The 112364-nt window shown below is 69.1% G+C and carries 87 protein-coding genes (1 of these 87 running past the window's edge); 34 read left to right on the forward strand and 53 right to left on the reverse strand.

The window, feature by feature from the left end:
- The 14 genes from FZ029_RS11855 to FZ029_RS11920 form a co-directional block, all read left to right on the forward strand.
- A protein-coding gene (locus tag FZ029_RS11855) for a thiamine pyrophosphate-binding protein (protein ID WP_149269416.1) crosses the window boundary here: on the forward strand, nt 1-1041 show its 3' portion. Its footprint begins 642 nt before the window's first position; 1041 of the gene's 1683 nt are visible here — the last part of the coding sequence; the start codon falls outside the window, past its left edge; the stop codon is at nt 1039-1041.
- A gap of 169 nt (nt 1042-1210) precedes the next feature.
- Nucleotides 1211-2707 (forward strand): aldehyde dehydrogenase family protein, encoded by a 1497-nt coding sequence (locus FZ029_RS11860; RefSeq protein ID WP_149199273.1) that lies wholly within the window; start codon nt 1211-1213, stop codon nt 2705-2707.
- 98 nt (nt 2708-2805) lie between these two features.
- Nucleotides 2806-4053, forward strand: a complete 1248-nt coding sequence (locus FZ029_RS11865; protein ID WP_149269417.1) for an EAL domain-containing protein — start codon at nt 2806-2808, stop codon at nt 4051-4053.
- A 95-nt stretch (nt 4054-4148) separates the two neighbouring features.
- Nucleotides 4149-5000 (forward strand): MotA/TolQ/ExbB proton channel family protein, encoded by an 852-nt coding sequence (locus tag FZ029_RS11870; protein ID WP_149269418.1) that lies wholly within the window; start codon nt 4149-4151, stop codon nt 4998-5000.
- Nucleotides 4987-5868 carry a flagellar motor protein MotB gene (locus tag FZ029_RS11875; RefSeq protein ID WP_149269419.1) on the forward strand — a complete coding sequence of 294 codons (882 nt, stop codon included), beginning with the start codon at nt 4987-4989 and terminating at the stop codon, nt 5866-5868. Before FZ029_RS11870 ends, FZ029_RS11875 begins: the two co-directional genes overlap by 14 nt.
- A 313-nt stretch (nt 5869-6181) precedes the next feature.
- Nucleotides 6182-7588: a F0F1 ATP synthase subunit beta gene (gene atpD / locus FZ029_RS11880; RefSeq protein ID WP_149269494.1), complete on the forward strand. Its 1407-nt coding sequence runs from the start codon at nt 6182-6184 to the stop codon at nt 7586-7588.
- Complete coding sequence (locus FZ029_RS11885) at nt 7585-8055, forward strand: F0F1 ATP synthase subunit epsilon (RefSeq protein ID WP_149269420.1); 471 nt, start codon at nt 7585-7587, stop codon at nt 8053-8055. The genes atpD and FZ029_RS11885 overlap by 4 nt, the downstream gene beginning before the upstream one ends.
- The gene (locus FZ029_RS11890; RefSeq protein ID WP_149269421.1) at nt 8052-8330 is read left to right on the forward strand and encodes an AtpZ/AtpI family protein; all 279 of its coding nucleotides are present in this window, start codon (nt 8052-8054) and stop codon (nt 8328-8330) included. Before FZ029_RS11885 ends, FZ029_RS11890 begins: the two co-directional genes overlap by 4 nt.
- 1 nt (nt 8331) lies before the next feature.
- Nucleotides 8332-8622: an ATP synthase subunit I gene (locus tag FZ029_RS11895; protein WP_149269422.1), complete on the forward strand. Its 291-nt coding sequence runs from the start codon at nt 8332-8334 to the stop codon at nt 8620-8622.
- Nucleotides 8619-9293, forward strand: coding sequence for a F0F1 ATP synthase subunit A (locus FZ029_RS11900; protein WP_149269423.1), 675 nt, complete (start codon nt 8619-8621; stop codon nt 9291-9293). Before FZ029_RS11895 ends, FZ029_RS11900 begins: the two co-directional genes overlap by 4 nt.
- A 5-nt stretch (nt 9294-9298) precedes the next feature.
- Nucleotides 9299-9538: a F0F1 ATP synthase subunit C gene (locus FZ029_RS11905; protein ID WP_012977203.1), complete on the forward strand. Its 240-nt coding sequence runs from the start codon at nt 9299-9301 to the stop codon at nt 9536-9538.
- Nucleotides 9539-9561: 23 nt separating this feature from the next.
- On the forward strand, nt 9562-10335 hold the full coding sequence (locus tag FZ029_RS11910; protein WP_149269424.1) for a F0F1 ATP synthase subunit delta: 774 nt from the start codon (nt 9562-9564) through the stop codon (nt 10333-10335).
- Entirely contained in the window at nt 10298-11839 is a 1542-nt protein-coding gene (locus tag FZ029_RS11915; protein ID WP_149269425.1) for a F0F1 ATP synthase subunit alpha, read from the forward strand. Before FZ029_RS11910 ends, FZ029_RS11915 begins: the two co-directional genes overlap by 38 nt.
- Nucleotides 11836-12675 carry a FoF1 ATP synthase subunit gamma gene (locus tag FZ029_RS11920; RefSeq protein WP_149269426.1) on the forward strand — a complete coding sequence of 280 codons (840 nt, stop codon included), beginning with the start codon at nt 11836-11838 and terminating at the stop codon, nt 12673-12675. Before FZ029_RS11915 ends, FZ029_RS11920 begins: the two co-directional genes overlap by 4 nt.
- On the opposite strand, the gene xdhC is transcribed toward FZ029_RS11920, so the two are convergent.
- The 10 genes from xdhC to FZ029_RS11970 form a co-directional block, all read right to left on the reverse strand.
- Nucleotides 12626-13483, reverse strand: coding sequence for a xanthine dehydrogenase accessory protein XdhC (xdhC, locus tag FZ029_RS11925; RefSeq protein WP_149269427.1), 858 nt, complete (start codon nt 13481-13483; stop codon nt 12626-12628). The two genes, FZ029_RS11920 and xdhC, sit on opposite strands and share 50 nt — an antisense overlap.
- The gene (xdhB, locus tag FZ029_RS11930) at nt 13480-16008 is read right to left on the reverse strand and encodes a xanthine dehydrogenase molybdopterin binding subunit (protein ID WP_247892272.1); all 2529 of its coding nucleotides are present in this window, start codon (nt 16006-16008) and stop codon (nt 13480-13482) included. Before xdhB ends, xdhC begins: the two co-directional genes overlap by 4 nt.
- On the reverse strand, nt 16001-17473 hold the full coding sequence (gene xdhA, locus FZ029_RS11935) for a xanthine dehydrogenase small subunit (RefSeq protein WP_149269428.1): 1473 nt from the start codon (nt 17471-17473) through the stop codon (nt 16001-16003). Before xdhA ends, xdhB begins: the two co-directional genes overlap by 8 nt.
- 274 nt (nt 17474-17747) lie before the next feature.
- A complete protein-coding gene (locus FZ029_RS11940; RefSeq protein WP_149269429.1) occupies nt 17748-18407 on the reverse strand; it encodes a hypothetical protein in 660 nt (219 codons plus the stop codon).
- A gap of 57 nt (nt 18408-18464) precedes the next feature.
- Complete coding sequence (cydB, locus tag FZ029_RS11945) at nt 18465-19484, reverse strand: cytochrome d ubiquinol oxidase subunit II (protein WP_149269430.1); 1020 nt, start codon at nt 19482-19484, stop codon at nt 18465-18467.
- 5 nt (nt 19485-19489) lie between these two features.
- Nucleotides 19490-20887 carry a cytochrome ubiquinol oxidase subunit I gene (locus FZ029_RS11950; protein ID WP_149269431.1) on the reverse strand — a complete coding sequence of 466 codons (1398 nt, stop codon included), beginning with the start codon at nt 20885-20887 and terminating at the stop codon, nt 19490-19492.
- A 211-nt stretch (nt 20888-21098) separates the two neighbouring features.
- Entirely contained in the window at nt 21099-21725 is a 627-nt protein-coding gene (locus tag FZ029_RS11955) for a MarC family protein (protein WP_149269432.1), read from the reverse strand.
- Between the two features lie 67 nt (nt 21726-21792).
- On the reverse strand, nt 21793-22485 hold the full coding sequence (locus tag FZ029_RS11960; RefSeq protein WP_149269433.1) for a DUF2161 family putative PD-(D/E)XK-type phosphodiesterase: 693 nt from the start codon (nt 22483-22485) through the stop codon (nt 21793-21795).
- The gene (locus FZ029_RS11965; protein WP_149269434.1) at nt 22482-22802 is read right to left on the reverse strand and encodes a CcdB family protein; all 321 of its coding nucleotides are present in this window, start codon (nt 22800-22802) and stop codon (nt 22482-22484) included. Before FZ029_RS11965 ends, FZ029_RS11960 begins: the two co-directional genes overlap by 4 nt.
- Complete coding sequence (locus FZ029_RS11970) at nt 22799-22990, reverse strand: type II toxin-antitoxin system CcdA family antitoxin (RefSeq protein WP_188051906.1); 192 nt, start codon at nt 22988-22990, stop codon at nt 22799-22801. Before FZ029_RS11970 ends, FZ029_RS11965 begins: the two co-directional genes overlap by 4 nt.
- Before the next feature lie 276 nt (nt 22991-23266).
- Between FZ029_RS11970 and FZ029_RS11975 the strand changes: the two genes are divergently transcribed.
- Nucleotides 23267-23485, forward strand: a complete 219-nt coding sequence (locus FZ029_RS11975) for a hypothetical protein (protein WP_149269436.1) — start codon at nt 23267-23269, stop codon at nt 23483-23485.
- A 113-nt stretch (nt 23486-23598) separates the two neighbouring features.
- Here FZ029_RS11975 and scpA read toward each other — a convergent pair whose 3' ends face one another.
- The 3 genes from scpA to FZ029_RS11990 form a co-directional block, all read right to left on the reverse strand.
- Nucleotides 23599-25752 (reverse strand): methylmalonyl-CoA mutase, encoded by a 2154-nt coding sequence (gene scpA / locus FZ029_RS11980; protein WP_149269437.1) that lies wholly within the window; start codon nt 25750-25752, stop codon nt 23599-23601.
- A 146-nt stretch (nt 25753-25898) separates the two neighbouring features.
- Nucleotides 25899-27899 (reverse strand): acetyl/propionyl/methylcrotonyl-CoA carboxylase subunit alpha, encoded by a 2001-nt coding sequence (locus FZ029_RS11985; RefSeq protein ID WP_149269438.1) that lies wholly within the window; start codon nt 27897-27899, stop codon nt 25899-25901.
- Nucleotides 27900-27910: 11 nt separating this feature from the next.
- Complete coding sequence (locus FZ029_RS11990) at nt 27911-29443, reverse strand: acyl-CoA carboxylase subunit beta (protein ID WP_149269439.1); 1533 nt, start codon at nt 29441-29443, stop codon at nt 27911-27913.
- A 231-nt stretch (nt 29444-29674) separates the two neighbouring features.
- On the opposite strand from FZ029_RS11990, the gene FZ029_RS11995 reads away from it, so the two are divergent.
- Nucleotides 29675-31123: a short-chain fatty acyl-CoA regulator family protein gene (locus tag FZ029_RS11995; RefSeq protein WP_149269440.1), complete on the forward strand. Its 1449-nt coding sequence runs from the start codon at nt 29675-29677 to the stop codon at nt 31121-31123.
- On the opposite strand, the gene FZ029_RS12000 is transcribed toward FZ029_RS11995, so the two are convergent.
- Nucleotides 31095-32525 carry a diguanylate cyclase gene (locus FZ029_RS12000; protein WP_149269441.1) on the reverse strand — a complete coding sequence of 477 codons (1431 nt, stop codon included), beginning with the start codon at nt 32523-32525 and terminating at the stop codon, nt 31095-31097. The two genes, FZ029_RS11995 and FZ029_RS12000, sit on opposite strands and share 29 nt — an antisense overlap.
- Before the next feature lie 202 nt (nt 32526-32727).
- Between FZ029_RS12000 and FZ029_RS12005 the strand changes: the two genes are divergently transcribed.
- Complete coding sequence (locus tag FZ029_RS12005; RefSeq protein WP_149269442.1) at nt 32728-33606, forward strand: response regulator; 879 nt, start codon at nt 32728-32730, stop codon at nt 33604-33606.
- 4 nt (nt 33607-33610) lie between these two features.
- Here the strand turns inward: FZ029_RS12005 and FZ029_RS12010 are convergent, their stop codons facing one another.
- The 4 genes from FZ029_RS12010 to petA all read right to left on the reverse strand — a co-directional run bounded on the left by FZ029_RS12010 (nt 33611) and on the right by petA (nt 36902).
- A complete protein-coding gene (locus tag FZ029_RS12010; protein ID WP_149269443.1) occupies nt 33611-34162 on the reverse strand; it encodes a DUF924 family protein in 552 nt (183 codons plus the stop codon).
- A 112-nt stretch (nt 34163-34274) separates the two neighbouring features.
- The gene (locus FZ029_RS12015; protein WP_149199246.1) at nt 34275-35036 is read right to left on the reverse strand and encodes a cytochrome c1; all 762 of its coding nucleotides are present in this window, start codon (nt 35034-35036) and stop codon (nt 34275-34277) included.
- Nucleotides 35036-36304 carry a cytochrome b/b6 gene (locus FZ029_RS12020; RefSeq protein ID WP_149199245.1) on the reverse strand — a complete coding sequence of 423 codons (1269 nt, stop codon included), beginning with the start codon at nt 36302-36304 and terminating at the stop codon, nt 35036-35038. The genes FZ029_RS12015 and FZ029_RS12020 overlap by 1 nt, the downstream gene beginning before the upstream one ends.
- Before the next feature lie 28 nt (nt 36305-36332).
- Complete coding sequence (gene petA, locus FZ029_RS12025) at nt 36333-36902, reverse strand: ubiquinol-cytochrome c reductase iron-sulfur subunit (RefSeq protein WP_109075514.1); 570 nt, start codon at nt 36900-36902, stop codon at nt 36333-36335.
- 272 nt (nt 36903-37174) lie between these two features.
- Here petA and FZ029_RS12030 point away from each other — a divergent pair, with 272 nt between their 5' ends.
- Both FZ029_RS12030 and hemF read left to right on the forward strand, forming a co-directional pair.
- On the forward strand, nt 37175-37654 hold the full coding sequence (locus tag FZ029_RS12030) for a tRNA (cytidine(34)-2'-O)-methyltransferase (protein WP_149269495.1): 480 nt from the start codon (nt 37175-37177) through the stop codon (nt 37652-37654).
- Nucleotides 37651-38526, forward strand: a complete 876-nt coding sequence (hemF, locus tag FZ029_RS12035) for an oxygen-dependent coproporphyrinogen oxidase (protein ID WP_149269444.1) — start codon at nt 37651-37653, stop codon at nt 38524-38526. Before FZ029_RS12030 ends, hemF begins: the two co-directional genes overlap by 4 nt.
- A 15-nt stretch (nt 38527-38541) precedes the next feature.
- Here the strand turns inward: hemF and FZ029_RS12040 are convergent, their stop codons facing one another.
- Nucleotides 38542-38883 carry a hypothetical protein gene (locus FZ029_RS12040; RefSeq protein WP_149269445.1) on the reverse strand — a complete coding sequence of 114 codons (342 nt, stop codon included), beginning with the start codon at nt 38881-38883 and terminating at the stop codon, nt 38542-38544.
- Between the two features lie 130 nt (nt 38884-39013).
- Between FZ029_RS12040 and FZ029_RS12045 the strand changes: the two genes are divergently transcribed.
- Nucleotides 39014-40153, forward strand: a complete 1140-nt coding sequence (locus tag FZ029_RS12045) for a DNA topoisomerase IB (protein ID WP_149269446.1) — start codon at nt 39014-39016, stop codon at nt 40151-40153.
- A 175-nt stretch (nt 40154-40328) separates the two neighbouring features.
- Here the strand turns inward: FZ029_RS12045 and FZ029_RS12050 are convergent, their stop codons facing one another.
- Entirely contained in the window at nt 40329-42323 is a 1995-nt protein-coding gene (locus tag FZ029_RS12050; protein WP_149269447.1) for a SpoIIE family protein phosphatase, read from the reverse strand.
- A gap of 236 nt (nt 42324-42559) precedes the next feature.
- Here FZ029_RS12050 and FZ029_RS12055 point away from each other — a divergent pair, with 236 nt between their 5' ends.
- A complete protein-coding gene (locus FZ029_RS12055) occupies nt 42560-42934 on the forward strand; it encodes a hypothetical protein (protein ID WP_149269448.1) in 375 nt (124 codons plus the stop codon).
- A gap of 13 nt (nt 42935-42947) precedes the next feature.
- On the opposite strand, the gene FZ029_RS12060 is transcribed toward FZ029_RS12055, so the two are convergent.
- From FZ029_RS12060 to wrbA, 3 genes are all read right to left on the reverse strand, one after another.
- Nucleotides 42948-43319, reverse strand: coding sequence for a hypothetical protein (locus tag FZ029_RS12060; RefSeq protein ID WP_149269449.1), 372 nt, complete (start codon nt 43317-43319; stop codon nt 42948-42950).
- A gap of 62 nt (nt 43320-43381) precedes the next feature.
- A complete protein-coding gene (locus tag FZ029_RS12065) occupies nt 43382-44347 on the reverse strand; it encodes a glutathione S-transferase family protein (RefSeq protein WP_149269450.1) in 966 nt (321 codons plus the stop codon).
- A 36-nt stretch (nt 44348-44383) separates the two neighbouring features.
- The gene (gene wrbA / locus FZ029_RS12070; protein WP_109151748.1) at nt 44384-44986 is read right to left on the reverse strand and encodes an NAD(P)H:quinone oxidoreductase; all 603 of its coding nucleotides are present in this window, start codon (nt 44984-44986) and stop codon (nt 44384-44386) included.
- A gap of 142 nt (nt 44987-45128) precedes the next feature.
- Between wrbA and FZ029_RS12075 the strand changes: the two genes are divergently transcribed.
- Nucleotides 45129-46064, forward strand: coding sequence for a LysR family transcriptional regulator (locus FZ029_RS12075; RefSeq protein ID WP_149269451.1), 936 nt, complete (start codon nt 45129-45131; stop codon nt 46062-46064).
- A 6-nt stretch (nt 46065-46070) separates the two neighbouring features.
- On the opposite strand, the gene FZ029_RS12080 is transcribed toward FZ029_RS12075, so the two are convergent.
- The 11 genes from FZ029_RS12080 to FZ029_RS12130 all read right to left on the reverse strand — a co-directional run bounded on the left by FZ029_RS12080 (nt 46071) and on the right by FZ029_RS12130 (nt 65215).
- Nucleotides 46071-46463 (reverse strand): hypothetical protein, encoded by a 393-nt coding sequence (locus FZ029_RS12080; RefSeq protein ID WP_149269452.1) that lies wholly within the window; start codon nt 46461-46463, stop codon nt 46071-46073.
- 161 nt (nt 46464-46624) lie between these two features.
- Nucleotides 46625-48301 carry an alpha/beta fold hydrolase gene (locus tag FZ029_RS12085; protein ID WP_149269453.1) on the reverse strand — a complete coding sequence of 559 codons (1677 nt, stop codon included), beginning with the start codon at nt 48299-48301 and terminating at the stop codon, nt 46625-46627.
- An 8-nt stretch (nt 48302-48309) separates the two neighbouring features.
- A complete protein-coding gene (locus tag FZ029_RS12090; RefSeq protein WP_149269454.1) occupies nt 48310-50622 on the reverse strand; it encodes a protein kinase in 2313 nt (770 codons plus the stop codon).
- Nucleotides 50623-50675: 53 nt separating this feature from the next.
- Nucleotides 50676-52364 (reverse strand): type VI secretion system-associated FHA domain protein TagH, encoded by a 1689-nt coding sequence (gene tagH, locus FZ029_RS12095; RefSeq protein ID WP_149269455.1) that lies wholly within the window; start codon nt 52362-52364, stop codon nt 50676-50678.
- Nucleotides 52365-52419: 55 nt separating this feature from the next.
- The gene (locus FZ029_RS12100; protein WP_247892273.1) at nt 52420-52926 is read right to left on the reverse strand and encodes a DUF4123 domain-containing protein; all 507 of its coding nucleotides are present in this window, start codon (nt 52924-52926) and stop codon (nt 52420-52422) included.
- 139 nt (nt 52927-53065) lie between these two features.
- A complete protein-coding gene (tssI, locus tag FZ029_RS12105; protein WP_149269457.1) occupies nt 53066-55129 on the reverse strand; it encodes a type VI secretion system tip protein TssI/VgrG in 2064 nt (687 codons plus the stop codon).
- Complete coding sequence (gene tagF, locus FZ029_RS12110) at nt 55129-55716, reverse strand: type VI secretion system-associated protein TagF (RefSeq protein WP_247892274.1); 588 nt, start codon at nt 55714-55716, stop codon at nt 55129-55131. The genes tssI and tagF overlap by 1 nt, the downstream gene beginning before the upstream one ends.
- On the reverse strand, nt 55716-59252 hold the full coding sequence (tssM, locus tag FZ029_RS12115) for a type VI secretion system membrane subunit TssM (protein WP_149269459.1): 3537 nt from the start codon (nt 59250-59252) through the stop codon (nt 55716-55718). Before tssM ends, tagF begins: the two co-directional genes overlap by 1 nt.
- Nucleotides 59253-59344: 92 nt before the next feature.
- On the reverse strand, nt 59345-60748 hold the full coding sequence (gene tssL / locus FZ029_RS12120) for a type VI secretion system protein TssL, long form (RefSeq protein WP_149269496.1): 1404 nt from the start codon (nt 60746-60748) through the stop codon (nt 59345-59347).
- A gap of 144 nt (nt 60749-60892) precedes the next feature.
- Nucleotides 60893-64237: a caspase family protein gene (locus FZ029_RS12125; protein ID WP_247892275.1), complete on the reverse strand. Its 3345-nt coding sequence runs from the start codon at nt 64235-64237 to the stop codon at nt 60893-60895.
- 162 nt (nt 64238-64399) lie between these two features.
- The gene (locus FZ029_RS12130; RefSeq protein ID WP_149269460.1) at nt 64400-65215 is read right to left on the reverse strand and encodes a YMGG-like glycine zipper-containing protein; all 816 of its coding nucleotides are present in this window, start codon (nt 65213-65215) and stop codon (nt 64400-64402) included.
- Nucleotides 65216-65508: 293 nt separating this feature from the next.
- Between FZ029_RS12130 and FZ029_RS12135 the strand changes: the two genes are divergently transcribed.
- Nucleotides 65509-67080, forward strand: coding sequence for a caspase family protein (locus FZ029_RS12135; RefSeq protein ID WP_247892276.1), 1572 nt, complete (start codon nt 65509-65511; stop codon nt 67078-67080).
- Nucleotides 67081-67098: 18 nt separating this feature from the next.
- Here the strand turns inward: FZ029_RS12135 and FZ029_RS12140 are convergent, their stop codons facing one another.
- The 4 genes from FZ029_RS12140 to FZ029_RS12155 are packed head-to-tail and all read right to left on the reverse strand — an operon-like array spanning nt 67099 to nt 70555.
- Nucleotides 67099-67542, reverse strand: a complete 444-nt coding sequence (locus tag FZ029_RS12140; RefSeq protein ID WP_149269461.1) for a GyrI-like domain-containing protein — start codon at nt 67540-67542, stop codon at nt 67099-67101.
- A gap of 21 nt (nt 67543-67563) precedes the next feature.
- Nucleotides 67564-68370, reverse strand: coding sequence for an aminotransferase class IV (locus tag FZ029_RS12145; protein ID WP_149269462.1), 807 nt, complete (start codon nt 68368-68370; stop codon nt 67564-67566).
- Nucleotides 68367-69746 carry an aminodeoxychorismate synthase component I gene (gene pabB / locus FZ029_RS12150; RefSeq protein WP_149269463.1) on the reverse strand — a complete coding sequence of 460 codons (1380 nt, stop codon included), beginning with the start codon at nt 69744-69746 and terminating at the stop codon, nt 68367-68369. The genes FZ029_RS12145 and pabB overlap by 4 nt, the downstream gene beginning before the upstream one ends.
- A gap of 23 nt (nt 69747-69769) precedes the next feature.
- Nucleotides 69770-70555 (reverse strand): SDR family oxidoreductase, encoded by a 786-nt coding sequence (locus FZ029_RS12155; protein WP_149269464.1) that lies wholly within the window; start codon nt 70553-70555, stop codon nt 69770-69772.
- 248 nt (nt 70556-70803) lie between these two features.
- On the opposite strand from FZ029_RS12155, the gene FZ029_RS12160 reads away from it, so the two are divergent.
- Nucleotides 70804-71493, forward strand: a complete 690-nt coding sequence (locus FZ029_RS12160) for a hypothetical protein (protein ID WP_247892277.1) — start codon at nt 70804-70806, stop codon at nt 71491-71493.
- Nucleotides 71494-71581: 88 nt separating this feature from the next.
- Here FZ029_RS12160 and clpB read toward each other — a convergent pair whose 3' ends face one another.
- Together clpB and FZ029_RS12170 are read right to left on the reverse strand one after the other, a co-directional pair.
- Nucleotides 71582-74266: an ATP-dependent chaperone ClpB gene (clpB, locus tag FZ029_RS12165; RefSeq protein ID WP_149269465.1), complete on the reverse strand. Its 2685-nt coding sequence runs from the start codon at nt 74264-74266 to the stop codon at nt 71582-71584.
- Nucleotides 74267-74711: 445 nt separating this feature from the next.
- Nucleotides 74712-75926 (reverse strand): hypothetical protein, encoded by a 1215-nt coding sequence (locus FZ029_RS12170; RefSeq protein WP_149269466.1) that lies wholly within the window; start codon nt 75924-75926, stop codon nt 74712-74714.
- Nucleotides 75927-76317: 391 nt separating this feature from the next.
- Here FZ029_RS12170 and FZ029_RS12175 point away from each other — a divergent pair, with 391 nt between their 5' ends.
- The gene (locus FZ029_RS12175) at nt 76318-77232 is read left to right on the forward strand and encodes a LysR substrate-binding domain-containing protein (protein ID WP_149269467.1); all 915 of its coding nucleotides are present in this window, start codon (nt 76318-76320) and stop codon (nt 77230-77232) included.
- Between the two features lie 30 nt (nt 77233-77262).
- Here FZ029_RS12175 and FZ029_RS12180 read toward each other — a convergent pair whose 3' ends face one another.
- A complete protein-coding gene (locus FZ029_RS12180) occupies nt 77263-77913 on the reverse strand; it encodes an OmpA family protein (RefSeq protein ID WP_247892278.1) in 651 nt (216 codons plus the stop codon).
- Nucleotides 77914-78169: 256 nt separating this feature from the next.
- On the opposite strand from FZ029_RS12180, the gene FZ029_RS12185 reads away from it, so the two are divergent.
- Both FZ029_RS12185 and FZ029_RS12190 read left to right on the forward strand, forming a co-directional pair.
- A complete protein-coding gene (locus FZ029_RS12185) occupies nt 78170-80686 on the forward strand; it encodes a cation:proton antiporter (RefSeq protein ID WP_149269499.1) in 2517 nt (838 codons plus the stop codon).
- 24 nt (nt 80687-80710) lie between these two features.
- Complete coding sequence (locus FZ029_RS12190; RefSeq protein WP_149269469.1) at nt 80711-81592, forward strand: DMT family transporter; 882 nt, start codon at nt 80711-80713, stop codon at nt 81590-81592.
- A 27-nt stretch (nt 81593-81619) separates the two neighbouring features.
- Here the strand turns inward: FZ029_RS12190 and FZ029_RS12195 are convergent, their stop codons facing one another.
- Nucleotides 81620-82534 carry an MBL fold metallo-hydrolase gene (locus FZ029_RS12195; protein WP_247892279.1) on the reverse strand — a complete coding sequence of 305 codons (915 nt, stop codon included), beginning with the start codon at nt 82532-82534 and terminating at the stop codon, nt 81620-81622.
- Nucleotides 82535-82556: 22 nt separating this feature from the next.
- Nucleotides 82557-83201 carry a DsbA family protein gene (locus FZ029_RS12200; protein WP_149269471.1) on the reverse strand — a complete coding sequence of 215 codons (645 nt, stop codon included), beginning with the start codon at nt 83199-83201 and terminating at the stop codon, nt 82557-82559.
- Between the two features lie 125 nt (nt 83202-83326).
- Between FZ029_RS12200 and FZ029_RS12205 the strand changes: the two genes are divergently transcribed.
- The 3 genes from FZ029_RS12205 (at nt 83327) to FZ029_RS12215 (ending at nt 89674) form a co-directional block, all read left to right on the forward strand.
- The gene (locus FZ029_RS12205) at nt 83327-84259 is read left to right on the forward strand and encodes a LysR family transcriptional regulator (protein ID WP_149269472.1); all 933 of its coding nucleotides are present in this window, start codon (nt 83327-83329) and stop codon (nt 84257-84259) included.
- 112 nt (nt 84260-84371) lie between these two features.
- The gene (locus tag FZ029_RS12210; RefSeq protein ID WP_149269473.1) at nt 84372-86009 is read left to right on the forward strand and encodes a GMC family oxidoreductase N-terminal domain-containing protein; all 1638 of its coding nucleotides are present in this window, start codon (nt 84372-84374) and stop codon (nt 86007-86009) included.
- A gap of 173 nt (nt 86010-86182) precedes the next feature.
- The gene (locus FZ029_RS12215) at nt 86183-89674 is read left to right on the forward strand and encodes an indolepyruvate ferredoxin oxidoreductase family protein (protein WP_247892280.1); all 3492 of its coding nucleotides are present in this window, start codon (nt 86183-86185) and stop codon (nt 89672-89674) included.
- 21 nt (nt 89675-89695) lie between these two features.
- Here FZ029_RS12215 and FZ029_RS33925 read toward each other — a convergent pair whose 3' ends face one another.
- The 6 genes from FZ029_RS33925 to bcsA are packed head-to-tail and all read right to left on the reverse strand — an operon-like array spanning nt 89696 to nt 99761.
- Complete coding sequence (locus FZ029_RS33925; protein ID WP_149269475.1) at nt 89696-91372, reverse strand: tetratricopeptide repeat protein; 1677 nt, start codon at nt 91370-91372, stop codon at nt 89696-89698.
- Between the two features lie 51 nt (nt 91373-91423).
- Entirely contained in the window at nt 91424-92134 is a 711-nt protein-coding gene (gene bcsN / locus FZ029_RS12225; protein ID WP_247892281.1) for a cellulose biosynthesis protein BcsN, read from the reverse strand.
- Nucleotides 92135-92159: 25 nt separating this feature from the next.
- Nucleotides 92160-93977 (reverse strand): hypothetical protein, encoded by a 1818-nt coding sequence (locus tag FZ029_RS12230; protein ID WP_149269477.1) that lies wholly within the window; start codon nt 93975-93977, stop codon nt 92160-92162.
- Complete coding sequence (locus FZ029_RS12235) at nt 93974-95020, reverse strand: glycosyl hydrolase family 8 (protein ID WP_149269478.1); 1047 nt, start codon at nt 95018-95020, stop codon at nt 93974-93976. The genes FZ029_RS12230 and FZ029_RS12235 overlap by 4 nt, the downstream gene beginning before the upstream one ends.
- Nucleotides 95017-97539 (reverse strand): cellulose biosynthesis cyclic di-GMP-binding regulatory protein BcsB, encoded by a 2523-nt coding sequence (locus FZ029_RS12240; protein ID WP_247892282.1) that lies wholly within the window; start codon nt 97537-97539, stop codon nt 95017-95019. Before FZ029_RS12240 ends, FZ029_RS12235 begins: the two co-directional genes overlap by 4 nt.
- Nucleotides 97540-97553: 14 nt before the next feature.
- The gene (gene bcsA / locus FZ029_RS12245) at nt 97554-99761 is read right to left on the reverse strand and encodes a UDP-forming cellulose synthase catalytic subunit (protein ID WP_246457229.1); all 2208 of its coding nucleotides are present in this window, start codon (nt 99759-99761) and stop codon (nt 97554-97556) included.
- Between the two features lie 360 nt (nt 99762-100121).
- Here bcsA and FZ029_RS12250 point away from each other — a divergent pair, with 360 nt between their 5' ends.
- Genes FZ029_RS12250 through FZ029_RS12260 form a run of 3 tightly spaced genes read left to right on the forward strand, consistent with a single transcriptional unit; the run spans nt 100122 to nt 102258 of the window.
- The gene (locus FZ029_RS12250) at nt 100122-101072 is read left to right on the forward strand and encodes an AEC family transporter (protein WP_247892283.1); all 951 of its coding nucleotides are present in this window, start codon (nt 100122-100124) and stop codon (nt 101070-101072) included.
- A gap of 14 nt (nt 101073-101086) precedes the next feature.
- The gene (locus tag FZ029_RS12255; RefSeq protein ID WP_149269480.1) at nt 101087-101563 is read left to right on the forward strand and encodes an OsmC family protein; all 477 of its coding nucleotides are present in this window, start codon (nt 101087-101089) and stop codon (nt 101561-101563) included.
- Nucleotides 101560-102258 (forward strand): nitroreductase, encoded by a 699-nt coding sequence (locus tag FZ029_RS12260; RefSeq protein WP_149269481.1) that lies wholly within the window; start codon nt 101560-101562, stop codon nt 102256-102258. The genes FZ029_RS12255 and FZ029_RS12260 overlap by 4 nt, the downstream gene beginning before the upstream one ends.
- Before the next feature lie 12 nt (nt 102259-102270).
- On the opposite strand, the gene FZ029_RS12265 is transcribed toward FZ029_RS12260, so the two are convergent.
- The 4 genes from FZ029_RS12265 to FZ029_RS12280 form a co-directional block, all read right to left on the reverse strand.
- Complete coding sequence (locus FZ029_RS12265; RefSeq protein ID WP_149269482.1) at nt 102271-102669, reverse strand: response regulator; 399 nt, start codon at nt 102667-102669, stop codon at nt 102271-102273.
- Between the two features lie 37 nt (nt 102670-102706).
- Nucleotides 102707-104044 carry a CHASE3 domain-containing protein gene (locus tag FZ029_RS12270; protein WP_149269483.1) on the reverse strand — a complete coding sequence of 446 codons (1338 nt, stop codon included), beginning with the start codon at nt 104042-104044 and terminating at the stop codon, nt 102707-102709.
- Nucleotides 104045-104178: 134 nt separating this feature from the next.
- A complete protein-coding gene (locus FZ029_RS12275) occupies nt 104179-106824 on the reverse strand; it encodes a PAS domain S-box protein (protein ID WP_149269484.1) in 2646 nt (881 codons plus the stop codon).
- Nucleotides 106821-109802, reverse strand: a complete 2982-nt coding sequence (locus FZ029_RS12280; protein ID WP_247892284.1) for a chemotaxis protein CheB — start codon at nt 109800-109802, stop codon at nt 106821-106823. The genes FZ029_RS12275 and FZ029_RS12280 overlap by 4 nt, the downstream gene beginning before the upstream one ends.
- Before the next feature lie 402 nt (nt 109803-110204).
- Between FZ029_RS12280 and FZ029_RS12285 the strand changes: the two genes are divergently transcribed.
- Nucleotides 110205-112250, forward strand: a complete 2046-nt coding sequence (locus FZ029_RS12285) for an NAD(+) synthase (protein ID WP_149269485.1) — start codon at nt 110205-110207, stop codon at nt 112248-112250.
- The last annotated feature ends 114 nt before the right edge of the window (nt 112251-112364 follow it).

A 112364-nucleotide genomic window follows, 5' to 3' on the forward strand; every position in this document is an offset into this window, starting at 1 on the left:
GCGGAGTCGGTCGCGGCGCTGCAAGGCTTTGCCGAAAAGCTGTCGCTGCCGGTGGCGGTCACCTTCCGCCGCCAGATGCTGTTCGACCACTGCCACCCGCTCTATGCCGGCGACATCGGGCTGGGCATCAACCCGAAGCTGACGGCGCTGGTCAGGGACAGCGACCTGCTGATCCTGCTGGGCGACCGCTTCTCCGAAGTGCCGTCGCAGAGCTACGACCTGCTGGGCATCCCCGATCCCCAAAAAACCGGGGGCAAGTCGGTGGTGCACATCCACCCCGGCGCCGAAGAGATCGGCCGCGTCTATCGCCCGACGCTGGGCATGGTCGCCACCCCGGCCGGCTTCCTCGACGCGGTGGCGGAACTGAGCCTGACCGCGAAGCCTGAATGGAAGGCCCGCGCCGAGGCCGCGCACGCCGCCTATGAAGCCTGGAGCACCCCGCCCGACGCCATTCCCGGCGACGTGCAGATGGGCCGCATCATGGCTTGGCTGGACGAACGGCTGGAACATGACGCGATCTTCACCAACGGCGCCGGCAACTACGCCACCTGGATTCACCGTTTCCACCGCTTCCGCCGCTTCGGCACCCAGGCGGCGCCGGTCTGCGGCTCCATGGGCTACGGCTTGCCCGCCGCCATCGCCGCCAAGTTGCAGCACCGCACCCGCGACGTGCTGTGCTTCGCCGGCGACGGCTGCTTCCAGATGACGGGGCTGGAGTTCGGAACCGCCGTTCAGGAAGGGGCCGCCGTGATCGTGCTGGTCGTCGACAACGGCATGTACGGCACCATCCGCATGCATCAGGAGCGCGAATATCCCGGCCGCGTGTCCGGCACCCGGCTGCAGAATCCCGACTTCGCCGCCTTCGCCCGCGCATATGGCGGCCATGGCGAGACGGTGGAGACCACCGACCAGTTCGCCCCGGCCTTCGAACGCGCCCGCGCGTCGGGCCTGCCGGCGATCATCCACATCAAGCTCGACCCCGAAGCCCTGACCCCGTCCCGGACGCTGTCCGAGATCCGCGCGGCGGCGATGGGAAAGTGATTTAACACTCTCCACCACCTAAGTCCCCTCTCCCCCCCGGGGAGAGGGTTAGGGGGGGGGGGAAGCACCGCAGGATTTTCGCAAAAGTCCCGCCACGCATCCCCCTCACCCCGTCCCTCTCCCCGGGGGGGAGAGGGGGAGTTCTTTACAGACCCAAGGAGCCACCCCGGTGCAGCACAGCGACATCCTCTCCCGTTTCGGCCTGACCTCCAGCGAAGCCGGTCTCACCGCCCGGTCGCCGGTGGACGGCGCCACGCTCGCCACGGTGGCGGAGACCGCGCCGTCGCAGGTGTCGGACATCGTCGCCAACGCCGCCCGCGCCTTCGAGGCATGGCGCTCGGTGCCGGCCCCGCGCCGCGGCGAGCTGGTCCGCCTGCTGGGCGAGGAGCTGCGCGCCGCCAAGGAGGATCTCGGCCGTCTGGTTTCGCTCGAAGCCGGCAAGATCTTCCAGGAAGGCCTGGGCGAAGTGCAGGAGATGATCGACATCTGCGACTTCGCCGTCGGCCTGTCGCGCCAGCTCTACGGCCTGACCATCGCGTCGGAGCGTCCGGGCCATTCCATGCGCGAGACCTGGCACCCGGCCGGCCCCTGCCTTGTCATCTCCGCCTTCAACTTCCCGGTGGCGGTGTGGTCGTGGAACGCGGCGCTGGCGCTGGTCTGCGGCGACCCGGTCGTCTGGAAGCCGTCGGAAAAGACCCCGCTGACCGCCGCCGCCTGTCAGGTCATCTTCGACCGCGCCGTCGCCCGCTTCGGCGACGCGCCGGCCAACCTGTCCCAGGTCGTCCAGGGCGGCCGTGAGATCGGCGAGGCGCTGGTCGCCCACCCCGGCTTCCCCATCGTTTCGGCCACCGGCTCCACCCGCATGGGCCGCGAGGTTTCCAAGGTGGTGGCGGAGCGGTTCGGCCGCTCCATCCTGGAGCTGGGCGGCAACAACGCCATGATCGTCGCCCCGTCGGCCGACCTCGACATGGCATTGCGCGCCATCCTGTTCTCCGCCGTCGGCACCTGCGGCCAGCGCTGCACCACGCTGCGCCGGCTGATCGTCCACCGCTCGGTCAAGGACCAGCTGCTGCCGCGCCTGAAGGCGGCCTATGCCTCGGTTTCGATCGGCAGCCCGCTGGAAACCGGCGTTCTGATGGGTCCGCTGGTCGACGCCGACGCCTTCAAGGCGATGCAGCGCGCGCTGGACTCCGCGAAGGCCGAGGGCGGCACGGTGACCGGCGGCGAGCGCACGCTGACCGACCGCTTCCCCAACGCCTATTACGTCACCCCCGCCATCGTCGAGATGCCGGCCCAGACCGAGGTGGTTCGGCACGAGACCTTCGCGCCGATCCTCTATGTCCTGACCTACGACACGCTGGACGAGGCCATCGCGCTGCAGAACGCGGTGCCGCAGGGCCTGTCCTCCTGCATCTTCTCCACCGACATCCGTGAGACGGAGCGCTTCCTGTCGGCCGCCGGGTCCGACTGCGGCATCGCCAACGTCAACATCGGCCCCAGCGGTGCGGAAATCGGCGGCGCCTTCGGCGGCGAGAAGGAGACCGGCGGTGGCCGCGAGTCCGGGTCGGATTCGTGGAAGGCCTACATGCGCCGCCAGACCGCGACGGTGAACTACTCCTCCGCGCTGCCGCTGGCCCAGGGCATCAAGTTCGAGATCATGGGCTGATCGACGACTGAGTCCCGACCTCCGCGGCGTCATCGCCCCTTGCGAGCAGCATTTCGCGGCGCGACACTCCGGTAGCGACGACGAAATCGAGGGGAGCGATGGCGGACGCGGCAGGTCATACGGTTCTGGCACGCCTGCAAGCCCTGCGGGCGGCGCCGGAACCGCTGGCGGCCCTGCTGGCCGACCTGCGTGGGATCGAACATGGCGGCGATCCCCGCTTCGCCATGACGCTCGACCATTATCTGCAAAGCTGGTTGGGCAGCCAGCCGCGCGAGGTGTTCCGGCTGGCCGGCCCCCGCCTGCTGATCCTGGCGCCGGCCGATGCCGGCCCGTTGCTCGACGCCGGGGCGAAGGCTTTGGGCCACATGCTGCTGTCCCACGGCTTCGGCACGCTCCACGCCACCCGCTACGACGTGGCGACGGAGGCGGAGCGGCTGTTCGCCGACCTGTTCCCCAACGACGCCACCGCCGCCCTGCGCGAGGCGGCGGAACGCGCGCCCACCGCGGCGCTCGCCCATCTGCTGGAGGTGGAGCGGGTGCTGCACGGCGCCGATGTCGACAGCATCGTTCGCGAACAGCCGGTGTGGTCCTTCGCCGGCGACCGTGCCGCAGTGGTCGCCACCGAACTGGCGGTGTCGCTGGAGGAGCTGGAATCCCGCCTCTCCCTGTCCCTTCGCCGCGATTCCTGGCTGCGGCACGAGGTGGCGGTGCGGCTCGACCGCGGGTTGTTGCGCCATATCGCCCGCGACCGCGCCCACGATCCCCGCCCCTTCACCGTCGATCTGCACACCGCGACGGCGCTGGACGACGACTTCGAGGAGCTGGCCCGCGCCATTCCGACGGAGATGCGCGGACGGATCACCGCCGAGCTTCCCTGCTGGGAACTCACCCTTGCCCCATCCCAGGTGGTTGCGGCGGCGGGTCGCCTCAGCGATGCCGGATTCGCGGTGGCGCTGGACCATGTGCCGCTGGCGGCGCTCGACAGTCTCGATTTGGCCGGGCTGGAACCCGCCTTCATCAAGACGCAGTGGATCCACGGAGCCGCCGGCGCCGGCGACAAGCTCTCCGCCGCGGTCGCCCGCTTCGGTGCCGGGCGGCTGGTGCTGTGGCGCTGCGAAGGGCCTGCTGCGCTCGATACCGGACGCGCCGCCGGAGTCACCCTGTTCCAGGGCCGCGCCGCCGATGCCGCAGCCGCCGCCCCCCGCCGCCTGTCCGAGAACCAGCCCCGCCCCGTCGCGGACGAAGCGGAGGAACCGGAAGAAGCCGCCCCGGCCCTGGTGGAAATGGCGGAGCCCCCCCCGTCGTCCCGCCCCGGCCTGCTCGGCCGGCTGTTGGGCCGCGGCTGACAGCCGCACGGCCCAGGCATCCGCGCCCCGCAATTGACAGCCGGTCATTACGGGTTCCTAATAGTTAAAATGCTAACGAACAACGAAGGCGTCGGATGTCCGTCCAAACGCCAACTCAAGCGCCGCCCCAATCGCCCGCCAGACCGTCTCCCGCCCCGGCGGCCTCCCGCTCTCCACGCCTGCTGAACGCCACCGTTTTCGGACTTTTCGGGGCCTTCGGGCTGCTGTCCTACATCGGCATCGGCCATGGGATGGAGGCGCTGTGGAACCCGACCGGCGCCGTCATCATCGCCGGCGGTATCGCCGTCGCCGCCTTGATGGCCTTCCGGGCCAGCGAACTGCGCACCGCCCTGGCCTCGCTCCGCGCGATCTTCCGTGACGACGAGTCCATCGCCCCCGACATCGCGGAGCTGGTGGCCTTCGCCCGCCTGTATCAGCGCGGCCAGATCCAGCGGGCGGAGGAACAGGGAACCAGGGCCGGCAGCCCCTTCCTGCGGCTGGGGTTGCAGCTGATCGCCGACGGCACGCCGGTCAACGACATCCTCCATGTGATGAACTGGCGCATCCAGAAGCTGATCGAGCGGGAATCGGTGCAGTCGCGCCTGTATCGCACCCTGGCCGGACTAGCGCCCGCCTTCGGGCTGCTGGCGACGCTGGTCGGGCTAATCGGCATGATGGCGCAGCTCGGCACCGCGACGATCTCGCAGGTGGGCGAGCACATGTCGGTGGCGCTGGTGGCGACGCTGTACGGCGTGGTTCTGGCCAACCTCGTCTTCAAGCCGATCGCCATCAAGCTGGAACAGCGCACGGCACGGCGTGTGGCGATGCTGAACGTGCTGCTGGAAGGCATCATCCTGGTACGGCTCGGCCGCTCGCCGACGGTCATCGCCGAAGCGCTTGCCGAGTTCGTGCGCGAGCGCGGGGACGAACTCCATGGCACCTCCTGACGACGGGGTGCGGGACCGGGATCTGGCGCCGGACGACGCGCAGGACCTCGCCACCCCCACCTGGGCGACCAATTTCGGAACGACCGGCGGCCTGCTGCCCGCGGCGGCGGACGACGACCAGGAGATCTGGCTGCTCAGCTACTCCGACCTCGTCACGCTCCTGCTGTCGGTGTTCGTCATGCTGCTGGCGATCACGACGCTGAAGGACCAGCTGCCGACCACGCCACAGCCGGAAACGCCCGCCGTCGCGCTCCAGACGACCGCAACGCTCCCGCCCCTGTTCGACGAAGCGGAACCGGCAATGGTTCCCCAGCCCGCTCCGCCAGAGCCGACCCGACCGCCCGACCCGCGCCCGCGCCTGGACGACGACGAAGTGGCGGTGACCGCCCCCGATCTGGTCGCGGCACGGTGGCGCGAAGCCCTGGCGAAGCTGGGCGTGCCGCCCAGCGTGGCGGTCGATGTGCGGCAGAACCGGGTCGGCATCGTCATCGGCGACGGCATCCTTTTCGCCCCCGGACAGGCCGACCTGACGCCGGGCGGCGACGGGCTGCTGCGCCGGCTGGCCCCGACGCTGGCGGCGACCCGTGGCGAGGTGGTGGTGGAGGGACACAGCGACTCCACGCCGATCGGCAACCGCCGCTTCCCCTCCAACTGGGAGCTGTCCGGCGGCCGGGCGGCCAGCGTGGTCCGCCGGCTGATCGAGCTGGGGCTGCCGCCGGACCGTTTGTCGGCGGTGGGCTTCGCCGACACCCGGCCGCTGTCCGCCGGCGGCGATCCGGCATCGCTGGCCCGCAACCGCCGCGTCGCCATCACCATCCGGGCCGACGGCCTTCCCGCCGGCCAAGCCCCCGTCAGAGCGATTCCATAGGGGCAGGGTTTGATTTGACGCAATGCAGCGACACGGCGAAGGGGGCTATGCTGAGGTCTGGTGGTCGATCTGGTTGACGTATTGTCCTCCACCCCGATGGCGCCGCCCCCGGCGGAGGTTTCCCGGCGGAAACCTTCAACAGGGGCATCCCGGCGCCCCTTCCCCCGCCCGCCGGGGGAAGGTCGGGGAGGCCTCTTCCCGCGGCACCGCCCTGGCCGCCACCATTCCGCACGGTTCCCGTCCCGCCCGACCGGCTGGAGTGACCATGTCCGCACTGCCTTCCGCGACCCAGTTCTCCGACCAACCTGCCACCATGATTCCGGCCACCGGACAGGTGGTCGCCGTCCGTGGCTCGGTCATCGACCTCCGCTTTCCCGAAGCGGCGATGCCGCCGCTGTTCGAGGCGGTGGAGATCCTGTGGGACGGCCCCGAACGGCTGGTGGCGGAGGTGCAGAGCCACCTCGACGCCCAGACCGCGCGCGCCATCGCGCTCCAAGGCACCTCCGGTCTGCAGCGCGGCACACCGGCCCGCTCCACCGGCAGTCCGCTGACCGCCCCGGTGGGCGACGCGGTGCTGGGCCGGCTGATCGACGTCATGGGGCTGGCGCGCGACGACGGGCCGGAGCTGCCGCCCGACACCCCGCGCGCCCCGATCCACCGCGCCCCGCCGCCGCTCGCCCGCCGCAGTCCGCGCCGCGATCTGTTGGAAACCGGCATCAAGGTGATCGACCTGCTGGCCCCGATGGCCCGCGGCGGCAAGGCGGCGATGTTCGGCGGCGCCGGGGTCGGCAAGACCGTGCTGGTGATGGAGCTGATCCGCAAGATGGTGGAGCGCCACACCGGCATCTCCGTCTTCGCCGGCATCGGCGAACGCTCCCGCGAGGGGCAGGAGTTGTGGGAGGAGATGAAGCGCTCCGGCGTGCTCGACCGCACCGCGCTCGTCTTCGGCCAGATGAACGAGCCGCCGGGCGCGCGCTGGCGCGTCGGGCTGACCGCGCTGACCATCGCCGAGCATTTCCGTGACGAGGAACGGCGCGACGTGCTTCTGCTGATGGACAACGTCTTCCGATTCGTCCAGGCCGGTGCCGAGGTGTCGGGTCTGCTGGGCCGCCTGCCGTCGCGCGTCGGCTATCAGCCCACGCTCGCCAGCGAGATCGCCGAGCTTGAGGAGCGGGTGGCCTCCACCCCCGGTGCGGTGGTGACGGCGATCCAGGCGGTCTATGTCCCGGCCGACGACTTCACCGATCCGGCGGTGGCGGAGCTGTTCAGCCATCTCGACAGCTCCATCGTGCTGTCGCGCGCCATGGCGGCGGAGGGGCTGTACCCGGCGGTCGACCCGCTGACCTCCACCTCCAGCCTGCTCGACCCGCTGGTGGTGGGGGAGGCGCACTACCGGCTGGCGGAGGAGGTGCGCAAGACCATCGCCCATTACCGCGAATTGCAGGACGTCATCGCGCTGCTGGGCATGGAGGAGCTGAGCGCCGCCGACCGTCTGGCCGTGCGCCGCGCCCGCCACCTGCAGCGATTCCTGACCCAGCCTTTCATGGTGACGGAGGCCTTCACCGGCCATGCCGGCGTCAGCGTGCCGCTGGAAGAGACGCTGAAGGGCTGCCGCGCCATCCTGGACGGCGACTGCGACGACTGGGCCGAAAGCGCCTTCTTCATGACCGGAACCCTGGATCAGGTCCGCGAGCGCGACAGCGCCGGGAGGGGCACATGAGCGACCTTTCCCTCATCATCACCACACCCACCTCCGTCGCCGCCCGGCTCACCGGTCTCCGCCATCTGCGGGCGGAGGATGCCAGCGGCGCCTTCGGCATCTGGCCCGGCCATGCCGACCTGCTGACCGCCCTGGCGATCTCCGTCATCAGCTGGCGCGGTGCCGACGGGCGGGAGGGCCATTGCGCCGTGCGCGGCGGGGTGCTGACCATCCACGACGGTGCGCGGATCGCGGTGGCGACGCGCGAAGCGGTACCCGGCGATGACCTGCACGCGCTGGAACGCGACGTGCTGGCCCGCTTCCGCCGCAACGTGGAGGAGGAGGGGGAGGCGCGGTCCGGTGCCCGCCGCATGCATCTGGCCGCGATCCGCCACATCCTGGCCTATCTGCGCCCGGACCGCCGCCGTTCGGAGAATCCTGGCGGGCCCTTCGCACCCACCCCCGACGGCGGGGAGGACGCGCCATGACCGACGAGCAGGATCCGCTTCCCGACAGCGTCCGCCGCCGCCGCGAACGGCGGGAGCACTGGCTGCGCGAGGGCGAACGGCCGATGGGCCGCAACCTCGCCCTGATCGGGGCACTGGGCTGGCTGGTGATCGTACCGACGCTGGCCGGCCTGTTCGCCGGGCGCTGGCTCGACGCGCGGGCCGGCGGCGGCATTTTCTGGACGGCGGCGCTGCTGTTCGCGGGCGTGGTGCTCGGCGGATGGCTCGCCTGGAACCGCATCGAGCAGGAACGCTGACATGACGACCGCGCCTTACCTCCTTCCCATCGTCGCCGGGGCTCTGGCCGGTCTGGTACTCGGCGTCCTGTTCTTCCGCGGGCTGGCGGCGACGGCACGGCTCTATGCGCTGGGCGGGGTCCGCCGGGCGGTGCCGCTCTATCTGCTGCGGCTGGCCGGCGCCACCGCCGGATTCACCATCGCCGCCATCTGGGGCGGAGCAGAGGCGCTGCTGGCGATGCTCGTCGGCTTCCAACTGGCCCGCACCGTCGTGGTCCGCCGGGAAAGGCGGGCGCAGGAGGGGACGCCATGACCGAATCCCCGCTGACCACGCCGGTTGTCTTCCTGCTGGGTCCGGTTCCGGTCACGCTGCCGGTCGTCGTCACCTGGGGGCTGATGGCGGTCATGGCGCTCGGTTCCGCGCTGGCGACCCGGCGGCTGCGGGTGGAGCGGCCCGGCCCAGCCCAGACCGTATTGGAGCTGGTGGTGGAAAGCCTGCGCCGGCAGATCGCTGAGACGATGCAGACCGACGCCACCCCCTTCCTGCCGCTGTTGGGCACGTTGTTCCTTTATCTGGCGGTCGCCAACCTGTCGGGGCTGGTGCCGGGGTTGAAGGCGCCGACCGCCTTCCTGGAGACGGCGATGGCGCTGGCGCTGGTCGTGCTGCTGGCCTCCCAGGCGCTGGGCATCCGCCGGCGCGGCCTGTGGGCCTATCTGAAGGGCTTCGCCCACCCCACCCCGCTGCTGCTGCCGCTGAACCTGCTGTCGGAGCTGACGCGCGCCTTCTCGCTGTCGATCCGCCTGTTCGGCAATGTGATGAGCGGGGAGTTCGTGATCGCCATCGTGCTGTCGCTGGCCGGCCTGTTCGTGCCGGTGCCGCTGATGGCGCTGGAACTGCTGCTGGGCCTCGTCCAGGCGTACATCTTCACCATTCTCGCCGCGGTCTTCATCGGCGGCGCCGTCGGAACAATCGAGAAAGGCTAAGAACCATGGACGTCCATGCCATCAGCATCCTCGGCGCCGCACTGGCGGTGTCGGTCGGCGCCATCGGCCCGGCATTGGCCGAGGGCCGTGCCGTCGCCGCCGCGATGGAGGCCATCGCCCGCCAGCCAGAAGCCGCCAACACCCTGTCGCGCACCCTGTTCGTCGGTCTGGCGATGATCGAGACCATGGCGATCTACTGCCTTGTCGTGGCGCTGCTTCTGCTGTTCGCCAACCCGTTCGCCTGAGCGCCGCAACCCCGAGGTCCGTCATGCATATCGACGGTTGGACGCTTCTGCTCCAGGCGGTCAATTTCCTGATCCTGGTCTGGCTGCTGCGCCGCTTCCTCTACCGCCCGATCCTGGCGGTGATCGCCGAGCGGCAGGCCGCCACCGAGCGCGTCCGCACCGAGGCCGAGGCCGCGCGGCAGGCCGCCGAAGCGGCACGCCAGACCCTGGAGGCGCAGCGCACCGCCCTGCCCGCCGAACGCGACCGCCTGATCGCCGCCGCCCGCGCCGAAGCCGAGGCCGAACGCGCCGCCCTGCTGGAGAAGGCGAGGCAGGAGGCCGACCACGCGCTGGAGGAGGCCCGCAACCGGTTGGCCGACGAGCGGGCGCAGGCTTTGGACGCGCTGCGCCGCCATGCCGCCGATCTCGGCACCCAACTGGCGACCCGGCTTCTGCGCGACGCCCCGGCGAATGCCCTGACCCGTCCCCTGCTGGACGAGGCCTGCGCCGCGGTGGAGTCCTTGAGTGATCCCCAGCGCCATGCACTCGCCGACGGCATCGACCCGGTGCCGGTGCACCTTTCCACAGCATCCCTGCTGTCGGCGGAGGACGCCGCCCTGGCGCGTGACCGGCTGGCGGCGGCACTCGGCCGGCCGGTGGCGCTGGAGTTGGTCGAGGACCCGTCGCTGATCGCCGGGGTGGAACTGCATTTTGCCCACAGCGTCGTCCGCCGCAGCTGGAAGCAGACGCTGGCCGAGGCGAAGGAGGAGATAACCCGTCATGACTCCACGAGAAGCGCTGCCGACGCCCTCGCTTGAGGACGCGCTCGACGCCTGGATGCCGGGCGCGCTGCGCCGGCTGGACGGGTTGGAAACGGCTGCGCGGCTGGAATCGGTCGGACGGGTGGAGTCGGTCGGCGACGGCATCGCCCATGTCTCCGGCCTGCCCGATGTCCGGGTGGACGAGCTTCTGCTGTTCCCCGGCGGCGTCGCCGGGCTGGCCATGGATCTGGACGAGCAGATCGGCTGCGTCCTGCTCGGCGATGCCACGAAGGTTTCGGCCGGCGGCACCGTCCACGGCACCGGAACGGTGCTGCGCGTGCCGGTCGGCGACAAGCTGATGGGGCGGGTGGTCGACCCGCTGGGCAACCCGCTGGATGACGGCCCGCCGGTGGAGGCCGAAGGGTGGGAGCCGGTGGAGCGTCCCGCCCCGACCATCGCGGAACGCGCGGCGGTGTCCGAACCGCTGCTGACCGGGACCGTGGTCATCGACGCCATGTTCCCGCTCGGCCGTGGCCAGCGCGAGTTGCTGATCGGCGACCGCGCCACCGGCAAGACGGCCATCGCGGTGGACGCCATCCTCAACCAGACGGACGGCGACGTGTTCTGCGTCTATGTCGCCGTCGGGCAGAAGGCGTCCGGCGTGCGCGCGGCGATCGAGGCGGTGCGCCAGGGCGGTGCGGCGGCGCGCACCCTGTTCGTCATCGCCGCCGCCGATTCCGCCCCCGGCCTGCAATGGCTGGCCCCCTATGCCGGCTTCACCATGGCCGAATATTTCCGCGACAGCGGCCGTCACGCCTTGGTCATCGTCGACGATCTGACCAAGCATGCGGCGGTCCACCGCCAGATCTCCCTCCTGCTGCGCCGCCCGCCGGGGCGCGAGGCCTATCCCGGCGATGTCTTCTACCTGCACAGCCGCCTGCTGGAACGTGCGGCCAAGCTGACGGCCGCCAAGGGCGGCGGCTCGCTGACCGCCTTGCCCATCGCCGAAACCCAGAGCGGCAATCTGTCGGCCTACATCCCGACCAACCTGATCTCCATCACCGATGGGCAGGTCTGCCTCGACGCCAAGCTGTTCTACGAGGGGCAGAAGCCGGCGGTGGACATCGGCCGCAGCGTATCCCGCGTCGGCGGCAAGGCGCAGCCGCCGGTGCTGCGCAGTCTCGCCGAACCGCTGCGGCTCGACTATGCCCAGTTCCTGGAACTGGAGGTCTTCACCCGCTTCGGCGGGTTGGTGGACGAGCGGACGCGCAAGGCGGTGGCGCACGGCCAGCGCATGCGGGCCCTGCTGGCTCAGCGCCACCTGTCGCCCCGCCCGCTGGCGGTCCAGACGGCGCAGTTGCTGGCGCTGGCCGACGGCACGCTGGACGGTTTGCCGCTGGAGGCGATCCCGCGCTTCCAGGCGGCACTCGCCGCCCTGGTCGATGCCCGCCCGCCGCAGATCGGCGAGACGCTTGACGACCCCACCAAGACGGCATTGCGCGACCTGATCGCCCAGGCGGCCGCGGGCCTTGGCGGGAAAACGCCTGGAGAGACGTCATGACCGAGCGGTTGACGGAGGTCGAGGCGCGTAAGGCCAGCGTGCAGGATTTGGGGGCGGTGACCGACGTCATGCGCTCGCTGGCCGCGATGCGGCTGCAGCAGGCGCTCGGCACGCTGGCCGGCACCCGCGCCTATGCCGAGGTGATCGCCGGGGCGCTGGCTCAGGCGGCCATGCTGCTGGAAGACGCCCCGACGCAGTGGCCGGTGAATGGGCACGGCCATTCCGCTCTTGTGCTGTTCGCGCCGGAACATGGCTTCGTCGGCGCCTTCGCCGAACGGCTGGTCGAGATGGCGCTGACCGCCCCGCCCGGCTGTGCGTTGTGGGTCGTCGGCCAGCGCGGCGCCGCCCTGCTGGAGGAACGCGGCCGTTCGCCCGCCTGGTGCACGGCGATGGCGACCAACACCGACGCCGTAACCGCCACCGCCCGGCGCATCGCCGATGCCCTCTATCGCGCCGCGGCGGACGGGCGGCTGGGCCGGGTGGAACTGCTCTATGGCCGCACCAACGCTGGTGCGCCGCCGGAACTGGTGCGCCGGCCGCTGCTGCCGCTCGGCCTGCCGCGGGACGGTGCCCGGACGGTGCCGCCGCTGATCAACATGCCGCCGCGCGAGTTGATCGCCCGGCTGGTGGACGAGTATGTCTTCGCCCTGTTGGCCGACGCCGCGATGGAAAGCTTCGCCGCGGAGAATGCCGCCCGCCTCACCACCATGATGACCGCCCGCCACAACATCGAAGCCACGCTCGATGAACTGACCGCGACGGCGCGCCACCTGCGCCAGGAACAGGTCACGAATGAACTGATCGAGCTGGTTTCGGGGGCGGAGGCGATGGGGTGAGAGGGCGCGCGAACGCCATCAGCAACTCCGCCGCCGCCAGCGCCGCGATCACCTCCGGCCGTTTGTCGCCGGTCAGCGCGGCACCGATGGGACAGGTCAGCCCTTCGAGCGTCCCCGCATCCCTCCCCCGCGCCCGGAACCAGCGCTCGAACTTCGCCCGTTTGGTCGCCGAGCCGATCATGCCGACATAGGCGGCATCGCCCCGGCGCAAGGCCGCCTCGGCAATCTCGAAATCCAGCGCGTGGCTGTGGGTCAGCACCAGATAGCCGGACCCGGCCGGCGCGCTCGCCAGCGGGTCGAGCGGGCTGTCGGTCAGGATGCGCTCCACTCCGGCAGGAATGGTCTCGGGGAACTCCTGCGCCCGCCCGTCGATCCACAGCAGGCGCAGCGGCAGCGGGGCGAAGGCCGCCGCCATCGCACGGCCGACATGGCCGGCGCCGAACAGAAGCAGGGTCGGACGCGCCGTCAGTTCCCGGCGCTCCCGCTCCTGCAAAGCGGCGAGGATACCGGCATCGGCCCGTTCCAGGCGCAGCACGACATGCCCGCCGCAGCACTGCCCCGTTGCCGGCCCCAGCGGCAGGTCGAGCGCTTCGGCCGCACTGCCATCCTCCAGCATCCGGCGCGCAGTGGCGATGGCGGTCCATTCCAACCGGCCGCCGCCGACGGTGCCGGCGCAAGCCTTCCTCCCCACCAGCATGCCGGCCCCTTCCTCCCGCGGGGTGGAGCCGCGCGCCTCGGCGACGGTGACGAGGATGGCGGGGGCGCCCTGGGACAGCCAAGTGGCGAGTGTGGTGGAGAGGGAGGTCATGCCGGTTCGGGGGAGAGTGGCGAAGTGCCTTGCCCCCTCCCCGACCCTCCCCCGCTTCCAGCAGGAGAGGGGGCCTTTTGCGAGGCGGCGGCAGTCCCCTCCACCGCCAACGGCGGGGGAGGGTTAGGGAGGGGGCATTCGTCGCCACCACGCACCCGCTCCCGCAACGCCGCGATGCAGCCCAGCACCCGCTCCGGCGTGGCCGGCGCGTCGAGCCTTGGGCAGACCCGATGCCCGGCCACGCTCGCCACCGCGTCGGACAGGGCGTGGAACACCGACATGCCCAGCATGAAGGGCGGCTCGCCCACCGCCTTGGAGCGAAAGATTGTGTCCTCGCGGTTCGGCGCATTTTCCAGAAGCGCCACGTTGAAGATGCGCGGACGATCCGAACAGGCCGGAATCTTGTAGGTGCTGGGCGCGTGGGTGCGCAGGCGGCCCTGCGCGTCCCACCACAGCTCCTCCATGGTCAGCCAGCCCATGCCCTGGACGAAGCCGCCCTCGATCTGGCCCTTGTCGATGGCCGGATTCAGCGAGCGGCCGCAGTCATGCAGGATGTCCACCCGGTCGACGACATACTCGCCGGTCAGCGTGTCCACCGTCACCTCGGCACAGGCGGCGCCATAGGCGAAGTAATAGAAGGGCGTGCCGCGCCCGGCCGCGCGGTCCCAATGGATCTTCGGCGTCTTGTAGAATCCGGTGGCCGACAGCTGCACCCGCGCCATATAGGCGGCGCGCACCAGATCGGCGAAGCTCATGTCGCGATCGCCGACCAGCACCCGGTTGCGCTGGAACCGCACCGCGTCGGGAGCGACGCCCCAATGGGCCGCGGCGAAGGCGACCAGCCGCTCCCTGATGGTTCGGGCCGCCGCCTGCGCCGCCTTGCCGTTCAGGTCGGACCCGGACGATGCGGCGGTGGCCGAAGTGTTGGGCACCTTGCCGGTGTTGGTGGCGGTCGGGCGGATGGTGGCGATGTCGACCTGGAACTCCTCCGCCACCACCTGGGCGACCTTGGTGTAGAGTCCCTGCCCCATCTCGGTCCCGCCATGGTTCAGCTGGATGCTGCCGTCGGTGTAGACGTGAACGAGGGCGCCGGCCTGATTGTAGTGGCTGGCGGTGAAGGAAATGCCGAACTTCACCGGCGTCAGCGCCAGCCCCTTGCGCAGGATGCGGTTCTTGGCGTTGAAGGCGCGGATCTGCTCGCGCCGCGCCCAATAGGCGCTGGTTTCCTCCAACTGCGCCACCAGTTCCGGCAGGATGTTGTCGGTGACGGTCTGGTGGTAGGGCGTCAGGTTGCGGCCGTCCCTTTCGGGATCGGTGCCGTAGAAGTTCCGCTTGCGGATCTCCAGCGGGTCCTTGCCCAGCGCGAAGGCGATCTCATCGATCACCCGCTCCGCCGCGACCATGCCCTGCGGGCCGCCGAAGCCGCGGAAGGCGGTGTTGGACACCGTGTTGGTCTTCAGCGGCAAGGATTCCAGCCGTGCGGCCGGATAGAAATAGCCGTTGTCGGCATGGAACAGCGCACGGTCGGTCACCGGGCCGGACAGGTCGGCGGCATAGCCGGCGCGGGCCGCGAACAGCATGTCCACGCCCTTGATCAGCCCGCTGTCGTCGAAGCCGACGCGATAGTCGATCTCGAAATCATGGCGCTTGCCGGTGATCTGGAAATCGTCGTCACGGTCGGGGCGCAGCTTGGCGGCGCGGCCGGTGCGCTTGGCGACCAGCGCGGTGCAGGCGGCGAACAGGTTGGACTGCGTCTCCTTCCCGCCGAAGCCGCCGCCCATCCGCCGCACCTCCACCGTCACCGCGGCGCTGGGCAGGCCCAGCACATGGGCGACGATGTGCTGCACTTCCGTCGGGTGCTGGGTGGAGACGTGGATCAGCATCTCGCCATCCTCGCCCGGCACCGCCATGGCGATCTGGCTTTCCAGGTAGAAATGCTCCTGCCCGCCGATGGCGAGCCTGCCCTCCACCCGGTGCGGCGCCTCGGCCAGCGCCGCGTCGGCGTCGCCCACCCGCAGCGTCATCGGCGCGGTGACCAGCGTCCGCTCGCCGTCGCGCGCGGCGGCAATGGTCAGGAGGGCCGGCAGATCCTCATACTCGATCACCGCCAGCCTGGCGGCGCGGCGGGCCTGGTCGCGGGTTTCGGCAGCGACGGCGAAGATCGGCTGGCCGACATGCTCGACCAGGGTCGAGGCGAACAGCGGCTCGTCATGCTTTCCCATGCAGCCGATATCGTTCACCCCCGGCACATCCTCGGCGGTGAAGACCGCGACCACGCCGGGAGCGTGGCGGACCGGCGACAGGTCGATGGCGCGGATGCGCGCATGCGCACGGCTGCTCAAGCCCAGATAGACATGCAGCAGCCCGGCCGGCTCAGCGATGTCGTCGACATAGACCGCCTCGCCGCTGACATGCTTGTGCGCGCTTTCGTGCCGGCGCGGATCATGGACGGCGCCCTGGATGCGCTCCGGAGCGACGATTGGTGCGATGGGGGTCGTGACGTCAGGCGCCATGGAATCAGGCATGTGCAAGCCTCCGGTCGCCGACCAGACGGGTCTCCGCCGCCGGGTCGCTGGTCTCGACATACAGCTTCATCAGCAAATTCGCAGCCACTGTGGAGCGATAGGCCGCGCTGGCCCGCCAGTCCGACAACGGCGCGTAATCGTCCGCCAGCGCCTCCATCCCCTGGCGCACGGTTTCCTCGGTCCAGTGGCGGCCCAGCAGCACCGCCTCCGCCCCACCGGCGCGTTTCGGCGTGCCGGCCATGCCGCCGAAGGCGATGCGGATGTCGGCCACCCGCCCCTCGCCGTCCAGCGTCAGGCGGAAGGCGCCGCAGACGGCGGAGATGTCCTGATCGAAGCGCTTGGCGATCTTGTAGGCACGGAACCGCTCCCCCGCCGCCGGTTTGGGCAGGATCACCGCCTCGACGAACTCGCCCTCGCGGCGGTCCTGCTTGCCGTATTCAATGAAGAAGTCCTCCAGCGGCAGTTCGCGCGTCTCCTCGCCGAGCCGCAGCCGCAGGGTGGCGCCGCAGGCGATCAGCGCCGGCGGCGTGTCGCCGATGGGGGAGCCGTTGGCGATGTTGCCGCCGATGGTGCCCATGTTGCGCACCTGCTCCGCCCCGATGCGGCGGATCAGCTCGCCGAAATCGGGATAGAGCGCGGCGATCCGCTCCGCCGCGTCGCTGTAGGTCACGCCGGCGCCGATCACCAGCGCGTCGCCGCGATCCTCGATCCGCCGCAGGGCGCGGACCCGGCCGGTGTAGATCACCGTCGCCAGCACGCGCTGGAACTTGGTCACCCAAAGCCCGACATCGGTCGCCCCCGCCACGATGGTGGCGCCGGGGTTGTCGAGCAGGAGCTGCGCCAGTTGCGGCGCCGTGGCCGGCGCCAGGAACCGGCGCCCGCCGGCCCCGACGCTGAGGATTTCCTCGTCGCGCAAGGCCTGCAGCTTTTCCGCCATGGCGGCGCGGTCGGCGAAGCGGTCGGCATCCCGGTCGCCGATGCCGTACATGGCATGGGCGGCGCGGACGATGGGTTCATAGCCGGTGCAGCGGCACAGGTTGCCGGCCAGCGCGTCGTCGATCCGCTGGCCGTCCGGCCGCTCCTCGTTCAGGTAGAGCGCAAGCAGCGACATGACGAAGCCCGGCGTGCAGAATCCGCATTGCGAGCCGTGGCAATCGACCATCGCCTGCTGCACCGGGTGCAGCGCGCCATCCGGTCCCTTCAGATGCTCCACCGTCAGCAGCCGGCAGCCGTCCAGCGTGGCGAGGAAGCGGATGCAGGCGTTCACCGCCTCGTAGCGCAGCGTATCGCCGTCCAGCCGGCCGACCACCACGGTGCAGGCGCCGCAATCGCCCTCCGCACAGCCTTCCTTGGTTCCGACCCGCCGTTCCGACAGCCGCAACCAGTCGAGCACCGTCAGGGTCGGATCGACCGCGTCGATCTCCCGAAGCTCGTCCCCGAGATAGAAGCGGAGGCGCTGGCGCATGGCTGCTCCCGATGAACTGGTGACGATGTGACGCAGTATTTCACCGACGTCGACTCTGTCACCAGATCGGCAGCGCGGGAAAGAGTTTCAAACGATTTGCAAAAGAGGGCGGAGGTTTGCGCCTTTCTGAACCAATCCTGCCCCCTCCCCATCCCTCCCCCGCGTTCCGCGGGAGAGGGGGCCGGAGCTTTGCAAAAATTCAGCGGCAGTCCCCTCTCCCGCGAAGCGGGGGAGGGTTAGGGAGGGGGAATTGAGCAAGGTCTAAAGCCAACCCTTACGCACTCCCCTCCGGCGTCATCGTCGCCAATCCGCCGGCCGCCCGCACCGACGCCAGCGTGAGCGCATGCCAGTAGAGGTCCAGCAGGGCCGCCGGCATGCCGCCTTCCTCATGGCCTTCCATCGGGAGGATGGCGGCGGCATGGGCCAGCGCCGCGGTGGCGGCGTTCGCGCTGCGCGAAACCGCATCGCCAAGCAGCCCCAGCGTCTGCCCCAGCGCCGCGGCGTCGAAGCGCAGCAGGGCGGGCGGCACGGTGATCTGCGCCTCGCCCCCGCGCAGGCGGCCGACGGCGATGTAGACATGCAGCAGGTCGGCCCGCTCCTCCGGCCGCAGCAGGGCGGCGACGATGCGGTTCCCGGTCAGCGGGCCGGTGCCGTCGAACTCGTACATCGCGGCGCGCTCGCTTTGCCGGGTGGCGGCGAGGCCGGCAAGGCGGGCGGTCAGCGGCTCCGCCGCCCGGCGGTTCGCCTCGTCGAACAGGGCGGGGTGGCTGCCGCCCTCGCTCAGCACCACCAGCGGGGCGTCGGTCGCCGCGGCGGCGGCCATCAGACGGGCCAGCACGGCGAAGGGATCGGTGCCCGCGGCTTCCGCTTCCGCTTCCAGCAGGGCGGCGCCACGGCGCAGCACGGCCTCCGCAAAGCTGATGTCGATGTCCATGGCCGAGCCCTCCTCCCTGACGACGGAGCCCCTTTTAGGCCGGGGCGCCCCGTCCGCTCAATGGTAACCGAAGGCGCCCGTCACCTTTCCGCGGAAGATCCAGTAGGAATAGGCGGTGTAGCCCAGGATCGCCGGGATCAGGAAGGCCATGCCGACCAGCAGGAACACCTGCGTCTCCGGCGGGGCCGCGGCCTCCCACACGGTGACGCCCGGCGGGATCAGGTGCGGCCACAGGCTGATGGCGAGGCCGAGATAGGACAGGCCGAACAGCGCCATCGACAGCACGAAGGGCGCCACATCCCGGCTTTTGTCGATGGCCCGCCACAGGGCGATGGCCAGCACCACCGTGACGATGGGCACCGGCGACAGGAAGATCAGGTTGGGCATGGAGAACCAGCGCCCGGCGATCTGCGGCAGCAGGAAGGGCGTCCACAGGCTGACCACCGCGACGCCGGCCAGCACCACCAGCATCAGCAGCCGCGCCACGCGGAAGCACCAGTCCTGCAACGGCCCGATGGTCCGCCAGATCAGCCATGTCGCCCCGAGCAGCGCATAGCCCACCACCAGCGCCGCCCCGCAGAACAGGCTGAAGGGCGACAGCCAGTGCAGCATGCCGCCGACGAACTGCCGCCCGTAGACCGGAATCCCCTGGATGAACGACCCCAGCACGACGCCCTGCGCGAAGGTGGCCAGCAGCGAGCCGAGAAAGAAGGAACGGTTCCACCAATGCCGCCCAGCCCGCGCCTTGAACCGGAATTCGAAGGCGACGCCGCGGAAGATCAGGGCGATCAGCATGACCAGCAGCGGCAGATACATCGCCGGCAGGACCACGGCATAGGCGATGGGAAAGGCGGCGAACAGCCCGGCGCCGCCCAGAACCAGCCAAGTCTCGTTGAAGTCCCAGACCGGCGCCACCGTGTTCATCATGGTGTCGCGGTCCTCCTCCGTCGGGGCGAAGGGGTAGAGGATGCCGATGCCGAGGTCGAAGCCGTCCATCAGCACATACATGAACACCGCGAAGCCGACGATCCCGACCCAGATCAGGGTCAGCAGGCTTCCTTCCGCAATTTCCTGCATCGGGCTTACTCCGCCGCTTCGAGGGACTGGTCGGTGGCCGACAGCGGCCGTTTCGGGCTCTGCGCCTCCGGCGGTTGGGGGGCATCGTGGATGTGCGTCGGGCCGGTGCGCAGCAGGCGGATCAGGTAATAGGTGCCGGCGCCATAGATGATGGTGTAGGCGACGACGAAGGACAGCAGCGAGATCAGCGCCGCCTCCGTCGTCAACGACGGCGTCACCGCGTCGGCGGTGCGCAGATGGCCATAGACCGCCCAGGGCTGGCGCCCGATCTCGGTGGTGAACCAGCCGGCCAGGATGGCGACGAAGCCGATGGGCATGCAGCCGACCAGCACGCGCAGGAACCAGTCGGTCGTGAAGAGCCGGCCGCGGAAGCGCAGCACCAGATGCACCGCCGCCACCGTCAGCATCAACAGGCCGATGCCGACCATCAGGCGGAAGGTCCAGAAGATGATGCGCGGATCGGGCCGCTCGTCGGCCGGGAACTGCTTCAGGCCGGGGACCGTGCCGTTGAAGTCATGGGTCAGGATCAGGCTGGACAGGGCCGGGATGCCGATCTCCAGATGGTTGGTCTCCTTCTCCACGTCGGGGATGGCGAACAGCACCAGCGGCGCGCGCGGGCCGCCCTCCCAATTGCCCTCCATCGCGGCGATCTTGGCCGGCTGGTATTCCAGCGTGTTCAGCCCATGCTCGTCGCCGAGGAAAATCTGCAGGGGCGCCAGAACGGTGATGAGGCCGAGCGCCATGCCGAGCCCCAGCTTCGCATGGTCGAGATGCCGGCGTTTCAGCAGGTAGAAGGCGCTGATGCCGGCGACGACGAAGCTGGTGGTGAGGAACATCGCCGTCACCATGTGGGCCAGGCGATAGGGGAAGGACGGGTTGAACACCACCTGCCACCAGTCGGTGACGAAATAGCGGCCGTCCCGGATCTCGAAGCCGGCCGGGGTGTGCATCCAGCTGTTGGCCGACAGGATCCAGAAGGACGACAGCAGCGTGCCCAGTGCCACCAGACAGGCCGCCATCAGGTGGATGCCGCGCGGCACCCGGTCGCGCCCGAACAGCAGGATGCCGAGGAAGGCGGCCTCGAGGAAGAAGGCGGTCACGACCTCGTACTGGATCAGCGGGCCAAGGACATTGCCCACCGTGTCGGACCAGCGGCTCCAGTTGGTGCCGAACTGATAGGACATGACGATGCCCGACACCACGCCCAGGCCGAAGGACAGCGCGAAGATCCGCGTCCAGAACTCCGACAGGCTGCGGTAGATGCCCTTGCCGGTGCCCACCCACAGCGCTTCCAACAGCGCGATCCAGCAGGCAAGTCCCACGGTGAAGCTGGGGAACAGGATGTGGAAGGAGATCGTGAACGCGAACTGGATCCGCGACAGGATCAATGGATCGAGGTCCATGGCCGCCGCCTCTATTGTTTGGGCGCGATGACACGCCAAGCGCCGGGCGGAACCCGGCGCGGCAGTGGCAAGACCCCATGTAGGGTGCGTGATTGGGCCGGAAAGGGGACTAGTCTTTCGGGCTTAAGCCGGACCACGGAAAGCGGTAGGAGAGATGCGCTTTGCCGCGCGCACTGCCCCTTTGGACGGTCAGATCAGTGGGACGGCCCGATCAATGCGGTGGATAAACCGCCGTGATGCCGGAAATCACCGTTTGAGCGGCCAGCGCCGCCAGCACGATGCCCAGCACGCGGCTGACCGTGTGGATCACCGTCCGTCCCAGCAGCCGCCCCACCCGGTCGGCGCCCAGCAGGATCAGCGTCACCCCGCCGATCACCGTCGCTGCGGCGCCCAGCACGCTGACCTGCCCCGCCACCGTGGTGCCGACGCGGTCCATCAGCAGCAGGATGGAGGTGATGGCGCCCGGCCCGGCGATCAGCGGCACCGCCAGCGGGAAGACGGCGACATCGTGCGCGTCCTCGTCGGTCATCGCCTCGCCGGTGTCGCGCTCCTTGCGTTCGGAGCGCTTGCCGAACAGCATCTCGAAAGCGATCCAGAACAGCAGCGCCCCGCCGGCGATGCGGAAGGCCGGCATTTCGATCGACAGGGTCTGCAGCACGACCTTGCCGAAATAGGCGAAGAAGACCAGCACCACGAAGGCGATGGCGTTGCCGCGCAGCGCGATGATCCGCTTGTGCCGCTCGTCGAAGCCGCGGGTCAGCGCGATGAACAGCGGCACCAGCCCCGGCGGATCGACGACGACGAAAAAGACGACGAGATTGCTGATGTAGTCCGACAAAGCGGGCTCCAGCCTTTTGTGATCGTGGATTGGGTGACGACGATCATAGGCTTGGCGGTGCGGGGTGTCACGCCTCCGCCAGGGCATGGGCGAACGCCTCCACCCCCTGGACGCCTTCCGGGGTCAGCCCATAGGTGCCGCGCCCGACCCGCTCGAACCAGCCATAGACATTGCGCTGCAGCATCGGTCCGACATCCTTCGGCGCCCCGGCCTTGCGCAAGGCGGCAACGGTCAGCGGCCCGTCGCGCAGCATGCGGGCGATGCGCAGCGCGTCCTGGCGATAGGCGGTGACAATGGCGACGCGGGTGGAGCCGCCCCGGTTGGGATCGCCGACCCGGCGGGCATGCTCGCCCAGCAGGCGGTGCGTGCGCTTCTTGTCCTTGCGCGGGGAATAGGGAACGGGATCGAGCAGCACGGTGACGCGCCGCTCCTCCGCCAGCCCCGGATCGACCATCAGCAGGCCGAGACCCAGCCGGCGGCAGAGCTTCTTCACGTCAGTGTCCAGCGGTGACGGCCCGGTCGCCTTTCGCCCCGGCTGCGGCACGGCGAGATAGACGCTGTCGCTGATCGCCAGCCGGTCCACCCCTTGCAGCACGAGGTCGAGCGTGAAGCGCTTCTTCAACTCGACGATCACCGGCGGCTCGCCGCCGCGCGTGGCGACGAGATCGCAGCCGTGAATCTCAGCCTTCACGTCGTAACCCTGGGCTTCGAGGAAGGCCTTCACGGGCGCATAGAGGTCGGTTTCGGCGGTGACGGTCAAAAGTCGCCTGTCAGGACATCGATGGCGCGGCGGATGTCGGAATGAGCATCGGATGCGGACGCGACGACGGCACCGATTTGCGCAACGGGCAAAGCGACGATCTGGGGCGTCACGACGACGAATTGCTCATTGCCGACCATGATCAACGGCATAATTTTGGGAATCGGGTCTTCAACTTCGGACGCCCGGATCAACGGAACGACCACACGGGTTCTGTCGATACCGACATAATCACCCTGAACGATCAAGAGATAGGGAATGGGGTGATTTTTCTTTCCCTTCGCCGCCGGATTGAGGCAAACGTCGAGAAATCTCATTCGAAATTCCGGTACTCTTCACCGAAAAGGCCAAGCCGGTCCACCAACGCATCGTAGGCAGCGAACGCCGCCCGATTGTCTTCCATCCATTTCTTCTTGTCAGCATCCATGGACGACACACGGGATGCATTGTCCAGCGCATCGGAAACGGGACGCTCGCTCTTTCTGGCTGGATCAATCCTGGACATCGAACGGCTCCCGACCATACGTCACTGCAATGAGGATAGTGCCGCTGCTCTATCCTGTCCAGTTCAGGGCCACCTGGATTGTGTCTCGGTTTGAAATCTGTGGAGTTTGACCGACTTATCCCAACTCCGGAAACGGGGGCGTGACACCGTCCCGACCCGCGACTAAAATACCGGCATGACGAATTCGGTCGCCTCTCCTCCCAAGCCACGATAGCCCCGGCAGCGCCGTCCAATGTTGGACGGGACGCGCCGGGGCATCGAGCTAGGAGAGGCAAGATGTCTAAAGACATGACGCGGGCGCGCCGCCGGCATGAGCGGGCTCGTATGGTCGTGAAGGCTCGGCGTATTCTCCCTTGGGCCGACGTTCCGCAAAAGGTCGCCGACAATCTGGCAGTGTGCAGTTGCTGGATGTGCGGCAATCCACGACGCTACGGAATTGAGCCGACCATACAGGAGCGGCGGCAGGCCATTCGGGATCTGGATTGGGATCAATGAAGGCGACGGGGCGATGCCACTACCGCGCGTCGCCCCGTCAAATTTCAAACTGAAGCACCACAGCCACCTGAATCAAAAGCGGGAAGAGTCGGCACCCTTCCCGCTTCCGCTCATCAAGCTGCCGTCTTCTGCTTGCGCAGGATGCCCAGGATGTCCGACGCAGCCTTCGGGATGTTGGTGCCCGGGCCGTAGATCGCCGCGGCGCCCGCCTTGTAGAGGAAGTCGTAATCCTGCGGCGGGATCACGCCGCCGCACACCACCAGGATGTCGCCAGCGCCCTGTTTGCGCAGTTCCTCGATCAGTTGCGGCACCAGCGTCTTGTGGCCGGCGGCCTGGGACGACACGCCGATGACATGGACGTCGTTCTCCACCGCCTGCCGCGCCGCCTCGTCCGGGGTCTGGAACAGCGGCCCGATGTCGACGTCGAAGCCGATGTCGGCGAAGCTGGTGGCGATCACCTTGGCGCCGCGGTCGTGGCCGTCCTGGCCCATCTTCACCACCAGGATGCGCGGCCGGCGGCCTTCCTCGGCGGCGAAGGACGCCACCTCCTCCTGGATCTTCCTGAAGCCCTCGTCGCCCTCATAGGCCGAGCCGTAGACGCCGGACACCGAGCGGATGACGGCGACATGGCGGGTGAAGGCCTTCTCCAGCGCGTCGGAGATCTCGCCGACGGTGGCGCGGGCGCGGGTGGCCTCCACCGACAGAGCCAGCAGGTTGCCGGTCTTCTCGGCGGCGGCCTTGGTCAATGCTGCCAGCGCCTCCTGGCACTTGGCCTCGTCGCGGCTGGCGCGGATCTGCTTCAGCCGGGCGATCTGCGCCTCGCGGACGGCGGTGTTGTCGATGTCCAGCACGTCCACCCCCTCGGGGTTCTCCGGACGGTACTTGTTGACGCCGACGATCACCTCCTCGCCGCGGTCGATGGCGGCCTGACGGCGGGCGGCGGCCTCCTCGATCAGCAGCTTGGGCATGCCGCTCTCGACCGCCTTGGTCATGCCGCCCATCTCCTCGACGCGGCCGATCAGTTCCAGCGCGGCGTTGGCGAGGCTGTTGGTCAGATGCTCGATGTAGTAGGAGCCGCCGAGCGGATCGACCACCTTGGTGACGCCGGCTTCCTCCGCGATGATCAGCTGGGTGTTGCGGGCGATGCGGGCGGAGAACTTCGTCGGCAGGCCCAGCGCCTCGTCGAAGGCGTTGGTGTGCAGCGACTGGGTGCCGCCCAGCACCGCGGCCATCGCCTCGATGGTGGTGCGGATGACGTTGTTGTAGGGGTCCTGCTCGGTCAGCGAGACGCCGGAGGTCTGGCAGTGGGTGCGCAGAGCCAGCGAGCGCGCGTCCTTCGGCTGGAACTTCTCCTGCATCAGGGAGGACCACAGCAGGCGCGCGGCGCGCAGCTTGGCGATCTCCATGAAGAAATTCATGCCGATGGAGAAGAAGAAGGACAGGCGCGGCGCGAATTTGTCGACCGGCAGCCCCTTGGACATCGCCGCGCGGACATATTCGAGACCGTCGGCGATAGTGAAGGCCAGTTCCTGCACCGCCGTCGCCCCGGCCTCCTGCATGTGATAGCCGGAGATCGAGATCGAGTTGAACTTCGGCATGTGCTGGGAGGTGTACTCGATGATGTCGGCGATGATCCGCATCGAGGGTTCGGGCGGGTAGATGTAGGTGTTGCGGACCATGAACTCCTTGAGGATGTCGTTCTGGATGGTCCCGCTCAGCTTGTCCTGGCTGACGCCCTGCTCTTCCGCCGCGACGATGTAGCCGGCCAGAATCGGCAGCACCGCGCCGTTCATGGTCATCGACACGGACATCTTGTCGAGCGGGATGTCGGCGAAGAGAACCTTCATGTCCTCGACGCTGTCGATCGCCACGCCGGCCTTGCCGACATCGCCGACGACGCGTGGATGGTCGCTGTCATAACCGCGGTGGGTGGCGAGGTCGAAAGCCACCGACAGGCCCATCTGGCCGGCCTTGAGATTGGCCTTGTAGAAGGCGTTCGACTCCTCCGCGGTGGAGAAGCCGGCATATTGCCGGATGGTCCAGGGCTTCACCGCGTACATCGTGGCGCGCGGGCCGCGGGTGAAGGGCGGGAAGCCGGGCAGCGTGTCCAGCTCCATCCCTTCGAGGTCCGCGGCGGTGTAGAGCGCCTTGACGTCCAGACCTTCCGGGGTCTTCCAAACCAGCTTGGAAAGGTCACCGTCGGCGCCGAGATCCTTGGCGGCCAGCTTGTCCCAATCGGCAAGGGTCTTCTTCGGGAACTCGGTCATCGACGCCTCCTGATGGCTTCTTATGGCGCTGGTAGGGTATCAGTGCGTTCCCCCCCCCCGACGTCCCCCTTCCAACGGTCCCATGAACCATTGGAAGGGGGCAAGGAGGTACGCTTCCTCTCGGTACTGTTCTTCTTATTATACGGTTACGCGAATTCCACGATCTTCTGATCGACCGCCAGGCTGCTGCCCGGGGCTGCGTGGATTTTCGCGACCGTTCCGTCCTGCGCGGCGCGCAGAATGTTTTCCATCTTCATGGCCTCGACCACGGCCAGCACTTCGCCGGCCTTGACCTCCTGGCCTTCCGACACCGCCAGCGACACCAGCAGGCCCGGCATCGGCGACAGCAGGAACTTCGACATGTCCGGCGGCGCCTTGACCGGCATCAGCGCGTCCAGCTTGGCCGCCTTCGGGGTCAGAACCTTGACGATGGCCTGCGATCCGCTGTGGTGCAGGCGATAGCCGACGCCGACGCGGTCGATCTGCACGCAGACATGCTGGCCGTTGACCGTGCCGCGGAACAGCGGCTCGCCGATTCGCCAATCGCTCCACACCGTGTGGTGCTTGCCGTCGATGTCGACGGTATAGCCGATCCGCTGCGGGCTGCCGTCGGCCGGGTGCAGGTGCACCGGATGCTGGGTGCCGTCCAGCACCACCACCCAGTCGTCGCGCACCGTCACCTTGCTGCCCGGCATCTTGCCGGAAATCTGGATGTCGCGGTCGTTCAGGCTGCGATGGATCACCGCCGCCACCGCGATCAGCACGGCTGGGTCTTCCGGCGGCAGGTCGGAGGCGTGGAAGCCGTTCGGATATTCCTCGGCGATGAAGTTGGTGGTCAGCCGCCCGTCGACGAAGCGCTGATTCGCCATCAGCGAGGCCAGGAACGGGATGTTGTGGCTGACGCCACGGATGTAATACTGGTCCAGCGCCTCGCGCATGCCGGCGATCGCCGCGTCGCGCGTCGATCCCCAGGTGCAGAGCTTGGCGATCATCGGATCGTAGTACATCGAGATCTCGCCGCCCTCGAACACGCCGGTGTCGACGCGGACATGTGGGTCGGCGGCCGGCGGCTGGTAATGGGTCAGGCGGCCGGTGGAGGGCAGGAAGTTGCGGAAGGGATCCTCGGCATAGACGCGCGCCTCGACGGCCCAGCCGGTCAGCTTCACGTCGTCCTGCTTGATCGACAGCTTCTCGCCGTAGGCGACACGGATCATCTGCTCGACGAGGTCGAGGCCGGTGATCAGCTCGGTGACCGGATGTTCGACCTGAAGACGGGTGTTCATCTCCAGGAAGTAGAAGTTGCGCTCGGCGTCGACGATGAACTCCACCGTGCCGGCCGACTTGTACTGCACCGCGTTGGCCAGGGCCACCGCCTGCTCGCCCATCGCCTTGCGGGTGGCGGCGTCGAGGAACGGCGACGGCGCCTCCTCGATGACCTTCTGGTGGCGGCGCTGGATCGAGCATTCACGCTCGCCCAGATACAGGCAGGTGCCCTGACCGTCGGCCAGAACCTGGATTTCGATGTGGCGCGGCTGCTGGATGTACTTCTCGACGAAGACGCGGTCGTCGGCGAAGCTGGAACGCGCCTCGTTCTGGGCCGAGCGGAAGCCCTCGCGCGCCTCCTCGTCGTTCCAGGCGACGCGCATGCCCTTGCCGCCGCCGCCGGCCGACGCCTTGATCATCACCGGATAGCCGATGTCACGGGCGATGGTCACCGCCTCGCTGTCGTCGGCGATGACGCCGAGATAGCCGGGGACGGTCGAAACGCCGGCGGCCTTGGCTAGCTTCTTGGACTCGATCTTGTCGCCCATGGCCTGGATGGCGTGGGCGTCCGGACCGATGAAGGCGATGCCGGCGGCTGCCAGCGCCTCCTGGAACTCGCGCTTCTCCGACAGGAAGCCATAGCCAGGATGGACGGCCTGGGCGCCGGTCGTCTTGCAGGCCTCGACGATGCGGTCGACCAGCAGATAGCTCTGGGCCGACGGGGCGGCGCCGATATGGACGGCCTCGTCGGCCATCTCGACATGCAGGGCGTTCTTGTCGGCGTCGGAATAGACCGCGACGGTCTTGATGCCCATGCGGCGTGCCGTGCGGATGACGCGGCAGGCGATCTCGCCACGATTGGCGATGAGGATCTTCTCGAACATGCTGCCGGCCCTCACAGCGGAATGTTGTCGTGCTTGCGCCAGGGGTTCTGGAGCTGCTTGTTCTTCAGCATGGACAGCGCCTTCGTGATGCGGCGGCGGGTGCCGTGCGGCATGATGACGTCGTCGATGTAACCGCGCGAGGCGGCGACGAAGGGATTGGCGAACTTCTGCTTGTACTCTTCCGTACGCGCTTCGATCTTCTCGGCGTCGCCGATGTCGCCGCGGAAGATGATCTCCACCGCCCCCTTGGCGCCCATCACCGCGATTTCGGCCGAGGGCCACGCATAGTTGACGTCGCCGCGCAGATGCTTGGACGACATCACGTCGTACGCGCCACCGTACGCCTTGCGGGTGATGACGGTCACCTTCGGCACGGTCGCCTCGGCGTACGCGTACAGCAGCTTGGCGCCGTGCTTGATGATGCCGCCATACTCCTGGCTGGTGCCGGGCATGAAGCCGGGGACGTCGACCAGGGTCAGGATCGGGATTTCGAAGGCGTCGCAGAAGCGGACGAAGCGCGCGGCCTTCTTGGAGCTGTCGATGTCCAGGCAGCCGGCGAGCACCATCGGCTGGTTGGCGACGATGCCGACCGTGGAGCCGTTCATGCGGGCGAAGCCGATGAGGATGTTCTTGGCGTATTCCGGCTGGAGTTCGAAGAAATCGCCCTCGTCCACGATCTTGAGGATCAGCTCCTTCATGTCGTAGGGCTTGTTCGGGTTTTCCGGCACCAGCGTGTCGAGCGAGAAGTCCTCGCGGTCCAGCGGATCGGCGCAGGGACGGACCGGCGCCTTCTCGCGGTTCGACGACGGCAGGAAATCGACGAAGCGGCGCAGCTGCAGCAGCGCCTCGACATCGTTCTCGAAGGCCAGATCGGCCACGCCCGACTTGGTGGAGTGGGTGACGGCGCCGCCCAGCTCTTCCGCGGTCACGACCTCGTGGGTGACGGTCTTCACCACGTCGGGACCGGTGACGAACATGTAGGAGCTGTCCTTCACCATGAAGATGAAGTCGGTCATGGCCGGCGAATAGACCGCGCCGCCGGCGCACGGCCCCATGATGAGGGAAATCTGCGGGATGACGCCGGACGCGTCGACGTTGCGCTGGAACACCTCGGCATAGCCGCCGAGCGAGGCGACGCCTTCCTGGATGCGGGCGCCGCCCGAATCGTTCAGGCCGATGACGGGGGCGCCGACCTTCAGCGCCTGGTCCATGATCTTGCAGATCTTCTCGGCATGCGCTTCGGACAGTGCGCCGCCGAAGACCGTGAAGTCCTGGCTGAAGACGAAGACGAGGCGGCCGTTGACGGTGCCGTGGCCGGTCACCACGCCGTCGCCCGGAACCTTCTGGTTTTCCATGCCGAAGTCGATGCAGCGATGTTCGACGAACATGTCGAACTCCTCGAACGACCCTTCGTCGAGGAACAGGTCGATTCGCTCGCGCGCGGTCAGCTTGCCTTTGGCGTGCTGGCCGGCGATGCGCTTCTCACCGCCGCCCAGCCGCGCCGCGGCGCGCTTGGACTCCAACTTGGCCAGAATGTCTTGCATCGGGCGTTTCCAATCCTTGGCGTCGCAGTGACTGTCCCCGCTCCGGCGGCAAGCGACGCAATCATTCACCGGAACGCCGCGGATTATTCACAAACTTCGCAGCGCTTCAAACAGCCTCTTCGCAAAAAGGTGCGAAGTTGCGAAGCCCTTTGCAATTGCGGCTTTGCCGTTGCTAAGATTGCGAAGAACGGCCGGTTTCCAAGGCCATCGCCGGGGCGGGAATTTATACGTATGCAAAAGAAGCTATTCCTTGGCTACAAGCTGCGCCGCCTGCGCGAACAGCGCGGCCTGACCCAGGCGTCGCTGGCCAAGACACTGGAGCTTTCTCCCAGCTATCTCAACCAGTTGGAGAACAACCAACGCCCGCTGACCCTGCCGGTCCTGATGCGGATCGCCGCCATCTTCGAACTGGAACTCTCCGCCTTTCTGGAGGACGAGGACAGCCGGCTGGTCTCCGACCTGCGCGAGGCGCTGGCCGACCCGCTGTTCGCCGGTGCGCCGCTGACCGCGGGCGAATTGCGCAGCGTGGTGGGGTCGAGCCCGGAACTGGCCCGCCGGGTGCTCAGCCTGCATCAGGCTTATCAGAAGCTGCATGAGCGGGTGCAGTCGCTGGCCGACAGCCTGTCCAACCGCGAACAGGGCGACAGCTTCGCCGGCCCGCAATTTCCGTATGAAGAGGTGCGAGACTATTTCCACTATTGCAACAATTACATCGGCCCGCTGGACGAGGCGGCGGAGCGGCTGTGGGATACCGAGAAGATCCATTCCGGATCGCTGCTGAACGAACTGGCCGCCTATCTGAAGCGCCGTCACGACGTGCGGGTGAAGATCGTCGCCGACGAGGCGGGCGAAACCGCCATGCGCAGCTACGACGCCACCACCGGAACGCTGCGGCTGTCGGCCCTGCTGACCAGTTCCAGCCGCGCCTTCCACATGGCGAACCAGATCGCGCTGCTGGAGTTCGGCGACCAGATCGACGAACTGGTGGATCAGGCGAAATTCTCCAGCGAGGACGCGCGGTCGATCTGCCGGGTCGGGCTTGCCAATTACTTCGCCGGGGCGCTGGTCCTGCCCTACCGCGCCTTCGCCGCCCAGGCCCGCGCCCTGCGCCACGATGTGGAGCAACTGCAAAGCCGCTTTTCCGCCAGCTTCGAGCAGGTCTGCCACCGGCTGTCCACCCTGCAGCGGCCGGGGGCGCGCGGCCTGCCCTTCTATTTCGTGCGGGTCGACATGGCCGGCAACATCACCAAGCGCCATTCGGCCACCCGCTTCCACTTCGCCCGTTTCGGCGGCGCCTGCCCGCTGTGGAACGTGCACGAGGCCTTCGCCCAGCCCGGCAAGATCCTGGTGCAGTTCGCCCAGATGCCCGACCGCACCGCCTATATCAGCATCGCCCGCACGGTGACCAAGCGCGGCGGCGCCTATCTGAAGCCGTCACGGCAGTTCGCCGTCGGGCTGGGCTGCGAAGCGAGCCACGCGCCGGAGCTGGTCTATGCCGCCGGCATCGACATCACCGACATGAAGGCGGCGGTGCCGATCGGCGTGAACTGCCGCCTGTGCGAGCGCACCGACTGCCAGCAGCGCGCCTTCCCGCCGATCGGCAGCGAATTGCGGGTGAACGAGCATCACCGCAGCTTCGTGCCCTATCTGTTCAATCCGCCGGACACACGGTCCGGTTGATCTCCGCCGCGGCCGGGACCGCGTCGCGATCTTCCAGAACGACCCGGTCACGCCCTTCGTCCTTGGCCCGGTAAAGCGCATTGTCGGCCCGGATCAGCAGGCGGTCGATGCTGTCGCCGTCCCGGAAGCCGGCGACGCCGAAACTGCCGGTCTGCCGGTGGCCGTTGGGGAACCCATAGGCGCGCATGGTCCGCCGCAACCGCTCGGCAATCGCAAAGGCGGCTTCCAGGCTAGTCTCCGGGCAGAGGACCAGGAATTCCTCGCCACCCCACCGGCCGACCGTATCGGTCGACCGCAGCGCTTCGCGGGCCAGACCGGCGAACTCTACCAGGACCTGATCGCCGAAGACATGGCCGTAGCGGTCATTGACCTGCTTGAAATGGTCCAGATCGATGAGGATGATCGACATCGGCCTGCCATAGCGGACAGCCCGTTCCATTTCCGAACTGCAGACGTCATTCAGGCGGCTGCGATTGGCAAGGCCGGTCAAGACGTCGGTGCGCGACTGCACCCGCAGCCGCTCGTTCACCCGCATCAGCTTGACGATCCAGAACAGGCTCGTCAGAACGACCGCCGCCGGAATCACGAGCAGTTTCGCCAACGTCCAGCGGTCGAGCGGCGACTGGACCTGAATGGAGACATGGCGGTTGGCAATGGCGGTCCGCTCGGCGGCCGAGATCGTCCGGACCCCGCGGTCGAGGGCCGCCAGCAGGTCCGGCTCGTCCCGGCGCACACCGATCCGCAGCAGATTCTCATAGCCCGGCACATGGCCCGCAACCTTCAGGTTGAACCAGCCGGCCGTCTTGATGGTGTAGACGGCGACCGTCAGCGATCGCAGCGTCATATCCGCCTTGCCACAGGACACCATGGCAAATGCGTCGGCCTCGCTGTCGACCAGGACGATGCGCAGGTTGGGGAAATCGCGCCGCACCCTCTCTTCGATCGACGTACCCTTGGGAAGCACCATAGTCTCGCCGCTGACGCCGGCGAGATCGGCGACATAGTCGTGATTCTCCCGCGTCACCAGCACGTTGGGATCGACGAACAGCGGTTCGGTGAAGGCCAGCCACTCCTCACGCGTCGGCGTCCGGTTCAGAAAGCTGAGGAAGCGGCAACGCCCATCGCGCGCCGCCGCGATGCTGACCTCCCAATCATGGGTCGACAGGACACGCAGGTCCACACCGGAGCGTTGCGAAACCAGGGCCAGCAGGTCCGCGGCGATTCCCTGGTGCTTTCCGTCGGCGGTGATCGATTCGTAGGGCGGCCAATCCGGATCGGTGCAATAAGGGACCGCCTCGCCGGCATGTGCCGCCGCACCGGCCAGCAGCTGCGCCGGAACCGCAAGCGCCGCAAGAATGTGCCGCAGCCGGCCCAACGGTCGCCCGGACATCGATTCTGCCATAGAGCCACTTCTCCGGTGTCGGCCAGCCTACCCAGGTATACCGCGGAAGGATAACGCGCTTCGTGGATTAGGGCTTGCTAAATGATGCGCCACTGGCCCGTAACTTGCTGAGAATGGGTCGCAAGATCGGCCGGAGCGCTGACCCCGGTCGTTTTCCGGCCCGATCGCTGCAAGCTGCTTCGCATTTTGCCAATGGCGGGCCATGGACGGTGACAATCTGCATCACGCCCCCAACCGGCGGGGGACGGCCTTCGCTCCCGAAGCGCTGGCGCGCATGCTGTCGGTGTCGACCGCGGCCCTGGCCCAGGGACGCGGCATCGCCCTGGACGTGAGCGTGCTGAGCGGCATGCCGCCGCGGCTGGTGGGTGATGCGGAAACCGCGGGGGCGCTGTGCAACGCGCTGGCCGCCAGTGCCATCGCCAATGCCGGCCCCGGCCGGCTGGACGTCCGCCTGTCGGCCCTGCCGGCCGGGGATGAGCGGGTGACCCTGCGGACCGAGCTGACCGGACGATTCGACAGCCATGGCGAGACCGGCTTCGACCAGGAACTCGCCCGACGCCTGCTGGCGGCACTGGGCGCCCAGATGACGGTGGAACACCATGCCGACGGGATGCGGCGGGCGGTGCTGGACATGCCGGTCGCCCTGCCGTCGCGCGCCACCGACGCCGAGCGGCTGATGAACTGGGCTCGCGCGCGGGGCGGCCGGCTGCTGGTGGTGGACGACAGCGCCACCAACCGCATGGTTGTCGCCGGGCTGCTCGCCAAAGCGGGCTTCTCGGTCGAAACCGCCAATGGCGGAGCGGAAGCGGTGGAGGCCGTCGCCCAGGCGCCGGTTCCGCCCGAAGCGGTGCTGATGGACGTCGCGATGCCCGACATGGACGGGGTGACGGCGACCGCCACCATCCGCCGGCTGGGCGACGGGCGGGGCCGCATCCCGATCATCGCCGTCACCGCCAACGCCCAGCCGGAAGACCGCATCCGCTGCCTGTCCGCCGGGATGAACGACTATCTGACCAAGCCGGTCCGCCGCGCCGACCTGCTGGGCGCCCTGGAACGCTGGCTGGCGCCGCAACCGGTCTGAGATCTTAGAAGGACGAGTCCGGCTCCTTCAGGAAGGCGTCCTCGTCCGGTGTGCCGCGACGGCCGAGGATGGCGTTGCGGTGGGGGAAGCGGCCGAACCGCTGGATGATCTCGCGGTGCCGCCGGGCATAGCGCACCGTCGTCTCGTCGCCCACCCGCTCGGTGAAGAGGGCGACGGAGCGGTCCTGGCTCGCCAAATCCTCGTGATGCTCGAACGGCAGGTAGAGGAAGATCCGCTCGTCGGTCGTGCATTCCAGATCGAAGCCGTTAGCGACGGCATGGTCGCTGACGGCCCGCGCCTTGTCATCGGTGGCGAAGGCGCGCGGGTCATCGCGGAACATGTTGCGCGGCACCTGATCCAGCAGCACGCACAGCGCGATGCAGCCGTCGACATCGTCCATCCAATGATCGTACGCGCCGTGCGCCGCCGCTTCGTAATGCGGGCCCAGCGTATCGGCGACCGCCCGGTCGAAGCTGGCCGATTTGCGGAACCAGTAGGGCTTCATCGCCTCGTCGAACCAGAAATCGACGATCTCGTCGATCAGCTTGTCCACCATTATCCTCTCCGTCCCCGTATCCGATGTCCGACGACCCGTTCCCCCAAAAGGAACAGGGCGCCCAACGGGGCGCCCTGTCCAGGTCTCAAATCGCCTCACCGAACCATCGGGCTCAGTGCAGCGTGCTCCACAGCTTGCGCTTGGCGGCGTACATCAGGCCGGCCAGCACCAGCAGGAACAGGATGACCTTGACGCCCATCTGCTTGCGGGCATCCAGGTGCGGTTCGGCGACGAATGTCAGGAAGGTCGCAACGTCGTGCGCCTGCTGTTCCACCGTCGCCTTGGTGCCGTCGGCGAAGGCGACGCCGTCGGGCTGCAGGATGTTCGGCATGCCGACCTGATGGCCGGGGAACACCTTGTTGTAGTTCATGCCGTCCATGATGTGGACGTCGGGCGGCGGCTCCCCGAAGCCGGTCAGGAAGGCATAGAGGTAATCCTCGCCACCGACGCGGGCCTTGGCCATCAGCGACAGGTCCGGCGGCAGCGCGCCGTTGTTCGCCACGCGGGCGGCCTGGTCGTTCGGGAACGGCGACGGGAAGCGGTCGGCCGGGATGCCCGGACGCATGAACATCTCGCCCGCGTCGTTCGGACCGGCCTGCACCTCATAGCCGGCGGCGAGCGCCTTCAGCTCGTCTTCCTTGAAGCCGATGCCGGCCAGCGTGCGGATCGGCACCAGATGCATCGAGTGGCAGGCCGAGCAGACTTCCTTGTAGATCTGGAAGCCGCGCTGCGCCGCCGCCTTGTCGATGGTGCCGAAGATGCCGGAATGCGGCCAGCTCTGCTTGGGGATGTGCACGCCTTCGGAGGCCTGCGCGGCCCCGGCGATGCCGAGCGCCAGCGCCGCCGAAAGGATTGCAGTCTTCAACGCGCGCATCAGGCCTTCTCCATCGGCTTGGCATGGGCGCCGGCGGCGATGCCACCACCGCCCTTCAGAACGGACTCGGAGATGCTGGTGGGAAGCGGAGGTGTGCGCTCCAGCTTGCCCAGCAACGGCAGCAGGATCAGGAAGTGGAAGAAGTAGTAGGCGGTGCCGATACGCGCGATCAGCAGCCACGACCCCTCGGCCGGCTGCGAACCGGCATAGCCCAGGATCAGGGCGTCGATCGCCAGGATCCAGAAGAACTGGCGGTAGATCGGGCGGAACTTGCAGCTGCGGATCTTGGAGCGGTCGAGCCACGGCAGGAAGGCCAGCAGCGCGATCGAGCCGAACATCGCCAGCACGCCGCCCAGCTTGTCCGGGATCGCGCGCAGCATGGCGTAGAAGGGCAGGAAGTACCATTCCGGAACGATGTGCGCCGGGGTCACCAGCGGGTTGGCCGGAATGTAGTTGTCCGGATGGCCCATGTAGTTCGGCATGAAGAACACGAACACCGCGTAGATGATCAGGAAGATCACCACGGCGAAGCCGTCCTTGACCGTCACGTAGGGGTTGAACGGAACGGTGTCCTGCGGACCCTTGGGCTCGATGCCGAGCGGGTTGTTCGAACCGCAGACATGCAGCGCCGCCGTATGCAGGATCACCAGACCCAGCAGGACGAAGGGCAGCAGGAAATGCAGCGCGAAGAAGCGGTTCAGCGTCGGGTTGTCGACCGAGAAGCCGCCCCACAGCAGCGTGACGATGGGATCGCCGACGATCGGGAAGGCAGAGAACAGGTTCGTGATGACGGTGGCGCCCCAGAAGCTCATCTGGCCCCAGGGCAGCACATAGCCCATGAAGGCGGTGCCCATCATGACGAGGAAGATGATGACGCCCAGGATCCACAGGATCTCGCGCGGCGCCTTGTAGGAGCCGTAATACATGCCGCGGAACATGTGGATGTAGACGGCGATGAAGAACATCGACGCGCCGTTGGCGTGCACATAGCGCAGCAGCCAGCCGTAATTCACGTCGCGCATGATGCGCTCGACCGAATTGAAGGCCAGCGAGGTGTGCGACGAGTACTGCATCGCCAGGAACAGGCCGGTGGCGATCATGATGACCAGCATGATGCCGGCAATGGCACCGAACGCCCACAGATAGTTGACGTTCCGCGGCATCGGGTAGTGATTGTACTCGTGATCCAGCATCGTGAAGATCGGCAGGCGGCTGTCGATCCAGTTCACGACCGGATTCTTGAACTTGGTGGCTTGAACCTGAGCCATCTCGGGGTCTCCAGAACCGTTGGGCCGCTTAACCGAGCCGGATCTTGGTATCGCCGGTGAAGGCGTACGTCGGAAGGACAAGGTTGGCGGGGGCCGGGCCCTTGCGGATGCGCCCAGCGGTGTCGTAGTGCGAGCCGTGGCAGGGGCAGAACCACCCGCCATAGTCGCCGCGCGGATCGGTGACCTTCTGCCCGAGCGGCACACAGCCCAGATGCGTGCAGATGCCGATGACGATCAGCCATTCCGGCTTCTTCACGCGGGCATCGTCGGCAACCGGATCGCGCAGGTCGCCCAGATTGACCGTCTTGGCGGACTCGATCTCTTCGGCGGTGCGGTGGCGGACAAAGACAGGCTTTCCGCGCCAGGTGACCGTGATCGCCTGGCCGACGGCCACGGGGGCCAGATCGACGTCGATGGAGGCGAGCGCCAGGGTGTCGGCCGCCGGGTTCAGGCTGTCGATGAAGGGCCAAGCCGCCGAGGCCGCCCCGACGACGCCGACCGCACCGGTGGCAAGATACAGAAAATCGCGGCGGGAACCCCCCTCGCCGCCGGAGGCCGCGTGGCCACCCGTCCCGGGCGGATGCGTGGTCTGAGCCATAAGCCTGTTTCTCCTCAAGGCATGCCCGACGCCCTTTGCCCGCGCCGGACGACCGATGGACCGTAATACTGCAAGACGCGGCTAGCCCGCCCGCCGGAAGGAAAACCCTCAGGCATGCCGCGTCGGTCCGGAGTGGGTATCTCCGGATTCAGACCTGCGGTATACCGTCGCGTCGACATCTTGAAAAGTCCTTGGCCGGGGGACAATTTGTCGCGTGTGCGAAGGGCAAGAACATTTGTATGCAAAACAAACACTTCGAAGCAAGGCCCGCGTTGCGCCTTGTGCTGTTCGAACCCGACATTCCGCAGAATGCGGGGACGCTGATGCGACTCGCGGCGGGGCTCGGCGTCGCGCTCGACCTGATCGAACCCTGCGGCTTCGTGCTGGATGACCGCCGGTTGCGGCGCGCCGGGATGGACTATCTGGACCATCTCGACTGGGTCCGGCACAGCTCGTGGTCCGCGTACCGCGCGGCGCCGCAGGCCGGGCGGCTGGTGCTGCTGACCACGCGGGCGGCGATCCCCTACACCGACTTCCGCTTCGCCCCCGGCGACCGCATCCTGGTCGGCCGCGAGAGCGCCGGGGTGCCCGACGAGGTGCATGACGCCGCCGACGCCCGGCTGGTGATCCCGATGGTGCCACCCGCCCGCTCCTTGAACGTTGCGGTCAGCGCGGCGATGGTGTTGGGTGAGGCCTTGCGGCAGACTGCCGCACAAGAGACGCGGCGAACCGCCGGACAGGATACGCCATGACAGCCGACCCCAGCATCGTCGAAGACCGCAAGATCCGCGCCGCCGCCTGGTTCCAGGAGTTGCGCGACCGCATCTGCGCCGCCTTCGAGACGCTGGAGGACGAACTGACCGGCACCCATGCCGACCTGCCCCCCGGCCGGTTCGAGCGCAAGAGCTGGACCCGTCCGGATCATGCCGGCGGCGAGGGCGGCGGCGGCACCATGTCGGTGATGAAGGGCCGGGTGTTCGAGAAGGTCGGGGTCAACATCTCGACCGTCCACGGCACCTTCAGCCCGGAATTCCGCGCCAACATCCCCGGTGCGGCCGAGACCGGCGCGTTCTGGGCGGCGGGGATCAGTCTGGTGGCGCACATGCGCTCGCCGCTGGTGCCGGCGACGCACATGAACACGCGCCACATCGTGACGACCAAGGGCTGGTTCGGCGGCGGCGCCGACCTGACGCCGATGATCCCGGACGACCGGGACACCGCCGACTTCCATGCCGGCCTGCGCGCCGCCTGCGACCGCCACGACCCGGACTATTACCCGCGCTACAAGGAGTGGTGCGACCGCTATTTCTACCTGCCCCACCGGGACGAGGCGCGCGGTGTCGGCGGCATCTTCTTCGACAATCTCGAGTCGGGCGACTGGGAGGCCGATTTCGCCTTCACCCGCGATGTCGGCACCACCTTCCTCGACAGCTACGCCGCGCTGGTCCGCCGGCACATGAACCGGCCCTGGACCGCCGAGCAGCGCGAGCACCAGCTGATCCGCCGCGGCCGGTACGTCGAGTTCAACCTGCTCTACGACCGCGGCACCACCTTCGGCCTGAAGACCGGCGGCAACACCGAGGCGATCCTGATGAGCCTGCCGCCCGAGGTGAAGTGGCCCTGACCTGACGGCCCCGACCTAGCGGCGCTGCCCCATCTGCAGCCCTATCTGAACCCAGGGCGCCCAGGCCTGCCGCACCATCTCGCCCCACAGCCGCATCGGCGCCATCCACAGTTCGGCCATGCCGGCCGCCGCCGCCATCGGGTCGGCACCCGGCTTCCCGCCGACGGGGCCGGCCAGCAGCAGCGGGGTCATCAGGCTGGGGGCGAGCAGCTTGGCCACAGCGTCGAAGGATGGGGTGGCGCGGAACTGGATTGCGATCACCTCCGCCCCATCGTCGCCGGCCTCGCGGTGGCGGATCTGGATTTCCAGGTTCGGCAGATGGGCGGTCAGCGTCGTTTCGTCCGGCTTGCGGTCCATGCTCAAGCACTCCGTTCGTGTTTCTGGCCGGGGGTCTGGCTGCGTCAGGATAGGGTTTTTGCAACTGCGAAGAAACCCTCTCCGAAGGGGGTAGCGGCAACCAAATGCGGCGCCGGCCGTTGATGGGGCTATGGACAGCACGCTCCCCCCGTCCGATCTGGCCCCACCCGATGCGGTCTCCCCCGACGCGGACACCCCCTCGCCCGAACAGGAAGCCGCCTGCGCCGGGCTGACCTACAGCACCGACGAGATGCCCGGCATCCGGCGGCGGCGCTGCGGCAAGGGCTTCCGCTACCTCCGGCCCGACGGCGTCGCAGTGACGGAGGAGGACACGCTGGCGCGCATCCGCAAGCTGGCGATCCCGCCCGCCTACCGCGACGTCTGGATCTGCCCCGATCCCGACGGCCATCTGCAGGCGACCGGCCGCGACGCCAAGGGACGCAAGCAGTACCGCTACCACCGCCGCTGGACCGAGCTGCGCGAGGGCACCAAATTCGGCCGCATGCTGGATTTCTGCCGCGCCCTGCCGCTTCTGCGCGAGCGGGTGAATGCCGACCTCGGCCGCCGTGGTCTGCCGCGGAAGAAGGTGCTGGCCGCCGTGGTCCGGTTGCTGGAAACCACGCTGATCCGCGTCGGCAACGAGAGCTATGCCCGCGAGAACAAAAGCTACGGCCTGACCACGCTGCGCGACGGCCACACCGAGATCGAAGGGTCGGAGGTCCGCTTCTCATTCAAGGGCAAGTCGGGCAAGGAATGGAACGTCTCGTTGCGCGACCGCCGGCTGGCGCGCGTCGTCTCCGCCTGCCGCGACGTGCCGGGCGACGAGCTGTTCCAGTATCTCGATGCCGACGGCCAGCGCCACGCCGTGACCTCCGGCGACGTCAACGCCTATCTGCGCGAGGCGACCGGCGCCGATTTCACCGCCAAGGACTTCCGCACCTGGGCCGGCACCGTGCTGGCCGCGATGGCGCTGCGGGAGTTCGAGAGCTTCGACAGCGCCAGCGCCGCCAAGCGCAACGTCACCCGCGCCATCGAGCAGGTCGCCACCCGCCTGGGCAACACCCCCAGCGTCTGCCGCAAGAGCTACGTCCACCCCGAGGTGCTGGACGCCTATCTGGAAGGCGCCCTGCTGGAGTCGCTGAAGCGCGAGGTCGAGGCCGAGCTGCGCGACGAACTGGCGGGGCTGAGTGGTGAGGAGGCCGCAGTGCTGGCCTTCCTGCGCGAAAGGCTGGAGCGGGAGACCGCATCTCGGGCGCGGGAGAAGCGGTAGGGGTGATGTAGAGGTATCGGCTGAAGATGCCCCCTCCCTAACCCTCCCCCGCTCTGCGGGAGAGGGGACTGCCGCCGCTTCAGCATTTACATCACGCCGCCAAGGCGTCCTACCCCCTCTCCCGCGTCAGCGGGGGAGGGATGGGGAGGGGGCATCGTCAGCCAGCAACTTCCCCTCAAACCGCCTCCGCCGCCTCCGTCACCGGCAGCAGACGGCGCATGACGAGGCAGACCAGATCGCCGGCGATCAGGCCGTCCGCCCCCACATGGGCCTGCACGCTGCGCAGCACCAGTTCGGTGCGGTCGCGGGCGGACATGCCGCGGCTGTGGGCCAGGGCGGCGGCAAGCCGCTCCTCGCCGAAGGGCTCGCGCTGGCCGTCGACGGAGCGCAGCACGCCGTCGGTGCACAGGAACAGCGTCTCGTCCTGGTTGAGCGTCACCACAGCTTCGGCATAGGGCGCGCCACGGCGGACGCCCAGCGCCGGGCCGCCGGTGGCGGTCAGGAACTCCACCCCGCCATCGGCGGTGATGCGGCAGGCGCCGCGATGACCGGCGGCGGCATGGACCAGCGTGCCGGCCACACGGTCATAGACGGCGACGAAGACGGCGGCGAAGCCGTTGAAGGGGCTTTCGCCGCACAGCCGCTCGTTCGCAAGGGTCAGGATCGCCGCCGGGCCGACGCCCGGACGGGCGGCTTCGCGGATGGCGCCGCGCACCATCAGCATCAGGAAGGCCGCCGGCACGCCGCCGCCCGACACGCCGGCGGTGACAAGCAGGCTGTGCCTGTCGTCCAGTTCGACCACGTCATAGAAGTCGCCGCTGACGGTATGGCCCGGCAGCAGCATGCCGTAGAACTGGCTGTCGCGGCCGACCGGAAGCTGACGGGGCAGCAGGTTGGACTGCACGTCGCGGGCGGCGCGCTGTTCCTCCTCGATCAGCTGTTCGGCGGCGGCCAGCTTCTCCGTCTTGGTCTCCAGCTCCGCCCCGCGCATGACCAGCTGGGCGTCGAGAGTCTCCTCGCGTGCGCTCGCCTCCATCGCCATGCGGCGGAAGACGCGCGACAGCCGGCCGAACTCGTCGTCGCGGTCGGCGGCCTCGTTCAGGGTGAAGGGGTTGAAGCGGCCGGCCTCGACCGCCTTGACCGCCTCGCCCAACCGCTCCACCGGCGCCATCTGGTCGCGGGCGAAGCGCACGCAGGCATAGACGCCCAGCGCCAGCACGAGGACGCCGACCAGACCGCCGATCTTCAGCTGGCGGCTCAGCATCGCCCCCGGCTCCGTATAGGGAACCCGGACCACCGCGACCGTCGGCATGCCCGCAGCCGAACCCGCGGCGGTGGCGGGGCCGGCATAACGGATCGGCGCCAGGGCCAGCATGCTGTTGCCCGACACGCGGATCGCCACGTCGCCACCCGGCACCACCGCCTTCGCCGCCGCGGTGTCGGCGTCGGACAGCGGGCCGCCGGCCCCGTCGCCCATCACCGCCCCACGGGCCAGAACCCGCCCCTCGCGGTCGAGCAGCCATGCCCCCTCCACCGCGCGGGTGGCGAGCAGCCCGTCGATCAGGCCGTCGGTGCCGGAGTTGCGCACGATGTCGGCGAGGCGCCGCACGTCGGCGCCGACCTGGACGATGCGCGGCTTGTCGGCGCCGGTCACGCCGGCGAACTTCATCAGCTTGCCGTTCTCCATCGCCGGTTCGGAAACCACCGACGCGGGGGAGCGGTTCAGCAGGCCGGCATAGGCGCCGTGGCGCGGCCCGCCCTTGGCGTCCTGGCCGAAGACCGGGTCGGGACCGGCGAGATTGTGCAGATAGGCCCGGCCGCGGTTGTCGGTGATCCACATCTCGTCCGGGCCGCCGGTTTCGGCGATCTGCTTCAGCCGGTCGTTGATGGCGCGCGGCGGCTGCTTCGCCGCTTCCGCCATCGCCACCAGATGGGCGGTCAGGGTCGCTTCCGACAGCAGCCGTTCGGACAGCAGGGCGTCGACCTCCTGCGGAATGTCGCGGGCCTGGGCGGCTCCGCGCGCGAGCAGGCCGGCGGTCAGCCGCGCCTCCGCCTCGATCCGCTCGGTCAGGGCGGCGCGCGTCGTCCAGGCCATCGTCGTGGTGACCGCCGCGATCGCCAGCAGCACCAGACCGGTGACCAGCAGGATCAAACGCTGTTGGAACGTCATGGGATTGCGCCCGCCCCCTGTGGCTGAAGAAGCACTTGGCCTTTGCCACCGCTTCTACCGGTCCCGGGCGCGCAAGTCCAGGCGCCGGTCGGCCTGGGGAGGCGAACAGGGTGCCGCCCGGGGGCCCGGCAGGGGGCCAGGCGCAAGATTCGACCGCGTGCGCGACATTATATCTTTCGTAACCAGATGGTCGGTAAGACGGAAAGGACCCGCCGCCTTCCCGCTGGTGCACGCCCATGCCGATGAATGTCCTGGAAATCGCCGTCTATGCCATGGTCCTCACCGCCGGCCAGCCGCATCCCTTCGAATGCGTCGCGGTCAAGCCGGAGGGGGTGAACTGCACCAACGGCCTGTCGGCGAAGGCCGACGGCCCCAACCTGCTGTTCAACACCGGGGTCCAGATCATCAAGGACCGTCAGGGCCGCGTGCAGCTGAGCAACGGGCTGCAGACCCGCTTCGACAGCTCCGCCTGGGTGGAATTCCAGGATGCGGGCAAGAAGCCGGTGGTCAGCGTCCGCAAGACCGGCCCGCTGCGCTTCAAATTCTCCAACGGCTTCCAGTGCGAGGCGATGGGCAGCCCGGAAGACATGGCCCGCTGCTACAAGCCCTGACGGCAGTCTCTGCTCAGCGGCTGATGCCGCGGCGGTCCATTTCGTCTTCGATGGCGCGGCGGTTCTGCCGGATCTGGCGCTGTTCCTCGCTCAGCCGTTCATACTGGTTGCGCAGGTCGCGGTCGGAATAGTCGCCGTAGGCATTGCCGCGGCGATTGCCGGACGATCCTTCCTGGCGGCGGCCATCTCGATTCACGTCGCGCTCGTCGCCAGCGCGGTCATTGCGGTCCTGCGGATAGGCGTTGGGATTGACGGTGCGGTTCAGCTGGTCGAGCGCCCCGCCCCATCCGCTCTGCGATTGACCATTTTGAGATTGGCCGGTCTGGGCCAGCGCCGGTGACGAGACGGCCAGGACGGCGGCGGCCGCCAGGATGACTGTACGCATCGGACGTATCCCCTTCATGCGGTTGTCGTTCTCTTATCGACAACCGCCGGGGAAGCGATCCGTTACGATTCCAGGGGATCGGGACCCAGATCACCACGGCCGTGCGGGGCGTCGAGGTCCAGTTCCGGCCCCTTCGGCACGATGCCGGTTGGATTGATGGTGGCGTGGCTGCCGTAGTAGTGGCGCTTGATGTGATCGAAATTCACCGTCTCCGCCACGCCCGGCACCTGATAGAGGTCGCGCAGATAGCCGGACAGGTGCGGATAGTCGGCGATCCGCCGCTTGTTGCACTTAAAATGCCCGACATAGACGGCGTCGAAGCGCACCAGCGTGGTGAACAGGCGCCAATCCGCCTCGGTCAGGCGGTTGCCGGCCAGCCAACGTTGGGTCGCCAGCCTGGCGTCGAGGTCGTCCAGCGCGGCGAACAGCGCGTCGAATGCGGCCTCGTACTTGTCCTGGGAGGTGGCGAAGCCGGCCTTGTAGACCCCGTTGTTGACGGCGTCGTAGACGAAGGCGTTGACGCGGTCGATCTCCTCCACCAGCTCCGGCGGGTAGAAGTCGGTGCGCACGTCGGTGAAGGCGTCGAACTCGCGGTTGAGCATGCGGATGATCTCCGCCGACTCGTTGTTCACGATGCTGCCGGTCTTCTTGTCCCACAGCACCGGAACGGTCACCCGGCCGCTGTAGGCGGGATTCGCCTTCAGATAGACCTCGTACAACCGGCGGGCGCCGGTGACCGGCTCCGGCTCGGCGAAGGTCCAGCCGTCCGACAGCATCAGCGGATCGACCACGCTGACGCCGATGACATCATCCAGCCGCTTCAGCTTGCGGAAGATAAGCGTGCGGTGTGCCCACGGGCAGGCCAGCGACACCATCAGGTGATAGCGGCCGGCCTCCGCCGGGTAGGGGGTGGAGCCGTCGGCCGACACCCGGTCGCGGAACTGCGCCTCCGTCCGGACGAACGCGCCGCCGGTCTTTTTGGTGTCGTACCACTGGTCGTGCCACTGTCCGTCGATCAGCAGGCCCACGGCTCCCTCCTCTTCTTCAGCGTTCTTGAAGGCTCATCAACCGTGCAGCTTGGTCGCGATCTCGGCGACATGGCGGCCCTGATAGCGGGCGCCGTCCAGTTCGACCGCGCTCGGCCGGCGCGAGCCGTCGCCGTCGGCGATGGTGCTGGCACCGTAGGGCGAGTTGCCCATCACCTCGGACACGCCCATCTGGCCCTGGAAGGAATAAGGCAGGCCGACGATCACCAGCCCCAGATGCAGCAGCACGGTGTGGGTGCTGAGGATGGTGCTCTCCTGCCCGCCATGCTGGGTGGCGGTGGAGGTGAAGGCGGCGCCGACCTTGCCGACGAGCGCGCCCTTGGCCCACAGCCCGCCGGTCTGGTCGAGGAAGTTCTTCATCTGCGAGGCCATGTTGCCGTAGCGGGTCGGCGTGCCGATGACGATGGCGTCGTACTGCGCCAGTTCGTCCACCGTGGCGACGGGGATGTTGCTCTCGTCCTTGTAATGAGCGGACTGGCGGACGGCCTCCGGCACCAGTTCGGGCACGCGCTTCACCGCCACCTCGGTCCCGGCGACGGAGCGGGCGCCTTCGGCCACCGCCTGCGCCATCTCCGACACATGGCCCCAGCTGCTGTAATAGAGGACCAGAACCTTCGCCATCGCCGTCACTCCCTGTTTCGTTGAACGATCACGTCGCCGCGACCGGTGCCGGCCCGGCGGTGACACCAGAGATAGGGCGAAGTGTGCGTTCCGGTAATCCCGGATCTTGGCACCTCATTGTTTCCGGGTGTACAACAATGCCATGGATCGCCTCGACGACATGCTCGCCTTCATCAAGGTGGTGGACACCAAGAGCTTCACCGCCGCCGCCGACCGGCTCAACCTGTCGAAGTCGGTGGTCTCCCGCCGCATCGGCGAGTTGGAGAACCGGCTCGGCGCGCGGCTGCTGAACCGCACCACCCGCAAGCTCAGCCTGACCGAGGTCGGGCAGGCCTATTACGAGCGCTGCACCCGCATCCTCTCCGATCTGGAGGAGGCGGAGCAGGCGGTCGCCGACCTGCATGCCGCACCGCGCGGCCGGCTGCGGCTGAACGCGCCGGTCAGTTTCGGCATCCTGCATCTGGCCCCGGCGGTGGCGGAGTTCCTGGAGCGCTATCCGGCCATTGAGATCGACATGGACCTGAACGACCGCACGGTCGATCTGATCGACGAGGGCTATGATCTGGCGGTGCGCATCGGCAAGCTGCGCGACAGTTCTCTGATCGCCCGGCGGCTGGCCCCGGCGCGGATGGCGCTGTGCGCCAGCCCGGCCTATCTGCAGAAGCATGGCGTGCCGGAGACGCCGGACGATCTGGCCAACCACAATTGCCTGATCTACACCAACGTCCCCACCCCGGACCTGTGGCCCTTCATTGTGGATGGGGAAACACGCAGCGTTCGGGTTTCAGGGCCGATCCGCAGCAACAACGGCGACCTGCTGCGCGAAGCGGCGTCGGCCGGCGTCGGCTTCATCATGTCGCCGACCTTTCTATGCGGACAGGCATTGACGCGCGGCGAACTGGTCAGCGTGCTACACCGCCATGTCCCGACGGAGGTCAGCGTCAACGCTGTCTATCCGCAGAACCGCCACCTGTCGCCGAAGGTGCGGGTGTTCGTGGATTTCCTGGTCCAGCGCTTCGGCCCACGCCCCTATTGGGACTGCGCGCTTCTCGACACGCTGCCCCAGGACGAAGGCTGATGAGGTTCACGTCGGCTGGTTCGGCCGGCGGCGGGAGCGCAGGTTCAGCGCGGTGATGAAGTTCGGCTGCTGGCCGACCACCGGGCCTTGCGGCACCGGCTTCTTCGCGGCGGTGGACAGGAAGCCGCCGACCCGGCCGCGCAGTTCGACCGCATGGTGCGCCGCCTCGTCCGCGGTTTCCGCCACCTGGCGACGGACGGACGGTTCCAGCGTGTTGAAGGCGCGGGAGGCGAATTCGAAGGCCGGCTGCGATTTGGTTGCGATCACCTGACGCAGCGCCTTGGACACCAGCACCGTGTCGAGGCCGCCCGGCCCCTCCACCCCGTCCAGCACGTCGGCGAGGATGCCGATGGCCTGGATCGTGCGGTTGTCGTCCAGCGAAAGGTCGTGAGCGTCCATACGGGTCTTCCGATCGTCTCAAGCGGTACGGGTCTCGCCCCTGCGGACACCCGGGTTGCACCGACTGAATCATAGTGTTTGCGCCGGCATCTGGCAATGGACGCCGGATCGGCCAGCGGTGGAATCGTTAAGACCGCGCTTGGACGATCACGGCTGGATGGTCAAGGCCGGGTTGCGAAGGTCGGCGGCAGCAGCCGTTCAACGCAGGCGCCAGCATCGCCCACGGCCAGCGTCTCGACGAAGCGGGCGGCGGCGTTGCGGCCGCACAGGCTGGTGCCCAGCACGTCATGCCCGATGCCGCGGAAGGACAGCAGCGTCGCGCGCGGCAGGCTCCGCCCCATCGCCTCGGCCCGCGCCGGGGCGGTGAAGGTGTCGTAGGCGCCGGTCAGGATCAGTGCCGGCACATCGGCCGCCACCGGCCGGTAAAAGGACGCATCGACCGGCGGCAGCCCCAGCGCCGGACAGGCGGCGTCGTAATCGGTCTCCACCGCCTCGGCCATCACAAAAGGGCGCAGGTCGGCGGCGGCGCGGCGGGCGGCGGCGGCGTCGATGTGCGGACGGTTCTCGCGGCAGCCGACGGTCAGGTTCAGGCCATAGGCCAGACTGTCCAGCACGGTCCAGATCGGCGGCGGCATCACCAGGGACAGCACGGCCGGGTCGTCCACCCGCCCCGTCGCCGCGGGATCACCGACGATGCGGTCGAGACGGTCGAGCAGAGCCGGCACCGCCACCATCCCGTCGCCGCTGCCCAGCCGCAGCGCCAGGACGCCCGCCAGGATCGGCCAGTCCAGGCGCAGGTCGGTCTCCCGCCCGGTGACGGGATGGCGCAGCCGCAGCTCCAGCGGTCGCCGCTCCAGCGCAGCCGCCAGCCGTTCGACCGCCTGCCCCAGCCGGGGGAAGGCGCGGGCGCAGTCGGGCTGGGCGGCGCAATCCTCGACCATCCGGCGGTGGGCCTGCCGGATGGCGGTGAGACGGTCGAGGTCGAGCCACGTCGCGTCCGCCGTTGCCGGAGAGTTCAGCACGAGGCTGCGCACCGCCGCCCCGTCGATGCGCAACAGCGCCTGCGCCAGCACCCCGCCGTACGAGGTCGCCACCACGTTCCAGCGCTCGACCCCCAACGCGCGGCGCAGCGCCGGCAGGTCGGCCGCGCTCTGGCCGCTGTCGAAATCCTCCAGCCGGTAGCCGGCACGGCGCAGCGGCTCCAGGCAGGCGGTGGCGTCCTCCGCCGTCACGCCGCCGAACCAGTAGCGCAGCGGGTCCAGCCCCGGACAGCGCAGCGACGGTTTCGACAGGCCGGTGCCGCGCTGATCGACCAGGATGACGTCGCGACCGGCCCGTATCGGCGCCAGGATCGCGGCGGTGCCGCGCAGATCGTCGCTGCCGCCCTGCCCCGGCCCGCCGCTGAGCAGCACCACCGGGTCGGCGGCCGGCGCGCCGTTCAGTGCCGGCAGGATCGTCACGAACAGGTCGACCGGCGGACTGTCCGGCCGCTGCCAGTCGGACGGCACGCGAAAGGACCGGCAGCGCGGCGCCGGCCCGGCCGGCAGCGGACCGTCCGGGCAGCGGGCCTCCGCCAGCGCGGGGAGAGCCGGCTGGACGGGAGCGACGGCCGGGACCGCCGCGGGAAGAGGGGCCGGGACGGGAGCGGGGACGGGAGCCGGGATGGCAGGTGGCGGCTCCACCGCCACGATCTGCGGCGACGCCGGGGCCGGGGCCGGGGCCGGGGTTGTGGACGGGCTGGCCAGCCGGTCGATGCCGAGGCCGAGCAGCCCGCCGGCCAGCGCGCAGAGCACCAGAAGGCCGCCGATGATGGCGAGACGCCGGCCGCCGCCTTTCATCGGCGGTGCTATTCGGCGATGGTGGCGAAGAAGGCGGACTGGGCGACCACACCGCCCTTGGCCTCCGCCTTCGCCAGCGCCCCGCGCAGGCTCGCCAGATAGGGGCCGGCCGGCTCCACCTCCTCGCGGTCGGCGGGGAACAGCGGTTCGCGGGTCACCAGCGCCAGGATCATCGCCGGGCCATAGGGCGGGGCGATGGTATAGACGCGGTCGCTCGCCGATTTCGCGACGCCCAGAGTCACCGGCCGGCCGGCCTCCAGCCGGTCGTCGCGGCGCAGCCGCATCGGCACCATGTGGATCGCGTTGCCTTCCATGTCGATGTAATCGACGGTCAGGTAACCCGAGGTCCCGGCGGTCACGGTGACTTCCAGCTTGTCACCCTTGCGGTAGACCATCGACGGCCGGTTGAAACCCAGCCCCAACGCAGCGTTCCCCTGCGCCTCGGCCCGCGCCGGCAGTCCGGCGACGCCCAGCGCCTCGCACAGCGGCCAGGGCCGCACCGCGACCTGCGCATCGACGTCGATGCCGGCCGGCAGGGCGGTGATCGCCGCCTTCAGCGCCCTGGCATCGTCCTCCGTGCCGACATAGCCGCCGATCCGCAGCCCGTTCGCGGCTTCGGCCGTCCTGACTCCGGCGCAGGCGAATCCGCCGGCGGCCGTCTCCACCGCCTTGCGCGCCTCGGCCGGCGTCAGGCGCGGGACCGGTGGAGCGACGGGAAGAGCCGCCTGTTCGACCTTCGGCTGCGGCTGAGGTTGTGTCGGTGCCGGGGGCCTGACGGTCTGGACCGCCGGGGTGATCGGCAGCGGCGGAACGGCCGGCTCGGCCTTCGGCTGGACCGGGCTGGGCGGCAGGGCGTCCAGTTCCACCCCCTCCTTGGCTGCGGGCGGCGGTGCGGGTGGGGGCACCGGGGCGGGGGCGGAGGTGCCGAGCGGCGCCGTCGTCATGCCCGTCGAGGGCGGCGGAACCGACGCGGTCGTGACCGGCGGAGCCGCATCGGTCGGAGTCGGCGCGGTCGGAGCTGGCGCGGTCGGGGTAGCGGCCTGCTTGGCGGGTGGCTGCGATTGCCCGAACAGCAGGAAACCGGCGATGCCGGCCGCCACCAGACCGCCGACCCCGCCGGCGATCAGGCCGACCGGCGCCTTCTTCGCCTCCCCCCTGGTTTCCACCTTGGCTTCCGCCTTGGTTTCCTGGGGGGCCTTGGCCGCCACCGTCGGCGTCACCACCGTCCTCGTCTCCTTTTCCGGCGTGGAGACCGGAAGGGAGGTGTGTTCGAAAGGCGTGATGTCCGCGGCGCGGCGGGTCAGGGCGCCGACCAGCTCCGCCATCGTCGCGGCCCGGTTCTGCGGGTCCGGCTCCAGCATCGAACAGAGGACGCCGCGCAACGGCTCCTCCACTGCCGACAGGTCGGGCACCGACATGCGCCGCTCGATCATCGCCTGCGGCGTGCGGCCCATGTCGAGCGGATGCCCCAGCGCCGCCGCGGCCAGCACCAGACCGGCGCTGTAGATGTCGGACTGCGGCCCGACCTGCCCGCCGAACAGACCGAACTGCTCGGGCGAGGCGAAGCCGTATTTGCCGGCGAAGCCGTCGCCGATGACTGTTCCCGCCCCGGCGGCGGTCTGCTTGGCGATGCCGAAATCGATGATCTTGGCGTTGGCGATGTCGCGGCCGGGCAAGATGACGTTGTCGGTCGACATGTCGCGGTGGATGATGCCGCGCTGGTGCGCCGCCGCCAGACCGGAGGCAATGCGGTCGAGCAGCACGGCGACCGACGCCGTGTCGAGCGGACCGGCCTGCAGCACCTCGTGCAGCGACGGGCCGTCGAGGAACTCCATCGACAGCAGAAGCCGGCCGAATTCGTCGCGGAAGACGCCGTCGTAGGACACCACCGCCTCGTGCCGGATCTCCCGCAATGCCGCCGCCTCGCGCCGCAGCAGCTCGACCATCTTGGCGTCCTGCGCCAGTTCCGGCCGGATCACCTTCACCGCATGCCAGGTGTCCATGTCGACATGGCGGGCGCGGTGGACCTCGCCCATGCCGCCGCGGGCGATCAGCCCCTCCACCCGATAGGTGTGGCTCAGCAGCGTGCCCGGCCCGATCGGTTCCGGAACGGCCCGGACGCCTGACGGCTCCACGCCCGAAGCGGTAGAGGCCGGCACCGGGGTGGACGGTACCGGTGTGGACGGTATCGGTGTTGCTGGCGGCGCCGTCAGCCGGGTGGCCTGGGGATCCGCCCCTGTTTCCGTGCCCGTATCCGCCCCCGCGCCGGCGGCGGGCAGGATGGCGGTCGGCTCGTGGCTGTCGTCGGGGGGCTGGGCCATGGAAGGGGCGTGGTCCGGTCAGGGGGTTGATGCGGCGGCGAAGTCGGGCGGGTTCAGTCGGGCTTTCCGCTGTCGGCACCGCCCGCACCGGCAGTACCGCCGTCGCGGCGGATGAAGCGGTCGTATTCACGGGCGATGGCATCGCCGACGACGCGGTCGAAATCCTCCTCCAACTCGACCACCAGATCCTTGTAAAGGACCTCGTACTGATCCCAATAGCGGGCCTTGCGCGCGGCCGGAACGAGGCTGTCGAGGAGCCGGGTCTCCAGCCGCTGGCTGAGCGCGCCGGGATCGAATTTGGCGACCACCTGCTTCAGCGCGGTCTGCAGCGCCGCGGCATAGGCGAGGTGATGGACCTGCACGTCGCTCGCCGCCTCGCGCACCGCGTCGCCCATCGGCAGGAAGCCGCGCAGGCGCGGGTTGGCCAGCACCGACACCGCTTCGTCCAGGGTTTCGCAGCGCTTCAGCGGGTTCTCCCCGGTGGGGCGGAAGCTGGTCTGCTCCAGATGGAACTCGTCCTTGAAGCGCGCCCGCGCCCGCAGGCTGGCATGCAGCGCCCCCAGGCTGGCGCGCAACGCCTCGCCCAGGCTTCGCATCATGGCGGTGGGATCCGGCAGCCCGTCCGGCGGCAGCGGAGCGCCGAACCCCTCGTAGAAGGCGGCGACCGCCGCACCGGCATCGGGCGCCGCCAGTTGCGCGGACAGCGGCGCCGGTGCCGGCGTTGGTGGAGGCGCCGGCATCGGCCTTGGCGCCGGAGCCGGCATCGCCGCGACCGGACGGGGAGCGAGGTCGGTATCGTCCGGCAGCGGGTCCGGTTCCGGCGGCGGGGCCGATTCCGGAGAAAGAACCGGGGCGGCGGATTTCAGCGGCAGGTCCGGCGCCGCCTGATCGGGCAGAGTCTCGTCGATGTTCCAGTCGTCCGGCAGCGCCTGGGTCGATTTCGGCGGCGGGAACGACAACGGGTCCGGGATGGCCGGGGCCGCCGGCTGCGGCATGCCGAAGAGGTCGTCGTCCCAATCGTCGGGGATGCCGCCGCCGGACGACAGCTGCGGCTCGTCCGGGAACGGGGCCGGGAACGGGGCCGGGGCCGGGGCCGGGAAGGAGACGCCGACCGACACCGCCTGGTTCAGCGGATCGGAATGGTCGTCGACGGTGCCGAAATGCCAGTCGTCCGCCCGCTCCCGCGCTGCCGAGCCGCTGCTGGAGGAGGTCCAGGAATCGAACGGCTCAGCCTCCGAACGCAGCGGCTGGCTTTCGAAGGGGCGCGCCGTCGGATCGTCGAACAGCTCGTCGAACGGGTCCTGCTCAGCGGCACGGCTTGCGGGGGCGTGCCGCGCCGGCGCCGGAGCGAACGGGTCGGCCTCCCCGCCTCTGCCGCCCAGCGTGAAGGCCCCGGTGATTTCGGTGAAGCTGGGGGCGCTCAGCGATTCCACCATCGCCTCGATGATGAAGCGGCCGACGCGGATGCGGTCGCCCGACGACAGCGGCGCCGTCCCGTTGCGGCCGATCGGCTGCTCCGATCCGTTGAGGAAGACGCCGTTGGTGCTGGTGTCGGTCACTCGGAAGCCGGACCCGGCCGCTTCGAACACGCAATGCTGGCGCGACAGCAGCAGGTCGGGATCGGGCAGGATCCAGCCGTTCTCCACCCCCCGGCCGACGGTGAGGCTGCCGCCATGCAGCGTCTTCTCGGCATTGCCGCCCAGGGACGCCCGATGGTCCGACACGATCCTCAGCCTCAGCATTCCACCATCTCCACCGCTGGCATCTCCACCGCTGGGGTCTCCTTTGGCTTGGACATCAGCGGACAGGGGGGGCGCCGGCCGCCGCCGCGGGCGCGCCGAGGGGCACTTCGACGCGGCGCAGGTCGCCGTCCACCAATTCGAACAGGACGAGCGCATCGGCGCCCTCGTCCTCCATCATGAACCGGATGCCGGACCCGAACAACGCGTCGCGCTGGGCGGCATCGCTGATCGGCAGGAAGCTGCGCAGCACCGCCGGATCGTAGAAACGGAACAGGTAGGCCGCCCCCTTCGCGTCGTTGACGATGGTGAGCTTGCGGAAATGCCGGCGCACCGTGTCGATGTCGCCGCCGGCCTGCACCAGGATGCCCCAGCCACGGCCCCAGCCTTCCCCCACCAGCCAGTCGGCGACGGCGCCGCCGCGATCCAGCCGGACCAGATAGGGGGCCACCTCGGCCATCTCGCTCGCGGTTTCACCCTGGTAGAGGGCGCGCATCTCCGCCTCCTCCTCCCGCGCCAGCAGGCCGGGATAGAGGCCGGGGTCGCGCGCGGCGTCGACGATCATGTAGAGGCCGCACTCATCCCCATCCGATCCGCCCACTTTCGCGCTCTCGGGCCACAGATGATGCGCGAGCCGGGCAACCACCTCCTGCGGGGTGCGGCGGGGGGATGGGCCTGTCATCGCCTGGTTCATGTCCGGTGGGTCACTTCTGGCAGATCTCGCACAGCGGCGTGTTGGACGCGGCGGCGTTGCGCATCACCATGGCCTGCGCCGCGGCCTTCGGGCTGTGACTTTGCGCCGCGCGCGGCAGCTTCGCCTTGGGCGGCGCCTTGATCGACCCGCCCTTGTCCTTGTCGGCGGGCGACGGCTTGTCGGGCTTCGCCGGCGCCGCGCTCAGCCCGTTGGCGGCACCGCCGCTGTTGATCAGCACCATGGTGCCGTTCATCGAGATGCCGGCGGCGTTCAGCGTGATGAAGCTGCCGCCGACCTTGAGGGTCAGCGAGGCCCCGGCCTCCAGGCACAGGTTGGTCCCGGCATGGACGGCATAGTTGGTGCCGACCTTGTCGTGCACATCGACGCCGACGCTGCGCGACACGCCGCCGCCGATGGATTCCACATGGTCGCCGTCCACCGTGGCGTGGTGGTTCTTGCCCACCCACTCCCACAGGCCCCCGGCGACGTTCACATGCTGGCCCGACGCCACCGACGTCCGGCTGTCATGGCCGATGCGCAGGTCGTAGTCGCGCTGGGCATGGAGGAAGACCTGCTCCTTCCCCGCCTTGTCCTCGAAGCGGATCTCGTTGAAGCCGCGCCCGCCGGGCGAGCTGCGCGTCTTGATGCCGGACCGCGTCTTGTGTTCGGGCAGGGCATAGGTCGGCAGCGCGTCGGCGTTGTTGACCACGCCGATCACCATCGGCCGGTCGGGATCGCCGTCGACGAAATCGACCAGCACCTCCATGCCGACGCGCGGCACCGTCTGCATGCCCCACTGGTGCCCGGCCCAGCTCTGCGCCACCCGGATCCAGCAGGAGCTTTTCTCGTCCGACCGGCCGCGGCGGTCCCAATGGAACTGCACCATGATGCGGCCGAACTTGTCGGTGTAGATCTCCTCCCCCGCCGGCCCGACGACGAAGGCGGTCTGGATGCCGCGCACCGACGGCTTCCGCGTCGACCGGACCGGCCGCACCACCGATTTCGCCGGCAGGGCATAGAAGCTGTTGCCGTAGGAGGCCTTGCGCTTGTCGCCGGGCAGGAACCCTTCGTTGCAGGCGTCGAACTCCAGCTCGGCCACCACGACGGGCTGGTTGTTCTCGGCCGCCGTCGGGTGGTCGGTCAGCGCGAAGGTCATGCCGGGATGCAGGGTGCGGCAGGCGCCGACGCCGTGCACCCCCTCCAGCCCGCGCTCCTCCGTCTCCATCCGGCGGCGGGCGAGCGTGGACCCCGCATCGCGCGTGGCAAAGCGGCCGGGATATTCGAACAGCTCGTACTTGGTGGACACCGGCACCTTGGCGACCGACGCCTCGCCGCTGTCGAGCGGCGTGCGCGGCGCCTGGAAATCATAATCCTTGGTGGCCCAGCGCCCCGACGCGATGGAATAGACCCGCTCCCACCGCTCGATCTGGTCGGCATATTGGCCGCTGGGATTGAAGCGCAGCGTGGCCGGCGACAGCTTGGCGTAGCCGGCCGCGCTGTCCGACAGGATCAGCTTGTGGCGGTTGCGCTCATGCGCGAAGTAATAATAGATGCCCTCTTCTTCGAGCAGCCGGCTGACGAAATCGAAGTAGGTCTCGTTGTACTGAACGCAATATTCGCGCGGCTGGTAGCTGCCGGTCAGGCTGCGGAATTCGAAGTTGGAAAAGCCGAATTCATGGAAGATCGTCTCGACGATCTTCGGCACCGCCATCGGGCCGCCGTTGCCCAGGCTGTGGAAGATGCGGCAATCGCTGGTGTAGGACAGCAGCGACAGCCAGGGCACCACCTCCATCGTGTAATAACGCTGGTCGCGTCCCACCGGCACGCCGACGCCGAGCGAGCGGGCGATGCCGTTGACGTAATGCCGCTCGCCGCTCAGCTGACGGAAGCCGATGTTCACGCTGTTGCCGACGATGACTTCCGGCGCCAACGGCTCGATGGGCCCGAGCGCATCGATGCGGTACAGGAAGGGACAGGACAGCGACTCCCGCCCCTGCACCCGCTCCACCAGCAGCACATCGGGGCCGGCCGGGGTTTCCAGCGACAGCAGGCGGTCATCCTGGACGAACTGCATCACGCGCCCTCCCCGGCCCGGCCGGTCAGGAAATCGGCGAAGCATGCCGCGGGCGGCAGGCCGGCGCCGGTGAAGCCCTGCTCCGCCACGCCTTCCCCGCCCAGCGTCCACCAGCGGGCGGCGGCGGACGTCGACGGCGCGGTGGGTTGCGGCACCGACAATGCGCCGACGGAGCCGACGAAGGCTTCGACATCCAGCGTATGGGTCAGGGCGGACAGGGCCAAGTCCTCCGCCGCCTCGAACCATGGGCCGTCGGTCTCGGCACCGTCGGCGGACTGGCCGGGGGCGAGCAGCGCCACCAGGGTCAGCGGGAAATGCCGCCCGGCCTTGTCGACGCTGGACATCATCACGCCGGCCGCCGCCTGCGGTCCGCACACCCCCGCCGCCAGCACGAAACGCCAGATCGGCGCGTTGAGGTAGCGGTCCATCCACCCCTCGCCCAGTGCCGCCCGGCTGGCCTGCAACCCGTCGAGCAGCCACTCGTGCCACGGGTCGGCGAAGGTCCGCGGCAGTCCACGCAGCAGGAAGTCGCCGCGCGCCGGCAGTTTGCCGAAACAGCCGGCATGTCCCGTCAAAGACTGTCCCATCAAAGACTGTCCGGGCATCGGAAGTCCTTGAGGTCGCGGATCGAGAAGGGGTTGACGGCGCTGGTCATGCGCACGTCGAACCCGGCCGACTTGCCGGCGGCGCCGAAGCTCAGCGGGATGCGGTCGGGCACCGCCCCCTTGCGGCCGCGGTTGGCGTCCAGCGTGCGGAACCACGCCCAGCTTCCACTGCGCTGGGTCATCTCCGGCGGTTCGGTCGGCTGGCCGGTGAAGGTCACGCGCAGGTCGCCCGCCCCGCCCGGCTTCGGCCATTGCAGCCCCTGCGCCAGCGTGGCGTTGCGGGCGAAGGTCAGGCGCTGGCCGTCGATGTCCAGATCGACCTGCTCCACTCCCGGACCGAGGTAGGTCGGGCGCAGTTCGAAGCGCAGCGACGGCGCCCGGCCCCCGTCGGGGAAGAAGGCGTCGCGGATCGCCGCCGCATGCTGGAAGGCCGGCAGGACCGCGGCCGGGATGCCGAGGTCGGCGGCCGACGGCTGCCAGCGCCAGGGTTCCTTGGTCGTGTCGACGAACGGCCGCAGCCGGTTGGTGAAGAAGGCGTCGATCAGTCCGCCGGGCGCGAACATCCGGGCGAAATCATCCATGCCGACGTCGGCCGAGGCGCCCTTCACGAAGGGATAGCGGTTGTCGAGCGCGCGGCGGCACCAGGGCACGACCGTGCTCTGCCATTCCGCGTTGATCTGCGAGCGGGCGCCACTCAGCGTCCGCGCCGTGCCCTGCTCCACCAGCTCTTCCGTCCAGCGACGGACCGGCTGCGGGAAATAGCCGACGTCGGTGGCCAGCTTCTGGAACACCTCGCCGCCGCCGTTGGCCGCCAGATCGAACAGCTTCTGCCCACCGCCGGAGCCGAGCGACAGCCGCGCCAGCACGGCATGCACGGCCTCCAACTGGCGCAGCAGCTCATCCAGCCGGGCGTTGCCGCTGTTGCGGGTGAAGTCGTTCAGCGGGCGGAAGCGGTCGTCGACCATCTGCGTGACCAGCTTCGCCACGCCGCTGTCGGCCGCCGCCGCGGCAACCGCAGCCACCGCGGGCGAGACGCCCGCAAGCGCCACCGCGGGCGAGGCGCCGGCCGGCGCCTCCGGCACGCGCTGCAGCGTCGTCTCGTTCGCCACCGCCGTCAGCAGCTTCTGCAGGGGAGAGCTGCGGCCGGACAGGATGTTGACCTCCTCGGCCAGCGCCTGCGGGTTGGCGGCCGGCACCAGGGTGATGTCGTTCAGCAGCGCATCCCAGCGGCCGGCATAATCGCGCAGGTAAAGCGTCAGTGCCGCCGTCTCAAGTTCCGGACCGGCTTCCTGCCCGCGCGGGGGCCCAAGCAGCCAGCTGAGGTCGCGCACCGAGCGCGCTGCGCCGGGCAGGCCCGGCAGCATGACGGAGGTGAAGCCTTGCAGGGTATAGAAACCGGGGACGCCGTCGCTGAACCGCGCGCCGGAGGAGCGGCGGAACACCCGGTCGCCTTCCGGCCCGGCCTGCTCCGACGGGCGCCAGTCCTGCAGCTTGCGCGCCGCCTCGCCGTCGCGCACGGCGGCATAGGCGCGGGCGGCCAGCGGCGTGCGGGCCAGCACCTCGCGCGCCTGCCGGATCAGCTCGGCATCCAGGTTGGCCTTCGGCAGGCCGGCGGGAGCGGACAGCCCGGCGTCGATGTGGCCGAGGATCGCCTTGGTCTCGTCCTCGCCCGGCGGGGGCGAGACCCGGCGCAGCCAGCCGACGGTCCAGCCCTTCACCTCGTCGCCGTTGACCGGACCGGCGCCGCCCAGCGTCAGGTAGAGGCGCAGCAGGGCCTCCACCGCCGGGGCGTCGTCGGCCATCAGCCGGTCGCGCAGGTCGCGCTGCACCCGCACCAGCAGGCGCGGCATCAGCAGCCCGTTGACGGCGCGGCGATAGAGCACATCGCCGGCCTCCTCCAGCTTGTCGCCCTGGTAGAGACCGAAATCGAGCGCCAGCTTCTGCTTCAGCGCCAGCGTGTCATGGCCAGCCGGCAGGGCGCGCAGCTCGTTCAGCACCGGCCACACGCGGCGGATGTCGTCGTCGGCGACGGTGCCGGCGGCCAGCGCCTCCGCCTTCGGCCGATAGGCGTCGACCGCCTGCTGTTCACGGTCGATCAGCCCGGCATTGCCGAGATAGCTGGCGACCCAGGCGGCGGTCGCGGCGGTGGTGACCAGCCCGAACAGGCTGTAGGCGATGCGCGGGATCCAGATGCGCCGCCGTTCCGCCGCCGGGTCGAAGCCGACCATGTTGGCCTCGCGGAACACCAGATCGTTCAGCAGGCCGCCCAGGAAATAGCTGCGCTGCTGTCCCGCGGCGACCGCGCCGCCGCGGAAGGGCGCCGCCGGCAGGCCGAAGCTCTCGGCCAGACCGCCGATCAGCCGGTCGATCTGCGTGCCTTCCTGGGTGCCGCTGGTGAAATAGATGCCGCGCAGCCGCAGCGCCGGCTCGTACCGGTTGGCCTTGAAGGCGGCGGACACGAAGTCGAGCAGCGGCTCCTTCAGCGAGGCGAGCTGCGACGGGAAGGCGAAGATGGCGCCGCGGCGCTCCTGCGCATGTTCCTGCTGGATGCGGTCGACGGCACGTGCGGACAGCCGGCCGGCGATGCCGTCCAGCTCGCTGCCCAGCGTCGCCATGCCGGCATCGCCCAGCTCGCTCTCGGCAGCCGGCAGGGTGACGCCGACGATCTGCCGGCGTTCGTCGCGGTTCAGGTCGTGGAAGAACTCGTTGAAGCCGGCGATCAGGTCGGCCTTGGTCAGCAGCAGGTAGACGGGCGCCTTGACCTTGAGCGTCTCGTACAGCTCGCGCAGGCGGCGGCGGATGGCGGCGGCATGCTGCGCCCGCTCCTCCGGCCCGGCGGCGGCGAGGTCGGGGACCGCCATCGCCACCAGCACGCCGTTGATCGGCTGGCGCGACCGCGCATCCTTCAGCAGCTTCAGGAAGGCGCCCCAGCCGGTCTGGTCGACCGTCTCGTGGCTGTCTTGGGTGGTGTAGCGCCCGGCGGTGTCGAGGAAGATCGCCTCGTCGGCGAACCACCAGTCGCATTGCCGGGTGCCGCCGACGCCCTTCAGCGGCTTGCCCCCGGTCTGGTCGGCCAGCGGGAAGTTCAGGCCGCTCTTCAGCAGCGCCGTGGTCTTGCCGGCGCCCGGCGGACCGATGATGACGTACCAGGGGGTGCTGTAGAGATAGCCGTCGCCCAGGCCCCGCTGCTTGCGTCCGGCCTTCAGCAGGGCGAGGGATTCGGCGAAGGTTTTGCGCAGGCCGGCGACCTCGTCGGCCTGGTCCACCGCCGCCATGCGCGCCGCGTCGGCGCCGCCGGTCAACTCCGCCGTCATCCGTTCCTCGGCCTTGGCGTCGCGGCGCTTCAGCAGGAGCAGCACGATGACGAAGATCGGGAAGGGCACGGCGGCGGCGACCGCCAGCCAGGGCATGTCCAGACCGGCGAGCGGCGCCAGCAGCGCGATCAGCGCCGCGGCGATCACCGCGGCGATGAGGCCCAACACTGCGCGGGAGAGCAAGATGGCGGTCAGCCGACTCATTCCGATACCCCTGTCCCTGATCTTCCTTCGGCATCATCGCCTTTCGGCGTCTCTGCCGGCCGCTGGCACCGCCCCGGGCGGGGCGGGGCCGCTCACTTCTTGAGGATGATGTCGATCCGGCGATTCGTCGCCCGGCCTTCGGGCGTGTCGTTGGACGCCACCGGCTCGGTATCGGACTTGCCTTCCGCCTTCAGGCGGGACTTGTCGGCGAACAGCGGCTCGAACTCCGCCATCACCGATTCGGCGCGGGCCTTCGACAGGTGCCAGTTCGACGGGAAGCGCAGGCGTCCGCCGCCGGTCATCGGCACATTGTCGGTGTGGCCGGTGATCAGCACCGCGCCCGGCTCCTCCGCGACGGCACGGCCGACGCGCAGGACCGATCCCCGCACCTTGTCGTTCAGGCTGGCGCTGCCGCTGGCGAACAGGTTGCTGCCGCGCATGCGCACGGTGACCGACAGCGCGTCCTCCGTCACCTCGACCAGCCCTTCGGCGATCTCCGGTTCCAGGAATTTGCGCACGCGCTGGACCTGGGTCGTCGGCGGCGGGGGCGGCGGGGCGATCTGCGGCGGGGGCGGCGCCTCCTCCGCCAGCTTGACCGGGGCGGGCGATTCGATCACCACGCCGCCGTGCGGCGGCAGCCCGGCCAGGCCGGCGAACAGCCGGTCGGATGCGCCGTTCAGCAGGAAGCTGAGGGCCAGGAACAGCAGCAGCAGGAACAGCGCGGTTCCGGCGCCGGTCACCCAGACCGGCAGCGAACTGCGCGGCGGCCGGTACTCCATCGCCATCGCCGCCGCGTTGGGGCAGAGGATGCGGTCGGCGTAGCCGCGCTGCTTGACCAGGATGTTGTAGACGTCTTCGCGGATGCGGGCGTGCTCGGTGTCCTGGCGGCCGCCGACACGGTAGCGGCCGCGGAAGCCCAGCGACAGGCAGAGATACATCAGCTCCAGCAGATCGCCGTACTTGCCCGGATCCTGGCGGGCGGAGGCGAGACGCTCATAGAACTGCTCGCCGCCGACGACGTTTTTGTGGAACATGCTGGTGACGTTCTGGCGCGTCCACGAACTCTGGCTGCCCCAGGGGGAATTCAGCACGATGTCGTCGACCAGCGCGCAGAGCACATAGTGCGCCGTCGCCTGGGTCGCCCCGTCCATGCCGGACGACGTCACCCATTTCTTGAAGTCGCCGAGCGCGCCGATCACGCGCTGGCGCAGCGATTCCAGGTCCGGCACGCCGCCGATGTCGTTCAGCCGCGCCGCCAGAAGCAGCACCGGCGAGGCGGCGGCGGCCAGCGGCGAACGCGCGGCGAAGATGGCCGCCAGCGCCGGGCCCGAAACCCCGACCGCCGACGCCCGCGATGCGAAAGCCGTCTCCCCGCCCGCCGAACCGCCGGCTGAACCGTCCGATGCGGCCGGCCGCCGGCCGCCCGGCGTCGGCATCAGGACCGTGCGTTCCGATTCCGGTCCGGGCGTGCCGCCAAACTGATCGCCGCCTTGCATGTCCACCCCAATCCGCGCTCCGTCCCGGAATCGGTCCGGTCCACCTTTGCAACCACTTTGAACGAACCAATCGAGCTTAATCTACCCATTTTTCACGGCCGATTCCGGTGGGGCATGCGTCATGCTGCCGTGGCGCCGCCATCCTCACGGCTTTCCGGCCTCGGGCGCCGCCAGCGCGAAGGGATTCAGCTCGTTGCCGCCGGTCTTGAAGATCGCGGACTGATGCCAGCGCTTCTCCCGCGCAAGACGTGGCACCGCACGGTTCACATACTGACCGAGCGTGAGGTTATAGACCGCTTCGTCCCCAGGTAGCAGCGCCTTGCCTTTCAGCCCTTCCAGGACCGCGTGGGCGAAGATGCCGTTGCGACCGTCATAGCTGTCCAGCGCCTCCTCCTGCTCCGACGAGGCGGCCAGCAGGTAGCGCTGCCCCATGTCCTGGTACAGCTTGTCGACCGTGCCGGCGGACACCGCACCGGAATGGCAGGTGTCGAGCATCACCAGCACGTTGCGGGCGGAAATCGCGCTGACCAGCCGGTTCAGCTCCTTCTCCGACAGGCCCTCGCGGCTGATCGCCTCGGCGGTGGCGGCGGTCACGTCCTGGGTGATGAAGTGGTAGAGCTTGACCGACGGGTCCTTGGGCGACGGCACGATCACGCCGTGGCCGGCAAGGTAGAGGACGACCGTGTCCTCCTCCCGCGCATTGGCGGCGAGCGCCTCCAGCCCGGCGACGACGGCCTCGCGGCTCGCCTCCTCGTCATAAAGCGTCTTGGACAGAGCCAGCGACTGGTCCCGGTCATAGCCGGCGGGAATCCGGCCGCGCAACGCGTCGGCGAAGGCGGTGGCGTCGGCGCGGGCAAAGCGCAGCTGCGCCCCCTCCGGCCGGTACTTGTCGATGCCGACGACGAAGGTGATCAGCCGCGGCCGGTCCGGCACCGCGCGCTGCCCCTTGCCGTCGTCCGCCGCGGCGTCGGCCACCGCGGCCGGCTTCGGCAGCACGAAATCGACCAGCGCCGAGCGCTCGTAGATCGCATCGGAGCCGTTGTAGGCGCGGATCTGCACCCGGTTGCTGCCGGGGTCGAGCCGGATGGTGCTGACCCGCTCCTCCGGTGCAGCCGTCTGGTCCTTGGGCGCCGCATCGGGTGGGGCGGCCGGGGGTTGCGCAGCAGTTGCGGGTTGGGGCGCCGGCTCCTTGGCGCGGGCGAAGGCGCGGGACTTGTCCTGGCCGCTGACGTTGCGGCCGTTGCGGAACAGGTCGACCGTGCCGATGCCGCCGCCGGTGTCGGCCAGACGGTAGCGCAGGCGGACGGAACCGATCCCCTCCGGCAACGCGACGGTCAGGCGCGGTTCCTCCGCCGCGACGTCCAGATCGACCCCTTGCGAGCCCGCTTGAGACCCGCTCTGCGCCGATGGCGTCGACGGCTTCGGCGGTGCCGCCGGCGATGGTGCCGGCTCCTTGGCGCGGGCGAAGGCGCGGCTGACCGGCGTCATGTCCAGCGGATGGCAGGTTTCGGCATCCGCCGCGGCGGTCGGAGTGGGGGTCGGAGCGGTCGGCATTGGGGCGGGGGCCGGGGCCGGGCTTGCCGTCGGCGCGGGCGCCTCGGCGGCGCCGGTGCCGAGCGCCAGTCCGCGGGCGGCGGCGGGCACGGTGCAATAATCCAGCAGGGTCACCTGCGGACGGCGCTGGGTCAGCAGGCGGATGTCACCGATGGCGGCGAGCCGCGCCGCGATGTCCGCCTGCCCGGTCTGCTGCAGCTTGGCGCGCACCAGTTCGGGGGCGTCGAACACGCGGTAGACCTGCTTGAACTCGATCCACTGGCTGCCCTTCTTCTTCGGGTCGTTCAGGTGGAAGCCGACCAGCGTCTCGCCGCCGCTTTCGGAATGGTCGAAGAAGGCCTCCGGCGTCCACAGCACCCATCGGCGGCCATCGCGGTGCGGGAACAGCGCCGCCAGTTCCTCCAGCGGCCGGGCGCCGCCCGACAGCGCGTACCAGCGCAGCGTGCCGTCGCCCAGCGCGGCCACGGCGACGCGGCCGTCGGACGATGCCACAACTCCCCACACGGCGGCCGGCACCTCGGCGCGGGCAAGCTCGGCCCCGGCTGAATCGAGAAGGCGCAGGCTGAATTCGCCGCCCAGCAGCACGCGGCGCTGCGGACCCAGCACGGTGACGCTGCGCGCCCACTCGCCGCTGTCCAGCTTCACCGGCTGGCCGTTCACCTTCGGCGCGCGGCTGTTGCGCCAATCGGCGACGCCGATCCCCGGCCCCTCTGCGGCTGGACGGTTCAGGCCCGGCAACGGTTCCGGCGCCGGGGTCAGGCTGCGGGCCAGCACGTCGAAGCGCATCGGCCGCCGGCCGCCCTGCTCCATGCCGAATTCCAGCACCAGACCGTCGTCGGACAGGCCGAAACGGCCGAGATGGATGTCGCGGTAATCGGCGACGTCGCCCATGCGGGCGAACTGCAGCCGGCCGGCCGGGTCGATCACGCCCCAACCGGGATCGGCGGCGGCAAAGGCCACCCCGCCGCCCGGCAGGGCCAGAAGATAGGTCACGGAATCGCGCGCCGCCGCGACGTCGGTGAAGGCGCCCTTCCCCGCCTCCGCCCAGCGGCGCACCACGTTGCGCGTGCCATCCTGGGTCGCGGTGCCGGCGGCGACCAGGGTGGTGCCGTCCCAGGCGACGGCGGCGAAGCTGCCCCCGGCGATGCCGGTGGTCTTGGGCGAATAGCGCGTCTTCAGGTCGGTGCCGGACAGCACGTCGACCCGCGTCTGGTCGGCATAGCCGACCGCCAGCAGCGACCCGTCATGGGAAAAGGCGACCGAATAGGGAAGCCCCTTGCCCGGATTGCGCTTGGCCTTCTGCTTGAAGCCGGCGTCATAGAGCCGGACATTGCCGTCGAAGGAGGCGGTGGCGAGCCGCCCGTCGGGGGCGAAGGCAAGGGCCGAAACCCGTGCCTCGTACCCGGTATCCTCCGCGACCATGCGGAAACTGGTGCTGTCCCACACGCGGAGGCCCGCGGTGCCGCCGAACGCCCCGGCGACGAACCGGCCGTCCGGCGAGATGGCCAGATCGTTCAGCACCTGAGGCTGGCCGGGAAGCCGGGCCTTCAGCCGCTGCGCCTTCACGTCGAACAGGTAGAGCGTGACGCCGTCGCCCCAGCTGGTTCCCGTGTTCCCCGCCGCGACGGCCAGCGAGCCGTCGGCGGACAGGGCGACGGCATAGAGCGCCCCCTCGTCCCCCGCCTCCATCGGCACGCGCAGCACGCCCAACGGCTCGCCGCTGTCGCGGCTCCACAGGCGCAGGGTCTTGTCGTTGGAAACGCTGGCGATCAGCCGGCCCTGCGCATCGCTGGCCAGCCGGTTGACGCGCGCGGTGTGGCCGCCGGTCTCAATGCGCAGGAAGGCCCCGGTCGACGCATCGCCCGCCAGCGCCGCCCCGGTCCCGAGCCGCCCCGGCAGGAACCCGCCCAGCAGCAGGCCGAAAACGGCCCACAAGAAGACGGCGGCGCGGAGGCCGCATCGAAGTCGCACGTTCTGGCGAGTAGGACAGCCGGCCATCATCCGTTCCGCTTGCACTGTGTCACCGGGACCGGTCCGGCCGCGGGTCCCGTCGATCTCGGGGGACACGCGGCCGGGCCGGGCCGGTCAGAGTACGCCTCAGACCGCGTCGAGGGTGGCTTCCTTCTGGGCGATCTGCTGAATGCTGCTGGTGGTAGCGTTGATGCGCTCAGACGTTTCGAAGGCGGTGTTGGTGCGCTGGACCACCTGCGACGCCGGAGTGCCGCTGGCGGTGGTGGTCTGCTTGGCCTTCTTCTTCTTGGTCTGCGCCTGGACCGCGGTCTTGGTGCGGATCTTCTCGGCGGAGCCGGGTTCGATGTTGTCGGCGGCGATCAGATATTCGTCGCGGCGCTTGACGATGTTCTGGTTGATGCTGCTGGCGATGGCGTAATCCTTGTCCAGCTGGGTGCGGATCAGGGTCATGCGCTGCTCCGCCTCCGGCTTGCCGATGCGCTTGGCCTTGTAGTCGGCCTTGACGCGCGCGATCTCGGCGCGGCGGCAGTTCACCAGCTGGTCGAGCGCGACCTGGGTGCGGTCCAGGTTCTGGTTCTCGGCGTCGAGGTCGTTCATCACGCCCAGGATCGCCTGATCGCGGCCCTGCTGCGCCTTCGAATTCCAGTAGCCGCCGAGCGTGCCCAGCGCGGCACCGGCCGCGGCGCCGATCAGCGCGCTCTTCAGGTTGCCGCCGGCGAGCGCGCCGGTCAGCGCACCGACGCCGGCACCGATGGCGGCGCCCTTCAGCATGTCCTCGGCATAATAGTTGCCGGTCGAGTCGAGGGCGACGCGGTACTGGTAGCAGGCGTCGGTGCCGTCATTCGCGCCGATGCGGTCCTGCTGCGTGGTCACGCAGCCGCTGAGCGCCATGGCGACGATGGTGATGGAGACGAGGCTTGCCTTGGCGCGGTTGCTTCGCATGAGCTGATTCCCGTTTGCACTGCCGTTTGCGGCGTCATTCGTTCCGTCCCCGAATTCCCAGCCGGCCGTTCCACCCCCACAGTGGATGCGGCCCCCCTGCCGATCGGGTCCGGCTGCAACGCTGCCACAGCAACAACCGCAAAGGAAGTGATCTTTACCACCAATTCGTGCGGCCTTTTATGCATCGGCATCCACGTGTAGCCTGTGCTGCACGGCATCGTTGGGGGACTGCAATGTTTGGAGGAAGGCGACGCCAAGGCACGGCCGCCGGCGCAATTCTGGGCGGATTCGTCATGGTGGCGACCGCGGCGGGACTTGCGCTCGGGCCTGCGCCGGCGCGGGCGGAAATCGGCGCCCTGGTCATCGGAATCGACCGGTATACCCAGGTCAACCCGCTGCAGGGCGCGGTGAACGACGCCCGCGACATCGCCGACGCGCTGAAGGGGCTGGGCGTCCGCAAGCTGCGCCTGTTCATCGACGGCGAGGCGGAGCGCAGCCGGATCATCGCCGCGTGGCGCCAGCTGATTGCCGAAACCGCCCCCGACTCGACGCTGGTCTTGACCTTCGCCGGCCATGGCGCCCAGCAACCGGAGCGTGTGCCCGGCAGCGAGGCCGACGGCATGGACGAGTTCCTGGTGCTGGCCGACTTCGCGCCGCGCGGCCCCGGCACCGCCCAGCGGCTGACCGACGACGAGATCGCCGTGCTGCTGAAGGAGGCCGCTCCGCGCCGGGTGATCTTCATCTCCGATTCGTGCCATTCCGGCACGATGACCCGCGCCTTCGACGACCGCGCCGGCATGCTTGGCACGCGGGCGGCGAAGATCGACGGCGTTCCAGTCGACCATATCGAGGACGACGCCCTTCCCCTGCCCACCCGCGCCGCCCTGCAGGCGGAGGCGGAGGAACAGCCGAACGTCACCTTCTTCGCCGCGGTCGCCGACCACGAGCTGGCGCCGGAGGTGATGATCGACCGCAAGCCGCGCGGCGCGCTCAGCTGGGCCTTCGCCAATGCGCTGCGCGGTCAGGCCGACCGCGACGGCGACGGCATCGTCACCAAGGGGGAGCTGGAGGCCCATGTCCGCGGCGCCGTGCGCATGGCGCTGGAGGGGCGGCAGCATCCGCAGGTGCAGCCGCGCGGCCGTGGCGAGATCCCGCTGATCGACCCGGTCGCCGGCCGGCCTAAGCCGCCGTCCCTGCTGCCGGCCGCCGGGCCGATCCCGTTGCGCATCCTGGGCAAACCCGCGGCGGTGAAGAAGCTGGCGGCGGGCTTCACCGGGATCGAACTCGCCGGGAAGGACGATCCCGCCCTGGTCTGGGACGGCGCCACCGGCGAGGTGGTCAGCTCGATGGGCGACGTGCTGGCCAGCATCCCCGGCGACCCGATGGCGCCGGAAACCCGGCGGCGGGTGCAGGGGGTGGTCGACAAATGGGCGCTGGTGGTGCGGGTGAAGGCGGCGGCGCAGGACCGTTCGCTGACCCTGGCGGTGGAGCCGGGCGACCGCGATTACCGCAAGGGGGAGACGGTCTCGCTCGCCATCGGCGGCAACAGCGGGACCTATTTCACCCTGATCAACCTCGCCGCCGACGGCACGGTCAACTACCTCTACCCGCTGGCGGAGCGCAACGACCCGGCGCAGATCCCGCGCGGCGGCCCCTACCGGCTGGCGCTGACGGTGGAGCCGCCCTTCGGCGCCGACCATTTCCTCGCCATCGCCTCGCCGAAGCCGATGACGGGGCTGCAGCGCGATCTCGCGGCGCTCGACGGCAAGCCGGCCGCCGGGGAGGTCGCCGCCCTGCTGACCCGTCACCTGACCGGACAGCCGGTGGAGTTCGGCATCCACGGCGTCTACAGCACCGCACGCTGAGCGGCGCCGGACGCGGCGTCAGGCCAGCGCCGGCAGTTGCGGGGCGAGCGCCAGATGCAGTTCGTGGCGCCCGTCCGGCAGCCCCGGCCGGTAGCCGAAATCGAGGGCGATGCCGGACAGCGTCAGCCCGTTCGCGTCGGCATGGGCATGCAGGCGGGCGAAGCCGTCGGCGATCTCCGCCGCCGGTCCGTCCTGCACGGTCCGCAGATAGCGGCCGGCGTCGAGGTCGACGCGGACCATGCCGGCGGGAATTTCGCTCGCCTTCGCCGCCATGAAGCCGACCAGCCGGCGCTGTAGCCCGTTCTCCTCCGGCAGCGAAACGGCGGCGAAAGCGGCCGTTCCGGTGTCGGCGGCGAACACGCGCTCCCACGCGGCGGTTACGGCGGCGGGCAGGTCGTCGCGGCTCGCCTCGACCATGCAGCCGATGACGGTCAGTTCGGGAAAGGTCACTGTCTCGATCATCACAGTCCCATGAATGGCGGTTTACAGGTCCGCATCGGCCAGCAGGCGGGCCAGCACCGGACCGGCGGCGCCGGAACCGACCGGCCGGCCGTCCACGGCCACCAGCGGGCGCAGGCCCAGGCTGTTGGTCAGGATGGCCTCGTCGGCGCGGGCGAGGTCGTCGGGGGTGAGCGGCGCCTCTTCGGCGCCATGGCGCTCCAGGATAAGGGCGCGGCGGATGCCGGCGAGGGCGCCGTCGGCGACGGGCGGGGTGAGCAGCCGGCCGCCGATGGACAGGAAAAGGGTGGCGACGCTCGATTCCGCCAGCCGGCCGGCGCCGTTCAGCAGCAGCGCCTCGTCGGCGCCACGTTCCGCCGCCTCCTGCCGGGCCAGGATTGAATCCAGGTAGTTCAGCGACTTCAGCCGGGACAGCGGCGAATACTCGTTGCGGCGGGTGCAGCCGGCGATGATCGCGGCGACCGGCGCGGTCATGTGGGCGGCCGGCGCTGCCGTCATCAGCAGGGTCGGCCGGGCGTCGGCCGGCGGCAGCACGCCGCGGGCACCGGTACCGCGCGACAGGGTCAGGCGCAGGACGCCGTCGGCGACACCGGTGGCCTCGATCAGCGCCGCCATGGCGCCGGTCAGTTCCACCGAGTCATGAGGCAGCGGCAGGCGGAGCAGCGCCGATCCGGCGCCCAGCCGGTCGAGATGGCGCGGCAGGTGGCGCAGAGCACCGTCCTTGATCCGGATCGTCTCGAACAGCCCGTCGCCGAGGGTGAAACCGCGGTCGGTCGGGTCGACCCGCGCCTCCGCGGCGGGCACCAACCGTCCGTTCAGCCAGATTGTCATCGCATCCCCTCCCCTGCCCACTCCACCACCGGATATCCTGCGGCACGCAGCTGGGCGCGGGCCTTGACCAGCATCTCCTCATGCTCGTCCGCCGGATCGGAATCGGCGACGATGCCGCCGCCGGCCTGGGCGATCACATGATCCTGCGTCACCGACAGGGTGCGGATGACGATGTTGCTGTCCATGGCGCCGTCGAAGCCGATCCAGACCACCGACCCGCAATAGGCGCCGCGCCGCGCCACCTCCAGCTCGTCGATGATCTGCATGGCGCGGATCTTCGGCGCCCCGGTGATCGACCCGCCGGGACAGGCGGCGCGCAGCAGGTCGACCGGTCCCAGCCCCGGCAGCAGGCGGGACGTGACCACGGACACCAGATGATGGACGGTGGCGAAGCTCTCCAGCCCGAACAGCACCGGCACCTTGACGCTGCCGATCTCCGACACCCGCGCCAGATCGTTGCGCAGCAGGTCGGTGATCATCAGGTTTTCCGCCCGGTCCTTGATGCTGGCCGACAGTTCCGCCGCCGCCGCCGCGTCGGCGGCCGGGTCCGCATGCCTGGGGCGGGTGCCCTTGATCGGCCGCGTTTCGATCGTCCGGTCGGCGCCCAGCCGGATGAAGCGCTCTGGGGACGCCCCGGCCAGACGCAGCCGGGGGCCGCAGTTCAGGAAAGCGGCGAAGGGCGCCGGGCTGAGACGGCGCAGCCGCTCGTACAGCGCGTAGGCGTCGGTGTCCGGCCCGGCATCGGCCAGGAAGCGCTGCGTGAAGTTGGCCTGATAGATGTCGCCGGCGCGGATATACTCCAGAACCCGCCCGACCCGGTCGAGATAGTCGGGGCGCGACAGCTCCGACCACCAGCGCATCGGCTCAGGCCCGGCCGATTGTTCCGGAGGCGGAACGGATAGCCGCGCCGCCATGCGCCGGGCGCGGTCCTCCGCCTCCGGCCGGGCGGCGATCACCCAGGCGCGCCGTTCCTGCTGGTCGAAGGCCGCCACGACATCGTACAGGCCGAAGGCGAAGTCCGGCTGGCCGCCAGGATTGCCATGGCGGGAGCGCAGCCCCTCCAAAGCCGTTCCGGCTTCGTAACCAATGAAGCCCACGGCGCCACCGGTGAAGGGAACCGGGCTGCCGGATGGATGCGGATGAGCGGCCAGCGCCCGTTCCAGCGCGTCGAAGGGGCTGCCGCCGACCGGGCGGCCATCGACGAGGGTTCGCCCACCGGTCGCTTCGACGGTTTGGAACGGTTCCGCAACGATATAGGAATGTCGCCCGTTCCGCGGATGGGGTGCGGCGCTGTCGAGCAGCATCGCCCAGGGCTCGGCGCTCCAGGGGCGGAACAGGGCGGCGGGATCGCCGCAGGAGATGGGGATCGTCAGCATGGCGGGGGCAGTCGGCCGTCGGCTTACATCAAGATGGTGGCGCCGCCATCGACGACCAAGACGTGACCGTTGACATAGGACGCCGCCGCCGAGGCCAGGAACACCGCCGCCCCGGCGATCTCCTCCGGCCGCCCCCAGCGCCGCATCGGCGTGCGGTTGGCGAAATAAGCGGAGCGCTCCGGATCTTCCGTAATGGCCGCGTTCGTTTCGGTTGCGAAAAAGCCGGGAGCGATGGCGTTGCTGGTCAGTCCCACCGGTCCATATTCGGCGGCCAGCGCCCGCACCATGCCGTTCAGTCCCGATTTCGCCGCGGCATAGACGCTGTCATTGGCCCGCGCGATCTGCCCGGCGACGGAGGTGACGGCGATCAGCCGGCCGCTGCCCCGCGGCAGCATCAGCCGCGTCGCCTCCCGCGCCAGGATGAGGCTGGAGGCCAGATCGACATCGAGAAGGGCGACGATCTCGTCGTCCGTCAGCTCGGCCAGCGGCTTGCGGTTGCGCTGCCCGACATTCTGCACCAGCACGTCGAGGCGTCCATGCTCCCGTGCGATCCGTGCGAAGGCATCGCGCACCGCCGCCCGGTCCGCCACATCGAAGGCCAGCGCCGAAGCCGACCCGCCGGCCTCCGCGATTTCCGCCACGCGGGCTTCCAGCGTGGCGGTGTCCCGGCCGTTCAGCAGCACATGCGCCCCCGACCCGGCGAGCGCCCGCGCGATCTCCAGCCCCAGCCCGCGGCCCGACCCGGTGACGAGCGCCACCTGCCCGGCGAGCGAGAAGGTCGACAGATAGGGTGGGATGGTCGCGGCCATGTCTGCCTCCGGCTGTTGCGGCACCGCCCGCGCCCGGACGGTGTCGGGATGGCGGTGCCGAGATGTAGCAGACCCGCCGGCTCAATGGCACCCCGGACGGCACCCCGAATGCCACCCCGGACGCGCGGGCGGCCGGCGCCGGTCGCGGTCCCTCTTGTTGGCCGATTGTTGCCGGGCTAACACTTTCGGAGGAGCGGTCTTCCGTCCGCCAGCCAGCCGCTCCGCCGCATCGCAGGGAGTGCCCGACCATGCCGCTGCCGCCGCCCGAGAAGCTTCGCGAACTCGCAAAGATTTTCCAGACCAACGCGCCGTCCGCCAAGGATTTCGAGCCCTTCAGCGAAACGCGCGCGAAGTTGGCGAAATACTCCAAGATGGCGCTGATCGGCGGCGCCCAGGCCGGGCTGCAAAGCGGTCTGACCGCGCTCAGCGGTGTGGCGACCACGGCCGTCAATGTCGGCATCGGCTCCATCACGCTCTTCCCCCTCGGGGCGGCGCTGGGGCCGTGGCTGGGGGCGCTGGCCATCGGCATCACCGCGAACGGCATCTTCGCTCTGCATGACCTGCGCGATTCCGCTACGCGCAGCACCGGCTATCCATGCAGTTGCGGGAAGTGCAAGCACAACCTGACCTACGTCATCGACCGCAAGGAAAACAACGCGGCGATCAAGGCGGTCAGCGTCTTCACCGTCGGGCTGCCGCTGATCGCCGACCGGATTTGGTCGGTGCGCAAGTATTTCCGGAAGGAAAGCCCGAAGGAGAACATCTGCATCAGCATGATCGAGGGCGCACGCGGCGGCTGCCAGTGCGCCATCGCGTCGGTCATGATGCTGTGCGGCGAGTGGAAGCAGAATGAAAAGGCGGATGCCGCGCTGGTGGTCGACGCGGTCGCCATCATCTGGTCGAGCGACGGCGCTAAGAAGCTGAAGTCGAAATGGTGACACCCGGCCGCCAAACTCCGCCGCCCTGACAAGAAAAAGGCTTCGGATGACCGGCATCCGAAGCCTTTTTGTCTGAATCGGCGGCCGGTCAGTGGACCGACGCCTCCCGCGCCGCGGCGGCGCTCGCCACCGGCGGCAGGGCAAAGCCGAGCGGCGGGCGTTCCGGCGCCTTGAAGCCGTGCGCCCGGTCCTCCTCGACAACCACGCCGTCCAGCGCCAGCCGGCCATCGACCACCGACAGGGTCATGGTGGTCTTGCCCTCCACCTCCTCGTCGAGCAGACGCTCGGCGATGGGGTCCTCGACAAGGCCCTGGATGGCGCGCTTCAGCGGACGGGCGCCGAAGGCCGGATCCCAGCCCAGTTCGCCCAGCCGCCGCTTGGCCGCCGCATCCGCCGCCAGGGTGACGCCGCGTTCGGCCAGCCGCTCGTTGACGCGGGACAGCTGGATGTCGACGATCCGCGACATCTGGTCCCGGCCCAGCCGGCGGAAGATCAGCACGTCGTCCAGCCGGTTGAGGAACTCCGGCCGGAACGCCTTGCGCACCGCGTCCATCACCTCCACCGTCACCCCGGCCATATCCTCGTCGTCCCCCAGGGCGCTCAGCGCCTCGGCCCCCAGGTTGGAGGTCATGATGAGGATGGCGTGGCGGAAATCGGCGGTCCGGCCCTGCCCGTCGGTCAGCCGCCCGTCGTCGAGCGCCTGCAGCAGGACGTTCAGCACGTCGGGATGCGCCTTCTCCACCTCGTCCAGCAGCACGACCTGATAGGGCCGGCGCCGGATGCGCTCCGCCAGCGAGCCGCCGTCGTCATAGCCGACATAACCCGGCGGCGAGCCGATCATCCGGCTGACCGCGTGCTTCTCCATGTACTCCGACATGTCGAGGCGGGTGATCGCCGTCTCATCGTCGAACAGGAAGGCGGCCAGCGCCTTGGCCAGCTCGGTCTTGCCGACGCCGGTCGGGCCCAGGAACAGGAAGGAGCCGGTCGGGCGGCTGGGGTCCTTCAGCCCGGCGCGGGCGCGCCGCACCGCCTTGGACACCGCACGCACCGCCTCCTTCTGGCCGACGACGCGCTCCGCCAGCTTGTCCTCCATGCCCTTCAGCCGCTGACGCTCGCCCTCCAGCATCCGTTCAACCGGGATGCCGGTCCAGCGGGTGACGACGGCGCCGATGTCCTTGGCCGTCACCTCGTCGCGCTCCGTGCTGGCGCGCGATTCGGCCTCAGCCAGACGCTTCTCAAGGTCGGGCACCACGCCATAGGCAAGCTCGCCGGCCTTGGCCCAGTCGCCGTCGCGCTGGGCGCGCTCCAGCCTGGTGCGGGCCTGGTCAAGCTCCTCCTTCAGGCGGCGGCCCTCGGTGCGGCGTGACTGCGAGGCCCGCCATTCCTCCTCCATCGAGGACTGGCGGGCTTCCGCCTCGGCCAACTCGCCTTCCAGGGCGTGCAGCCGTTCCTGCGAGGCGGCGTCCGGCTCGGCCTTCAGCGCCTCGCGCTCGATCTTCAGCTGGGCGACGCGGCGGTCGACGGCGTCGAGCGCCTCCGGCTTGCTGTCGATGGCCATGCGCAGGCGGCTCGCCGCCTCGTCGACGAGGTCGATGGCCTTGTCGGGCAGCCGGCGGTCGCCGATGTAGCGCGCCGACAGGCTCACCGCCGCGACCACCGCCGCGTCGGCGATGCGCACGCCGTGATGGACCTCGTACTTGCCCTTGATGCCGCGTAGGATCGACACGGCGTCGTCCACCGACGGCTCGTCCACCGTCACCGGCTGGAAGCGGCGGGCCAGCGCGGCGTCCTTCTCGATGTACTTGCGGTACTCGTCGGGCGTGGTGGCGCCGACACAGCGCAGCTCGCCACGCGCCAGCGCGGGCTTCAGCATGTTGGCGGCGTCCATCGCGCCGTCGGTGCGGCCGGCGCCGATCAGCGTGTGCAGCTCGTCGATGAACAGGATGATGCGGCCGTTGGCCTCCTGCACCTCGCTGAGGACCGATTTCAGCCGCTCCTCGAACTCGCCGCGGAACTTGGCGCCTGCCAGGAGCGCGGTGAGGTCGAGCGCCAGGACACGGCGGTCCTTCAACCCTTCCGGCACGTCGCCGGAGGCCAGACGCTGGGCCAGCCCCTCGACCACGGCGGTCTTGCCGACGCCGGGGTCGCCGATCAGCACCGGGTTGTTCTTGGTGCGGCGGGCCAGCACCTGGATGGTGCGGCGGATCTCGTCGTCGCGGCCGATGACCGGGTCGAGCCGGCCCTGCCGCGCCTCTTCCGTCAGGTCGCGGGTGTAGCGGGCCAGCGCCTCACCGGAGATGGTTTCAGTCTCGGCGTCGGCGGGATGGTCCTTGCGCTGGGCATCGGCGGCGGCGGCCAGCGCGTCGGCATCGACGCCGGCGCGGCGGAACAGCGCGCGCAGCGGGCCGCTCTGGCGGGCCAGACTCTCCAGCAGCCGTTCGGCGGTGACGAAGCGGTCGCCGCCGTTGCGCGCCGAGGCGACGGCGCCCTGCAGCACGGCGGCCAGCGCCGGCGACATGTAGAGCGGCTGCGGGCCTTCGCCGGCGCCCGGCTGGACCGGAGCGCGGGACAGCTGTTCCTCGGTCGCGGACTTCAGCAGATCGGGATCGCCGCCGGTGTCGCGCACCAGACGCGCGGCGACGCCGCTGGTGTCGTCGATCAGGGCCTTCAGCAGATGTTCGGGGAGAAGCTGTTGATGCCGCTCGGCAAGGGCGGCGATCTGCGCGGCCTGAATGACGCCACGCGCACGATCGGTGAATTGACCGAAGTCCATCCGGCACTCCGTTTCCCAAGGTCTCCCGCCCAGCCATCCGGCGCGGGACGGCGCGTCCGCGATCCGCAAAATGCGCGATCGCCCGGCGCCTGATGGGTAAATGGTTAACGGATTTGCGGCGATCAAGAGGGGGTGGAGGGCAAGGCGCCGCCACCGGATGGGCTATCCGGGCGGCGGGCATTCTGAAAATATTTGCCACGAAGCGCGCAGTTTTCAGCCACTCGACGGCGGTTGACCATCGGCAGATCCCGTCGTTTTGATTGAACGATCCAACCGCTCATACAATCAAACGTAAATAGGCGGGTGCGGCCTCCCGGCCGCCTGCCTTCGCAGGCATGGGCTTTCGGGGCCGCCGTCGCGGCCCCTTCAGTCACACGCAAGTCATGACCTATGCCAGATCCCGGTGAGTTGGGCTCTTCGGGACTTGGTATTAGGTTCGAATTTATCAGACGGGTGGAAGCGGTTGCTGTTGCAGCAGGGCCAACTCCTCGCAGAACTTCTCGACACCACCGGTGCCGGCCAGGCTTTCGGAAAAGGATTTGGTGACCGACACTTTGAACTCGTTCAGCTTCCGGCCGCGATCATTTTCGAATTCATACATGTTGGACGTGCCCCAAAGCATGGACTGCGGAGTGAGGGACGTGCTGATGAATTCATCGATCACATAGCCGAGAAGAAAGATCGGTTGATGACCCGGATAGAAGGCAGGAGCTATCTGCTGATGGGTCTTGAGATAGCTGAGGCGCTTCTCCAGGACGATCTTCCAGGTGTCCTGCACCATCTTCAGATAGTCCGCGGCCTGCTTTTTGACCGCCTCGGCGCTCTGCGCCGCCGCCACGGAATTGCCGCCATGGCGGTCGAGCACCGCAAGTTCCTGAAGCAATGCCAAATGAACGCCCACGGCCAACAGGAATGCCGGAAAGCCCGGCTCCCGCACGTCCGGTTGAGCCAAGGTATAGGTAACGTCCGTATACATCGGCGTGGAAAACTGCAAAACCATACCCTTTAGCCAATCTATCGAATTCGATGATCCCGGATTGTAACCAGGATAAGAATTTCGCATAAAGGCCTGCGTGCCGTTGATATGGCCATTGATGGAATGAATTTTTGCCTCTGCTAGCCTCTTATCGAACATCACCACGATTTTATTGTACATATCATCGAAATATGTGGCGATATTCTGATCCTTCGGCGGAAAGATCGCATCGAAGATTTTGGCACCGATCAGTCCGCCGACCTTTCCTGCCAGCGCCTTCGCCAGCGCGCCGGCGATGGATCCGATCACCGCAATGAAACGCGCATCCCGCGCGAGCGAATCGGTCGGTTGATAGAGGGCGTTCAACGCCTCGATGGCCGAATCCGGATGCGAGACCCCCGCCTCTGCACAGATGTCGTCCCAGCAACAGGCTTTCCGCGAGCCGTTCAACGTGAGGGCGATGCCGTTGTCGCCATCCTTCTCCCAGCCGACCGGCGTCTCCAGCAGTTTGGTCAATGCGTCTTTCGAAGTCGAGCGGCCGGCTTCGAAATCGGCCGCGGCACGGCAAAGCGCCCAGAACGGAACAGCTGTTTCCACGCCGTCAGAATCGACAAGGGCAATCGAATCGCCATTGGCAACCAAACGAATACTCTCTTGACCGGCAGTATTGGTATTTTCTGACATTGCGATTCCTCTCTCAATGTTTTCTGAGACATTCAAATAAAGGCAGCGTGAGACGGATGACTGTAGGGGTCGAACCTCACCCGACAGTCCCACCCGGGATTCCCAGGGAGGAGCCGGACACCTCTGCCGCCGGACATATACAGATAAGCGATAAAGATTAATTTTTCTCTCTATGAGAGCGTATTTTTAAACTTAAGTCTTTTTTGGAGATTTTATATTTCGATTTTTCTTTTTAATTGCGTTCATGGCGACTGGTCCGCAACCGACAACGCCTCGAACGCCACTCAGGCTTTGCAGCCTCCGTTGCGGACAAACGACATGCCATATTGACACGTGATCTCCACCGCTCCCTTCATAGCGCAGCACTATGGATGACAAGGGTTCCGGCAGGATGGACGTGCGGCAGCTTCGCTATTTCCTGGGCATCGTCGAGCATGGCTCGATCTCCCGCGCGGCGGAGGCGTTGCGGGTGGCCCAGCCGGCGCTCAGCCTGCATCTGAAGCGGTTGGAAGAGGATTTCGGCTGCCAACTCGTGCTGCGCACGGCACGTGGGGTGGTGCCGACGGAAAGCGGGCGACGGCTGGCGCAACGGGCGGCGGCGTTGATCGACCAGATGGACGGGCTGCACGACGAGGTGCGTGCGGTGGAAGCGGTGCCGGCCGGGCCGGCGACCGTCGGCATCCCGACCTCGCTGGGGCCGGTGCTGACCGTGCCGCTGGCGCTGGCGGTGCGTCGCACCCATCCGCAGATCCGGCTGCGGGTGGTGGAGGGGCTGTCCGGCCATATGCTGGAATGGGTGCTGTCAGGGCAGCTCGACCTCGCCCTGGTGTTCGGCACCAAGGAGATGGGCGGGCTGGAAACCGAACTGGTGGCGCGCGAAAGGCTGCATCTGGTCGGGCCGGCCGATGACCCGCTGCTGCGCGGCCGCAACGCCATTCCCTTCGCCGAGGCGCTGTCCCTGCCGCTGATCCTGCCCGGCCGCCCGCACGGCGTGCGCGAAGAGGTCGAGCATGCCGCCCTGCTGGCAAGGGCCGGGGTCACCGTCGCGCTGGAGATCGACGCACTGGAGCAGATCAAGGCGCTGGTGGCGGAAGGTTGCGGCTATACCGTCCTGTCGGACCGGGTGGCGCGGCATGGCGCGGCGGCGGAGCGGCTGACCGGCCTGCCCATCGTCGATCCGCAGATCGACCGGACCATCCTGCTGGCCCATGCCGCCGGCCGGCCGATGTCGGCCGCCGCCCGCGCGACGCACGGCATCCTCGGCGGGATCCTGGCCGGCCTGACGCAGGACGGCGGCTGGCGCTGAGCAACCCCGGCCCTGATCCCGCTTGGACGGTCATGAGCCCAGGTTGACAATCTCCACCCGCCGGTTGGCGTCGCTGGCCGGATTCGCCGGGTCGAGAAGCTGCTGCGAGCCGCGGCCGATGGCGACCAGCCGGCCCGACGACACGCCGAAGGTCCGGGTCAGGTAATCGCGAACCGAGGCGGCGCGCCGCTTCGACAGGGCGAGATTGTAGTCGGGGTTGCCGACGCCGTCGGTATGGCCGGTCAGCTGGAAGCGGTAGGCGGCGAGATCCGGCGAGGTCAGGGCGCGGCCCAGCTCGTTCAGGATGCCGGTCGCCGTCGGCGTCAGCTCCGCCGAATTGAAGGCGAACTCCACCTGGAAGCTGATGCGCGGCGCCTCCTTCGGTTGCGTCGCGGCGGCCTTGAATGTGGCCACCTTGGACGTGGCGGCCTTGGAGGCAGGGGTCGCAGGGACGGGGGCGGAGCCCGGAGCAGCGGCGGGAACGGCGCCGGGAACGGCGGAAGCAGCCGGAGCGGGCGCCGTGTCACCGGTGCCCAATGCCAGACCGCGTGTCTTCGGCACCGGCGTCAGCGCCTTGATGAAATCCTCCGACGTGGTCGGGGCAGATGCCGGGTCGGTGGCCCATGCAGCACCGCCCATGACCAGGAGCAGACCCAGGCCAGCCAGCGCCGGCCGCAACATCCCGACCGTTCCCATTCCCGAAGCCCCACTTCCAAATCCGGATCAAACCGGTGTCATCCTAGCCGATCGCGCGTCCGACCGCCAGAGCCAGACCGAAGGGTTGTACAGCCGCCATCCGGCACGTCATCAGGATCGGGATGGCACCGCGCGCATCGCTGCGGACCATTTTTGCCGCAGGATAGGGCGGTCCCCGGTCTTGCCCCGGAAAGAGTGCGGCGATACCGTGCAGCCCACGCCGCAGCCGTTCCGTGGAAACATGCACGACATCGTCATTCAAGTCCTGGGCGTTGCCGGGCTTCTCGCCCTCGTCAGTTTCCTGCCGCCGCTGGCCGCCCGATTCCAGATGCCCTACACGGTGCTGCTGGCCGGCGTCGGCGTGGCGCTGGGCGCGGTGATCCAGACCTTCGCCGGCATGCCGGGCAAGGGGCCGTTCCACGACTTCCTCGCCTCGCTGGCGGAGCTGGACGTCTCGTCGGACGTGCTTCTGCACATCTTCCTGCCGATCCTGCTGTTCGAAACGGCGCTGGCGGTCGACGTGCGCCGGCTGTTCGACGATCTGGGGCCGATCCTGCTGATGGCGGTGGTGGCGGTGTTCGTCTGCACCTTCGCCGTCGGCTATGCGGTCAGCCTGTTCACCTCGCTTGGGCTGGTCGCCTGCCTGCTTCTGGGCTCCATCGTCGCCTCCACCGATCCGGCGGCGGTGATCGGCATCTTCCGCGACCTGGGCGCGCCGCGCCGGCTGACCACGCTGGTCGAAGGCGAAAGCCTGCTGAACGACGCCGCGGCCATCGCGCTGTTCACGCTGCTGCTCGACATGCTGACGCGCAAGGCCACCGGCGGGGCCGGGGCGGCGGCGCTGGACTTCCTGCGCGATTTCTCCGGCGGCGTCGTCACCGGCTACATTTGCGGCCGCATCGTCTGCATGCTGGTGGAGCCGGTGCGCAACCAGCCGATGGCGGAGATCACGCTGACGGTGGCGCTGGCCTATCTGTCCTATGTGCTGGCCGAACATTATGTCGGCGCGTCGGGCGTGGTGGCGGTGGTGGCGGCGGCGCTGGTCATCGGTTCGGTCGGACGCACCCGCATCTCCCCCGCCACCTGGGGCGCCATGGAGCATGTCTGGCAGCAGCTGGGCTTCTGGGCCAACTCCATGATCTTCCTGCTGACCGCCATCCTGGTGCCGCGCCTGATGGCGGACGCCGGCTGGGCGGAGGTCGGGCTGGTGCTGGTCGTGGTGCTGGCCGCCTTCGCCGCCCGCGCGGTGGTGCTGTTCGGGCTGCTGCCGATCCTGTCCTGGGCCGGGCTGGCGCAGAAGGTCAGCAATTCCTACAAGTCGGTGATGCTGTGGGGCGGCCTGCGCGGGGCGGTGTCGCTGACGCTGGCCCTGGCGGTGACCGAGAATTTCCGGGTGCCCGACCGGGTGCAGAGCTTCATCGCGGTGATGGTCACCGGTTTCGTCTTCGTCACGCTGTTCATCAACGGCACGACGCTACGCTGGCTGATCCGCCTGCTGAAGCTGGACGAGCTGACGCCGGTGGAGCACGCCATGCGCAACCGCGCGCTGGCGCTGTCCACCGACAGCATCCGCGACCGCGTCGCCGCGGTGGCCGAGACCTACGAGGTCGACGGCGTCGTCAAGGACGTGATGGTCGCCCGCTATGAGGAGCGGCGGAAGAAGATCGACCAGGAGCGCAAGGAGGAGGCCCAGCTGACCGGCGAGGACCGCGTCACCATCGGCCTCGTCATCCTGGTGAACCGCGAGGAGGAACTCTATTACGCCCACTTCTCCGAAGGGGTGGTGTCGCGTGCGGTGATGGAGATGCTGGCCGGGCGCAGCGGCCGGCTGCTCGACGCGGTCAAGAGCCAGGGGCGCAACGGCTATCGGGCGTTCGAGGAGCCCTTCATCGCCTTCTCCCCCTGGATGCGGGCGGCGAGCTGGCTGCAACGGCGCTTCGGCATCCACCGGCCGCTGGCCCGGCGCCTGTCGATGCGGTTCGAGGTGCTGGTGGCGGTGCGCACCGTGCTGCGCGAACTGCTGGCCTTCACCCGCGACCGTCTGGCCCGCGTGCTGGGCCAGGAGGTGGCGTTCGAGCTGGAGGGCATGCTGGTCGGCCGGCTCGGCATCGTCGAACAGGCGCTGTCGGCCCTGAAGCTGCAATATCCCGACTATGCGGTGGTGCTGCAGAGCCGTTATGTCGGCCGCGCCGCGCTGCGGCTGGAACATGCCGAATATCGCGCCATGCACGCCGAATCGATCATCAGCCAGGAGGTGCTGACCGACCTCGAACGCGATCTGGAGCAGCGGCGCCGGGTTCTGGAACGCTTGCCGAAGCTGGATGTGCGATTCGACGTGGCGGAGCTGGTGCGCCGGGTGCCGCTGTTCGCCGGCCTGCCGTCGGAGCGGGTGGCGACCATCGCCACGCTGCTGCGCGCCCAGCTGGCGCTGCCGGGCGAGACCATCGTGCGCAAGGGCGACCGCGGCGACGCCATGTTCTTCATCGCGTCGGGTGCCGTGGAGGTGCTGGTGCCGATGCTGGCGGAGCCGGTGAAGCTGGGCACCGGCGACTTCTTCGGCGAGATGGCCCTGCTGTCCCGCCAGCGGCGCAATGCAGACGTGCGGGCGTTGGGCTATTGCCAATTGCTGGTGTTGGATGAGAAGGATTTCCGCCGGCTGGTGCAGAAGGACGCGGATTTGCAGTCCCACATCCAGGCGGTCGCCGAGGCGCGCCGCCAGCCGACCCAGTCGTCGCCGGCCGTCCCGGCGGTGAGCTGACGGGATCGGGAAAGGGATTCAAAGATGAGCGGGACCGCGACGGGCGGCCAGACCTGGCTGCGCCTGATGCCGGGCCTTTTCGTGCTGCTGTGGAGCACCGGCTTCATCGGCGCGAAATACGGCCTGCCTTATGTGGAGCCGCTGACCTTCCTGCTGATCCGGCTGGGGCTGGTCGCCGTGGTGCTGGCGCTGGTGGCGCTGGTAAGCCGGGCGCCCTGGCCCAGGGACTTGGCGACCGCCGGGCGGATCGCGCTGGCCGGGCTGCTGGTTCACGGCGTCTATCTCAGCGGCATCTTCATCGCCATCGCACAGGGCCTGCCGGCCGGGGTGACGGCCCTGGTGGTCGGCATCCAGCCGCTGCTGACCGCCGCGCTGTCCGGTCCGCTGCTGGGCGAACGGGTGACCGGCCGGCAATGGGCTGGCCTGCTGCTGGGTCTTGCCGGCGTCGGGCTGGTGGTGCGGGAGAAGCTGTCGATCGACGCCGCGCATCTGGTCCCGTTCGCCTATGCCCTGGTGGCGCTGGTCGGCATCACGCTGGGCACGCTGTACCAGAAGCGCCATGGCAGCGGCATGGATTTGCGCAGCGGCACCGCCATCCAGTACGGCGCCACCGCGCTGGCCCTGGCGGTCGCCGCCCCGCTGACCGAGACGATGCAGGTGCACTGGACGGGCGAGTTCGTCTTCGCCCTGCTGTGGCTGTGCTTCGTGCTGTCGGTCGGCGCCATCTTCCTGCTGTTCGCCCTGATCCGCCGCGGGGCGGCGGCCAAGGTCGCCAGCCTGTTCTATCTGACCCCGCCGGTCACCACGCTGATCGCCTGGGTCCTGTTCGGCGAGAAGCTGGGCATCGTGGCCCTGGCCGGCATGGCGGTTGCGGTCTGCGGCGTGGCGCTGGTCAACCGGAAGTGAGGATGGCGGGCGGCGGATGGTGGGGCGTCAGCCCCATTTCATCTCGCCGGTCGCCACCTTGGCGCCGATGTCGAGCGCGATGCCCATCCCGGCGTCGGGATAGCGCCGCTTCATGGCGGCGATCAGATCGGCGCTCGACTTCGCCTTGGCAAGCTCCTCCTCGAAGGCCAGAAGATAGCCCTTGGTGTGGGCGATGGCGGTCGCATCGGGCGCGGCGCCCGGCGCGGCATGGCCGGCGACCACCACCGCCGGATCGCGGGCGGCCATGGCATCCAGCGCCTTCACCCAGGCGGTCCGCGCCTCCGCCGTCGGGGTGTCGGCGGTCCAGACATGCAGGCCTGAGAACACCAGCACCCCGCCGAAGACGGCACGCAGCGACGGCACCCACAGGTAACGGCGGTTCGCCAGCCCCTGTGCATCGACGATTTCGATGGTCAGGCCCTCCAGCGTCAGGGCGGCGCCATCGAAGGGTTGCGGCATCACCACGTCGGCCAGGGTCTGCGGTCCATTCTCCTTCAGCTTCGGTCCCCAAACCGCCAGCTTCTTTTCGACATTGCCCTTGATCGCGTCGACGGTGGCGGAGGCGGCTATGACGCGCGCATCGGGGAAGGCGGCCTTCACCGGACCGAGGCCGAAATAGTAATCGGGATCGCTCTGGCTGACATAGATGGTCTTCAGCGTCTTGCCGGTGGCCCGGATGGCTTCGGCCAGCGCCTTGCCGTCGGGCAGGGTGAAGCCGCCGTCGATCAGGATCGCCTCGCGGCTGCCCGACAGCAGGACCGGGGCGCGGAAGAAGCCGGTTTCCCCGGCGGGAAAGGACTGCCAGCCCAGAGGCGTCGCCATGGCGGCAAGGCCGCCGGCAGGAGTCAGAAGGGTAGCGGCTCCCGCCAGCGCCGAGGCGTGCAGAGCGGTGGCAAGGATGTCCCTGCGCGTCATCATCATCGATGTCCTTTTGTGTTCGCGGTCAGAGGGCGCGCAGAAGGGCGGCCAGCCTGCCGGGCTTGGAGAAGAGGATTTCGGAGTCGAGCCTGCGGCGGTGCGATCCGTCGTCGAACAGCAGGGTGGGCACGCCGTTGGCGCGGTAGGTTGCCATCAACTGCCGGCCGCGCTCCACCCGCGCGGCATCGGCGACCATCAGTTCCTCCGTCCCCTCGGTGAAGAGCGATGCCGCGGCGTCGAGGCCCAGACCGGCCAGAACATCGGCCAGCACCGCCGCCGCCGTAATGTCGCGGCCATCGGCATAGCGCGCGGACTGGATGGCGGCCAGCGCCACGAACTCCCGGTCGGGCGCGGTCAGCGCCACCGACGTCAGGGCCAGCGTCGCCGGACCGCTGTCGAGCCGCTGGCTCCGGTCGGCCAGAACGCCGGTGCGATACCGCTCGCTGAAGATTTGGCCGGTCAGGGCGTGGATGCGCTGGTCGTTCGCCCAGGCATGGGCGGCGAAGCCCTCATCCAGCGGCCGGGCGCCGGCTCCGGAAAACAGGCCGGTCGGCACCATTTCCAGCACGAGATCCGCGACATCCGACAGCGACGCGACCGCCGGCGAGGCGCCATAGCACCAGCCGCAGAGCGGGTCGAACAGATAGGTGACGGTCCTGGTCCGGCTCATGGTCGCATCCGTGATGGGCGGTGACGTGATGGGACGACCTTAACCGGGGCCGATTGTGCTGTGTAGCTGGCATAGAACCGACATATCGTATGCCATTGGCAAACAATCGGCAGGCAGCCCGCATCATGAGTGATCCGAGGCATCTGAACCGCATCGCCTATTTCGCGGCAGTGGTGGAAACCGGCTCCTTCACCGCGGCGGCGGCACGGCTGGGAATCACCAAGGCGGTGGTCAGCCAGCAGGTCGCGAGGCTGGAGGAAGAGGTCGGCGCCAGCCTGCTGGTCCGCACCACCCGCAAAGTCCGGCCGACCGAGGCCGGCATGGCCTTCCACCGCCGTTGCGTCGTGATTCTGCGGGAAGCGGAGGATGCCTTCGGCGAACTGGCCGAAAGTGCGGCGGCGCCGTCCGGACTGCTGCGGCTGACCGCACCCTTCGATTACGGGGTGGCGGTCGTCGTTCCCGCCATCGCCGCCTTCACCGCCGCCCACCCCGCCTGCAAGGCCGACATGGTCCTGTCCGACCAGTCGCTCGACCTCGTCGGCGGGACTTTCGACCTCGCCATCCGCGTCGGCTGGCTGGCCGACACCAGCCTTCAGGCCCGCCAGTTCGGCAGCTTCCGGCAGCTTCTGGTCGGCACCCCGGCGCTGGCCGGCCGGATCGGAGAATGGGCCGGGGGCGGGAGCCGGCCGGAGAACATTGCTGCCCTGCCCTTCATCGCCAACACCGCCCTGCGCAATCCGCTGACCTGGCAATTCACCGCCGCGACGGGCGAATCGCGCACGGTGACGACACGGGCGGCCATAGCGCTCGACGCCACCTTCGCCGTGCGGGAGGCCGTGCGCGAGGGGGCCGGGCTGTCCGTGCTGCCGGATTACTGCGTGGCGGAGGATCTGGCATCGGGCCGCCTCGTCCCGGTCCTGCCGGGCTGGAGCCTGCCGTCGGGCGGCATCCATGCCGTTTTCCCCGCCGCCCGCTTCCGCCCGACCAAGGTCCGCGCCTTCGTCGACCTCCTGACGGAGCGCGAACGGCGGCGGGCCGCGGTTCGAGAGCCCCGATGAGACCGGAATCCGCAGCGAACGCCGCCGCTGCGGCGAAATTTCGCTGGATCGTTCGCCCGGTCAGCAATTTAATACGTCTGACAAATCGATAAATCCCCCCGGGAGGGACGCGATGGCGGACGTGTTGGACTTCGGCAGCTTCGACTACATCATCGCGGGCGGCGGCACGGCCGGCTGCGTGCTGGCCAACCGGCTGTCGGCCGATCCGGACGTCTCGGTCCTGCTGCTGGAGGCCGGCGGCAAGGACAGCTGGGTCTGGCTGCACATCCCCGCCGGCTATCTGTTCTGCATCGGCAACCCGCGCACCGACTGGTGCTTCAAGACGGAGGCGGAGCCGGGGCTGAACGGCCGCAGCATCCACTATGCCCGCGGCAAGGTGCTGGGCGGCTGTTCGTCGATCAACGGCATGATCGCCATGCGGGGACAGGCACGCGATTACGACGAATGGGCCGCCATCACCGGCGACAGCCGATGGAGCTGGAAGGAGGTGCTGCCGGTCTTCAAGGGCAGCGAGGACTACTGGCGCGGCGCCGACGAGATGCACGGTGCCGGCGGCGAATGGCGGGTGGAGCGGCAGCGGTTGCGCTGGGACCTGCTCGACCGCTTCGCCGAGGCGGCGCAACAGGCCGGCATTCCCCGCAACGACGACTTCAACCGCGGCGACAATCTCGGCGTCGGCAGCTTCGAGGTGAACCAGAAGGGCGGCGTCCGCTGGAGCGCGGCAAAGGCCTTTTTGCGCCCGGCGCTTGACCGCCCCAATCTGAAGCTCGCCATCGAGGCGGCCATCGACAAGGTGGAGATCGCCGACGGCCGCGTCACCGGCATCCGCTTCACCATGAAAGGGGAGCCGGCGCGGGCGACGTCGAAGATCGAGACGGTGCTGGCCGCCGGATCCATCGGCAGCCCGGCGATCCTCCAGCGCTCCGGCATCGGCCCGGCGGAGCATCTGAAGGCGCTCGGCATCCCGGTGGTCCTGGACGTGCCGGACGTCGGCGCCAATTTGCAGGACCATCTGCAGCTGCGCATGATCTACAAGGTCGACGGCATCGTCACGCTGAACAAGCGGGCCGGCAGCCTGTTCGGCAAGGCGATGATGGGGCTGGAATATGCGCTGTTCCGCAAGGGGCCGCTGACCATGGCGCCCAGCCAGCTCGGCGTCTTCGCCAAATCGTCGCCGGAGGTCGCGACCGCCGATCTGGAATACCATGTGCAGCCGCTGTCGCTGGAGAAGTTCGGCGACCCGCTGCACGGCTTCCCGGCCTTCACCGCCAGCGTCTGCGACCTGCGCCCGGCGTCGCGCGGCTGGACCCGCATCACCACCGCCGACCACCGCGAAAATCCGGCCATCGCCCCCTGCTATCTGTCCGATCCGGCCGACCGGGCGAAGGCGGCCAAGGCGCTGGCGCTGACCCGCCGCATCGTGGCGCAGCCGGCGCTCGCCCCCTACCACCCGCAGGAATACAAGCCCGGCCCCAGTTTCCAGACCGAGGAGGAACTGGCCAAGGCCGCCGGCGACATCGGCACCACCATCTTCCATCCGGTCGGCACCTGCCGGATGGGCGGCAAGGACGACGCCACCGCCGTCACCGATGCGGAGATGCGGGTGCGCGGGGTGCGCGGCCTGCGGGTGATCGACGCCTCGGTGATGCCGACGCTGACCTCCGGCAACACCAACACGCCGACGGTGATGATCGCCGAACGCGGCGCCGCCCTGATGCGGGCCGACCGCCGCGCCGCCCTGAAAGGGTAACCCCGTCGGAAAGCGCCGCCGACCGCGCAAAAATTTCGCTCGGCGGCCCAACAATCCGCAATAGGATTTTCCGATCACCCCCGATCCACCGCCAACCCGCAAAATCATTTGCCTGCGAAAGGCGCAGACTTGTCTCCAACGATAGAAATCCGAGGGGACGAGAGATGGACGGCATGCCGAAAGGCCTGCGGGCGGAACAGCCGGCGATCGACGACAGCTATCGCCTGGACGACCGCTATGCCCGTGCGGAGGGCCAGGTCTATCTGTCCGGCACCCAGGCGCTGGTCAGGCTGCTGCTGCTCCAGGCGGAAAGCGACCGGCGGGCCGGGCTGAACACCGCCGGCTTCGTCAGCGGCTATCGCGGCTCGCCGCTGGGCGGTCTGGATCAGGCGCTGTGGCAGGCCAGCCGGCATCTGGAAGCCCACGCCATCAGCTTCGTCCCCGGCGTGAACGAGGATCTGGGCGCCACCGCCGTGATGGGCACCCAGCAGGTCGAATCGTCGGGCGAGGGCACCGTCGATGGCGTGTTCGGCATGTGGTACGGCAAGGGGCCGGGGGTGGACCGCTCCGGCGACGTGCTGAAGCATGCCAACGCCTATGGCAGTTCGCCGCGCGGCGGGGTGCTGGCGGTGGCCGGCGACGACCATGGCTGCGTGTCCTCCAGCATGCCGCACCAGAGCGACCTTGCGATGATCGCGTGGTCGATGCCGGTGCTGAACCCGTCGGGCGTGCGCGAATTCCTCGATTTCGGCCTCTACGGCTACGCGCTGTCGCGCTTTTCCGGCGCCTGGGTCGGGTTCAAGGCGATTTCGGAGTCGGTGGAAAGCTCCGCCACCGTGCGGCTGCCGTCGCTGGACCGCGGCTTCCTGCCGGTGGAGTTCGACCCGCCGCCGGGAGGCTTGCATTACCGCTGGCCCGACCTGCCCAGCCTCGCCATCGAGGAACGGCTGGCGGCCAAGGTCGCGGCGGTGAAGGCCTTCGCCCGCGTCAACCGCATCGACCGGACGGTGCTTGGGAAAGGTGGCTGGCTGCGCATCGTCACCACCGGCAAGGCGCATCTCGACCTGATGGAGGCGCTGCGCCTGCTGGGCATCGGCCCGGTGGAAGCGGCGGAGATCGGGCTGTCGGTCCACAAGATCGGCCTGTCCTGGCCGCTGGAGCCCGACTTCGCGCTGACCGCCGCCCGCGGCGCCGAGGAAATCCTGGTGGTCGAGGAGAAGGCCCCCGTCGTCGAAGGCCAGTTGAAGGACCTGCTGTTCCACCTGCCGGCCGGCGAGCGCCCGCGCGCCGTGGTCGGCAAGACCGACGAGTTCGGCGCCCATCTCCTGCCCGCCACCGGGGAGCTGCGGCCCTGGATCGTCGCCAAGGCGCTGGTGGAGCGCATCCGCCACCGTTTCCCTGCGCGGGACTTCTCGGGCCGGCTGGCCGACCTGCTGCCGGGCGAGGCGCCTGCCGCCCCTGCCCTGCCGCGCACCCCCTATTTCTGCTCCGGCTGCCCACACAACAGCTCGACCAAGGTGCCGGAGGGCAGCAAAGCGATGGCCGGCATCGGCTGCCATTTCATGGCGTCGTGGATGGACCGCGACACGGTCGGCCTCAGCCAGATGGGCGGCGAGGGCGTCAGCTGGATCGGGCAGTCGCGCTACAGCAAGCGCCCGCACATCTTCCAGAATCTGGGCGAGGGCACCTATTTCCATTCCGGGCTGCTGGCGATCCGGCAGGCGGTGGCCGCCAAGGTCAACATCACCTACAAGATCCTGTTCAACGACGCCGTCGCCATGACCGGCGGCCAGCCGGTGGACGGCCCGATCTCCGTCGACGCCATCACCCGCCAGCTGGCGGCGGAGGGCATCACCCGCATCGCCGTGGTCAGCGACGCGCCCGAGAGATACGACAGCCGCAGCGGCCTTGCGCCCTTCACCACCGTGCATCACCGCGAGGAGTTGGACGCCGTCCAGCACGAGATGCGCGAAATCCCCGGCGTCACCGCCATCGTCTATGAACAGACCTGCGCCGCCGAAAAGCGCCGTAGGCGCAAGCGCGGCACCATGGCCGACCCGGCCCGCCGCATGGTGATCAACGATCTGGTCTGCGAAGGCTGCGGCGATTGCGGCAAGAAGTCGAACTGCCTGTCGGTGCAGCCGAAGCAGACCGAATTCGGCGTGAAGCGGCAGATCGACCAGTCCAGCTGCAACAAGGATTATTCCTGCGCCGACGGCTTCTGCCCCAGCTTCGTCTCGGTGATGGGCGGGTCCTTGCGCAGGCCGAATCCGGACAAGGTCGCCGCCCGCTTCGCCGACGAACTGGCCGCCCTGCCGCTGCCGCAGCTTGCCGCCTCCCATGACCCAGCCGAAATTCTGATCGTCGGCGTCGGCGGCACCGGCGTCGTCACCGTCGGCGCGGTGCTGGCGATGGCCGCCCATCTGGAGGGCAAGGCGTCCTCCGTGCTCGACTTCATGGGCTTCGCGCAGAAGGGCGGCGCGGTCTACAGCTATCTCCGCGTGGCGGGCGACGCGGCGCGGCTGAACCAGGCGCGGATCGATCCGAAGCAAGCACAGTTGGTGCTGGCTTGCGACACGGTGGTCGCGGCCTCTCCCGACGCGCTGAAGACGGTGCGGCTGGGCCGGACGCGGGTGGTGGCGAACGCCCATGTCGCCCCGACCGGCGCCTTCACCCGCGACGGTACCAAGCTTCCCGATGCCGGATCGCTGCTGCGGTCGCTGCGCCGCGCCGCCGGACCCGACCGGGTGGAGGTGGTGGACGCCAACCGGGTGGTCACCGCCCTGTTCGGCGACAGCATCCTCGCCAACGTCTTCCTGATGGGCGTCGCCTTCCAGAAGGGGCTGCTGCCGGTCGGGCTGGAGGCGCTGACCCGCGCCATCGAGCTGAACGGCACCGGCGTCCCCGCCAACCTGCGCGCCTTCGCCTTCGGCCGCCTCGCCGCGCACCGTCCGGAGCTGCTGGCGACGCTGGGCGCGGAGGAGGAGGCGCCGGCCCTAAATTTGAACAATGGCGACCTCGCCACCGTCGTCGAGCGCCGCGCCGGGTTCCTGGCCGACTATCAGGACCGCGCCTATGCCGACCGCTACCGCGCGCTGGTGGAGCGGGCGCGGCAGGCGGAGGCGCGCGTCGCCCCCGGTTCGACCGCGCTGGCCGAGGCGGTGGCGCGCAGCGCCTTCAAGCTTATGGCCTACAAGGACGAGTATGAGGTCGCCCGCCTGCACAGCGACCCGGCCTTCCGCAAAAGCCTGGAGGACCGCTTCGAGGGCGACTGGAAGCCGGTGTTCCACCTCGCCCCGCCGCTGCTGTCGCGCGACACCAACGGCTATGGCGAGCCGCGCAAGATGGCGCTGGGCGCCTGGATCCTGCCGGTGTTCCGCGGCCTGGCGGCGATGAAACGGCTGCGCGGCACGGCGTTCGACCCGTTCGGCTACACGGCGGAGCGGAAGATGGAACGCGCCCTGATCGCCCGCTATGAGGCGACGGTGGCGGAGATCGCGGAGCGGCTGTCGGCCGACCGCCTCGCCACCGCGGTGGAACTGGCGGCATTGCCGCAGGAGATCCGCGGCTTCGGCCCGGTCAAGCATCGGGCGATGGAGGCGGTCGAGCCGCGCTGGCGGGCGCTGGAACAGCGGCTGCGCGAACGCACCGCCCAGGCGGCATAAGGGAGACGGCGCAAGGCGGCCTCACTTCGCCAGGAAGTGCAGGAAGGGAAAGGCTTCGAAGTCGAAACGGATCAGGGCCGGCGCCCCGCCGCTGCGGACCAGATGGTCGTATGTGCAATAGGGTGCGGCCTGATCCAGCCCCCAGAAGGCCCGGCCTTCGTCGAAATGCCGGCCGATATAGGCGACGACGAGGTCGAGATAGCGCCGGGCGGCCGGCGTCCGGTTGAAGGCGAGGAAGCCGGCAAGGACGTCGCGGGTCGGCCCGCGCCCCCGCCGGTCCTGCATCACCGCCACGTCCCACGCCTGCCAATCGACCATCGCAAGCCCCGGATCGGCGAGCAGCAGCGCATCGACATCGACCTGGATCACCGGCCCCGCCCCCTGCCGCAGAAGCTGCTGCGTCACCGCGAAGCGCGCGGAGGCGAAATAGGTCAGCCGCACCGGCTCCGGCAGTGCTCCGAGGTCGATGGTCTCGAAGGAGGCGGACAGCGGGAAATCGCCGTCGCCCGCCAGCCGCATCAACTCCGCCTCGGTATCGTCCGACGGGTTGACGACATGGACATGCAGGGCGCAGGACGGGGCCTTCTCCCGCCGCGTGGCGAGGAAGCCGGCGCCGAAGCGGCGCCAATAGCTCTCGTCGCAACCCACCAGCAGGATCGGCCGGCCATCGGCCTGCGGCGGGACCGGCATGCGGCGGACGGCGCGGGTGAAGCATGCCGGCGGCTCGGCGGCCAGACCGTCGAAGAAGGCCGGCTCGCCGCGCACCATCGACCACAGCAGCATCTCGAAATCGGCGGCGATGTCCTGCGGCGTCCAATGGCGGGCGTGTTTGCGGAAAAAGCGGCTGGCAAGATCGAGCCGTCCGCGGCGATACAGGAGATAGCAGACCACCGACAGGGCCACGCTGTCCCGCGGCTCCGCCATCAGGCGCCGTCGCGCCGCGGCGGCGATCCGGTCCAGCGTCGCGTCGTCCGTCACTCCAGTCTGGATCGCCACCACCGCCGTGCCGAACAGGTTCTTGCCGGCATCGGCATGGCCACCCGCCGCGGCATCGGTGAAGGCGGCGACCGCCTCCCCCAGGGCGGCCCGGTCGACGGTCTTTCCGGCGGTGGCGAGCACCGCCCCCATCAGCCCGCTCGCCGCCAGCCGGCACAGGCCCAGCCGGTATCGGCAGTCGGCCCGGCCGGGATGGAGGGCGTCCAGCCGCCGGTAACACTCCTCCGCCTCCACCGTCCGCTCCTGGGCATAAAGGCAGTCGCCGAGCCGCAGCAGATAGGCGTCGGACTCGGGCGCCAGCCGCAAGGCCCGGCGCAGCGCCCCGGCGGCACCGGTGCCGTCGCCCAGATCGGTCAGGGCCCCGGCCAGATTGCCGAATGGCTTGACCCACCCCGGATCGATGGCGGTCGCCACCCGGTGATGAGCGGCGGCCCGATCCGCCTGCGTCAATGCCCGCAGCGCCGATCCGAGATTGTCGTGATAGGCGGCGCAGAGGGGATCCCGCCGGATCGCCTCGCCGATCAGCCGCACGGCTTCGGCCGACTGGTCGGACTGGTGGTGCAGCACGCCCAACAGGTGCCACGCATCGGCGACCTCGGGGGCCGCCTGGATGATCTTCCGGTAGATGTCCGCCGCCTCGGCCAGACGGTTGCCCTGATGCAGGCCGACGGCCATGCGCAACGCTTCGGATACGGTGGTCATGGCGGGCGGGCTTCCGATGTGGGGGCTGTCGTCGGAGAGGGGATCCTTTGGCTACATCGCGCCCAGATCCTGCGCCTCCAGCACCGTTTCCGGCAAGGTCAGCGACAGCCCGTCGAAGGGAGCCAGCAAGGCGCGGACGTTGGAGCCGACGCCGCAGGCCCGGTATTCCAGGCGCACCGCCTCGATCCGCTCCGGCAGCATCCGCTTGTGGTCGGAGATCAGCTGCCACGCCAGGACGCAGCTGTTCTCCGCGTCCTGGGTGGTGACATAGTCGTAGTCGCCGTAGCGGTTGCGGCGGGCGGCGTCGGCGACCTTGACGGTCATCCCCGGGAACTCGCGCTTGGTCGTCGCCAGCAGAGTTTCCATGGTGTAGAGCGGCACCGGGAAGACGCGCGGCGGCTGGACCAGGGCGCCGAACAGGCTGTCGGGCAGGGTCTGCACGTCGACGGTCAGGCGGTTCTCGCCCGGCAGGACCGTCGGGTTGCCCAGCACGACGATGTAGGATTTGTAGACGGCGCCGGTGTCGCGCATGCGGGCGGCGACGATGGGGAAGTCGCGGCTGTCCGGCATGGTCACCGGCAGCGCAGTCGGCTGCACGCGCCGCCACGGGGTCGGTGCCTGGGTCAGGTTGTCGCGGACCCAGCCGGCGCAGCCGGAGGTCAGCAGCGTCGCCACCGCCAAAACCGCCGACAACGCCGTGCGCTGCCAGCCGGTCCGGGCCATACCGGAATGCGGAGTACAGGAAATCGAAGTCTCGGGCATCGGGGCTCCCTTACCAGTCATGCCCTTACCAGTCATGGTAAATGGTCTTCCAGGTGATGCTGACGCCTTCGCGCGATTCCTCGGTGCTCAGCCGGTCGTCGACGGACTTGAACTGGGCATAGGCCTCGTCGAAGCGCATCAGGTTGTAGAGCGCCCAGCCGCGCAGGATCCCGAGGTTCCGCGGCTCCGGCGTCAGCTCCTTGCGGGCGTCGAGCAGGCGCAGCACGTCGTTGTAGCGCTTGTCCTCCAGCGCCCGGTTCGCCTCCGTCGCCATCAGCGACGCGCGGATCTCCGCCTTCTGCGCCGGGGTCATGTTGGCGCGCGGCAGATCGCGGGTCAGGCCGACCGTGTCGCCGGTGGCCAGCCGCGCCACGGCCTGGCCATAAGCGTTCTCCTGCGCCGGCGTCGCCTTCTGCGGCAGGCCGGATGCTGCCGGCGTGCGCGTCGTCGCGGCTGCGCCATTCCCGCCGCCGGATTGACCGCCCTTCGCCGGTTCGCGCGCGGCCATCGCCTGCGCCTCGGCGAAGGCGGCCTCGGCCTCAGACGGGCGCTTCATCTCCAGCAGGCACCAGCCACGCTGCTGCAAGAGCCCGGCGGTCGGGCCGCTTTTGGCGATGCTGCTGCGGATGATGCTGAGGCACTCGGCGAAGTCGTGGCGGGCCAGCGCCCGGTCAAGCTCGCTCGGCCCCTGCGGGCCGCTGCGGCCGCCGCCGGCCCCACGCGGCGGATCCACCGCCTTCAGCGCTTGATCGATCCGGCTCGACTTTCCCTTCCAGGGCGCAGCGGCGGCGCGGGCCTGCGCCTTCTCGCCCAAGCCGTTGTAGGCCAGCACCAGCCCTTCCGCCGCCTTGTCGGACGGCGCCCAGCCGTTGGCCTGCGAGAACCAGGACTGCGCCTCGGCGAAGTTCTTCTGCTTCTGGAAATACCAGCCGAGCGCGATGGCGCCGTCGGCGTCCTGCTTGTCGCGGACGATGCCCTGGATGCGCGAGAGGTCGGCCGCCGTCAGCGCGCCGGGCTTGGCATTGCCCAGACGCTCCAGCAGGCGGCCGGTCTCAAGCTCGGCCTCCGCGGTGCGGACGGTGGAGTAATCCTCCCCCTTCGCCGGGTTGGCGGTGGCGCCCAGCGCGGTCAGTTCGCGCAGCTGGTCCGGGCTGAGATAACGCGACGCCTTGAAGATGGTGTCGCGCCGCTCCTTCGCCTTGGGGCAGGTGCTGACGATGGTCCGGTAGGTGTCGAAGGCGCGGTCGGCCTGCTTCAGCTCGGCATAGGCCTCCGCCAGCCGCCATGCGTTGTCCAGCCGGTTGCAGGCCACCGCCTCCGGATGGGCGGCGGCGGCATCGACCACCTCCTGCCAGCGCTTGGTGTCGCTGGCCGAGCGGATGCGGCCGGCGCTCTCGGCGGTGTCGAGTTCCTGCAGAAGCTTGTCGGACGGCTGCCAGGACGGCGACTTGCGCCGCTGCTCGGCGATGGCCGCCCGCGCCTCCGCCACCTTGCCGGCGGACAGCAGGTTCCAGAACGGCGTCTCGTCGACACCGGGGGTGGTCGGCTGCGGCGCGAACAGGTCCTTGGGCGGTTCCCAGCCCGGGTCGAGCGCGCGCAGCCGGGCGATTTCCGCCTCCAGCCGCTCGCCGTCGCCGATGCGGGCGTAATAGCGCAGTGCCGTCTCGTCCACCTTGCCGGCGGCGGGGGCGGAGCCGCTGCCGGGAGCCGGCGCCACCTCCACCTTCACGCCGGGGGCGAGCGCGCGGCCGCCGCCGTTCGCCTGTGCCCAGGCGCCGTTCCCAGCAGCGGAGGCGGCGATGCCGGCGAGAAGAAGGGCCGAAAGAAGGACAGGACGGGTCACGGGTCGATCCCCAGGCTTTGCGCCGCCAGCGCGGACAGATGGGCCAAGGTGGTGGAGTAATAATCTTCGTCGGGCGCCAAGGGCGGCACCGTCACCGCGTCGCCGGCCCCGGCGAGATGACCGGCCAGCCGGTAGACCGCCAGCATGCCGACCGACGCCGCCACCTGCGTGGTGGTGCCGCCGGGCAGCGAGACGGTGGCGGGGACCGCCGTACCGCCGTATTTCGTCGCCAGCATCGCGAAGGGACGGAAATAATAGGGATCGCGGTAGCCGTCCCACGCCAGATAGAGCGGCACCCGCACGGCGTCGTAGCCGTACTGCTTCTTGAAGCCGTCGGCGATGCCCACCGTCCCTGCGGCCTCCAGCGTCATCCAGTCCGGCGGCAGCTGGAACCCGCCGAAGCGCGCCTTCGACAGCAGCACCAGCCCGGCATCCGACAGCTTGCCCCAGCGCTCTCCGCCGGGCAGGGCGGCGAAGGCGCGGATGGCCGGGAAGATCCAGTAGCTGGGGTTGAGGACCAGCGTCTCGCCCTTGCGGAAGCCGTCGCGCCCCGGCAGCAGGACGGTCAGCCCGGCCTGCTCCACCAGCAGACCGGAGGCCAGAGCCTTGACGATGGCGGCGGCGGCGGTGCGGTAGGCCTCCGCCTGCCAGACCTCGGCGGCGCGCAGCAGCGCCCAGGCGATCAGCATGTCGCCGTCCGACGCGTTGTTGCGGTCGGCGACGCCGCCGTCGGGCGTCCAGCGCCAGGCGGCCAGCCCGTCGCCGCGCACCATCAGCACGCGCTGGGTCCAGCCCCACAGCCGGTCGAAGGCGGCGCGGTCGCCCGCCGCCACCGCCAGCAGCATGCCGTAGCCCTGCCCTTCGGAATGGCTGATGCCCTTGTTGCCGGTGTCGACGATCCGCCCTTCCGGCAGCAGGAAGCGCTCGGCATAACGGCGCCACGCCGCCCCGTCGAAGGGCGCCGCGCGCAGGTTTCCCGGCAATGCCGCCGCCAGCCCGAGGGCTGCCGATCCGATCAGCACGTCGCGCCGCGATGCCGTCATGATCCGCTTCCTTCCCCCATGCTCCGTTCCGAATGCCCGCCCTTCAGCAGCAGGCGCATGCTGACCGTCAGCACCACCGCCGTCCCCAGCAGCAGGGCGAACAGGACCTCGATCCGCTGCGACAGGTTGCGGGCCAGAATCAGGATCAGGTTGCCGATGTCAAAGGGATTGAGAATGATCTGATAGGGGCGCGACGCCTCCAGCGTGGTGACGGCGGGCGCCGCGCTGCTCCACAGCGCCCCGCCGCCGCGCAGCTTCTCCCACAGGCCGGCCTCGCCCAGGCTGCGCATGGCGCGGTCGATGGCGCGCGGGTCCGAGGCGGTCAGCAAGGTCCAGGTCAGCGGATCGTTGCCGGGAGCCCGGTATTGCAGCAGGGCCGCCTCCGGCAGCGTCTCGGCGGTCTCGGTCAGCGCCACGACGTCGACCGGCGCATCCTCCACCGCCCAATGATTGATGTAGCGCGCCGCCGCAGCCATCACACGCCGCGCCCAGTCGGGCACCCAGCCGCGCCCGGCGGCCGGTTCCTTGGCATCGCCGGCCATCCGCTGCCAGCGGTTCGCCGTTCCGCCGTCGGCCGCCATCGCCGATCCCACCATGGTCATCTGCCCTAGCGGCTGCTGCACGGAGCCCGGCCGCGCCGCACCTGTGCGGGCGGCATTGCCGGACCAGCCCAGCCGCAGACGGTCGGCCAGGGCGCGGCGGTCGGCCGCCGCCATCGGCTCGCCCCGCGCCTTGGCCTGGGCGATCAGCGATCCCGCCTCCAGCAAGCCGGCCAGACGGTCGGCGGGAAGCGGCGCGGTGGCGAAGACCGCCTGCGGCAGCGCCGCGACCGGGCCGACGATCAGCGCGTTGTCGTTCGGCGCACCGTCCCAGCCGGTGTAGGGCACCACCGCCATCAGGTCGCCCGCCCGCTGCGCCAGCTTGGCGGTCAGGCTCCAGGCCGCACCGGACCAGGCGGGGTCGCGCCCGACGACCACGAGGTCGAAGGGCGGCGCCGGCTCGCCCCCGGCGATGCCGCCATAGGGGTAGGCGGTGCTGGCGAAGCCGCGCAGGTTGGGCAGGGTGACCAGACGGGCGAAGCCGGGAATCTCGATGCTGGAGCTGTCCAGCAGGGTGAAGGTCGGGCGCCGCACCGCGAAGACGCAGTCGGTGCCGCCGGCCGGCGGCAGCTCGGCTTCGATCTCGATCAGGTTGGGGCCGGGGCGGAACAGCGCCATCGCCAGCGGCATCTCACCATTCTCGATGACGCCGCTGGACCGCTTGTCGACCTCCATGGCGCCGGCCGACTTGCCGTTCACCCGGACGTTCAGCACCGCACCGGGGCCGAGATTGCCTTCGAAGGCGCCATTGACGTGGAACAGGATGGAGCGGTCGCTGACCGGGGCGAAGCCGGCCGGCAGCGTCAGGCCGAAATGGCCGGTGTAGCGGTAGCCGCTGTGCTGCACCGTCTGGAAGCCCAGATCCGACAGGTGGTAGCGCCCCTCCGCCTGCACCGGCGCGGGCGGCGGAGCGGCAGGCGTGGTCGCGTCGGCAACGATCATCGCGGTCTGGGTCGGCAGCGGCCGGCTGACGTCGGACAGCCGCATCACCGCCTGATCGACCTCCTGTTGCGTGCGGCCGGAGGCGACGGTGACGAAGCCGCCGCCGGTCCCGTCGGCTGCGGCCGGCAGGGGATAGACCGCCAGGAACGGGCCGGTGATGGCGGCGGCGCGCGCCTCCCCCAGGATCGTGGCGATGCGGTCGCGGGTGCCGATCAGGATGTTCTTGCCGCCGGGCAACGGCAGACTTTCCAATGTCGGCGCCGCACCGCCGGCGGGCTTGGCCGGCACCGGCACCGCCACCACGCGCGGGGTCCGGTCGCCCAACAGCAGACCATAGGACTGCGCCACCATGGAGCCCCAGCCGAGATGGTCGGCATCGATGTCGCTGCCGGGATAGAGGATCGCCAGCGGTTCGCGCGCCCGGTCGGCCGACGCCAGCAGCTGGCGCATCATCGCGAGGTCCGGTTCGGGCACGCCACCGTCCGACAGCAGGGTCAGCGAGGACGCCGCCAGATTGACCCGCGCCCACAGGTCGTAGGTGCCGCGGACCGTGCAGATGGCGCGGTGCTGGGCGCTGGTCTGGAAGACGATCTGGTTCTCGCCGGGACGGATCAGGCTGCCCGGCAGGGTGATGGAGGCGTTGACCGGTCCCCGGAAGGCGGCGAGCGGCAGGTCGGCCACCGGCGAGCCGTTGATGAAGACCGACATCGCCCCCTTCTCGGGCAGGATGTCGATGCCGTTCTCGTAGGTCAGCGCCAGAACGGCGGAGGTCAGCCCGACCACCGGCGGCAGGACGGCGCGCAGGACCACCGTCTCCGTCTCGCCGTTGAGGGTGACGTCCGGCTGGTCGTCGCGCAGGTTCGACAGCGGGATCACCCGCTTGTCGGCCGCCGAAGCCGGCACTGCCCAGCCGATCCACAGCGACAGCAGCGACAGCACGGTCCAGCAGGCCCGGCGGAGGCCGGTATGATTTCGCATGCCCGCCATCGCCGTTACGGAGCCTGGAAGGTCAGGATGCGCCGCAGCGCGCCGGGCAGGGCCAGCAGCACATGCCCCAGCCGCGGCACCACCCGCGTGGCGAAGAACAGCAACCCGCCGAAGAAGGTCGGCGCGGCCACCCGCTTGCGGTCCAGGAAGATGTCCCAGCCGACGCTGTTGCCGAAGACGAAGCGCGCCATCTCCACGATGTCCTGGCGGTCGCGCGGAGCGAATCCGGCGCCGACCGCCAGTTCGCCGCCGCGCATCTCGATGCGGAAGATGCGCACGCCGGTGGTGGTCGCCGCCTCCGTCTCCGTCGCGGCGATGGTCAGGACCGGCGTCCGGTCGGGCTGGCTCAGCAGATCGCGCCATTTCGGATCGACCAGCAGCCCGACGCCGCCGGCCGACACGTCGGCGACCGTCAGGTCGATGCTGGTCCCGTCCTCGAACTTCAGCGCCGCCGGTCGGTCGACGGTGAAACGTTCCTGCCGGCGGACGCGCTTGCGCTCATAGACGACGGCGAGGCCGCCCAGCGCCAGCAGGAAGCTCAGCGAACACCACACCGCCACCGGAACGATGGCGGCGCGGTGTTCCGGGAAGATCGAATAGCGCCAGGCGCAGGCGGCCAGACCGGCGGCCAGCAGCAGCGTGGTGACGATGAAGGGCGTGGCGAGCGGAGAGAAGCCGTCCTCGTCCACCGACTGGCCCTTGGCGGTCACCTTGAACACCGGGTCGCGCGGCCGGATCATCGTCGCCAGCGCTGCGCGGGAGACGTGGAAGGACTGCAGGTACTCGTACAGCTCCGAGAACAGCGGCCAGCGCATCCGCCCATGCAGGAACTGCGACAGGAAGGCGGCGGCGAAGACGTGCGGCAGGACGAAGCAGGCGAAGTCCGGCAGGTTGATGCGGTAGATCTCCAGCCCGAACAGCGCGTAGCACAGCGGCGACAGCAGGAAGATCGGCCGCCAGAACCAGAAGAACCAGTAAAGCATGGTGCTGGTGTAGCAAAGCCGCTGCGAGATGGTCAGCCCGCGCTTGAACAGCGGGTTCTTCAGCAGGAACAGCTGGATCATGCCCTGGGTCCAGCGCGAGCGCTGGGCGATGAAGCTGTCGAAGGTTTCCGGCTGCAGCCCGGCGATCAGCGGACGCGGCAGATAGACGCTGCGCCAGCCGCGCGAATGCAGCTCCAGCGCGGTCTCGCAATCCTCCGTCACCGTGTCGCCGCTGAAGCCGCCGACCTCCTCCAGCGCGGCGCGGCGCAGGATGGCGGCCGACCCGCAGAAGAAGGAGCCGTTCCAGCGGTCGAGCCCCGGCTGTATCGAGTAATAGAACATCTCGTTCTCGCTCGGCATCCGCTCGAAGGTGCCGAGGTTGTATTCGACCGGGTCGGGATTGACGAAGAAATGCGGCGTCTGCACCAGGAACAGGCCGGCGTCCTGCTGGAAGAACCCCACCGTCGCCTTCAGGATGCCGACCGTCGGCACATGGTCGGCATCCAGGATCAGCAGCAGGTCGCCCGACGTCTTGTGGAACGCGTGGTTGATGTTGCCGGCCTTGGCATGCTCGTTACGCGGCCGGGTCATGTAGGTGACCTGCAGCCGCTCGCACAGCGCCTGCAACGTCTCGCGCCGCTCCTTCGCCGCGGCGGCCAGTTCCGGGTTGGCGTGGGCCAGCTTCTGGTCGGTGCCGCCGTCGTCCAGCAGATAGACGTGCAGCTTGTCGCGCGGGTAGTCGATGCAGACCGCGGCGGCCAGCGTCGTCTCCAGCAGCTCCGGCTCCTCGTTGTAGGAGGGGATGTAGACGTCGACGCTGGGCCAGAGGGCGGGATCGCCCGTCGGCTCCGACGGTTCGCGGGCGACGGGGTCGATGATGACGAACAGCGAAGTCAGGAACAGCACGAAGGACAGCGCCTCGGCCGCGAACAGCGTCACGCCGGGGATGAAGTTCACCAGATCGTCCACCGGCGGCATCGTGCCGGTCAGCCGCCAGAAGAAATAGCGGAAGGTGACGAAGGCCAGCAGCAGCACGGTCAGCGTGCGGGCATGCCAGAAGCGCTGGGCGAAGCGCCCCAGCACGAAGGCCGCCGCGACCACGCCGGCAGAAATGGCGGCGCTGGCAAATCTTCCAACGGGCAGGGCCGCCAGCGCAAGAAACAAACCCGCCGACAGCAACAACAGAATCCAGAGCAGAACCGACCGCAGCGAGAAACGGCGACTCTTCACGCTCGACTGTCGTTTGGCTTGCTGCGCCTTATTGTTCAGAGGTCGAACAACGGTCTTGGCGCCGGACGAAGTTGTCATGCGGATCCGCGGAATGGGGCGATTCCACCTTAGTGGGCGCCCCCTTATCGCTCAAGCTTCGTTACAAATCGTTACTGACTCGTGATAAAGATTGCTCAAAAGCCATGTTTGCCTGGCCCGGGCCTCCACGACGCTCCTTCCGGCCGTGACGGACGCCGCCATTGCCTGCCCACCGCATCGCGACTCGGAATGGAGACCGCCGCCGCGCAAACTGATCCTTTGCGCGGCTGCCTTGCGCGGCGGCTTGGGCTTGGGGGGATGACGCGGCGCGGGAATGCCGCCATGGTGACGGACAATTCGTCCACCCACCGGTTGCAGCACGGGATCCCGACCGCCTCCATGCCCGCCTTCGCCCTTCTGTCCGACGCCTTCGCGGTGCTCGCCCCGGTCTTCCTGGTGGCGGCGCTGGGCTATGGCTGGACCCGTCGAAAGCTTCCCTACGACAGCGCCTTCATCACCACCTTCGCGATCAACGTGTCGTCGCCCTGCCTGGTCTTCTCCGCCCTGACCCGGCTGCACCTGTCGGCCGACGTGATGGGGGAGATGGCGCTGGCGGCGACCGCCTGCATGGCGCTGACCGCGCTGGCATCGGTGCCCGTGCTGCTGGCGAGCGGGCTGTCGCTGCGGGTCTATGTGCCGGCGATGGCCTTTCCCAACGCCGGCAACCTCGGTCTGCCGGTCTGCCTGTTCGCCTTCGGCGAGAACGGCCTCAGCCTTGCGGTCCTGTTCTATGCGGTGATGGCGGTCGGCCAGTTCACGCTGGGGCCGGCGCTGGCCGCCGGGCGGTTCGACCTGGGGCAGATGGCGCGCACGCCGACGATCTACGCGGTGGGGCTGGCGGTGGCGATCCAACTGGCCGGGCTGCCGCTGCCGGTGTGGATCGGCAACACCACCACGCTGCTGGGCAACTGCGCCGTGCCGCTGATGCTGTTCTCGCTGGGCGTGGCGCTGTCGAAACTGCGGCTGTCCGGGGCGGTGCGGGCGCTGTCGATGTCGGCCTTCCGGCTGGCGGTCGGTTTCGCCATGGGGCTGCTGGTTGCCTGGGCGATGGGGCTGACCGGGAGCACGCGCGGCGTGGTGCTGGTGCAAAGCTCGATGCCGGTGGCGGTCTTCAACTATCTGTGGGCGCTGCGCTATGGCAATTCGCCGGAGGATGTGGCCGGCATGGTGCTGGGGTCCACCGCCATGGCCTTCATCGGGCTGCCGGCGCTTCTGATGATCGTGATGCAGTAGGAGGGAGGGAGTCCATGGCGCACAGGCAACACCGCTATGCCGTCCGGCTGAGCTGGACCGGCAATCTCGGCACCGGCACCTCGGCCTACAAGGCCTACAGCCGCGACCACGAGCTGAGCGCCGGGACCAAGCCGGCAATTCCCGCGACCTCCGATCCGGCCTTCCGCGGCGATCCGGCGCGCTGGAACCCGGAGGAGATGCTGGTCGGCGCCCTGTCCTCCTGCCATCAGCTCTGGTACCTGCATCTCTGCTCGGTCGCGGGGATCGTCGTCACCGCCTACAGCGACGATGCGGAGGGGGTGATGGAGGAGGAGGCCGACGGCGCCGGCCAGTTCACCACCGTCGTGCTGCGGCCGCGGGTGACGCTGGCACAGGGATCGGACGCCGGCAAGGCGCTCGCCCTGCACCATGACGCCGCGCAGAAATGCTTCATCGCCCGCTCCGTCAACTTCCCGGTCCGGCACGAGCCGGCGGTGGAGGTCGAGGGATGAGCGGCGGCCCTCCCCTCTCCGGCCCCCTCTCCGTCCTGGATGCCGTCGCCGGCCGGCGCAGCATCCGCGCCTTCCTGCCAACACCGGTGGAGCGGGAGACGGTGCTGCGTATCCTCGACCTCGCCGCCCGCGCGCCCAGCGGTTCCAATATCCAGCCCTGGAAGGTCCATGCCATCGCCGGGGAGGCGCGCGCCGCCCTGTCGGCGGATCTGCTGGCCGCCCATGAGGCGGGGGAGCCGGAGGTGCCGGAATATCCCTATTACCCGGAAAGCTGGCGGGAACCCTATCTCGGCCGCCGCCGGGCGGTGGGATGGGCGCTCTACGGCTCGATCGGCATCGGCAAGGGCGACCGCGAGCGGATGGCGCGCCAGCATGGCCGCAACTGGCTGTTCTTCGGGGCGCCGGTCGGGCTGTTCTTCTCCATCGACCGCGACATGGGCAAGGGCGCCTGGCTCGACCTCGGCATGTTCATGCAGAATGTCATGATCGTCGCCCGCGGCTTCGGGCTGGAAACCTGCCCGCAGGCGGCCTTCTGCTACCGCCACGCCATCACCGCCCGACATCTGGGGCTGCCCGACACGGAAATCATCGCCAGCGGCATGGCGCTGGGCGTCGCCGACTGGTCGGCCCCGGAAAACAACTTCCCCACCGACCGCGAACCGGCCGAGGCCTTCACGCGCTTCACCGGCTTCTGAACAGGAAGATTCCTAGAGGGTGACGAACCCGCTGGGCGCCGCCGCCGACGGGGCGCAGGGCGACAGCAGCCGGGAGACGAAGGCGGCGGTCTGGACCAGGACGCGCGGCGAGAAGGGCTTGGCGATATAGCCGAGCCCGATGCCGCCGGCCTGGGCCTTGCTCGGCGGGTTTCCGGTGGCGAAGACGCACGGAATTCCCAGGGCCTTCAATTCGCGCGCCACGTCCAACCCGTTCGACCCGTTGGCCAGCTTGATGTCGACGAAGGCCATGTCGGGCCTCTCCTGCCCCGCCAGGGCCAGGGCGGAGGGCAGATCCTCGGCGATCCCCGTCACCTCGTGGCCGGCGGACTGAAGCGTCAGCGCCACCCCTTCGGCGATCAGATATTCATCTTCTATGATCAATATCTTCATTGTTTTTCTTGTAATTTTTGTACAATGCGCGGAGGCGTCACGCCTGGGTTGGCGCTCCCGGTTTCATGGGGAAAGTTAAAAGGAAGCGTGTGCCCGGAGTCAAACGTTCGATTTCAAGTCGGCCCCTTATCTGCCGCGTCAGATTGCGGACGGTGTTGAGCCCGAACCCGCCGCCGCTGCTCCCGACCTCTTCGGGCAGGCCGATGCCGTCGTCGGCGACGTCGATGCGGACCTCGTTCCCCTCAACCTCCATGTCCAGCCTGACGGTGCCGGTCCGCCCGTTGGGGAAGGCGTGCTTGTAGCTGTTGGTCAGCAGTTCGTTGACGATCAGCGCCACCGGGACCGCGGTGTCGACCGGTGTCGGCAGCGGCGTGCCCACCGCCACGCTCATCGCCGGCTCACCGCCGCCATCGCCGCTGCCCTCGGCGCTGGACGGGACCGCGTTCTCGGCGATGCTGCGGATCAGGTCCGACAGTTCGACCGTGTCGTACACCGTGCCTTCGCCATAGAGGCGGCGATGGACCTCGGCGATCGCCAGCACGCGGCTGCTGCTGTCCAGCAACTCCTGCCGCACCTCCTGGCTGCGATGCCGGAGCGCCTGGGTCCGCAGCAGGTTGGCGACGATCTGCAGCGAGTTCTTCACCCGGTGGTTCACCTCGTCCAGCAGGACGCGGTTCTCTTGCAGCGCCGCGGTCAGCGCCCGCCCCTCCGCCCGTTCCGCCTGATAGTCCCGCTCCAGCCGCCGGACGGTCGTGTAGCCGAGCCAGCCGGTGACCGTCACGAACAGCAGCCCATAGGCGACCATCAGAATCTCGAGGATCATGGCGTGGCGGCTGCGCCGGGCGAGCAGCAGATCCTCGTCCGCCCGCATGGCGGCGGTCAGCCGCCGGATCTCCGCCATCATGTTGGCGCCCATACCCTCCCGGACCATGTCCAGCGCCCGCTGCATGCCTGCGTCCTCGGCCTGCCGCAGAACCTCAGCCATCCGGCCAAGACGGTCGGCGGTCAGCGCGCGCAGGGTCTTCACCTTGTCCTGCTGGACCGGATTGTCGATGGTCAGGGAGTCGAGCCGGTCGAGCAGAGCCCGGCTGCGCTCCACCCCCTCCCGGTAGGACATGAGGTGGCTCCGGTCCCGCGACAGCAGGTAGCCACGCTGGCTGGATTCGGCATCGGACAGGTTGGACTGCAGGTCCTCGACCGTGGAGATGACCTTGTGCGTGTGGTCGACCCAGTCGATGGCGCGACGGTATTCGATGAAGACGCCGACGAGAATCAGGAAGCCGACGAACAGGCCGCCGAGCAGCACCGCCGATAACCGAGCGGCACGGGCGCGCACCTTCCGCCGCGCGAGGCTGGCATCCGTGTTGGTGGGCATGGGCCGTTCCCGCCTCTTGTCGACGACCGCCGGATCGCTGGTCCGAACAGTCTGTAGCTTCCCGCATGGGCGGCATTGACGTGAGTCAACAATTTCACACAACCGGAGGGCCGTCGTGACGGCCATCTCCCACCCTACCCGCCAAGCGCCGAAATCAACGTGTCCTGCAGACGGGCGGGCTGGATCGGCTTGTGCAGCAGCGCGCACTGCGCGCCGGCCGCTTCGCGCAGACGGTCGGCCGAGGTGTCGCCGGTCAGCAGAACGCCGGGAACGTCGCGCGACAGGCGGCGGCGGACCATGTCCATCACCATCAGCCCCGTGGTTCCTTCCGGCAGGCGATAGTCGGCGAGGATCAGGTCGGGCGGTTCGCCGGCGTCGATCAGGCTGTTCAAAAGCTGCTCCGCCTCCGCCCCGCTGCCCGCCTCCACCACGCGATAGCTCCAGTCCTCCAGCATCAGGACCAAAGCCATGCGGATGACGGCGTCGTCCTCCACCAGCATGATCAGCCGGTCCGTGCCGCCGCCGGACCGGGTGCCGCCGGCTTCCCCACCGGCAGCTGCCCGACCGCCGCCTTCCGCCTCCAGTTCCGTCAGCGGCAGGCTGACGGTGAAGCGGCTGCCGCGGCCGAGCGAGGAGGTCACGTCGATGACCCCGCCCAGCATGGTGACCAGCCGCCGGGCGATGCTCAGTCCCAGCCCCAGCCCTTCCCGCCGGTCGCGGGCGGCGTTGCCGACCTGGAAGAAGTCCTGGAAGATTCGGCCGATATGCTGGTCGGCGATACCGATGCCGTTGTCCCACACCTCGATCTGCAGGCTGCCGCCACGCCGACGGGCGCCGAGCAGGACCCGGCCGCCGGGGGCGTAGCGCAGCGCATTGGTCAGCAGGTTGCGCAGCGCCCGCTCCAGCAGTCCCGGATCGGTCCGCGTCGTCAGCGGCGGAGCCACCAGGCGCAGGCTCTGCCCGCCCTTCTCCGCCAGGGCCGAGAATTCGCCATGCAGCCGGGCCAGCAGGGCGGCGATGTCGACCGGTTCCGGATTGGGGGCCACCAGCCCGGCCTCCAGCTTGGAGATGTCGAGCATCCCGTCCAGCATGCCGCCCAGCCCGCCGAGCGACGACTGGATCTGCTCCGCCATCCGCTGCGCCCCGGCGGGAAGGCTTTCCTTCAGCAGCAGGTCGGACAGCAGCAGCAAGGCCTGCACCGGCTGGCGCAGATCGTGGCTCGCCGCCGCCAGGAAGCGTTCGCGGGCGTCCAGCGCCACGTTCAGGTCGCGCTCCAGCGCCTTCACCGCGGTGATGTCGGCGACGCTGGACACCACGGCCTCCACCCCGCCGGCCTGATCGGCGACGGGATGGCTCGACACCCGCAGCCAACGGGTGGGGGCGGTCGCCTCCTCCCCCTCGATCACGCCGATGATGCGTTCGACCACCGGCTTGCCGCTGCGCACCGCCTCCGCCGCGGGGGGAAGCCCGTGCAGGCGGTTGCCGTTGGCGTCGATGAAGCGGCGGCCGGCGGTGGTCGGGACCAGGCTGGCGGGGGCGGTGGCCGGCGCCAGCTGTCCGCCCGCCCGGCTCTCTCCCCCGCCCTCCCGGTCGAAGGCCGGCGCGGTGGGGTCGAGCAGCGCGCGGGCCGGGCCGTCCAGCAGCCGCTCCGCCATGGTATTCGCCAGCAGGTTGCGGCCGTCGGCGGCAGTCATCGCCAGCGCGTCGTGCAGCGACTGCACCAGCACCCGGTGCCGCCGTTCGCTGAGGTTCAGCGCCGCTTCCGCCGTCCGCCGCGCGGTGACGTCGCGGAAGGCGACGACGGCGCCCTGGATGCGCTCCTCCATCGGGGCGAGGCGCTTGCCCGACGCCAGCATCGGCGAGATGGAGATCTCCACCAGCAACGTGCCGCCATCCTCGCGCCGCAGCTTTTCACAGGCGACCCGGCGGGGCCGGCCATCGGTCAGCGACAGGGCCAGCGCACGGGCCGCTCCGCCGGCGGGGGCGGCGTCGCCCTCGCCGACCGGCAAGCCCGCCTCGGTTTCCGGCGCCGGGCCGGCCAGCAGGTCGGACGGCGGCCGGCCGATCAGGTCGAGGTCGAGATGGCCGGTCATTGCCGTCGCCGCGGCGTTGACGAAGCGGATGCGGCCGTCGGCGTCCACACCCAGGATGCCGTCGCCGACCGACTGCAGGATATGGTGATAGTCGGCGCGCGCCCGCTCGGCGTCGTCGCGGGCCTGCTGCACCTCGCGCAGCCAGGCGTTGCGTTCGGTCAGGTCGGTGATGGTCAGCAGCACGTCGCCGCGGTCGCTGTCGTCCAGCGTCACCCGGCGGGCATCGGTCAGCCCGTCGATGATCGTGCCCTGCGGGCCGTGATAGCGGAATTCCTGCCGGGTCCACTCGCCGCCGTCGCGCAGCCGGCCGAGCGCGGTGAACAGCCGGCCATGGTCGAGACTGTCGACCAGCAGGGTCAGCGGGCGTCCCTTCAACCGCAGCATCGGCAGGCCGAACTGCCGTTCGGCGGCGCTGTTGGCCTCGCCGACGATGCCGGTGGCGTTCACCGCCAGACAGGCCAGCGGCACCGATTGGAAAAGCTGGAGATATTGCAGGCGCGACGCCTCCAGCGCCTGCTGGGCGCCGCGCAGCTCCTCGTTCTGGATTTCCAGCTCGGCCTGATGGACATACAGCTCGTGCAGCAGTTCCTTCATCGAGGTGGCGGTGATGTCCGCCGCCTCGAAATTTCCGCCGCTGAGGATTATTTCGGCGCGGCGCCGCAGGCGGCCGGAGGAGTCTTCGCTCATTTTTTGCCCCCGTCGGCCTTACCGGCCCCGTCCAGTTGCAACTCCATCAGCCTGCGGTTGGTGATGTTGATGTGGCTGACGACGATACCGCCGTCATGGTCGTTCAGGCGGGTGGCGTGCATCAGGAACCAGCGTTGCTCGTCGGCCGAATGGCAGGGATATTCGATGGTGAAATCGTCGGCCTCGCCGTCCAGGATGCGGCGCAGACCGTCATGCACCGCGCGGCCGATGCCGTCCTTCTCCGGAGCCTCCGGAGTCAGGCAGACGTCCAGATAGTTGGTGCCGACGCCGCAGCGCTCCATCGCCGGGGCGCCGTTGCGCTGGGCGAAGCCCTGCCAGGCGGCGTTCACCATGACGATCCGGCCGGTGCGATCGGTGACGGCGATGTGCTCCGGCAGGCTGTCCAGCACATTCTGCAGCCGCTCTTCCGCCAGTTTGGTGTCGGTCACGTCGACGAAGGTCACCACCACGCCGCCGACCTGATTCTTGTCGGTCAGGTAGGGCAGGATGCGGGTCAGCACCCAGCGGCCGTCATTGACGCGGACATGCCTTTCCATCGCCTCGTGCCCGTCGAACACCCGGCGGATGTCGCCCAGGAAGTTCGGATAGTCGATGTTGGTCGACAAATGCGCGATGGACCGGCCGATGTCGCGCGGGATGATGTTGATGAATCCGGCCGCCGCCGGGGTGAAGCGGCGGATGACGAAATCGCCGTCCAGGAACACCGTGCCGATCTCGGTCGAGCGCAGCAGATTGTCCAGGTCGTTGGTGATCTCCGTCAGTTCCTCCACCTTCGCCTGATATTCGGCGTTGACGGAGTAAAGCTCCTCGTTGACCGACTGCAGCTCCTCGTTGGTGCTCTGCAATTCCTCGTTGGATGCCAGAAGCTCCTCGTTGGTCGCCTGCAGTTCCTCGTTGGCGGTTTCCAGCTCCTCGATGGTCGCCTGCAGATTCTCGCCGCGCGACAGCAGCTCCTGCTCCAATCCGCGGATGCGCTCGGCGGCGTCGGCATTCAGGTCGAAGTCGGAATCCGGCACCGACAGCGGCAGCATGTTGGCACGGTCCAGCACCACCAGGGCGAAGCGGCGCCCGGTCTTGCGCGCGACATAGGGCTGGACCCGCAGGCTGAGCGCCGCCACGCCTTCGCGGTCCTTCACCGGGATGTTGGACAGCGCGAACTCCTCGCCGGAGCGGAAGGCACGGTTCAGCGCGGTGCCCGTCACCATGGCGACCGACGACGGCAGCAGCTTCAGCACGTTCAACGTCGCCTCGCCCGGCGGCACCTTCAGCAGCGACGACGCATCGCCGAACACATGCATGATCGTCATCTGTTCGTTGACCAGCAGGCAGGGCGGCACATAGGCCTTCATCAGCGCGGCCATCGCCTCGTCGATGGCGGCCCCCTCCTCCATCGCATGGGATCCGGTGTCGTCGCCATGCCGCGCCAGCGGGGCCGAGACGGTGGGCACCAGCAGCCGCGACAACCGGAACGATCCGGCGCGCAGGCTCTGGAACAGCTTGTTGCGGCTGTCCACCGTGTGGAAATCGCCTTGCAGGTCGCCCAGCGTTTCGCTGGTGCCCAGGAACAGGAAGCCGCCCTGGCGCAGCGCGTACTGGAACAGGCTGAGCACCTTCCGCTGCAGCGGCTGGTCCATGTAGATCAGCAGGTTGCGGCAGCTCAACAGGTCGATCTTGGTGAAGGGCGGGTCGCGCATGATGTTGTGGGCGGCGAACACCACCATGCGGCGGATGTCGCGCGACACCACATAGCCGTCGCCGCGCGCGGTGAAGAAGCGGGCGAGCCGTTCCTGCGACACGTCTTCGGCGATGGCGCGCGGATATTCGCCCAGGCTCGCCACCTCGATGCTGTCCTGGTCGATGTCGGTGGCGAAGATCTTGACGTCGAAGCTGCGGCCCAGCCGCTCCTGCGCCTCGGCGAACAGGATGGCGAGGGAATAGGCCTCCTCCCCGCTGGCGCAGCCGCAGACCCAGACGCGGACCATGTCGGTCGGGCTGCGGTTGGCGAGCAGGCCGGGGATCACCCGGTCGGCCAGGACGCGGAACGCCGCGTCGTCGCGGAAGAAGCGGGTGACGCCGATCAGCATCTCCTTGTAGAGATTGACCGCTTCGGCGCTGTTCCGCCGCAGCAGGGCGGCATACTCCTCCATCGACTCCAGCCCGGCGCCCTGCATGCGCCGTTCGATCCGCCGCAGCAGCGTCGCCAGCTTGTAATGCGAGAAATCGACCCCGGTGACGGAGCGGATGACGGCGATGATCTGGGCCAGCGGATCGTCGCCGTCGTCGCGCCGCTGCCGGGCGGGCATGGGACGGGCGCGGGCCAGCGCCTTGCGCGCGTGGTCGATCAGCCGGGCCGGCAACTCATCCGGCGGCAGGGTGGCGTCGATCTGCCCGGTGGCGAGCGCACTGCGCGGCATGCCGTCGAATTGCGCCGTCTCCGGCTGCTGCACGGCGGTGAAGCCGCCGGCCGACTTGATCGCCATCAGGCCGCGCGTGCCGTCCGACCCGGTGCCCGACAGTATCAGGCCGATGGCGAGGGATCCCTGGTCGCGGGCAAGCGCTGTCAGGAAGATGTCGATCGGCAGGCTCATGCCGCTGCCGGCATCCTTGGCGGTCAGCCGCAGCCGGCCGTCCTCGATGGTCAGGTGCTTGCCCGGCGGCAGCAGATAGACGGTGTTGCGCTGGACCGGCACGCCGTCGGTCGCCTGCACCACCTCCATCTCGGTGTGCTTGGCGAGCAGATCGACCATCAGGCTCTTGTGCACCGGCGACAGGTGCTGGACCACGACATAGGCGAGATCGCTGTCGCCCGGCACCGCATCGAAGAAACGCTGCAACGCCTCCAGCCCGCCGGCCGAGGCACCGATGCCGACGATGCAGCAGGCCTGCTCCGGCGGCGCGCCATTTTCCGCCGGCATGGTCGCAACCTCGGCATTCTCCTGCGGCGTTGTTTTGTTCACGTCGGGTTGCGTGACCGGTGTTTCCGTTGACACGGCGATAAACAAGTCCTTCTGGCGTCGGCCGGCGGTTCTCGGTGCAAGCGAGCCCTTCGCTATATCCGCCGAATTTGATTTGGTCAACTTGGCTGTCGCAGAACCTCGTCCTGCAACATCACCATTTTAATTGGAATGCATCCGATGACGTATCGATTTGACTTTGGTTTTATAACGAATGTATCGTGTCTGAAGTATATTGCGCCGAGGGCCCGGCCGATCCCGCCCCAAAGGCGGGAAAGCCGGGGGCGACCGGGATCGGGGACCTGACGCGCGCGAAATTCCTGCTATGTTTGCTTCCCCAGGCACCACATCCGGGGCGCCACATCCGGGAGCGTCACGGGATTGCCAAGGCAGCAGGAACGGGTCATGAGCTTCACCTCGATCTATCGCCACGGATTCGCGCGGGTGGCCGCCTGCACCACGCGCTGCACCCCGGCCGATCCGGCGGCCAACGCCGCCGCCGTTCTGGAGGCCGCGCGCGCCTGCCACGACAAGTCGGTGGCGGTGGCGCTGTTTCCCGAACTGGCGCTGTCGGGCTATGCCATCGACGATCTGCTGATGCAGGACCCGCTGATCGACGCGGTGGAACAGGCGATCCTCGATCTGGTCCAGGCCTCGACCGGGCTGATGCCGCTGCTGCTGGTCGGCGCGCCGCTGCTGTATGACGGGCGGCTCTACAACACGGCGGTGGCGATCCAGCGCGGCGAGCTGCTGGGCGTGGTGCCGAAGCAGCATCTGCCGAACTACCGGGAATTCTACGAGCGGCGCCAGTTCGCCTCCGGCGCCGGCACCGAAGGCGGGACGATCCGCATCGGCGACCTGACCGCCCCCTTCGGCCCCGACCTGCTGTTCTCCGCCGAGGACCAGCCCGGTCTGGTGGTTCATGCCGAGATCTGCGAGGATCTGTGGGTTCCGGCGCCGCCCAGCACGATGGCCGCCCTGGCCGGCGCCACCGTGCTGGCCAACCTGTCGGCCAGCAACATCACCATCGGCAAGTCCGACACCCGCCGCCTGCTGGCGAAGTCGCAATCGGCGCGCTGCCTCGCCGCCTATCTCTATTCGTCGGCCGGGACCGGCGAATCGACCACCGACCTCGCCTGGGACGGCCAGACCTCGATCTTCGAGAATGGCGAGATGCTGGCGGAGACCGACCGCTTCCCCGACGGCGCCCAGATGGCGGTCGCCGACGTCGATCTGGACCTGCTGCGGCAGGAACGGCTGCGACAGGGCACCTTCGACGACAACCGTCGCCTGCACGCGACGGCGGCCGGCGGGTTCCGCACCGTCGCCTTCCGGCTCGACGCGCCGGAGGTGGATGTCGGGCTGTTGCGCGTGGTGCCGCGCCTGCCCTTCGTTCCGGCCGCCGCCGAACGGCTGGAACAGGATTGTTACGAGGCCTACAACATCCAGGTCGCCGGGCTGGTGCAGCGGCTGCGCGCCACCGGCATCGGCACGGTGGTGATCGGCGTGTCGGGCGGGCTGGACAGCACCCACGCCCTGATCGTCGCCGCCCGCGCCATGGACCGGCTGGGCCTGCCGCGCTCGGGCATCCTCGCCTACACCATGCCTGGATTCGGCACCAGCGAGGGCACCAAGTCCAACGCCTGGCGGCTGATGACGGCGCTGGGGGTGACGGCCAAGGAACTCGACATCCGGCCGGCCGCCAACCAGATGCTGAAGGACATGGACCACCCCTTCGCCCGCGGCGAGGCGGTGTATGACGTGACCTTCGAGAATGTGCAGGCCGGCCTGCGCACCGATTATCTGTTCCGGCTCGCCAACCACCACAACGGCATCGTTCTGGGCACCGGCGATTTGTCGGAACTGGCGCTGGGCTGGTGCACCTATGGCGTCGGCGACCAGATGTCCCACTACAACGTCAATGCCGGCGTGCCCAAGACGCTGATCCAGCACCTGATCCGCTGGGTCGGCCGCACCGGCCAGTTCCAGCAGGAGGTGTCGGAGACGCTCGACGCCATCCTGAAGACGGAGATCTCGCCGGAACTGGTGCCGGCCGGCTCCGACAAGGCGCTGCAAAGCTCCGAATCCGTGGTCGGGCCGTATGATCTGCAGGATTTCAACCTGTTCTACGTGCTGCGCTACGGCTTCCGCCCGTCGAAGATCGCCTTCCTGGCCCGCCACGCCTGGGCCGACGTCGCCAAGGGCGACTGGCCGGAGGGCTATCCGCTGGAAAAGCGCCGCGCCTACAGCCCGGCCGAGATCCGCGACTGGCTGCGCGTCTTCCTGCGCCGCTTCTTCGGCTTCAGCCAGTTCAAGCGCTCCGCCATGCCGAACGGCCCGAAGGTGTCGGCCGGCGGGTCGCTGTCGCCCCGCGGCGACTGGCGCGCCCCGTCCGACGGCAATGCCCGCATCTGGCTGGAGGAGTTGGAGCGCGAGGTTCCGGCGGAGTGAAGTATGTGTATGGCCGCCACTCTCCTCAGCCGTCATCCCCGCGAAGGCGCACTGCTGTCCGGGATTTTTGAATGGATTGCAGCTGCACGGCAGACACAGCCAGTGTTTTGGCCC

Origin of the sequence: Azospirillum sp. Sh1, assembly GCF_008365135.1 — a bacterium.
GTDB classification, from domain to species: domain Bacteria; phylum Pseudomonadota; class Alphaproteobacteria; order Azospirillales; family Azospirillaceae; genus Azospirillum; species Azospirillum oryzae.

Coding starts and splice junctions, on each gene's coding strand:
- FZ029_RS11865 (WP_149269417.1), top strand. CDS start 2,806: ATGGCGGACGCGGCAGGTCATACGGTTCTGGCACGCCTGCAAGCCCTG.
- FZ029_RS12205 (WP_149269472.1), top strand. CDS start 83,327: ATGAGTGATCCGAGGCATCTGAACCGCATCGCCTATTTCGCGGCAGTG.
- FZ029_RS11875 (WP_149269419.1), top strand. CDS start 4,987: ATGGCACCTCCTGACGACGGGGTGCGGGACCGGGATCTGGCGCCGGAC.
- FZ029_RS12050 (WP_149269447.1), bottom strand. CDS start 42,323: ATGACGTTCCAACAGCGTTTGATCCTGCTGGTCACCGGTCTGGTGCTG.
- FZ029_RS12130 (WP_149269460.1), bottom strand. CDS start 65,215: ATGCGAAGCAACCGCGCCAAGGCAAGCCTCGTCTCCATCACCATCGTC.
- FZ029_RS11870 (WP_149269418.1), top strand. CDS start 4,149: ATGTCCGTCCAAACGCCAACTCAAGCGCCGCCCCAATCGCCCGCCAGA.
- FZ029_RS12250 (WP_247892283.1), top strand. CDS start 100,122: ATGGTGACGGACAATTCGTCCACCCACCGGTTGCAGCACGGGATCCCG.
- FZ029_RS12135 (WP_247892276.1), top strand. CDS start 65,509: ATGGTGGCGACCGCGGCGGGACTTGCGCTCGGGCCTGCGCCGGCGCGG.
- FZ029_RS12085 (WP_149269453.1), bottom strand. CDS start 48,301: ATGAAAGGCGGCGGCCGGCGTCTCGCCATCATCGGCGGCCTTCTGGTG.
- FZ029_RS11895 (WP_149269422.1), top strand. CDS start 8,332: ATGACGACCGCGCCTTACCTCCTTCCCATCGTCGCCGGGGCTCTGGCC.
- FZ029_RS12060 (WP_149269449.1), bottom strand. CDS start 43,319: ATGCGTACAGTCATCCTGGCGGCCGCCGCCGTCCTGGCCGTCTCGTCA.
- FZ029_RS12180 (WP_247892278.1), bottom strand. CDS start 77,913: ATGTTGCGGCCGGCGCTGGCTGGCCTGGGTCTGCTCCTGGTCATGGGC.
- FZ029_RS12140 (WP_149269461.1), bottom strand. CDS start 67,542: ATGATCGAGACAGTGACCTTTCCCGAACTGACCGTCATCGGCTGCATG.
- pabB (WP_149269463.1), bottom strand. CDS start 69,746: ATGCTGACGATCCCCATCTCCTGCGGCGATCCCGCCGCCCTGTTCCGC.
- FZ029_RS12260 (WP_149269481.1), top strand. CDS start 101,560: ATGAGCGGCGGCCCTCCCCTCTCCGGCCCCCTCTCCGTCCTGGATGCC.
- FZ029_RS12265 (WP_149269482.1), bottom strand. CDS start 102,669: ATGAAGATATTGATCATAGAAGATGAATATCTGATCGCCGAAGGGGTG.
- tssI (WP_149269457.1), bottom strand. CDS start 55,129: ATGCAGTTCGTCCAGGATGACCGCCTGCTGTCGCTGGAAACCCCGGCC.
- FZ029_RS12175 (WP_149269467.1), top strand. CDS start 76,318: ATGGACGTGCGGCAGCTTCGCTATTTCCTGGGCATCGTCGAGCATGGC.
- xdhA (WP_149269428.1), bottom strand. CDS start 17,473: ATGCGCCAGCGCCTCCGCTTCTATCTCGGGGACGAGCTTCGGGAGATC.
- FZ029_RS11985 (WP_149269438.1), bottom strand. CDS start 27,899: ATGTTCGAGAAGATCCTCATCGCCAATCGTGGCGAGATCGCCTGCCGC.
- FZ029_RS12200 (WP_149269471.1), bottom strand. CDS start 83,201: ATGAGCCGGACCAGGACCGTCACCTATCTGTTCGACCCGCTCTGCGGC.
- tagH (WP_149269455.1), bottom strand. CDS start 52,364: ATGCTGAGGCTGAGGATCGTGTCGGACCATCGGGCGTCCCTGGGCGGC.
- cydB (WP_149269430.1), bottom strand. CDS start 19,484: ATGCAGGAAATTGCGGAAGGAAGCCTGCTGACCCTGATCTGGGTCGGG.
- xdhB (WP_247892272.1), bottom strand. CDS start 16,008: ATGCCTGATTCCATGGCGCCTGACGTCACGACCCCCATCGCACCAATC.
- FZ029_RS11900 (WP_149269423.1), top strand. CDS start 8,619: ATGACCGAATCCCCGCTGACCACGCCGGTTGTCTTCCTGCTGGGTCCG.
- petA (WP_109075514.1), bottom strand. CDS start 36,902: ATGGCTCAGACCACGCATCCGCCCGGGACGGGTGGCCACGCGGCCTCC.
- FZ029_RS12020 (WP_149199245.1), bottom strand. CDS start 36,304: ATGGCTCAGGTTCAAGCCACCAAGTTCAAGAATCCGGTCGTGAACTGG.
- FZ029_RS11890 (WP_149269421.1), top strand. CDS start 8,052: ATGACCGACGAGCAGGATCCGCTTCCCGACAGCGTCCGCCGCCGCCGC.
- FZ029_RS12155 (WP_149269464.1), bottom strand. CDS start 70,555: ATGGCCGCGACCATCCCACCCTATCTGTCGACCTTCTCGCTCGCCGGG.
- FZ029_RS12090 (WP_149269454.1), bottom strand. CDS start 50,622: ATGGCCCAGCCCCCCGACGACAGCCACGAGCCGACCGCCATCCTGCCC.
- FZ029_RS11990 (WP_149269439.1), bottom strand. CDS start 29,443: ATGCAAGACATTCTGGCCAAGTTGGAGTCCAAGCGCGCCGCGGCGCGG.
- atpD (WP_149269494.1), top strand. CDS start 6,182: ATGATTCCGGCCACCGGACAGGTGGTCGCCGTCCGTGGCTCGGTCATC.
- FZ029_RS12210 (WP_149269473.1), top strand. CDS start 84,372: ATGGCGGACGTGTTGGACTTCGGCAGCTTCGACTACATCATCGCGGGC.
- FZ029_RS11905 (WP_012977203.1), top strand. CDS start 9,299: ATGGACGTCCATGCCATCAGCATCCTCGGCGCCGCACTGGCGGTGTCG.
- FZ029_RS12045 (WP_149269446.1), top strand. CDS start 39,014: ATGGACAGCACGCTCCCCCCGTCCGATCTGGCCCCACCCGATGCGGTC.
- FZ029_RS12195 (WP_247892279.1), bottom strand. CDS start 82,534: ATGATGATGACGCGCAGGGACATCCTTGCCACCGCTCTGCACGCCTCG.
- scpA (WP_149269437.1), bottom strand. CDS start 25,752: ATGACCGAGTTCCCGAAGAAGACCCTTGCCGATTGGGACAAGCTGGCC.
- clpB (WP_149269465.1), bottom strand. CDS start 74,266: ATGGACTTCGGTCAATTCACCGATCGTGCGCGTGGCGTCATTCAGGCC.
- FZ029_RS12170 (WP_149269466.1), bottom strand. CDS start 75,926: ATGTCAGAAAATACCAATACTGCCGGTCAAGAGAGTATTCGTTTGGTT.
- FZ029_RS11975 (WP_149269436.1), top strand. CDS start 23,267: ATGTCTAAAGACATGACGCGGGCGCGCCGCCGGCATGAGCGGGCTCGT.
- FZ029_RS12010 (WP_149269443.1), bottom strand. CDS start 34,162: ATGGTGGACAAGCTGATCGACGAGATCGTCGATTTCTGGTTCGACGAG.
- FZ029_RS11920 (WP_149269426.1), top strand. CDS start 11,836: ATGACCGAGCGGTTGACGGAGGTCGAGGCGCGTAAGGCCAGCGTGCAG.
- wrbA (WP_109151748.1), bottom strand. CDS start 44,986: ATGGCGAAGGTTCTGGTCCTCTATTACAGCAGCTGGGGCCATGTGTCG.
- FZ029_RS12160 (WP_247892277.1), top strand. CDS start 70,804: ATGCCGCTGCCGCCGCCCGAGAAGCTTCGCGAACTCGCAAAGATTTTC.
- FZ029_RS11915 (WP_149269425.1), top strand. CDS start 10,298: ATGACTCCACGAGAAGCGCTGCCGACGCCCTCGCTTGAGGACGCGCTC.
- FZ029_RS12190 (WP_149269469.1), top strand. CDS start 80,711: ATGAGCGGGACCGCGACGGGCGGCCAGACCTGGCTGCGCCTGATGCCG.
- FZ029_RS11910 (WP_149269424.1), top strand. CDS start 9,562: ATGCATATCGACGGTTGGACGCTTCTGCTCCAGGCGGTCAATTTCCTG.
- FZ029_RS12005 (WP_149269442.1), top strand. CDS start 32,728: ATGGACGGTGACAATCTGCATCACGCCCCCAACCGGCGGGGGACGGCC.
- FZ029_RS11970 (WP_188051906.1), bottom strand. CDS start 22,990: ATGTCCAGGATTGATCCAGCCAGAAAGAGCGAGCGTCCCGTTTCCGAT.
- FZ029_RS12145 (WP_149269462.1), bottom strand. CDS start 68,370: ATGACAATCTGGCTGAACGGACGGTTGGTGCCCGCCGCGGAGGCGCGG.
- FZ029_RS11940 (WP_149269429.1), bottom strand. CDS start 18,407: ATGGACATCGACATCAGCTTTGCGGAGGCCGTGCTGCGCCGTGGCGCC.
- FZ029_RS12000 (WP_149269441.1), bottom strand. CDS start 32,525: ATGGCAGAATCGATGTCCGGGCGACCGTTGGGCCGGCTGCGGCACATT.
- FZ029_RS12100 (WP_247892273.1), bottom strand. CDS start 52,926: ATGATCGTCGACGCCGCGCGCGACCCCGGCCTCTATCCCGGCCTGCTG.
- FZ029_RS12215 (WP_247892280.1), top strand. CDS start 86,183: ATGCCGAAAGGCCTGCGGGCGGAACAGCCGGCGATCGACGACAGCTAT.
- tagF (WP_247892274.1), bottom strand. CDS start 55,716: ATGGGACAGTCTTTGACGGGACATGCCGGCTGTTTCGGCAAACTGCCG.
- FZ029_RS12185 (WP_149269499.1), top strand. CDS start 78,170: ATGCACGACATCGTCATTCAAGTCCTGGGCGTTGCCGGGCTTCTCGCC.
- FZ029_RS12080 (WP_149269452.1), bottom strand. CDS start 46,463: ATGGACGCTCACGACCTTTCGCTGGACGACAACCGCACGATCCAGGCC.
- tssL (WP_149269496.1), bottom strand. CDS start 60,748: ATGCAAGGCGGCGATCAGTTTGGCGGCACGCCCGGACCGGAATCGGAA.
- FZ029_RS12255 (WP_149269480.1), top strand. CDS start 101,087: ATGGCGCACAGGCAACACCGCTATGCCGTCCGGCTGAGCTGGACCGGC.
- xdhC (WP_149269427.1), bottom strand. CDS start 13,483: ATGACCTCCCTCTCCACCACACTCGCCACTTGGCTGTCCCAGGGCGCC.
- FZ029_RS12275 (WP_149269484.1), bottom strand. CDS start 106,824: ATGAGCGAAGACTCCTCCGGCCGCCTGCGGCGCCGCGCCGAAATAATC.
- FZ029_RS11995 (WP_149269440.1), top strand. CDS start 29,675: ATGCAAAAGAAGCTATTCCTTGGCTACAAGCTGCGCCGCCTGCGCGAA.
- FZ029_RS33925 (WP_149269475.1), bottom strand. CDS start 91,372: ATGACCACCGTATCCGAAGCGTTGCGCATGGCCGTCGGCCTGCATCAG.
- FZ029_RS12235 (WP_149269478.1), bottom strand. CDS start 95,020: ATGACGGCATCGCGGCGCGACGTGCTGATCGGATCGGCAGCCCTCGGG.
- hemF (WP_149269444.1), top strand. CDS start 37,651: ATGACAGCCGACCCCAGCATCGTCGAAGACCGCAAGATCCGCGCCGCC.
- bcsN (WP_247892281.1), bottom strand. CDS start 92,134: ATGCCCGAGACTTCGATTTCCTGTACTCCGCATTCCGGTATGGCCCGG.
- FZ029_RS12270 (WP_149269483.1), bottom strand. CDS start 104,044: ATGCCCACCAACACGGATGCCAGCCTCGCGCGGCGGAAGGTGCGCGCC.
- FZ029_RS12040 (WP_149269445.1), bottom strand. CDS start 38,883: ATGGACCGCAAGCCGGACGAAACGACGCTGACCGCCCATCTGCCGAAC.
- FZ029_RS12285 (WP_149269485.1), top strand. CDS start 110,205: ATGAGCTTCACCTCGATCTATCGCCACGGATTCGCGCGGGTGGCCGCC.
- FZ029_RS12075 (WP_149269451.1), top strand. CDS start 45,129: ATGGATCGCCTCGACGACATGCTCGCCTTCATCAAGGTGGTGGACACC.
- tssM (WP_149269459.1), bottom strand. CDS start 59,252: ATGAGTCGGCTGACCGCCATCTTGCTCTCCCGCGCAGTGTTGGGCCTC.
- FZ029_RS12055 (WP_149269448.1), top strand. CDS start 42,560: ATGCCGATGAATGTCCTGGAAATCGCCGTCTATGCCATGGTCCTCACC.
- FZ029_RS12240 (WP_247892282.1), bottom strand. CDS start 97,539: ATGCGAAATCATACCGGCCTCCGCCGGGCCTGCTGGACCGTGCTGTCG.
- FZ029_RS11950 (WP_149269431.1), bottom strand. CDS start 20,887: ATGGACCTCGATCCATTGATCCTGTCGCGGATCCAGTTCGCGTTCACG.
- FZ029_RS11885 (WP_149269420.1), top strand. CDS start 7,585: ATGAGCGACCTTTCCCTCATCATCACCACACCCACCTCCGTCGCCGCC.
- FZ029_RS11965 (WP_149269434.1), bottom strand. CDS start 22,802: ATGAGATTTCTCGACGTTTGCCTCAATCCGGCGGCGAAGGGAAAGAAA.
- FZ029_RS12015 (WP_149199246.1), bottom strand. CDS start 35,036: ATGCGCGCGTTGAAGACTGCAATCCTTTCGGCGGCGCTGGCGCTCGGC.